The sequence below is a fragment of the Paraburkholderia sp. RL18-101-BIB-B genome (assembly GCF_046026985.1).
Lineage (GTDB): Bacteria > Pseudomonadota > Gammaproteobacteria > Burkholderiales > Burkholderiaceae > Paraburkholderia.
On sequence record NZ_JARESV010000003.1, the window covers coordinates 57,382 to 172,724 of the forward strand.

At 63.2% G+C, this 115,343-nt stretch carries 98 protein-coding genes (2 of these 98 only partly in view); 55 read left to right on the plus strand and 43 right to left on the minus strand.

Annotated elements, in window-relative coordinates; all coding sequences use genetic code 11:
- Window positions 1-1,019, plus strand: partial view of a branched-chain amino acid ABC transporter substrate-binding protein gene (locus P0D73_RS06130; protein ID WP_408176912.1) — the 3' portion only. Its footprint begins 91 nt before the window's first position; only the last 1,019 of its 1,110 coding nucleotides appear in the window; its start codon lies beyond the left edge, outside the window; its stop codon occupies window positions 1,017-1,019.
- 8 nt (window positions 1,020-1,027) lie between these two features.
- Here the strand turns inward: P0D73_RS06130 and P0D73_RS06135 are convergent, their stop codons facing one another.
- Window positions 1,028-1,504: an Lrp/AsnC family transcriptional regulator gene (locus P0D73_RS06135; RefSeq protein WP_132374432.1), complete on the minus strand. Its 477-nt coding sequence runs from the start codon at window positions 1,502-1,504 to the stop codon at window positions 1,028-1,030.
- Window positions 1,505-1,682: 178 nt separating this feature from the next.
- On the opposite strand from P0D73_RS06135, the gene P0D73_RS06140 reads away from it, so the two are divergent.
- From P0D73_RS06140 to P0D73_RS06155, 4 genes are all read left to right on the plus strand, one after another.
- Window positions 1,683-2,930: a diaminopropionate ammonia-lyase gene (locus tag P0D73_RS06140; RefSeq protein ID WP_408430352.1), complete on the plus strand. Its 1,248-nt coding sequence runs from the start codon at window positions 1,683-1,685 to the stop codon at window positions 2,928-2,930.
- A 39-nt stretch (window positions 2,931-2,969) separates the two neighbouring features.
- On the plus strand, window positions 2,970-4,133 hold the full coding sequence (locus P0D73_RS06145; protein WP_408282242.1) for a M20 aminoacylase family protein: 1,164 nt from the start codon (window positions 2,970-2,972) through the stop codon (window positions 4,131-4,133).
- A gap of 85 nt (window positions 4,134-4,218) precedes the next feature.
- Window positions 4,219-4,968, plus strand: a complete 750-nt coding sequence (locus P0D73_RS06150) for an aldolase (protein WP_408176676.1) — start codon at window positions 4,219-4,221, stop codon at window positions 4,966-4,968.
- 385 nt (window positions 4,969-5,353) lie between these two features.
- Complete coding sequence (locus P0D73_RS06155; RefSeq protein WP_408176674.1) at window positions 5,354-6,496, plus strand: aminoacyl--tRNA ligase-related protein; 1,143 nt, start codon at window positions 5,354-5,356, stop codon at window positions 6,494-6,496.
- 110 nt (window positions 6,497-6,606) lie between these two features.
- Here P0D73_RS06155 and P0D73_RS06160 read toward each other — a convergent pair whose 3' ends face one another.
- Together P0D73_RS06160 and P0D73_RS06165 are read right to left on the minus strand one after the other, a co-directional pair.
- Window positions 6,607-7,362, minus strand: a complete 756-nt coding sequence (locus tag P0D73_RS06160; protein ID WP_408430355.1) for an SDR family NAD(P)-dependent oxidoreductase — start codon at window positions 7,360-7,362, stop codon at window positions 6,607-6,609.
- An 84-nt stretch (window positions 7,363-7,446) separates the two neighbouring features.
- Window positions 7,447-7,776, minus strand: a complete 330-nt coding sequence (locus P0D73_RS06165; protein WP_408176672.1) for a hypothetical protein — start codon at window positions 7,774-7,776, stop codon at window positions 7,447-7,449.
- 88 nt (window positions 7,777-7,864) lie between these two features.
- On the opposite strand from P0D73_RS06165, the gene P0D73_RS06170 reads away from it, so the two are divergent.
- A complete protein-coding gene (locus P0D73_RS06170; RefSeq protein WP_408311251.1) occupies window positions 7,865-8,488 on the plus strand; it encodes a RidA family protein in 624 nt (207 codons plus the stop codon).
- Here the strand turns inward: P0D73_RS06170 and P0D73_RS06175 are convergent.
- The 5 genes from P0D73_RS06175 to P0D73_RS06195 form a co-directional block, all read right to left on the minus strand.
- The gene (locus P0D73_RS06175; RefSeq protein ID WP_132374426.1) at window positions 8,485-9,423 is read right to left on the minus strand and encodes a LysR family transcriptional regulator; all 939 of its coding nucleotides are present in this window, start codon (window positions 9,421-9,423) and stop codon (window positions 8,485-8,487) included. The two genes, P0D73_RS06170 and P0D73_RS06175, sit on opposite strands and share 4 nt — an antisense overlap.
- A gap of 127 nt (window positions 9,424-9,550) precedes the next feature.
- Complete coding sequence (locus P0D73_RS06180; RefSeq protein ID WP_408176667.1) at window positions 9,551-10,360, minus strand: aldolase/citrate lyase family protein; 810 nt, start codon at window positions 10,358-10,360, stop codon at window positions 9,551-9,553.
- Between the two features lie 55 nt (window positions 10,361-10,415).
- Window positions 10,416-12,146, minus strand: a complete 1,731-nt coding sequence (locus P0D73_RS06185; protein ID WP_408430358.1) for an ABC transporter permease — start codon at window positions 12,144-12,146, stop codon at window positions 10,416-10,418.
- Window positions 12,147-12,148: 2 nt separating this feature from the next.
- Window positions 12,149-13,213: an ABC transporter ATP-binding protein gene (locus tag P0D73_RS06190; protein WP_408430361.1), complete on the minus strand. Its 1,065-nt coding sequence runs from the start codon at window positions 13,211-13,213 to the stop codon at window positions 12,149-12,151.
- An 8-nt stretch (window positions 13,214-13,221) separates the two neighbouring features.
- Complete coding sequence (locus P0D73_RS06195; RefSeq protein ID WP_408430365.1) at window positions 13,222-14,271, minus strand: ABC transporter substrate-binding protein; 1,050 nt, start codon at window positions 14,269-14,271, stop codon at window positions 13,222-13,224.
- Between the two features lie 266 nt (window positions 14,272-14,537).
- Between P0D73_RS06195 and P0D73_RS06200 the strand changes: the two genes are divergently transcribed.
- Window positions 14,538-15,938, plus strand: coding sequence for an MmgE/PrpD family protein (locus tag P0D73_RS06200; protein WP_408176661.1), 1,401 nt, complete (start codon window positions 14,538-14,540; stop codon window positions 15,936-15,938).
- A 51-nt stretch (window positions 15,939-15,989) separates the two neighbouring features.
- Here the strand turns inward: P0D73_RS06200 and P0D73_RS06205 are convergent, their stop codons facing one another.
- On the minus strand, window positions 15,990-16,742 hold the full coding sequence (locus P0D73_RS06205) for an IclR family transcriptional regulator (RefSeq protein ID WP_165923839.1): 753 nt from the start codon (window positions 16,740-16,742) through the stop codon (window positions 15,990-15,992).
- Window positions 16,743-16,966: 224 nt separating this feature from the next.
- On the opposite strand from P0D73_RS06205, the gene P0D73_RS06210 reads away from it, so the two are divergent.
- Entirely contained in the window at window positions 16,967-17,806 is an 840-nt protein-coding gene (locus tag P0D73_RS06210; protein WP_132374419.1) for a TauD/TfdA dioxygenase family protein, read from the plus strand.
- A 58-nt stretch (window positions 17,807-17,864) separates the two neighbouring features.
- Complete coding sequence (locus P0D73_RS06215; RefSeq protein ID WP_132374418.1) at window positions 17,865-19,259, plus strand: MFS transporter; 1,395 nt, start codon at window positions 17,865-17,867, stop codon at window positions 19,257-19,259.
- Between the two features lie 57 nt (window positions 19,260-19,316).
- Here the strand turns inward: P0D73_RS06215 and P0D73_RS06220 are convergent, their stop codons facing one another.
- Window positions 19,317-20,327, minus strand: coding sequence for a LysR substrate-binding domain-containing protein (locus tag P0D73_RS06220; RefSeq protein WP_132374417.1), 1,011 nt, complete (start codon window positions 20,325-20,327; stop codon window positions 19,317-19,319).
- Window positions 20,328-20,608: 281 nt separating this feature from the next.
- Here P0D73_RS06220 and P0D73_RS06225 point away from each other — a divergent pair, with 281 nt between their 5' ends.
- From P0D73_RS06225 to P0D73_RS06235, 3 genes are all read left to right on the plus strand, one after another.
- Window positions 20,609-22,309, plus strand: coding sequence for a thiamine pyrophosphate-dependent enzyme (locus tag P0D73_RS06225; protein ID WP_408430368.1), 1,701 nt, complete (start codon window positions 20,609-20,611; stop codon window positions 22,307-22,309).
- A gap of 49 nt (window positions 22,310-22,358) precedes the next feature.
- The gene (locus P0D73_RS06230; protein WP_408430822.1) at window positions 22,359-23,531 is read left to right on the plus strand and encodes a porin; all 1,173 of its coding nucleotides are present in this window, start codon (window positions 22,359-22,361) and stop codon (window positions 23,529-23,531) included.
- A gap of 116 nt (window positions 23,532-23,647) precedes the next feature.
- On the plus strand, window positions 23,648-25,018 hold the full coding sequence (locus tag P0D73_RS06235) for an MFS transporter (protein ID WP_408430370.1): 1,371 nt from the start codon (window positions 23,648-23,650) through the stop codon (window positions 25,016-25,018).
- 80 nt (window positions 25,019-25,098) lie between these two features.
- On the opposite strand, the gene P0D73_RS06240 is transcribed toward P0D73_RS06235, so the two are convergent.
- On the minus strand, window positions 25,099-26,130 hold the full coding sequence (locus P0D73_RS06240; RefSeq protein WP_408282212.1) for an isocitrate/isopropylmalate dehydrogenase family protein: 1,032 nt from the start codon (window positions 26,128-26,130) through the stop codon (window positions 25,099-25,101).
- A gap of 177 nt (window positions 26,131-26,307) precedes the next feature.
- Between P0D73_RS06240 and P0D73_RS06245 the strand changes: the two genes are divergently transcribed.
- The 5 genes from P0D73_RS06245 to P0D73_RS06265 all read left to right on the plus strand — a co-directional run bounded on the left by P0D73_RS06245 (window position 26,308) and on the right by P0D73_RS06265 (window position 31,095).
- Window positions 26,308-27,240, plus strand: a complete 933-nt coding sequence (locus P0D73_RS06245; RefSeq protein ID WP_408430372.1) for a LysR family transcriptional regulator — start codon at window positions 26,308-26,310, stop codon at window positions 27,238-27,240.
- Window positions 27,241-27,638: 398 nt separating this feature from the next.
- Window positions 27,639-28,202, plus strand: a complete 564-nt coding sequence (locus P0D73_RS06250; RefSeq protein WP_132374412.1) for a hypothetical protein — start codon at window positions 27,639-27,641, stop codon at window positions 28,200-28,202.
- A gap of 47 nt (window positions 28,203-28,249) precedes the next feature.
- Window positions 28,250-29,185 carry an isocitrate lyase/PEP mutase family protein gene (locus P0D73_RS06255; RefSeq protein ID WP_408430375.1) on the plus strand — a complete coding sequence of 312 codons (936 nt, stop codon included), beginning with the start codon at window positions 28,250-28,252 and terminating at the stop codon, window positions 29,183-29,185.
- Between the two features lie 26 nt (window positions 29,186-29,211).
- Window positions 29,212-30,102 carry an amidohydrolase family protein gene (locus P0D73_RS06260; protein ID WP_408430377.1) on the plus strand — a complete coding sequence of 297 codons (891 nt, stop codon included), beginning with the start codon at window positions 29,212-29,214 and terminating at the stop codon, window positions 30,100-30,102.
- Between the two features lie 39 nt (window positions 30,103-30,141).
- Window positions 30,142-31,095, plus strand: a complete 954-nt coding sequence (locus tag P0D73_RS06265; protein WP_408430380.1) for an isocitrate lyase/PEP mutase family protein — start codon at window positions 30,142-30,144, stop codon at window positions 31,093-31,095.
- A gap of 257 nt (window positions 31,096-31,352) precedes the next feature.
- On the opposite strand, the gene P0D73_RS06270 is transcribed toward P0D73_RS06265, so the two are convergent.
- Window positions 31,353-32,465 (minus strand): hypothetical protein, encoded by a 1,113-nt coding sequence (locus P0D73_RS06270; RefSeq protein ID WP_408430382.1) that lies wholly within the window; start codon window positions 32,463-32,465, stop codon window positions 31,353-31,355.
- On the opposite strand from P0D73_RS06270, the gene P0D73_RS06275 reads away from it, so the two are divergent.
- Window positions 32,451-34,070 (plus strand): PqiB family protein, encoded by a 1,620-nt coding sequence (locus P0D73_RS06275; protein ID WP_408430385.1) that lies wholly within the window; start codon window positions 32,451-32,453, stop codon window positions 34,068-34,070. The genes P0D73_RS06270 and P0D73_RS06275 overlap by 15 nt on opposite strands.
- Window positions 34,071-34,179: 109 nt before the next feature.
- Here P0D73_RS06275 and P0D73_RS06280 read toward each other — a convergent pair whose 3' ends face one another.
- The 7 genes from P0D73_RS06280 to P0D73_RS06310 form a co-directional block, all read right to left on the minus strand.
- Window positions 34,180-34,533, minus strand: coding sequence for a copper-binding protein (locus P0D73_RS06280; protein WP_408282198.1), 354 nt, complete (start codon window positions 34,531-34,533; stop codon window positions 34,180-34,182).
- Window positions 34,530-37,748, minus strand: a complete 3,219-nt coding sequence (locus P0D73_RS06285; RefSeq protein WP_408282195.1) for an efflux RND transporter permease subunit — start codon at window positions 37,746-37,748, stop codon at window positions 34,530-34,532. Before P0D73_RS06285 ends, P0D73_RS06280 begins: the two co-directional genes overlap by 4 nt.
- Window positions 37,745-39,295, minus strand: coding sequence for an efflux RND transporter periplasmic adaptor subunit (locus P0D73_RS06290; RefSeq protein ID WP_408282193.1), 1,551 nt, complete (start codon window positions 39,293-39,295; stop codon window positions 37,745-37,747). Before P0D73_RS06290 ends, P0D73_RS06285 begins: the two co-directional genes overlap by 4 nt.
- An 11-nt stretch (window positions 39,296-39,306) precedes the next feature.
- Window positions 39,307-40,608, minus strand: coding sequence for a TolC family protein (locus tag P0D73_RS06295; protein WP_408282191.1), 1,302 nt, complete (start codon window positions 40,606-40,608; stop codon window positions 39,307-39,309).
- Window positions 40,609-40,720: 112 nt separating this feature from the next.
- On the minus strand, window positions 40,721-41,086 hold the full coding sequence (locus tag P0D73_RS06300; protein ID WP_408282189.1) for a hypothetical protein: 366 nt from the start codon (window positions 41,084-41,086) through the stop codon (window positions 40,721-40,723).
- An 83-nt stretch (window positions 41,087-41,169) separates the two neighbouring features.
- Window positions 41,170-43,035, minus strand: a complete 1,866-nt coding sequence (ilvB, locus tag P0D73_RS06305) for a biosynthetic-type acetolactate synthase large subunit (RefSeq protein ID WP_408282187.1) — start codon at window positions 43,033-43,035, stop codon at window positions 41,170-41,172.
- A 396-nt stretch (window positions 43,036-43,431) separates the two neighbouring features.
- A complete protein-coding gene (locus P0D73_RS06310) occupies window positions 43,432-46,263 on the minus strand; it encodes a 2-oxoglutarate dehydrogenase E1 component (protein ID WP_408282185.1) in 2,832 nt (943 codons plus the stop codon).
- A 515-nt stretch (window positions 46,264-46,778) separates the two neighbouring features.
- Between P0D73_RS06310 and P0D73_RS06315 the strand changes: the two genes are divergently transcribed.
- Window positions 46,779-47,807 carry a GlxA family transcriptional regulator gene (locus P0D73_RS06315; RefSeq protein WP_408282183.1) on the plus strand — a complete coding sequence of 343 codons (1,029 nt, stop codon included), beginning with the start codon at window positions 46,779-46,781 and terminating at the stop codon, window positions 47,805-47,807.
- Window positions 47,808-47,987: 180 nt separating this feature from the next.
- Window positions 47,988-48,524, plus strand: coding sequence for a G/U mismatch-specific DNA glycosylase (gene mug, locus P0D73_RS06320; RefSeq protein WP_408282180.1), 537 nt, complete (start codon window positions 47,988-47,990; stop codon window positions 48,522-48,524).
- Between the two features lie 60 nt (window positions 48,525-48,584).
- Here the strand turns inward: mug and P0D73_RS06325 are convergent, their stop codons facing one another.
- Window positions 48,585-49,541 (minus strand): LysR family transcriptional regulator, encoded by a 957-nt coding sequence (locus P0D73_RS06325; protein ID WP_408176637.1) that lies wholly within the window; start codon window positions 49,539-49,541, stop codon window positions 48,585-48,587.
- A gap of 78 nt (window positions 49,542-49,619) precedes the next feature.
- The gene (locus P0D73_RS06330; RefSeq protein WP_408282176.1) at window positions 49,620-50,024 is read right to left on the minus strand and encodes a hypothetical protein; all 405 of its coding nucleotides are present in this window, start codon (window positions 50,022-50,024) and stop codon (window positions 49,620-49,622) included.
- On the opposite strand from P0D73_RS06330, the gene P0D73_RS06335 reads away from it, so the two are divergent.
- The 5 genes from P0D73_RS06335 to P0D73_RS06355 all read left to right on the plus strand — a co-directional run bounded on the left by P0D73_RS06335 (window position 50,023) and on the right by P0D73_RS06355 (window position 57,212).
- Window positions 50,023-50,697: an antibiotic biosynthesis monooxygenase family protein gene (locus P0D73_RS06335; RefSeq protein WP_408282174.1), complete on the plus strand. Its 675-nt coding sequence runs from the start codon at window positions 50,023-50,025 to the stop codon at window positions 50,695-50,697. The two genes, P0D73_RS06330 and P0D73_RS06335, sit on opposite strands and share 2 nt — an antisense overlap.
- Window positions 50,698-51,116: 419 nt before the next feature.
- Window positions 51,117-52,742: an MFS transporter gene (locus P0D73_RS06340; protein WP_408430388.1), complete on the plus strand. Its 1,626-nt coding sequence runs from the start codon at window positions 51,117-51,119 to the stop codon at window positions 52,740-52,742.
- Between the two features lie 12 nt (window positions 52,743-52,754).
- Window positions 52,755-53,834: an HlyD family secretion protein gene (locus tag P0D73_RS06345; protein ID WP_408176636.1), complete on the plus strand. Its 1,080-nt coding sequence runs from the start codon at window positions 52,755-52,757 to the stop codon at window positions 53,832-53,834.
- Window positions 53,831-55,369, plus strand: a complete 1,539-nt coding sequence (locus P0D73_RS06350) for an efflux transporter outer membrane subunit (RefSeq protein ID WP_408176635.1) — start codon at window positions 53,831-53,833, stop codon at window positions 55,367-55,369. Before P0D73_RS06345 ends, P0D73_RS06350 begins: the two co-directional genes overlap by 4 nt.
- A 79-nt stretch (window positions 55,370-55,448) precedes the next feature.
- Complete coding sequence (locus P0D73_RS06355) at window positions 55,449-57,212, plus strand: MOSC domain-containing protein (RefSeq protein ID WP_408282168.1); 1,764 nt, start codon at window positions 55,449-55,451, stop codon at window positions 57,210-57,212.
- A gap of 65 nt (window positions 57,213-57,277) precedes the next feature.
- On the opposite strand, the gene P0D73_RS06360 is transcribed toward P0D73_RS06355, so the two are convergent.
- Together P0D73_RS06360 and P0D73_RS06365 are read right to left on the minus strand one after the other, a co-directional pair.
- Complete coding sequence (locus P0D73_RS06360; RefSeq protein ID WP_408176632.1) at window positions 57,278-57,862, minus strand: TMEM175 family protein; 585 nt, start codon at window positions 57,860-57,862, stop codon at window positions 57,278-57,280.
- Window positions 57,863-58,053: 191 nt separating this feature from the next.
- Window positions 58,054-58,452 carry an RcnB family protein gene (locus tag P0D73_RS06365; RefSeq protein ID WP_408282166.1) on the minus strand — a complete coding sequence of 133 codons (399 nt, stop codon included), beginning with the start codon at window positions 58,450-58,452 and terminating at the stop codon, window positions 58,054-58,056.
- A 338-nt stretch (window positions 58,453-58,790) separates the two neighbouring features.
- Between P0D73_RS06365 and P0D73_RS06370 the strand changes: the two genes are divergently transcribed.
- The 3 genes from P0D73_RS06370 (at window position 58,791) to hutH (ending at window position 62,704) form a co-directional block, all read left to right on the plus strand.
- Window positions 58,791-59,687, plus strand: a complete 897-nt coding sequence (locus P0D73_RS06370; protein ID WP_132374391.1) for a fructose bisphosphate aldolase — start codon at window positions 58,791-58,793, stop codon at window positions 59,685-59,687.
- Between the two features lie 315 nt (window positions 59,688-60,002).
- On the plus strand, window positions 60,003-60,932 hold the full coding sequence (locus P0D73_RS06375) for a LysR substrate-binding domain-containing protein (RefSeq protein ID WP_408430391.1): 930 nt from the start codon (window positions 60,003-60,005) through the stop codon (window positions 60,930-60,932).
- Between the two features lie 197 nt (window positions 60,933-61,129).
- Window positions 61,130-62,704, plus strand: coding sequence for a histidine ammonia-lyase (hutH, locus tag P0D73_RS06380; RefSeq protein ID WP_408430394.1), 1,575 nt, complete (start codon window positions 61,130-61,132; stop codon window positions 62,702-62,704).
- A 98-nt stretch (window positions 62,705-62,802) separates the two neighbouring features.
- On the opposite strand, the gene P0D73_RS06385 is transcribed toward hutH, so the two are convergent.
- From P0D73_RS06385 to P0D73_RS06395, 3 genes are read right to left on the minus strand one after another with little or no spacing between them, the layout of a single operon-like run.
- Window positions 62,803-63,663 (minus strand): transporter substrate-binding domain-containing protein, encoded by an 861-nt coding sequence (locus tag P0D73_RS06385; RefSeq protein ID WP_408430396.1) that lies wholly within the window; start codon window positions 63,661-63,663, stop codon window positions 62,803-62,805.
- 46 nt (window positions 63,664-63,709) lie between these two features.
- Window positions 63,710-64,684 (minus strand): PDR/VanB family oxidoreductase, encoded by a 975-nt coding sequence (locus tag P0D73_RS06390; RefSeq protein ID WP_408430398.1) that lies wholly within the window; start codon window positions 64,682-64,684, stop codon window positions 63,710-63,712.
- A 19-nt stretch (window positions 64,685-64,703) separates the two neighbouring features.
- The gene (locus P0D73_RS06395; protein WP_408430401.1) at window positions 64,704-65,741 is read right to left on the minus strand and encodes an aromatic ring-hydroxylating dioxygenase subunit alpha; all 1,038 of its coding nucleotides are present in this window, start codon (window positions 65,739-65,741) and stop codon (window positions 64,704-64,706) included.
- A 295-nt stretch (window positions 65,742-66,036) separates the two neighbouring features.
- Here P0D73_RS06395 and P0D73_RS06400 point away from each other — a divergent pair, with 295 nt between their 5' ends.
- The 3 genes from P0D73_RS06400 (at window position 66,037) to P0D73_RS06410 (ending at window position 69,563) form a co-directional block, all read left to right on the plus strand.
- A complete protein-coding gene (locus P0D73_RS06400) occupies window positions 66,037-67,146 on the plus strand; it encodes an S-(hydroxymethyl)glutathione dehydrogenase/class III alcohol dehydrogenase (protein ID WP_408311171.1) in 1,110 nt (369 codons plus the stop codon).
- A gap of 73 nt (window positions 67,147-67,219) precedes the next feature.
- Complete coding sequence (gene gfa / locus P0D73_RS06405) at window positions 67,220-67,795, plus strand: S-(hydroxymethyl)glutathione synthase (RefSeq protein ID WP_132374384.1); 576 nt, start codon at window positions 67,220-67,222, stop codon at window positions 67,793-67,795.
- A 256-nt stretch (window positions 67,796-68,051) separates the two neighbouring features.
- A complete protein-coding gene (locus P0D73_RS06410) occupies window positions 68,052-69,563 on the plus strand; it encodes an MltF family protein (RefSeq protein WP_408311168.1) in 1,512 nt (503 codons plus the stop codon).
- A gap of 258 nt (window positions 69,564-69,821) precedes the next feature.
- On the opposite strand, the gene P0D73_RS06415 is transcribed toward P0D73_RS06410, so the two are convergent.
- Complete coding sequence (locus P0D73_RS06415; RefSeq protein WP_408430404.1) at window positions 69,822-73,112, minus strand: adenylate/guanylate cyclase domain-containing protein; 3,291 nt, start codon at window positions 73,110-73,112, stop codon at window positions 69,822-69,824.
- Window positions 73,113-73,377: 265 nt separating this feature from the next.
- On the opposite strand from P0D73_RS06415, the gene P0D73_RS06420 reads away from it, so the two are divergent.
- Both P0D73_RS06420 and P0D73_RS06425 read left to right on the plus strand, forming a co-directional pair.
- The gene (locus P0D73_RS06420) at window positions 73,378-75,606 is read left to right on the plus strand and encodes an SLC26A/SulP transporter family protein (RefSeq protein WP_408176618.1); all 2,229 of its coding nucleotides are present in this window, start codon (window positions 73,378-73,380) and stop codon (window positions 75,604-75,606) included.
- A 408-nt stretch (window positions 75,607-76,014) separates the two neighbouring features.
- Window positions 76,015-76,395: a response regulator transcription factor gene (locus P0D73_RS06425; RefSeq protein WP_408176617.1), complete on the plus strand. Its 381-nt coding sequence runs from the start codon at window positions 76,015-76,017 to the stop codon at window positions 76,393-76,395.
- Window positions 76,396-76,548: 153 nt separating this feature from the next.
- On the opposite strand, the gene P0D73_RS06430 is transcribed toward P0D73_RS06425, so the two are convergent.
- Together P0D73_RS06430 and P0D73_RS06435 are read right to left on the minus strand one after the other, a co-directional pair.
- Window positions 76,549-77,940, minus strand: coding sequence for a sensor histidine kinase (locus P0D73_RS06430; protein WP_165923836.1), 1,392 nt, complete (start codon window positions 77,938-77,940; stop codon window positions 76,549-76,551).
- Window positions 77,941-78,432: 492 nt separating this feature from the next.
- Window positions 78,433-79,092 carry an NADPH-dependent F420 reductase gene (locus P0D73_RS06435; protein ID WP_408430408.1) on the minus strand — a complete coding sequence of 220 codons (660 nt, stop codon included), beginning with the start codon at window positions 79,090-79,092 and terminating at the stop codon, window positions 78,433-78,435.
- 133 nt (window positions 79,093-79,225) lie between these two features.
- Between P0D73_RS06435 and P0D73_RS06440 the strand changes: the two genes are divergently transcribed.
- The 4 genes from P0D73_RS06440 to P0D73_RS06455 all read left to right on the plus strand — a co-directional run bounded on the left by P0D73_RS06440 (window position 79,226) and on the right by P0D73_RS06455 (window position 85,716).
- Window positions 79,226-80,122, plus strand: coding sequence for a LysR family transcriptional regulator (locus tag P0D73_RS06440; RefSeq protein ID WP_408430411.1), 897 nt, complete (start codon window positions 79,226-79,228; stop codon window positions 80,120-80,122).
- Window positions 80,123-80,429: 307 nt separating this feature from the next.
- Window positions 80,430-81,020, plus strand: coding sequence for a DUF2760 domain-containing protein (locus P0D73_RS06445; protein ID WP_408430413.1), 591 nt, complete (start codon window positions 80,430-80,432; stop codon window positions 81,018-81,020).
- A complete protein-coding gene (locus P0D73_RS06450) occupies window positions 81,017-82,876 on the plus strand; it encodes an Hsp70 family protein (RefSeq protein WP_408430415.1) in 1,860 nt (619 codons plus the stop codon). Before P0D73_RS06445 ends, P0D73_RS06450 begins: the two co-directional genes overlap by 4 nt.
- Window positions 82,873-85,716, plus strand: coding sequence for an Hsp70 family protein (locus P0D73_RS06455; protein WP_408430417.1), 2,844 nt, complete (start codon window positions 82,873-82,875; stop codon window positions 85,714-85,716). Before P0D73_RS06450 ends, P0D73_RS06455 begins: the two co-directional genes overlap by 4 nt.
- Here P0D73_RS06455 and P0D73_RS06460 read toward each other — a convergent pair.
- Entirely contained in the window at window positions 85,713-85,937 is a 225-nt protein-coding gene (locus tag P0D73_RS06460) for a hypothetical protein (protein WP_132376887.1), read from the minus strand. The two genes, P0D73_RS06455 and P0D73_RS06460, sit on opposite strands and share 4 nt — an antisense overlap.
- 370 nt (window positions 85,938-86,307) lie before the next feature.
- On the minus strand, window positions 86,308-87,090 hold the full coding sequence (locus P0D73_RS06465) for a glucose 1-dehydrogenase (RefSeq protein WP_408430420.1): 783 nt from the start codon (window positions 87,088-87,090) through the stop codon (window positions 86,308-86,310).
- Window positions 87,091-87,218: 128 nt separating this feature from the next.
- Between P0D73_RS06465 and P0D73_RS06470 the strand changes: the two genes are divergently transcribed.
- A complete protein-coding gene (locus P0D73_RS06470) occupies window positions 87,219-88,127 on the plus strand; it encodes a LysR family transcriptional regulator (protein WP_408176608.1) in 909 nt (302 codons plus the stop codon).
- Between the two features lie 13 nt (window positions 88,128-88,140).
- Here the strand turns inward: P0D73_RS06470 and P0D73_RS06475 are convergent, their stop codons facing one another.
- Entirely contained in the window at window positions 88,141-89,172 is a 1,032-nt protein-coding gene (locus P0D73_RS06475; RefSeq protein ID WP_408311136.1) for a sensor domain-containing diguanylate cyclase, read from the minus strand.
- 255 nt (window positions 89,173-89,427) lie between these two features.
- On the opposite strand from P0D73_RS06475, the gene P0D73_RS06480 reads away from it, so the two are divergent.
- Together P0D73_RS06480 and P0D73_RS06485 are read left to right on the plus strand one after the other, a co-directional pair.
- Window positions 89,428-90,651 carry an amidohydrolase family protein gene (locus P0D73_RS06480; protein WP_408430423.1) on the plus strand — a complete coding sequence of 408 codons (1,224 nt, stop codon included), beginning with the start codon at window positions 89,428-89,430 and terminating at the stop codon, window positions 90,649-90,651.
- A gap of 64 nt (window positions 90,652-90,715) precedes the next feature.
- On the plus strand, window positions 90,716-91,612 hold the full coding sequence (locus tag P0D73_RS06485) for a LysR family transcriptional regulator (RefSeq protein WP_408430425.1): 897 nt from the start codon (window positions 90,716-90,718) through the stop codon (window positions 91,610-91,612).
- Window positions 91,613-91,648: 36 nt separating this feature from the next.
- Here P0D73_RS06485 and phnX read toward each other — a convergent pair whose 3' ends face one another.
- Window positions 91,649-92,452 (minus strand): phosphonoacetaldehyde hydrolase, encoded by an 804-nt coding sequence (gene phnX / locus P0D73_RS06490; protein ID WP_408176603.1) that lies wholly within the window; start codon window positions 92,450-92,452, stop codon window positions 91,649-91,651.
- Between the two features lie 12 nt (window positions 92,453-92,464).
- The gene (locus tag P0D73_RS06495; RefSeq protein WP_408430428.1) at window positions 92,465-93,697 is read right to left on the minus strand and encodes a 2-aminoethylphosphonate--pyruvate transaminase; all 1,233 of its coding nucleotides are present in this window, start codon (window positions 93,695-93,697) and stop codon (window positions 92,465-92,467) included.
- 119 nt (window positions 93,698-93,816) lie between these two features.
- On the opposite strand from P0D73_RS06495, the gene P0D73_RS06500 reads away from it, so the two are divergent.
- Complete coding sequence (locus tag P0D73_RS06500) at window positions 93,817-94,701, plus strand: LysR substrate-binding domain-containing protein (RefSeq protein WP_408176600.1); 885 nt, start codon at window positions 93,817-93,819, stop codon at window positions 94,699-94,701.
- A gap of 61 nt (window positions 94,702-94,762) precedes the next feature.
- On the opposite strand, the gene P0D73_RS06505 is transcribed toward P0D73_RS06500, so the two are convergent.
- Complete coding sequence (locus tag P0D73_RS06505) at window positions 94,763-95,509, minus strand: glucose 1-dehydrogenase (protein ID WP_132374366.1); 747 nt, start codon at window positions 95,507-95,509, stop codon at window positions 94,763-94,765.
- A 308-nt stretch (window positions 95,510-95,817) separates the two neighbouring features.
- Window positions 95,818-96,732, minus strand: coding sequence for a transcriptional regulator CynR (gene cynR, locus P0D73_RS06510; protein WP_408430431.1), 915 nt, complete (start codon window positions 96,730-96,732; stop codon window positions 95,818-95,820).
- Window positions 96,733-96,855: 123 nt separating this feature from the next.
- Here cynR and P0D73_RS06515 point away from each other — a divergent pair, with 123 nt between their 5' ends.
- Both P0D73_RS06515 and cynS read left to right on the plus strand, forming a co-directional pair.
- Window positions 96,856-97,515 (plus strand): carbonic anhydrase, encoded by a 660-nt coding sequence (locus P0D73_RS06515; RefSeq protein WP_132374364.1) that lies wholly within the window; start codon window positions 96,856-96,858, stop codon window positions 97,513-97,515.
- Window positions 97,516-97,542: 27 nt separating this feature from the next.
- On the plus strand, window positions 97,543-98,013 hold the full coding sequence (gene cynS, locus P0D73_RS06520; RefSeq protein WP_408311117.1) for a cyanase: 471 nt from the start codon (window positions 97,543-97,545) through the stop codon (window positions 98,011-98,013).
- 196 nt (window positions 98,014-98,209) lie between these two features.
- On the opposite strand, the gene P0D73_RS06525 is transcribed toward cynS, so the two are convergent.
- The gene (locus tag P0D73_RS06525; protein ID WP_408176596.1) at window positions 98,210-98,959 is read right to left on the minus strand and encodes a sulfite exporter TauE/SafE family protein; all 750 of its coding nucleotides are present in this window, start codon (window positions 98,957-98,959) and stop codon (window positions 98,210-98,212) included.
- Between the two features lie 150 nt (window positions 98,960-99,109).
- Between P0D73_RS06525 and P0D73_RS06530 the strand changes: the two genes are divergently transcribed.
- Window positions 99,110-99,994 (plus strand): LysR family transcriptional regulator, encoded by an 885-nt coding sequence (locus P0D73_RS06530; protein WP_408176595.1) that lies wholly within the window; start codon window positions 99,110-99,112, stop codon window positions 99,992-99,994.
- A gap of 162 nt (window positions 99,995-100,156) precedes the next feature.
- On the plus strand, window positions 100,157-101,137 hold the full coding sequence (locus P0D73_RS06535) for a PDR/VanB family oxidoreductase (protein ID WP_408176594.1): 981 nt from the start codon (window positions 100,157-100,159) through the stop codon (window positions 101,135-101,137).
- Window positions 101,138-101,186: 49 nt separating this feature from the next.
- On the opposite strand, the gene catC is transcribed toward P0D73_RS06535, so the two are convergent.
- From catC to P0D73_RS06550, 3 genes are all read right to left on the minus strand, one after another.
- Window positions 101,187-101,477 (minus strand): muconolactone Delta-isomerase, encoded by a 291-nt coding sequence (gene catC / locus P0D73_RS06540; RefSeq protein ID WP_012433151.1) that lies wholly within the window; start codon window positions 101,475-101,477, stop codon window positions 101,187-101,189.
- Window positions 101,478-101,617: 140 nt separating this feature from the next.
- Window positions 101,618-102,526 (minus strand): catechol 1,2-dioxygenase, encoded by a 909-nt coding sequence (gene catA / locus P0D73_RS06545; RefSeq protein WP_408176592.1) that lies wholly within the window; start codon window positions 102,524-102,526, stop codon window positions 101,618-101,620.
- A 55-nt stretch (window positions 102,527-102,581) separates the two neighbouring features.
- Entirely contained in the window at window positions 102,582-103,739 is a 1,158-nt protein-coding gene (locus tag P0D73_RS06550; protein WP_408176591.1) for a muconate/chloromuconate family cycloisomerase, read from the minus strand.
- Between the two features lie 103 nt (window positions 103,740-103,842).
- Between P0D73_RS06550 and P0D73_RS06555 the strand changes: the two genes are divergently transcribed.
- On the plus strand, window positions 103,843-104,730 hold the full coding sequence (locus P0D73_RS06555) for a LysR family transcriptional regulator (RefSeq protein ID WP_132374357.1): 888 nt from the start codon (window positions 103,843-103,845) through the stop codon (window positions 104,728-104,730).
- Between the two features lie 13 nt (window positions 104,731-104,743).
- On the opposite strand, the gene P0D73_RS06560 is transcribed toward P0D73_RS06555, so the two are convergent.
- Window positions 104,744-105,664 carry a LysR family transcriptional regulator gene (locus P0D73_RS06560; RefSeq protein ID WP_132374356.1) on the minus strand — a complete coding sequence of 307 codons (921 nt, stop codon included), beginning with the start codon at window positions 105,662-105,664 and terminating at the stop codon, window positions 104,744-104,746.
- Between the two features lie 104 nt (window positions 105,665-105,768).
- Here P0D73_RS06560 and P0D73_RS06565 point away from each other — a divergent pair, with 104 nt between their 5' ends.
- From P0D73_RS06565 to P0D73_RS06580, 4 genes are read left to right on the plus strand one after another with little or no spacing between them, the layout of a single operon-like run.
- Complete coding sequence (locus P0D73_RS06565; protein WP_408430435.1) at window positions 105,769-107,052, plus strand: aromatic ring-hydroxylating oxygenase subunit alpha; 1,284 nt, start codon at window positions 105,769-105,771, stop codon at window positions 107,050-107,052.
- Window positions 107,049-107,549, plus strand: coding sequence for an aromatic-ring-hydroxylating dioxygenase subunit beta (locus tag P0D73_RS06570; RefSeq protein ID WP_132374354.1), 501 nt, complete (start codon window positions 107,049-107,051; stop codon window positions 107,547-107,549). The genes P0D73_RS06565 and P0D73_RS06570 overlap by 4 nt, the downstream gene beginning before the upstream one ends.
- A gap of 31 nt (window positions 107,550-107,580) precedes the next feature.
- Window positions 107,581-107,964, plus strand: a complete 384-nt coding sequence (locus P0D73_RS06575) for a tautomerase family protein (protein ID WP_408176587.1) — start codon at window positions 107,581-107,583, stop codon at window positions 107,962-107,964.
- Between the two features lie 39 nt (window positions 107,965-108,003).
- On the plus strand, window positions 108,004-109,320 hold the full coding sequence (locus P0D73_RS06580) for an MFS transporter (protein WP_408176586.1): 1,317 nt from the start codon (window positions 108,004-108,006) through the stop codon (window positions 109,318-109,320).
- A 7-nt stretch (window positions 109,321-109,327) separates the two neighbouring features.
- On the opposite strand, the gene P0D73_RS06585 is transcribed toward P0D73_RS06580, so the two are convergent.
- Window positions 109,328-110,824, minus strand: a complete 1,497-nt coding sequence (locus tag P0D73_RS06585) for a PAS domain-containing sensor histidine kinase (protein ID WP_408430439.1) — start codon at window positions 110,822-110,824, stop codon at window positions 109,328-109,330.
- A gap of 239 nt (window positions 110,825-111,063) precedes the next feature.
- On the opposite strand from P0D73_RS06585, the gene P0D73_RS06590 reads away from it, so the two are divergent.
- From P0D73_RS06590 to P0D73_RS06610, 5 genes are all read left to right on the plus strand, one after another.
- Entirely contained in the window at window positions 111,064-112,236 is a 1,173-nt protein-coding gene (locus tag P0D73_RS06590) for an acyl-CoA dehydrogenase family protein (protein ID WP_408176583.1), read from the plus strand.
- A gap of 59 nt (window positions 112,237-112,295) precedes the next feature.
- Window positions 112,296-112,673, plus strand: a complete 378-nt coding sequence (locus P0D73_RS06595) for a hypothetical protein (RefSeq protein ID WP_408430441.1) — start codon at window positions 112,296-112,298, stop codon at window positions 112,671-112,673.
- Window positions 112,674-112,683: 10 nt separating this feature from the next.
- The gene (locus tag P0D73_RS06600) at window positions 112,684-113,199 is read left to right on the plus strand and encodes a nuclear transport factor 2 family protein (RefSeq protein WP_408430444.1); all 516 of its coding nucleotides are present in this window, start codon (window positions 112,684-112,686) and stop codon (window positions 113,197-113,199) included.
- Window positions 113,196-114,320, plus strand: coding sequence for an amidase (locus P0D73_RS06605; RefSeq protein WP_408176580.1), 1,125 nt, complete (start codon window positions 113,196-113,198; stop codon window positions 114,318-114,320). Before P0D73_RS06600 ends, P0D73_RS06605 begins: the two co-directional genes overlap by 4 nt.
- 74 nt (window positions 114,321-114,394) lie before the next feature.
- Entirely contained in the window at window positions 114,395-115,138 is a 744-nt protein-coding gene (locus P0D73_RS06610) for an SDR family NAD(P)-dependent oxidoreductase (RefSeq protein WP_408176579.1), read from the plus strand.
- A gap of 32 nt (window positions 115,139-115,170) precedes the next feature.
- Here the strand turns inward: P0D73_RS06610 and P0D73_RS06615 are convergent, their stop codons facing one another.
- Window positions 115,171-115,343, minus strand: partial view of a response regulator transcription factor gene (locus P0D73_RS06615; protein WP_408430448.1) — the end only. The gene runs 490 nt beyond the window's last position; 173 of the gene's 663 nt are visible here — the last part of the coding sequence; its start codon lies off the right edge, out of view; it ends in the stop codon at window positions 115,171-115,173.

The following is a 115,343-nucleotide window of genomic DNA, read 5'->3' on the forward strand; positions in this document are numbered from 1 at the left end:
TCTCGCACATCGGCAAAGATGACGAGAACGGCGTCAGGCTCGCAATCGAGGATCTGAACAGCAGGAAACTGCGTATCGGCGGACAGACCGTGACGTTCGCGCTCGACTCCCAGGATGACGCCGCCGATCCCAAGACGGCAGTGACCGTGGCGCAAAAACTCATCGATGACAAGGTGGCGGGCGTCGTGGGACATGCGAATTCCGGCACGTCCATTCCCGCATCCAAGATCTATTCCGACGCCGGCATTCCGATGATCACGGAGTCCGCGACCAACCCGAAGCTGACGGCGCAAGGCTACAAGTCAGTGTTTCGCATGGTTGCCAATGACGTCAGACAGGGAACGGTTATCGGCACCTACCTCGTCAAGGATCTCAAGGCGTCCAGGGTCGCCATCGTCGATGACCGCACGGCATACGGCCAGGGCCTCGCCGACGAGGTCGAAAAGGCCGTCAAGGCGGCGGGTGGCACCGTCGTGGTTCGAGAATACGGAACGGACAAAACGACCAACTGGATGGCCGTGCTGACCACGATCAAGAGTCATGTTCCGACGGGAATCGTGTTCACGGGTGGCGATACGCAGGCAGCCTCGTTCGCGCAACAGGCGCAGAAACTCGGCCTGAAGGCGAAACTGATTGCAGGCGATGAAGCGTGCACGCCGCAGTTCATCAAGCTGGCCGGATCGGCCATGACGGACAACATGTACTGCACGCTCGCAGGCGTGCCGCCTGCGAAGATGCCGCAGGGCGACGCCTTCTTCAAACGCTTCCAGCAGCGCTTCGGCACGCCTGTGCAGCTCTACGCGCCGTATGCATACGACGCCGTGATGGCCATGGCGGGCGCGATGCAGGCAGCCGACTCCACCGACCCGAAGGTCTACCTCGCCAGGCTCCAGACTTTGAAAATAGATGGCGTGACCGGCCCCATCCAGTTCGATGCGAATGGCGACATCCGCAATGGCGCGATCACCGTTCGCCAGTTCGGGCAAGGCGACTGGCACGATCGCAGCGTCGTCAGATAGCGAGCGGGCTATTCGTCGAGATCGACCGGCACCGTCAAGCCGACCTTGACGCGGCTCATGCTCACCAGCGTCTTGAAGCGCTTGACGTTGTTATTCGCGAAGAAGAGTTGCCGGGTCAACTCGTTGTATTGCTCCATATGCCGCACCGTCATGACGAGCACGAAGTCCCACTCGCCGGCGACGTAATAGCACTGCTGAACTTGCGGACACTGTGAGAACGTCCGCTTCATCGCGTCCAACAGGTCGATCTGTTCGCTCTCGACCTCGATGGACGTGATGATCGTGAGAGGCGAACCCACCTTCTCCGGCGAAACGATTGCGGCATACCGTTCGATCACGCCCTCGTCGGCAAGACGGCGCAGGCGCCTGTTCACGGCGGCAGTGGACAGACTGACGCGTGACCCAAGCTCGTTCTGCGGGATCTGCGCGTCTTCCTGTACTTCGCGCAGCAGCTTTCTGTCGAAGGTATCGAGAGTCGTGGCCATAGTCGTGCTTCAACCCGGTTAAATGAGATTTTTTTTCATAAAGAGCCTGCATTTTGCGTCATATCGACGCGGGTCAAGCAATATTATTCTGGTGGAAGGTGACATGTCGAGGACGGCGTCCCGCCCTTTTCCCGACTGAAATCACTTTGTCCAACCGTCTTTCCGGAGTCGAATTGCAATGCTCATCGCCAACAAGCATGCGTCGCGTACGTGCTACCCCAATGACCTGACGCAGATCCTGAACGTGGCGGCGGCCCAGCAAAGCCGTGCATGGCTGTCGCATTGGGATCACCTCAATCCAAAGGCAACGCCGCTCCGGGATTTACCCGATGCCGCGGCGCGACTCGGCGTCACGAAGCTATGCGTGAAAGACGAGTCCGTGCGTTCCCCACTCGGCAGCTTCAAGGCGCTGGGCGCGCCCATCGCACTGGTCCGGCTGATCCTGCGCCTTTGGCCGATGCACGACCTCGACGCGGTTGCCGTGATCGAGGGACGCTGCAAGGACATGCTCACCCATCTGACGGTGATCAGCGCGACGGACGGTAACCACGGCAAGGCGTTGGCGGCAGCCGCGCAAACGGTCGGCTGTGAATGCGTGATCATGTTGCATGCCAATGTGAGCGTCGAACGCGAGCAGGCGATTGCTGCATACGGCGCGAAGATCATCCGCATCGCGGGCAACTACGACGAGTCGGTCGAAGAGGCAGCCCGCCTTGCTGCTGCAAACGGCTGGCATGTCGTGTCGGATACCTCGTACGAAGGCTACGAGGACATTCCTCGCGACGTGATGCAGGGCTACGGAACCGTGGTCGCCGAAATCATCGAGCAAAGCGCCAGCGATCAGCACGTCCCGGCATTCACTCACGTCTTTCTGCAAGGCGGCGTGGGCGGCCTTGCCGCGGGTATCGCGAGCTTTCTGTGGGAGACCTATGGCGCGGATCGGCCGCACTTCGTGGTGGTCGAGCCGCAGCAGGCCGATTGCCTGTATCAAAGCGCGCTCGAGGGCCGCGCGACGAGAGCTAGCGGAGCGATCGATTCTCTTATGGCCGGGCTGGCTTGCGGCGAGACATCGCCGCTCGCGTGGAAAATCCTGCAGCCTTGCATCGATCACTTCATGACCATCCAGGACGACGACGCGATCATTGCCATGCGCGCATTGGCCGCCGGCTCCGCGCGCGATGTGCCGCTAGTGGCTGGCGAGTCGGGCGCTGCGGGTTTCGCAGGCCTGGCCGCGTTAATGAGCGACGCGAACCTGGCGCGAGCGGTCGGACTGAATGCGAATTCGCGCGTGCTCGTCATCAGCACGGAAGGTGCGACCGCGCCCTCCGTCTACGCGCAATGCGTGGGCGAAACCGCTGCGTCGGTGCTGGAGCGCCAGGCCGATTGGCTCGGCCATCTCGCTCACTCATCGGCGGATATGGCATGACGCGTCGACATGCATCGAATTCGAACAGGATCTGAAACCATGGAAACGTCCCTGCAATCGCAGTTGAAAAGCTGGCGTCAGCATCTGCACCAGCATCCGGAAACCGGCTTCGAGGAAGTCGCGACCGCCGATTACGTGGCGAACATTCTGCAAACGCTCGGCCTCGAGGTTCACCGTGGAATCGGCGGTACCGGACTCGTCGCCAATCTCACCGTTGGGTCGGGAAAAGGCGTGATCGGACTGCGTGCCGATATGGATGCGCTCAATATCCTCGAAAACGCGCCTGACCGTTCGCACGCGTCGGGTACGCACGGCAAGATGCACGCGTGTGGTCACGACGGCCATGTGTCCATGATCCTCGGCGCGGCGCGCCTGCTTTGCGAGCGGCGAGACTTCAACGGTACGGTGCGGTTTATCTTCCAGCCGGCGGAGGAACACGGCCGCGGCGCAAAAGCGATGATGAGCGACGGACTCTTCGAGCGCTTCCCTGTCGACGCAATTTTCGGTGCGCACAATATGCCGGGCCAGCGGGCCGGCACATTCGCGACCCGAGCCGGCGGAATCATGGCGAGCGAGGATAACTTCGTCATCCATATCAAGGCGCGCGGCACGCACGCGGCGCGGCCGCACATGGGCGTGGATCCCATCGTGATCGCGTCGCAAATCGTGCTGGCGCTTCAGACCATCGTTTCGCGCAACCTGGATCCGGGCTTACAGGCGGTGATTTCCTGCACCGAGTTCATCACGGACGGCATTCGCAACGTCATCCCCTCGAATGTGACGATCAAAGGCGACACGCGCAGCTACGCGCCGGAGGTGCAGCACATGCTCGCCACCCGCATGCGAGAAATCAGCGAAGGGATCTGCCACGCGCACGGGGCGCAGTGCTCGTTCGAATACACGCACGAATTTGCACCGACCGTGAACTCGGGGGATTATGTGGAGCTTGCCGTCTCGGCGGCCCGTCATATCGTCGGCGCTGAAAACGTCGAAGCCAACGTGCAGCCCATGATGATCTCCGAGGACTTCGGCGCCTTCCTGCAGGTCGTGCCGGGCAACTTTGCTTTCATCGGCAACGGGGATACGGGCAAGACGGGCGGCGTGCCGTTGCATAATTCAACCTATGACTTCAATGATGATATTTTGCTAACCGGTGCGCGATACTTCGCGGAAATAGCGAGGCTCGCACTACCTCTCGCCTGAAGCCGCTGATAAGCTCGTCAATGTTTGTCGAGAGTCGGGCGATAAGGGCCGCCTCCTCCACATCATTACGAACGCGGACACCGCCATGAAAGCTACCCCGGTTGTTGAAGACGCCATTTTTCACGCCCCGGAAGTCGTCGCCCTGCGGCAGAATCTTGCGTTGGCACTGCGTGCGGCCGCGCATCACGGTCTCGGCGAAGGGGTATGCAATCACTTCAGCATCGCACTGCCCGGCAACCGCGGGCTCTTCCTGCTGAATCCGCGCGGCCTGATGTGGAGCGAAATTACGGCGGACGACATCCTCATCGTGGATGGTCTCGGCAATCGCGTCGCCGGTCGGCACGAGGTCGAGCCCACCGCCATGTTCATCCACGCGGCGGTCCATAACATCGCGGGCAAGCATTGCGTGCTGCACACGCATATGCCCTACGCGACGGCGTTGACGCTGACCGAAGACTGCGGCCTCGATACCACGCTGTCGCAAAACGCAATGCGCTTTCACGGCCGCATCGCGCTGGACCGCGAGTACAACGGCCTGGCACTGGACGCCGGAGAAGGCGAACGGATCGCGCATGCGATGAATGGCAGCGACATCGTATTCCTCGGCAACCACGGCGTGGTGGTGTGCGGCGAGCGCATCGACTACGCGTACGATGATCTTTACTATTTGGAGCGGGCTTGCCAAAGCCAAGTGTTGGCGCTTTCCACGGGGCGGGCCCTGAAGCCGGTGGACCCTGCCCTTGCGGCTCGCGTGGCAAATCAGGTGCAAAGCGAGCGCGCGCAGTCGGAACTGTTCTTCACGGCATTGAGACGCACGCTGGGCGAACCTGGGTAATAGCACAGACAGTGCCCCTATGCCCCGGACATTGGCGAGGCGGGGTTGCAGCCGCGCCATGTTTCGTGCAGAGTAGCAACTAATGAAAGACGAGGAAGCGAAGCCAACCCGCGATCCGCTCGATCATGTCGGCGCAGCATCTCCCGCCATTGAATAGAAACGAGTACAGCACGAGCAGCAGAACATCATGGACTTTTTGAGCACTCTCCCGCAACGACCTCCGGTGCCCGCTATGGCGGCCGGAGTCTGCTCGAGAACTCAATATTCGCGACAGGGAGGCTAAGCGCCTGCGCCTCGCGTGAGAATCGATGATCCGGACGCCCCTTGCGGGCGTTTTTTCATTTCAGGCCTGTTTTTACGCTGAATTCTGAATCCGGAGCACATCATGAAATTCTCACAGCAATTTTTCGCCAACAGTTTCTTCGAGCAGGACAACACCCGGCTGGAACTGACCGACCTCGCCCGCAAGGCATGCCTCGTCCATCAGGACGCCGCGGGACTTTACTCCTGGATGTCGCTCGGCCTGAGAGCGCAGCGGCGCGTCGAGAGCATCGTGCGCGAGGAGATGGAGCGCGCCGGCTTTTGCGAAATCCAGATGAGCCTGTTGCAGGACGCCGATCTGTGGCGGCAAACCGGGCGACTGGACGTGTATGGCGACGAGCTGATGCGGCTCACGAGCCGCTCCGGCCGGCTCTTTTGCCTCGGCGCCACGTGCGAGGAATTGGCCACCAACATGGTCAAGACGCACTACAACAGGACGGACATGAGTCTGGGCCTCTATCAGTTCGGCAACAAATACCGCGACGAACTGAGGACACGCGGCGGCCTCGCGCGTGCCAAGGAGTTCATCATGAAAGACGGCTACGCCTTCAATGCCACGGAAGACGGTGCACGCGCAGCGTATGAGGCTGTTCGCGAAGCCTATCAGCGCATCTTCAGGCGACTGGGGCTCGCCGCCATCGTCAAGTCCAGCGACAACGGGGAAATCGGCGGCCAAAGCTCGGAGGAGTTTCATGTCCTCAGCGAACTCGGCGAGGACGAGACCGACGGTCAGAAATCACTCGAATGTGCGCACATTTTCGACCTGGGCGATCGTTACTCCAAGGCTATGGGCCTGGTGAACGCCAAAGGCGAATTCGTCAGAATGGGCTGCTTCGGCGTGGGCGTTTCGCGCCTCGCCATGCTGCTGCTCAGCCGGCAGCGCGACGAGCGCGGCTTTTGGGGCAGCGAGTCGTTGAACACCTTCGACGTCGTGCTCACCGTCATCGACTGGGAGCGTCAGGAACGGCAGGAGGCCGCCCAGGCGCTGCAACGCGAACTGCAAGCAAAAGGATTGAGCGTGCTGGTCGACGATCGTCTGGCGCAAGCCGGAAAAAAGCTCGCCGACGCCGAGTTGATCGCATGCCGGCAACGCGTGGTGGTCAGCAGCAAAGCACTCGCGTCGGGCCGCTTCGAGTGGATGGACCGGCGAACCTTGGCGCGTGAAGAGGCGTCAGCGGCGGAGATCGTGGCGCTTTGCGCGAGTTAGTTAGCCTTGGCGCGTGTGCGCTTCGGCATCTGCTTCGGGCGCGCCCAGCTCGTTGCTGATCCGCACACGCTCCGGTTGGCCGGTCGCGCCACTTCGATCACCCGTGTGATTCAACGCGCCGTCCATCCTCCGTCAACGACCAGATTCGCGCCCGACATGAAGGCCGAGTCGTCGCTCGCCAGAAAAGCGGCGGCGCTGGCGACTTCGCCAGGCGTACCGATTCGGCCCAACACCGTCGCGGCTTCGAATGAGCGTCGCAAACCGGCCGGATCGACGCTGCTGGTAAACACATCCTCCAGCAATTGCGTCGCGACGGGGCCGGGACACAGGCAATTCACACGAATACCGCTGCGGCCATGATCGACCGCCATCGCCTTGGTCAACATGACGACTCCGCCTTTCGACGCACAGTAGGCGGCGACATTGGCCTCGCCCACCAGTCCCAACTCGGACGCAATGTTAATGATGACGCCCTCACCGCGCATTTGCATCGACGGGATGACCGCTCTCGAACATAGGAAAACGCCTTTCAGGTTGACCGCCATCAGACGGTCCCATTCCGCAACGGTCGTGTCGAGAACGGTCTTCGCGAATTCGATGCCTGCGTTATTGACCAGAATGTCTACCTGTCCGAAACGGGCTTCAGCCTGGCGAAACATCTCGCTGACGTCGGATTCGAGCGACACGTCCGCGCGGACGTAGCAGGCTTCGCCACCTGAGGCGCAAAGCGCATCTGCTTCCGCGGTCGCGTCCGTTACATCGGCGAGCACCACCTTTGCTCCCTCGGCGACGAATCTTGCCGCTATCGCGTGTCCGATGCCCCGTTGAGCACCCGTAATCAAGGCAACCCGGTCTTTCAGTCGCATGTCGTTCTCTCGCGCAAGCAGGGGGAGCGTCATGTTAGCAGCCGGGATCTCATGCGTGCTGACAGGGCTTGCGCAATGAACCCCTCACTGAAGCCACTTCCGCACATCCTTCTCCCATTCCGGGTCGCCGCAGCCTTGCGGGTTTTCCGGCCCGAGCACGGTAATGTAGCCTTTGCTCTTCATGCACGATTCGTAGGCGCGAACTTTCGTGCATTGGCCCGGCCCCGCGTTGCGCGACACCGTTTTGCATTGCGCGATCGTCCTGTCCATCGGACCGAAGTCCATATCGCTTGCCTGATTGAGCATCGGCGCGTCGGCGCCCGAGGCGGAGAATTCGACGGGGCCGGTCTGCGCGCAGGCACTCAATGCACCGGCCAATACGGTAATGAAGAGAAGATGGACACGCGGTTGCATGGGGCGGCTCCTGTTTGGCAGAGGTTGCGAAATCATACGCCCGCGCGGGTGTATATCGTTGCCGTTAGCTCGCATGGAAGCGTCGAGCATGCTTCACACGTTTCTCACCAGCGCCCGGTCGTGTCATGATTTGCCTACCGGATCGCTTCGCATCGACCAACGCCTGACCAGCTCCGATCGCCCGCCGGCTTTCACCTCAATGGAAACCTTCAACACCGCCATGACCACGCCCACATCGAATGCTTCCCCTGGTACGGCCCTCGCCCGTCTGAACGCCCTTGGCCTCGCCTTGCCGAACGTGCCCGCACCGCGCGGCGCGTTCAAACCGTTTTCACGCTCGGGCCAGTTGATCTTCCTCTCCGGACAAATCTGTGAATGGGAAGGCGAAGTGCGATTCAGTGGTCCGGTCGGCGAGGTCCATGACCTTCAAGCCGGACAGCAAGCCGCGCAGATCTGCGCGCTGAACCTGTTGGCGGCGTTGCACCTCGCGCTGGACGGCGACCTGGACCGCGTGCTCTGTTGCCACCGCGTCGGTGGCTTCGTGTACGCGACGCCGGGTTATCCGGACGTGCCGAAAGTGATCAACGGGGCGTCCGATCTCTTCTTCGAGGTGTTCGGCGAGCGCGGCCGGCATGCACGGACGGCGGTCGGCGTCGCCACCCTGCCCGCCGCGGCGTCCGTGGAGGTGGAGGCTATCTTCGAGGTTCGCTAGGGCGTCGCCGTGCCGGCCGTCAGCGTGTCTTCTTTTCCGACATGCGCTTCGGCTGCGAACATATCGACCAGTTCACGGGCGAAGAGCGGCAGCGCGTCGAAGTCGCGCACGCAGACATGCAGCCGGCGCAACGCCCAACTATCGGTCAACGCGATCGCGGTGATGCGCATGGTCGGCACGAGCCTGCGCGCCACGGAGTCGGGAATCACGCCAATGCCGACGGTCGCCTCGATCATCCGGCACACCGCATCGAAATTGCCCATCTCCGCGCGAAAGCGGAACGGCCGCCCCGCCTCGGCAGCCGCCCGCACGAGGAACGCGTGAATCGCACTCCATTCCGACAAGCCGACGTAATCGAACGCGAGCGTCTCGGCGAACGCCACCGCGTCACGTCCCTCGAGCACGTGACCGCTCGGCACGATCAGCACGAGACGGTCGTCGCGGCAAGGCAGATAGCGCAGGTTTTCCGCAGGCGGACAGCCCGCGACAATGCCGAGATCGGCGGCACCGTCGGCGACCGCCCTTGCAATCGCCTGACTGCCGCTCTCGCGCAGTTCGAGGTCGACATCCGGATGCGAGGCGAGAAAACGGCTCAGGATGTTCGGCATCACCTCCATCATCGCCGTGGTATTGCCGAGCACGCGCAGCCGCCCTTTGACGCCTCGCGCGAATTCCTGCATATCGCCGTGCAACTGCTCGACCTGCGCGATCAGAATGCGCGCATGCCGCATCAGTTCCTCGCCGGAACGCGTGAGCGTCACGCCCTGATTGGTACGGTACAGCAAAGGTGTGCGGAAATAGTCTTCGAGGTTCTTGATCCGCATGCTGGCCGCGGGCGCCGACAGGTGCGATTTCTCGGCCGCCCGCGTGAGACTCAATGATTCGCCGATGTTCACCATCAACTGCATGTCGGTCAGATCGAAATGCGTCGCCATAACGTGGATTGTCTCCTCAGCGGCAAACCGGGGCGCGGGTGTCACGCTTTGCACGTGAGCTCGCGCGTGGCTTATGTTACCTCCTCCGGCGTGCCGCATCATCATGGCGATGTTCGCAACCGCGCATTCAGACCAGGCCCAGGTCTTTGCGCACGTTCGGCAAAAACTCCATCATCGCGACCTGAAACAGGAACTGCGCGCCCTGGATCATGATGAAGTTCATACCGGCGTCGTGCAGCCGTTTGACCCGCTGGCGCATTTCCTCCAACGTATAGGCGTAGCTCGTATTAGCGCCGACCATGATGCCGCGCTGTTGCGCTTTCTTCACACCACGGTCCACCAGCTTCCACAGATCCGGGCTATTGAAGTCCGGTTTCTTCGCATTGCCGCCCAGTACTTTCGACAGATCGGTCATCGCGAAGAAGAACATCTTCAGATCGGGATGGTCCAGTACCTTGTCGAAGTCGTCGATGCCGCCCTGGCTCTCCACGTGCGGAATGATGTACGTGGCCTGCGCCATCTCGTCGGTGCGCTGCTCCCATTCGCGGCTGTTGAACGGATGAATCCATAGCGCGCGCCGGTGCCAGTCGCGCGCAATTTCGAGCGCTTCGTTGATTTCCTGTAGGCCCGAATGCGAGATCAGCACGTATTCCGCGCCGAGGCCCTGCAGGCGCGACAGATCGACGCCAATGCGCGCATCGTAGCCGTGCCACGGATTGGTCTGCATGCGCACGACCGGCGTAATGCCAGCCGCCTCGCAGGTGCGGATCATGTTCTGCACGTCATGGAAGTCCATGCCGGTAAACATCATGTCGATCATGATCCAGTCGAAGCCGAGATGCGCGCACAGTTCCGCGGTTTCGGGATCGTTCGCCCACACGCCGAGTGCCGTGCGGCCCGACTTCATCGTGTCCATCAGCATGTTCTTCGGTTTCATACCCTGCTCCTCCAGACGCCCGGCAACGGGCAGATTACGCAGACGGCCGTCTGCTTCAGTTCGGTGTGACCGGTTGCATGGAACGCGGCGCGCTCCAGCTGCGAAAGCAGGTCTTCAAAATCGCCATGAAGACGATCCCGACCGCCATCTGCAACAGCGAGTAACTCGCGAGCCGCGAGAAATCGCCGACATTCCACGCTTCGAATGCGAGCACGGAGAACGTGCGGTCCGCCGCGGTGTAGAGAATCACGACCATCGAGAGCTCGGTCATGAAGAAGCTGAAGAGCAGCAGCCACGCTGCGATCACGCTGGCGCGAATGAGCGGCAACGTGATGTGCGTGAACGTGCGCAACGGTCCATAGCCGCACACGCGTGCGCTCTCTTCGAGCTCGGGATGCACCTGGATCAGGCTGGCCGACACCGACCGCACTGCATAGGCTGTAAACCGGCCGACGAACGCAAAGATGATGATCAACGTGGTGCCGTAGACAGAGAGCGGCACGTTGATCCAGAACAGCAGCATGCCGACGCCGAACGCGATGCCCGGCATCGAAATGGGCAGCAGGATCACGTATTCGAGCAGGCCCTTGCCGCGCAGCCGGGTGCGCACGACGATCCACGCGATCACGATGCCCGCGAGCGTCGCCGTGGTCGCGGAAACCACCGAGATGAGCACGCTGTTTTGCAGCGTGAACCACACGTCGTCCGATTGCAGATAGCCGATCGCCGTGGTGAACGAGTACTCGCCGGACCAGGTGTAGCGTGACAGCGCCGCGGCGATCAGAATTGCGATCGGTGCGAGGATCGTGGACACGACATAGAGCGCGGCAAGCGCGCCGGTGGCCCAGCGCCATGCGCCGAGTTCGACGAGCCGCGGCCGGAACCCCTTGCCGCTGATGGTCGTATAGACCCGCTTGCCGATCAGCACGCGTTGCAGCCACGTCGTGAAGCTCGACAACGCAAGCAGATAGATCGACAGGACGGCCATCACGCCATAGTTGGGCGGCACTTCCTGCGAGCCGATCCAGATGCGCGAGGTCAGCATGAGAATCTGTCGCGACCAGCCGAGTACCACCGGCGTGCCGAACAGGCCGATCGCTATCGTGAATGCAAGGACAGCGCCGGACAGCACGGCCGGCGTGAGTAGCGGAATGGTGATGCGGCGCATGGTCTGCAAGGGCGTGAGGCCGCACACCTGCGCCGCTTCCTCGAGGCTCGGGTCCATGCTGCGCAGTGCCGCCGCGACGATCATCATCACGTACGGCGCGAGATACAGGCCGATCACGATCAGCATGCCCCAGCGGCTGTAGACGTCCAGCACGCCCGGCAAACCGAGCGCCGCGAGGAGCCGGTTCATGATGCCGCTGCGGGGCGCGGCGAGCAGCGCCCACGCGACCGCGCCGACGAACGGCGGAATGAAGATCGGCAACTGGCTGATCCATTGCAATACGCCACTCATCCACGTATCGGTGCGCTCGAAAATCCACGCGAACGATACGCCGAGCAGCGTGGCGATCATCGCAGCGCCGCCCGACACGAACAGCGTGTTGCCCAACGCGTCCCAGTAAATCCGCTTGCCCAGCACTTCGGCAAAGTAACGGCCCGTCACCGACGGCGTGCCCGCGTCCGCGTCGAATACGGCGCGATATAGCACGGCGCATAGCGGCGCGATCACGAGGACGGCGACGGCGCAGCAGATCAGCACGATCGCCATGATCGCCGGCAACTGCTGCATGAACCGGTGGCGCTGCACGGCGTGACGCTCCGAAAGAGGCAGGTCGGCCAAGGTCACGCTCCTATCACGCGTATATCGTCCGCCGCCACTTCGATACTGACCGCGTCGCCCGGCCGGCGTGGACCGGCGTCGAGCTGCACGACGCTCATCTGGCCGAACGCGGTATCGATCCGGTACTCGGTGCGATTGCCGACGAAACTCGCCTCGGCGACGCGCCCGGCGATCGAGCCGGGTGTACCCGCCTGACGCACGCGCCACTTCTCCGGACGAATGCACAACAGCTCGCCGGGCCGCGGCGGTTGCGCGAGCGCGGCGGGCAACGTCAGGCCGCCGGGCATCGCGAACACCGCGCCGTTCGCGCCCATTTGCCATTCGTAGTCCGCGATGATGTTCGCCCGCCCCAAAAACTCCGCTGCATGACGCGTGGCGGGACGATCGTAGAGATCCTTCGGCGCGCCTTTCTGGATCACCGTGCCGGCGTGATACAGGTAGACGGTGTCCGCTATCGACATCGCTTCTTCCTGATCATGCGTGACGAACAGAATGGTGCGGCCGAGACGCCGCTGCAATTCACGAATTTCGATGCGCATCTCCACGCGCAGTTTCGCGTCGAGATTGCTGAGCGGCTCGTCCATCAGAATGACGGGCGCCTCGGACACGATGGCGCGCGCGAGCGCCACGCGCTGCTGCTGACCGCCTGATAACTGCGTCGCGCTGCGCTCGGCGAACGTGTCGAGGCCGACGAGCCGCAGCGTCGCCATCACCGCGTCGCGTGCCTTGGCGCCGCTCACTCCTGCCGCCCGCAGCGGCAGGCCGACGTTTTCGATTACGCTCATATGCGGCCAGATTGCGTACGACTGGAACACCATCGACACATGACGGCGTTCGGGCGGCACCCACAGCGCGGGCGTAGCCTGATACACGGTACGTCCGGCGATCACGATTTCGCCATCCGAAGGCCGCTCCAGTCCCGCGATACAGCGCAACGTCGTGGTCTTGCCGCAACCGCTCGCGCCGAGCAGCACCGAAATCTGCGCCTCGGCGAAACTCTCGCTGACCGACTTCAGCACCGGTTGCGTGCCATAGGATTTTTGCAGGCGGCGAATGATGATCGACATACGTGGCCTCACCTGATTCCGGTTGCTTTCTGCCAGAGCTCGATGAGCTGCGCCTGCTGCCTGAGCGCGGCGTCGATGTCGAGCGGCAGCACCTTCACCGTCGCGAGCTTCGGCATGCCCTGCGGCGGCGCCGAGCCGTTGCGCAATGCGTACTCGTTCGCTCTCTGGATGATCGTCTGCGCGTCGCTCATCATGAAGTCGACGAACAGCTTCGCCGCCGCGGGATGCGGCGCGCCCTTGAGCGCCGCGACCGAAAACGGCGTCGACACGGTGCCGGATTTCGGCACGATGAATTCGAGCGGCGCGCCCTTGGCGACCGCGCCGCTATAGTGGTTGTTGACCACGTAGAACATCAGCGGCTTTTCGCCCGACAGCATCTTCGACAGACCGGCCGGCGTGGTCGGTGTCAGTTCAGCACCAGACTTGATGAGCCCCTGGTAGATCGCCACCGTGCGCTGTTCGCCGAAGTTCTGGTACAGCGTCGCAAGCAACGAGAAAGCCGCCGACGACGTACGCGGGTCGTAAAACGTGATCTGGTTTTGCCACTCCTTCTTCGGGTTGGCGAAATCCATCCAGTCTTGCGGCGGTTGCATGCCGTTCAGATACTGTTTGTTTGCACCGACGCCGAGAATCAACGTCTTCACACGTTCGAAGTCCTTTCCGGCGGGCGCGGCATCGGCGGGAAAGTTCTTCAACTCCGGCGAGTGATACGGGTCGAGCAGTTGCTCGTTCTGCATCCGCGTGAAGACGTCTTCCAGCGAGAAAAACGCGTCCGCGGCCTGCTTGCCTGCATTGCGCTCGGCGATATGGCGGTTGTAAATCTGCCAGCAGCCCGCGACGTAAGAACTGACCTTGATCTCCGGATAGCGCTTCTTGAATGCGTCGAGATACACCGGCGTTTGCGGCGGGTCGCATCCGTAGACCACGAGGCCGCCCTCTTTCTTCGCCTGCTCGATCAGCGCGGGATCGCTCGCGAAGGCCGTGCGCGAGACCATTGGCAAGAGTGCAAGCAGCACCGCCAAGGCGCCGATCCAGGTTCGCAGCGGGGCTCGTAGCATGTCTGTCTCCAATCGTCTTATGGTATTTCCCGTGCCGCTCACGGACGCGCTGCGTCGCGGGCTTTATCGAGCATCGCCGATAATCGCCGCATACGGAATTTCGATATGCTGAACGTCGATTTAAGCGTGGACGAAGATCCGGGTTATCGCGGATGTGCACGGTGTTTTTCGCGAAACAGCTTGCTTGTCACGCAGGCCGATCTATAACGTGAATCCTGTTGGCCCGTGATTTCAGGCCTCGAATTCGACATGCGATGGAGTTCACGATGGCAAGCACACCCGCCGGCAACCGCACGCTTTCGCAAACGTTCGCCGCGTTTGCTCACTCGCTGAACCTCGACGAAGTGCCGCGCCACGTACGCACGCGCGCCAAGCATCTGATCCTCGACGCGCTCGGCATTGCGTTCGCGTCCCATCGCAACGAATTCGCCGACGTGATCTTGCGCGGCATCAGGGCGCTCGGCGAAAGCGGAGTCAGTCCGGTGATCGGCAGCAGCGAAACGCACACCGTGCGCAATGCGGTGCTGCTCAACGCGGCGCTGATGCATGGACTCGATTACGACGACACGCATATGAAAGGCATCGTGCACGCAACCGCCTTCTGCGCGCCGGCAGCGCTGTGTGTCGGCAACGAAACCGGCGCCAGCGGGCGCGCTGCGCTCGCCGCGTATCTGGTGGGTATGGAAGTCTCCACGCGTCTGGGCGCGGCGGCGAAAGGCGGCTTTCATCATGCCGGCTATCACCCGACCGGTGTGCTGTCGCACTTCTCGGCCGCGTTGATCGCCGGCCGCCTCTATGGACTGGATACCGCGCAACTGGCCGCGGCGCAAGGCATTGCAGCGAGCACTGCTTCGGGCGTGCAAGTGTTTCTCGAAGAAGGCACGTGGTCCAAGCGCTTGCATCCGGGCTGGGGCTGCGTTGGCGGCATCACGGCGGCACGGCTTGCGCAGGCCGGTTTTGTTGCGCCGTCGCGCCCGTATGAAGGGCGTTATGGGCTATTCGATTCGCACCTGCAGCAACACGCGGGCGAAGTCGATTACGTCATGGCGAGCGCGGGTCTCGGCGAAATCTGGGAAACGGAGCAAATGGCGATCAAACCCTACCCTGTATGCCATTTTCTGCATTCGATCGCGGAGGCCGGCGCCGATCTGGCGCACAGCGGCGAGATCGATCTGAGCCGGATCAGCCGCATTCGGGCACTGCTGCCCGAACCGGTCATGCCGATCGTTACCGAGCCACTCGAGGCGAAAAGGCGGCCCACCACGAACTATGAAGCGAAGTTCAGCGCGCAATATGTGGCGGCGGCTTCGCTCGTGCGTGGACGCTTCGGACTGGCTGAACTGGAACCCGATACGCTCGCCGATGAGCGCATCCTCGCGCTGTCCGCGCGAGTGGAATGCGTCGCGGACCCCGATAGCGCGTTCCCCGCTTACTACTCGGGCGGCATGATCGTCGATACGGACGACGGCCGGCAACATCGCCGCTATTACCGCATCAACAAAGGCGCCGGCGAGCGCGCGCTCTCCAACGAGGCGATCGTCGCAAAGTACTTCGAGAACGCGTGTTGGGCCGTCAGTCACGCGCGCGCCGAACAGGTTCGCGATGCGGTGCTCGCACTCGATGAATTGCAGAGCAGCGAGGTATGGGCCGTGCTTCGCGGCGGCTGAACCCGGTGCCGCAAGTGCTCCTACCGCGCGCTCGACGGATCTCGCGGTCCGCTACGTCCGGCTCGAAATCTTCTTGCAGTACTTGGCGACCGCCCGGCCGATGGATATCTCGTTGCCCTTGACCCGCTGCGTCGGCGCGCCGACGACGATCGCATACGCCTCGCCATTGATCCACACGTAATGCCCGATCGAGGCGATCTCCGACTGATATCCGCCGATCGACACGAACCAGCCGCGCTCCTTGCCCTGCTCGATCAGACGCTTGTAGCGCGTCTTGCTGGTCACGGTATTCGGCGCGTATTGCTCGAACTCGAGTTCCTCGATCAACGCGTTGCGCGCGTCGTCGGTCATCGCGCCGAGCAGCGCCTGCCCGGCGGCGCCGATATGCAGCGGCCGCTTTTCTCCGACCGTTGCCGCGTAGCGCAGCGTTTGACCCGACTGCACGACTTCGAGGTAGTGCGACTGATGGCCGGTGCGCGTGGCGAGGAACACTGTCTCGCCGGTTTCGTTGCAGAGCTCCTGCAACACCGGCCGCACGTGCGATAGCAGCGGATCGTTGTCGATGATGACGCGCGCCTCGTCGAAGATACGGCGCGTGGGATAGTAGTCCGCCGAATCGTGCACGCGATACAGATAGCCGTTCGATTCGAGCGTCTTGAGCAACGCGAGGCAGCTCGACTTGGGGAACTCGAGACGCTTGCTGATCAACGCGAGCGGCACCGCCTGCTTGAGTTCCGCGAACAATTGAAAAATCTCGACTACGCGCCGTGCGCTTTTGACATCCGAATCGTTCGCGACCGTCATTGCGCCCCCGAAAAAGCCTAAGGAAAACCCGAATTCACGCATGGACGGAAGGCAAACGCGCTTGCGCAGCGTTTGCACATCGCCTATTCTGAGTTCATGAATAAGCATAGACGTTCACATACATGAACGCAAGGAATTTTCTGAACGGGCGGCGCCGAGCGTGGGAGACTGCGCCTCGGCCATGCTGACAGGCGCTCGTCACGTGTATCGCGGAGGAGACTCGCATGGCATCGAGCATCATCGTCAGACCGCTGGCCGGTTCTCTGGGCGCCGAAGTGTTCGGCGTCAATCTGTCCGGCGAACTGGATCCTTCAACGGTCGCACAGATCCGGCGCGCGTTTCATGAGTACCTCGTGATCTTTTTCCGCGAGCAAGATGCATCGGATAACGATCTTGCTCACTTTGCCCGCTATTTCGGTGAGCTTGCGGTGTTGCCGCCACACCGGCAGCATCCGGGCTCGCTGCCGGAACTGCTGATCATCGACAAGAAGCCGGAAGACGCGCTCGTGTTCGGCTGGGAATGGCATTCCGACACCACGCACCTGGAGATTCCGCCGCTCGGTTCGGTGCTTGCCGCGCGGATCCTGCCGCCAGTTGGCGGCGACACGTTGTTCGCGAATCAGTACATGGCGTACGACACCCTCTCCGACGGCATGAAGACTATGCTGGCCGGTCTGCGCGCCGTGCATGCGAACGGCCACATTCTCGCGTCGCTCGAAGCCGAAGACGTACTCGCGCAGGGCCAGGGTTACGGCAGCCATACGACGCTGTCCGCGGTGCATCCGGTCATCAGGACGCACCCAGAGACCGGCAAGAAAGCGCTGTTTGTCAATTCGCTGCATACGGAACGTTTTGAGGATATGACGGTGGCCGAAAGCGCACCGTTGCTGCGCTTCCTGTTCGAACACTCGACGCGACCCGAATTCACCTGCCGCTTCCGCTGGGCTCCCGGTTCGATTGCGTTCTGGGACAACCGCTGTTGCCAGCATCTCGCGCTCGACGATTATCCCGGCCAGCGGCGCCTGATGCATCGCGTCCAGTTGCGCGGCACACGGCCGGTGTAGATCCGCTAGGAGCCTCAAACACTCGGGAACGAGACGCGTAATTCTGGAGGAAGACACCATGTCGATCGCAGAGGCAACTATCGAACGGATGCCTGTCGGCGCGGCGCACCGCCGGATGTTCTGGCTGCTCGGCGCGGGCATGCTGATCGATGCGTTCGAGTTGTTCATGCAATCGGGCGTGGTGGCTTCGATGGTGCACACGAACTTCACCGGCACCGGCGGCGTTGCGCAATTCATCTTCGCCACCTTCTTTGGGCTTGCGATCGGGTCGGTCATGAGCGGCACGCTCGCCGATCGCTTCGGACGCAAATCGCTCTACCAGTTCAATCTGCTGCTGTTCAGCCTCGCGACGCTCGCGACCGCGGCGGCGCCCTCGTTCACGCTGGTCGTGATCTTGCGCTTCATCGCAGGGATCGGACTGGGCGGCGAGCTGGTGGTGGGCTACGCGATCATGGCCGAGATGACGCCCGCGCATTGCCGCGGACGCTGGGGCGTGACGCTCGGGCTGCTGGTGAATTGCGCGCAGCCGCTGTCCGCATTTGTCGGCGCATGGTTTCTGCCGGCTGTCGGCTGGCGCGCGATGTTCGTGGTCGGCGCGGTGCCGGCACTGATCGTCTGGTATCTGCGCCGGGCGCTGCCGGAATCACCGCGCTGGCTCGAACGTCAGGGCCGCACCGCGGAAATGCATGAGGTGCTCGACGCCCTGTGGCTCGAAAATACCGGCGACGCGCACGCGCCGCGCGTCGCGCCGGCGAGCTTCCTGCCGGAGCGCAATGAGTTGCCGTGGACCGCGCTGTTCGGCCGCCATCGGCTCGGACGCACGCTGTTCTGCTTTGCGATCGTGTCGCTGATCCTCGCGAGCCAGTACGGTTTTATCGGCTGGGTGCCGACGCTGCTGCTGCATCGTGGCCAGTCGATCGTGCACTCGCTCACCTACTCCGCGGTGATGGCAATGGGCGCGCCGATCGGCATGCTGATTCCGATTTTTCTCGTCGACCGGCTGGGGCGCCGGACCGTGGTGGCGACGGCGTCGTTTCTGGCGGCCGCGGTCGGCATCGGCTATGCATTCGCACTCGATGCGCCGGCCTGGCTGCTCGTCACCACCGGCTTTCTCGAAGTGCTATTCGTGCAGATCACCGCGAATACGGTGCTCGCCGTCTACCTGCCCGAACTCTTTCCGACCGATATCCGTGGCACGGGCTTTGGCGCGTCCACCGCAGTTGGGCGAGTGTCGGCCGCGATCATGCCGTATTTCGTGTTGTTCGTGCTGAATGGCTTTGGCTCGTTCGCCGTATTCGTGATGCTGGCAAGCGTGCTGCTGCTGTTGTGCCTGCTGGTGCTCGCGGTCGGTCCGGAAACGCGCCGCAAAACGCTCGAAGATGTCGAGCGGGAAATTCTCGCGGGCGTGGACTTGAGCGCGGATCATAAGCACGCGAAGTCGCCGGCGTCCTGAAGGTAAGTGATAGGAGTTTGCACGCGCGGCTTCATGGAAGGCCGTCGCGCGAGGCGCTCACCGCATATGAGCGAACCGGCGAAACACATTCGCCTCTTCGCTGCGATGCGAGGTGACGCGTGCATGATTCATGGCGGGGTCGAGCAGCGTGATGCCGGACCACTCGCCCTGCGCGGACAGTTCGTGAATCAGATCGACGATGGTCTGACACACCACGGAAGTCGCGGAGTTCATCGGCGTCGCGCTGGACCAGCAGACGCTCGCCGGACGCTTCAACGCCGGGTCGACGATCCTGCGCACGCGCGGGCGCCTTGCCGGATCGCGTTGCGCCAATGCCGACACCGGCAGGATCGTGCACGCCGCGCCCGATTGCGCAACGGAGATGAGCGTGGGAAGCGAGTCGATATCGGCGACGATATTCAGCTCGACGTTCTCGCGCGCGAACACCCGTTCGAGCAACAGGCGCAAACCGTTCGAGATGCCGGGCGCGACGAGTTTCACGCCGCTGAGTTGCGCGAGGGTGCAGGTTTGTGCAAGCGCACCCACTGTTCCGCCCGGCTCGCCGAATACGTACAGCTGTTCTTCGAGAACCGGCAGCGCGGTCACGCCCAGCGTGTCCGCATCGCGAAACAGAATGGCCAGATCGATGCGTTCGTTCGCGAGTAGTTCGCTGATAAAGCCACTCATGCTTTCAAAGAACTGCAAACGGATGCGAGGAAAGCGCTCCTGAATGCGCGCGAATAGCGGCATGGCGAGAATCGACGCCATGGTGGTCGGAAAACCCACGGCGACGGTGCCGCTTTCGGCATTTCCACCCTCCCGCACTTCCTGCTTGAGTTCCTCCATTTGCCGCAATACCAGCCGGCTATGACGATAGAGCGACTGGCCCGCGGCGGTCGGCGCCACGCCTTGCCGGCTTCTGATCAACAGCTTCGTTTCGAGTTCCTCCTCGAGGCGGCTCATCTGCTGGCTCAGCGAAGGCTGCGCGACATACAGCTTCTCGGCCGCCTTGCCCATGCTGCCGCAATCGACGATCGCAACGAAGTACCGAAGCTGACGGGTATCCATGATTCGTGATCCTGAGTTTAACGGTCAGAGGTTATGCCTATGATGGACTCATTCAATTGGTATTTCCACGCAAACCGCACTTCTTCTACAGTCTTTCAATTGGCATCACACAAGCGCGCCGACACGCTGGCGCCCGACAGGAAATGCAGACCGTTCTTCGCGAGAGAGAAAGCACCGATAGCGGCATAGCTGATATGCCGGCGATCCGATTGATGCTGCACGGCGATCAAAACAACAATGGACCCGTCGACTCCCCTTTCGCCCACTTCTATTTACGGCTCATGAATCCTGCAACCGCAACGACTTCGTCCCACGCCCTGCTTTCCGTGCTCGCCGCAAACGGAATAGATCGCGTTTTTCTCGTGCCCGGTGAAAGTTATCTGGGGATTCTCGATGCGCTCGCGGACTTTCCGCAGATCGACGTGGTGACATGCCGCCACGAAGCGGGCGCCGGTTTCATGGCATGCGCGGACGGACGCCTGACGCGCCGTCCCGGCGTCGTCATGGTCAGCCGTGGACCCGGCGCGAGCAACGCGTCGATTGCGTTGCACACCGCGCAACAGGACGGCATTCCTCTGCTGTTGATCGTCGGACAGATCCCCAAAGCGGATTTGCGCAAGGAAGCATTTCAGGAGATCGACTATCAAAGGATGTACGGGTCGATCGCCAAATGGGTCGTGGAAGTCACGGAGCCGGAACAGTTGGCGACCGCCGCGTTCAAGGCGCTGCGTATTGCAATGGCCGACACGCCCGGCGCGGTCGTGCTGGTCGTACCCGAAGATATTCAACAGCAGCAGGTCGAGTCGGATGCATGGCAGGTGCCGCCTGCCGTAGCGACAATTCCCTCCGACGCAACGCTCGAACGTATCGCCCGTCTGCTCGAACAGGCGCAGCGGCCGCTCATCATCGCCGGTGGCGCGTTCGAAGCGCCGCGCGGGCGCGACTCGCTGCTGAGGTTCGCGCAAACGTACGACGTTCCGGTCGCGGTGTCGTTTCGACGCCAGGACATTTTCCCCAACCGGCATCCGCTGTATGCGGGCGATCTGGGATTGGCCAATCCGGCGGAGCAAATCGAAGCCTTCGAGTCGAGCGACTTCGTGCTCGCACTCGGCACGCGACTCGGCGATATCACGACACAGGGTTATCGCTTCCCGAAGCCGCCGCGCGCGGCGCAGACATTCGTGCATTGCCACGCGGACGGCCACCCCGTCGGCCTGCATGTGGCGCCGGATATCGGTATCGTGTGCGATCCCGTGGCGCTTGCCGATGCGCTCGTTGGTGTGCATCGTTCACCAGCGCGTTCGCAACGATGGTCTATGCGCTTGCGAGGCATCGCCACGCACATCGCCGAATGGCCGCACCGCACCGTCGAACCTGGCGACAGCAACGGCGACACTGGCGCTGGCGTGCGATTCGTCGACGTCGTTCGCTCACTGGCGGAGCATGCCCCCGTGGATGCCGTGATCTGCGTCGACGCCGGCACGTTCGCCGCGCCCGTGTACCGCCATTTTCCTTTTCGCTATCCGCAACGCCTGATGTCACCGCTGTCCGGCGCAATGGGTTACGGCACGCCGGCCGCCATTGCGACGCAGCTCCGCTTGCCGGCGCAAAAAACGATCTGCCTCGTCGGCGACGGCGGCTTTGCCATGACCGGCAACGAGATGATTGCCGCAGTGGCGCGCCGCTTGCCGATCCTCTTCATTCTCTCCAACAACAACTGCTACGGATCGATCCGCGTTCACCAGGATCGCACCTATCCGGGACGGCATATCGGCACCACGCTGACCAATCCGGATTTCACCCTGATTGCCGGCGCGTTCGGCATCGACGCCGAGCGCGTCACGGCTTCAGACGAAATCGACGCAGCCGTCAAACGTGGTCTCGCGGCACAGCGGCCCTATTTCATCGAAGTCATGTCGAGCATCGAATCCGTTCAGCCACTTTCGAGCGTGCCGTCGATGGCGCTCAACCAGGAGCACTGATTGCGGTTATCACCCTACAACTACAGAGACGCAAGGAGACAACATGAAGATGATGTCCACGGCGGGACTGCTGGCAATCATTGCCGCAACCGCGCCATCCGCTTTCGCCCAGTCGAGCCTCACGCTGTACGGAATGATCGACGAAGGGCCCGAATACAACAGCAACGCAGGAGGCAAGCACCTGTACAACCTGACCACGGCCGCGCAGGGTGGCAGCCGTTGGGGGTTTCGTGGCTCGGAAGATCTCGGCGGCGGCCTGAGCGCCATCTTCAGGTTGGAGAACGGCTTCGATCTCGGCACCGGCAAACTGGGCCAGGGCGGCCTGATGTTCGGCCGGCAGGCCTACGTCGGGTTGACGTCCACGCGCTTCGGCTCCGTCACGCTGGGACGTCAATATGATTCGGTGGTCGACTATATTGGGCCGCTGACGGTGGGCGACCAGTGGGGCGGCACGATCGGTTCGCACCCCGGCGACCTCGATAACTTCGACAATAGCCAGCGCACCAACAACTCGGTCAAATACGCGAGCGCGAACTACGACGGCATCACGTTCGGCGGTCTGTACAGTCTAGGCGGCGTGGCCGGCAACGTCACGCAGAATCAGGTGTGGTCGCTCGGCGCCGGCTATACGAACGGACCGCTCGCGCTCGGCGCCGCGTATCTCAACGTGCGAAATCCGAACGTCAGTTTCTTCGGCAATAGCACGACGGGCACGGCCACGCCAGCGGCCAATTCGATCACGAGCCCTGTGTACAGCGGTTACGCGTCGGCGAACACCTATCAGGTGATCGGCGCCGGCGGCAATTACACGATCGGCGCCGCCACACTCGGCGCGACCTATTCGAACACCAAATTCATGGGCCTCGGCAATACCGCGCAAAGCGGCCCGAATCCACGCCACCTCGGCGGCGAAGTGACACTCAATAACGTCGAACTCAGTTTCAAGTACCAGGTGCTGGCCAGTCTGCTGGTCGGGCTCGAATACGACTACACGCGCGGTAGTTCGGTGAACGGTGCAGATGCGGCCCAGTACCACCAGGGCACGCTCGGGGTGGACTACTTTCTTTCGAAGCGAACCGATGTGTATCTGGTGGGCGTTTATCAACACGCCTCAGGGGTAGACTCGACCGGCAAGCCGGCAGTCGCGGCGATCAATCAGGTCACCGCGTCGAACAGCAATAGTCAGACCGTCGTGTCGCTCGGCTTTCGCCACAAGTTCTGATGAAACTCACTCCGCACGCGGTCCGAGCCGCCGACCCCAGCCGCTTTCTCCCACGTTTGCGCGTGACGCCCGCGCGCAATGAACGTGCGCAGTCCCAACGGACACAAGGATGCACCATGACAACCAACCTGCGCATTCCCATCGCCGCGCGAATCGAGCGCCTTCCCGAATCGAACTACCTGCGCTTATCGATTCTGTTGATTTCGCTTGGCACGTTCTGGGATTCGTACATGCTATTTTCAGTTGGACCCATTTCCGCGCATTTCTTCGCTTACCTCGGGCAACCGCATCTCGCTACGGAATTGCCGCTGGCGCTTTTTTTCGGCACGTTCGTGGGTGCGGTCGGCTTGAGCACGGTGGCCGACAAGATCGGCCGGCGCGGCGCCTTCACGCTCGACCTGTGCATTCTCGCGACCGGCGCGCTGCTCGCCGCGTTCTCACCGAATGCCACGGTATTGCTGATCGCGCTGTTTATTGCGGGCATCGGCACCGGCGCGGAATTGCCGTTGTCGACGACGTACGTGCAGGAACTGTCGCCCGCGCGAGCGCGCGGCAAAATGTCGAGCTTCGCGCTGACGATCGGCTTTCTCGGCGGCACGGTGGGCGGTTTCGCCTCGATGCTGCTCGTGCCGCTGAATGACTTGCCGCTACCAGGATTTCGCATCGCATTGCTGCTCGCGGCGCTCGGCGGCTTTTCATCGCTTCTGCTGCGGATGGGCTTGCCCGAGTCGCCGCGCTGGCTGGAACGCATGGGCCGGCGCGACGAAGCCGACGACGTGATGGATAAAATCGAGCGCCACGTCATGCGCGAAAAGAACCTCGTGATGCTGCCGCCCCCGCCGAAAACGGAATACGAAATCGAGAGCGGCGTATCGCCGATCAGCCTGCTGCTGTCGCGCGCCTATCTCCGCAGAACCATGAGTGCGTGGGGAATCGAACTGCTGCAGGGATTCGGTGCATACGGCTTTGCCACGTTCGTGCCGTTCTTCCTTTACTCGCGCGGCTATTCGATCGTGCACGCGCTGACCTACACCGCCGTCATCCAGATCGCCTACCCGGTTGGCTGTCTGGTCTCCGTCTACATTACGGACAAGATCCAGCGCAAATGGGGCATGGCGTTCGCGTATGTGCTGAATATGATCTTCGGCCTGTGTTTTCTGCTGGCCGACTCGACCTACATGATCGTGCTGTTCGGCTTTCTCACCGAGGCCATGATCTTCATCAACGGCCCGTTGCTGCATACGTATGAGGCTGAAATCTATCCGACGGGCATCCGGGCGCGCGGCGCCGGCATCAGCTTCGCGCTCAGCCGGTTGGGCGGTTTTTTCGCGCCGCTCGTCGCGTCGTTCCTGCTGGGGATCGGTGCGGGGCATAGCTGGTTGATCGGCATCGGCGCCGCGGCGTGGTTTGCCTGTGCGCTCGTTGCCGCGATCGTCGCCGTGGATACGACCAACATCAGTCTGGAAGATCTCGAAGTGAAGCATTGACGCGCCGATCGCTGCCGGTTCTCGCGTCGGGCGGCAACGCCCGACGCAATGGAAGCGGCAGCGATATCCTCGCGGCCCACTCAGCCGAGCCGTGCGATCAGTGCGTCCGTGAATACCGCCGTCGATGCATGCCCGCCCAGATCTGGCGTGCGCACGTTGTCGTCGTTGAGCGTCTGTCTGATCGCCTGATTGAGGCGCTGCGCGAGATCGCCCGCGCCGACGTGTTCGAGCATCAGGCCCGCGGCCAGCATCTGCGAGACAGGATTGGCAATGCCGCGCCCGGCGATATCCGGCGCCGAGCCGTGCACGGCTTCGAAAATGGCGGCGTCGGCGCCGATATTCGCGCCGGGCGCGAGGCCGAGTCCGCCGACCAGTCCCGCGAGTTCGTCCGAGAGAATATCGCCGAACAGATTCGTGCACAGCAGCATGTCGAACTGCCACGGATTCAACACGAGCTGCATCGCACAGGCGTCGACGATGCGATCGTCGACGGCCACCCTGCCCTCGTAATCGCTCGCAACCTCTCGCGCCGTCTCGAGGAAAAGACCGGTCAACGCCTTCAGCACATTCGCCTTGTGAACCACGGTGATTTTTTTGCGTCCATGCTTGACCGCGTAATCGAACGCGTATTGCGCGATGCGCCGGCAACCTTCGCGCGTGTTCATTCCCGTCAGAACGGCGACGCCATGCGGATCGTCACCTATCGGAATGTAATGTTCGTGCGCCACATAAAGCCCCCCGATGTTCTCGCGCACCAGCACGATATCGATATCGTCATAGCGCCCCGGCACGATGGTGCGCACCGGCCGGAGATTGGCGTAAAGCGAAAACGCCTCGCGCAGCCGCACATTGACGGAGCGGAATCCGCCGCCTACGGGTGTGGTCAACGGCCCTTTCAACGCGAGCCTCGTGCGGCGAATGCTGTCGAGCGTCGTCTCCGGCAACGGTTCGCCGCCGCGTTCGATTCCGGCCATGCCCGCGTGCTGAATGTCCCACGCAAAGGGCGCGCCTAATGCGTCGAGTACCTTGACTGTGGCAGCGGTGATTTCCGGGCCGATGCCGTCGCCCGGTATCAATGTCGCGGGAATGGGGGATGATTTGCTTGAACTCATCGTGCAACTCCTTCTGTGTGTTCCAGACACGGCAATACAACGGCAATACACGGCGACATGCTCGCGAGCAATGCCGCCGGATGCCCGGGTAGAGCACTATTATCAAAACTTTGTGCGCGCCTCACAATCGGTTTATCGGGCATAGCAGCTATGCCGCAAAAAAGCAGGAGCGTCAGAATGGATCTGAGACGACTCGAATTGCTGATGCAGGTGTCCGCATTCGGCAGTTTTTCGAAAGCCGCCACTGTGCTGGGCATCGCGCAACCTGCGTTGGGCCGGCAGATCCAGAAGCTCGAAGAGGAATGCGGACTGCGTCTACTCTACCGCCACGGCCGCGGCATTTCGCTGACGCCGGAAGGCCTCGCACTGATCGAACGCGCGAGTCCGCTCGTGCGCCAGTTGGCTGCGATTCCAGCGGATCTCCAGTCGGAACGCGACTCGCCGCATGGACTCGTTACCGTCGGCTTGACGCCGACCGTGTGCAATCTGATCGGCATGCGCTTGATCGCCGGTTTACGCAAAACGCATCCCAATCTGCAGGTGAACGTGGTATCGGGCTATAGCGGCTATGTGCACGAGTGGCTGATCGACGGCCGCCTCGACATGGCGATTCTGCACGACGCCCGCCGTTCGTCCACCGTCGCGGTCGATCCTTTGGCGGCCGCGGAGTTGTTCCTCGTCACGCCGGCCGCCGCCACGAACTTCGCGATACCTGACGAGACGACGCTCGCGGGCGTTGCGCAAATACCGCTGGTTTTGCCGACGCGCAACCACGGCCTGCGCCGCACGCTCGAATACGCGGCCGGCAAGGAAGGCGTGACGCTCGACGTGCAGTACGAAGTCGACACGCTTGAACTGCTCAAGGAAATGGTGGTCGCCGGCCTCGCCTGCACGGTACTCGCGAAACCCGCCGTGCTCAGCGAACTGGCTGCGGCTACGCTGCACGCGCGGGCGCTCGCGAGGCCGCAATTGCACACGCGGCTCGTGCTCGCGACCGCGGTTCACCGTCCGGTCACACACGGCATCCGCATTGTGGAACTGGCGATCAAAGCACTGTTTACAAGGCTTATCGAGCAGCACGATCAATATGGTCTCTCGCTGCCGCAGTAGCGTGAGCGAACCATAGGATTGGGCTATGTCCGTGTCATCGTTTTGGTATTTCCGCGTTGCGGGCGCTTGCTCTATATTGGTTGCAACACAACGCAGCCGCCTCAGACGCAAGACGGCGAACCACTAAACGGAGACCCCCTCGCACGTCACGCGCGCCACAGCCTTACATCGGCATTGCGTGACAGTCACTTCATCGCGCCGGCAAGAACTGCAGCGTCTCTCGCAACGCCCGGTCAATCATGCCGCGACCGACCTCGCGTTCACCCAGTGCATCGGTCACGCATGCTGCTGCGCAGCGCGAGGCAATTCCGATAGCACGGTTCCTGCTCGAGCAAGCCGAGGCGCCGTATCGTAGGGCAGATATGTGTCAAACAGAAGAGGACGCTATGGAGCACACAATGAGTCAATCGAAAGAACCGATCGATGTCGTGGCGATGTTTCCCCAGGTCGCTGACATTAGCGACGCGACGCTGCGCAAGGCCGTCATTGCCACATGGGAGACGCTGTGGGAGATGAGCCCCTGGAAGCGGATCGCGGAGGTTCCGACATCGACTGAAATTCCTTATCCGACTCTGCCCCATAACCAGTGCGTGCTGGAGATGGCGATGTCGGTCGCCGATCTGTTCGAACGCCACCACGGCATCAAGGTGAATCGCGATTATCTGATCGCGGCGGCCGTGTTGCAGGACGCGAGCAAAGTGGTCGAGTTCGCACCGGACGCGGAAGGCAAGGTCGTCGCGACCGATATCGGCAAACAGTATCCGCACGCCTTCTGGGCCGCGCATCTGGCCTTGCGCAACGGCATTCCCGATGAAATCGTGCACGTGCTGCTGACGCATTCGCCTCAGGCGCCGAAATTCCCCGCCACGCTCGAAGGCAAGATTCTGTACTACGTCGATCAGATAGACGTGATCGGCATTCACAAGGACCGCTGGCGCAAAGAGCTTTTCATTACGAAGTGACGCGCAGCTGAGCAGCCATTGCCGGTTCGTATTGCCTGGAGGAAACGATGAGCAAGAGAAGCAAGCTGCGTGAATTGATTGCCGCCCCTGAAATCCTGGTGATGCCGGGCGTGTTCGATGGTTACAGCACGAGACTGCTCGGCGCATCCGGATTCGCCGCGGGCTTTGTGACCGGCGCCGGCGTGAGTGAAGCCAGTCTCGGCTGGGCCGATCAGGGCATCATGGGACTCGAGGAAAACCTGCGCGTCACGCGCGCGCTCGCCTCCTGTTGCGAGCAGCCGCTGATTGCCGACGCCGACACCGGCTACGGCAACGCGGTCAACGTGCATTTCACGGTTCGCGCGTTCGACGGCGCGGGCCTCGCTGGCGTGATGATCGAAGATCAGGTCTGGCCGAAACGCTGCGGCCATATGAAAGGCAAACAGGTGATCTCCGCCGAGGAAGGCGCGGAAAAAATCCGCGCCGCAGCGGAAGCGCGGCTGGATCCGGAGCTCCTCATCATGTCGCGGACCGACTCGCTCGCCACGCATGGCATCGACGAAGTCATCAAGCGGTTGAATATGTACGCCGAAGCCGGCGCGGACCTGCTGTTCGCCGACGCGCTGCTGGCCACGGATCATATTACGACGGTCGTCAAGAATGTCTCCAAGCCGGTTTGCGTCAACATGGGATTCGGCATTCGCCAGCGCTCCACCACGCCGTTGATTTCCGCGCGGCGATTGCAGGAGTTGGGCGTGGCCGTGGTGGTCTATCCGCGCTTGCTGACGGCGGCGGCCATTCAGGGCATGAAGAACGCGATTGCAACGCTGAAGGAGTCGGTAGCGAGCGGTGATGTGATCGAGCGCCCCGACCTCGTCGTGTCGTTCGAGGAACTCAACGATCTGGTCGGGATCGCGGAGCTTGAACGCATCGAACAGCGCTATCTGACACCGGAACAATATCAGCAGAAATACGAGCATGTCGCGTACGAAAAACGGCCGTGACTGCCAACCCTGGCGCGGAGCTTGACATGACCGATTTGCCCAAAGATCGCCACCACGCATCAACGGATGAACCGCCGGTCTGCCAATCGCCGGATGCCTCGCCGGTTGCGCTACCGTTCGTCTTGCCGCCGGGCGCATGCGATTGTCATGCGCACATCTACGGGCCGCCTGAACGGTATCCGTACCGCGATAAGCGGCGCTATACGCCCGCACCGGTCGGCCTCGACGAATATCGCGCACTGCTCGCGAAGCTCGGCGTCACGCGCGCGGTGATCGTCCAGCCGACCGTCTATGACGACAATCGGATCACACTCGACGTGCTCAACACATCGTCCGGCGCATGGCGCGGCATTGCGCAATTGAAACCGGACGTGAGCGACGCGGAGTTGCGGCGTCTCGACGCTGCCGGATTCCGCGGCGTGCGTCTGCATACGCGCTCGGGTCTCGACGATCTGGACGCAATGGCAAGGCGCGTGGCGCCGCTCGGCTGGCACGTGCAATTGCATCTCGATGCGCGTGACCTGCCGGAGATCGGCCCTCGCCTCGCGCGTTTGCCGGTGCCTGTCGTGCTCGATCATTTCGCGCGCATCGTCGTTCAGGACGGCCTCGATCAGCCGGGTTTCAAAGCGCTGCTGACGCTGCTGGAAAGCGGCCAGTGCTGGGTCAAACTATCCGCGCCGTTTCGCCTCGGCGACGACATTTCCCCCTATGCCGCCGTGCTGCCGTTCGCCAAAGCACTCGTGGCAGCGCGGCCTGACCGGCTGGTCTGGGGCAGCGACTGGCCGCACTCGTCCTATCACGGCGTGATGCCCAACATGGGCGTGCTGCTTGGCCTCGTCGGCGAGTGGGCGCCCGACGGCGGCACCCGCGACATGATTCTCGGCATCAATCCCGCACGGCTATACGGCTTCGAATAGCCGTATAGCCGCGCGTTTTCTAAACGTGGAGAGTGGCATATGGGCAGCACGAAAATCCAGCGGATGCGAGCGCTTCTGAATTCCGGCGAAATCATCATTTCACCGGGCGTCTACGACGGCTACAGCGCGAGAGTGATCGAGAAAATGGGTTTCAAGGCGGCCTCGACGACCGGCGCGGGGCTGGCCAATTCGCGCCTGAGCCAGCCTGACATCGGCATCATGACGCTCACGGAAAATGTCGATGCATGCCACTGGCTGGCGCGTTCCGTCTCGCTGCCGCTGATGGCCGATGCGGATACCGGTTATGGCAATCCAGTGTCGGTGTATCACACCGTGCAGTTGTTCGAGGAAGCCGGCGTGGTCGGCGTGAATATCGAGGATCAGGTCAGCCCGAAGCGTTGCGGCCACATGCGCGGCAAGGAAGTGATCGACGCGCGGGAAATGGCCAAGAAGATCGAAGCGGCGGTGAAGGCGAAATCCGATTCCGGCTTCGTGATCAATGCGCGCACGGATGCGATTGCTGTCGAAGGTATCGATGCCGCGATCGAACGCGCGAAACTGTATGTGGCCGCCGGCGCGGACATGGTCTATCCCGACGCGATCGCATCGGAAGAGCAGATCAAAAAATTCGTCGACGGCGTCAACGCGCCCGTCAGCATCAACATGGGCTTCGGCATTCGCTCGCGGCCCACCACGCCGCTGATCCCCGTGCGCCGTTTGCAGGAGCTCGGCGTAAAACGCGTCACCGTCGCGCGGATGTTGCCGGCGGCCGCGATCATGGGCATGATGCGCGCGCTCGAACTGTTTCGCGACGGTGCGCAGAACGGCACGGTGCACGACCGGCCCGATCTGCTGGTGGGCATCGACGATATTACCGACCTGATGGGCTATCCGATGATCGACAAACTCGAAACGGAATTTCTGCTACCCGAGGATATCGAGCGCAAATACGGGTCGAGCGCGGCGAACTACGTGGTGCGGGAGAAACGTTAGGCTTTCAGCGCGCACGCGGCTTCGCGAACCGGACGAGGCTGACTCGCTGCCCGCTTCCTCGTCCGTCGGTAAAACTTCCTTCAAGCCCAGTTCCTCGGCAATCCTCGACATGAGGCCGTCGCGCCGCCACTGCAACCATTTGATATAGCAGGTCTGCGACGGAGGAAAGGACGCGGGCAGTCGATGCCATCTTTCTTTCTGCGTCGTGACCCATAGGCGCTGGCGGTTCGGGGTCGAGGGTGCGCGTTCGGCAAATCCTAATAACGGTTCAGCGGTCCTGGCAAGGTCTCGTCCTTGCGCTTCGTCCTCGCCCGATTTGCACTCCGGCGTAGAACCGCGCCGATCTCTTTCCATCGAGGACGATGCCGCGCATCGTCGCCCGCATAGTTCGATTCGACCGCGGCGATCAAACTCGCGGCATCCTGATCGCCGGTCGCATCGATATTCTCGAAGCGCGCGGGACGACCGAAGTCGCCTCCTCTATCCATCCACGCATACAAGGCCGGAATGGTCCGCCGCCACTCGCCCTTGCGCGCGGCCATCGCGAGCTTGCGCCAGGCAAGCGCGTCGCTTGCCAGCCAGCGCTTTCGCGCTTGACTCACCACACGATCGCTACGCCGCACGAAAGACCCGACACGTGCACGCAAGGCAATCAACAGAATCATGCCCAGCACGACGGCACAGCCGACAATGACCTGCCGCGCATGAATCACGACGATTTGATGCGGCATACCTTCACGCATAGCGTCGACGGGTAGCTCGACTAGCGGCTTTTCCCGTACCGCGGCGGCCGAGAAACGCACCGCCGGCAAGACGATCTTTTCCTTGCGCCGCGTCGTCGTGTTCCACCATTCGATCGTCACGGGCGGCAGATTGTAGTTGCCCTTGCGATCGGCGACGTAGCTCGCGCTGTCGGTTCGCTCGCCGGCGACGAGTCCGGCGCGGTCCTCGACGATGTTGCGCGTCGCCGCGGGTTTCGCGTAGCGCTTGAGGCCGGCCACGTCGGCGAGTATCGCGGGCGGAATCAGCATCGACTCGGTGCCCGCGGCGCGCTGAGTAATCGTGCGCGTGAGCGGCGCGCCGACGGCGAGGTGCCCCGGCGCCGGTTCGATTTTCTGTTCGACGGTGAGTTTGGGCGCGGCGAAAAAGGTGGTCATGCCTTCAGCGCCTGGCGGCAAGGTCGCGACGAGTTTCAACGCGGGCGTCGTCACCTGCGCCGGTCCTGTCATGCCGCCGGGGTACACGGTAACGGTCAGCGGCTCAATCTCGAAGGTCTTGCCCGCCTGCGGCGCGATCCGGTACGCGCGCGGCGAACCGCAGCGAGGCCGCGCCCAGCCACGCCTCGGAGCCCCGCCATGAGTAGCCCGCAAGGACCCGCCCTGCCGCCCGACCTGCCCAATCCCGACATCGCGCCGCGCCGCAGCTGGCTGCCCTCGCTCGTCTGGGTCGTTCCGCTGATCGCGGCGTTGATCGGCATCGCGCTGGTCATCAAGTCGGTCACTGAGCGCGGTCCGGCGATCACGATCGTCTTCGACAACGCCGAAGGCCTCGAACCCGGCAAGACCCAGGTCAAGTACAAGGACGTCGAAATCGGTTCAGTGAAGTCGATCACGCTGTCGAAGGATCGGACGCACGTACAGATCGCCGTGCAACTCACAAAGCAGGCGGAGAGCTTCGCGGTCAAGGACACACGCTTCTGGGTAGTTCGCCCCCGCGTGGGCGCCACCGGCGTGTCGGGCATCGGCACGCTGCTCTCGGGCGCGTATATCGGCGTGGACGTCGGCCGCTCCAGGGAAACGCAAACCGAGTTCGTCGGACTGGAGACGCCGCCGCCCATCACCACCGATCAGAAAGGCCATCGCTTCACGCTGCATGGCGATTCGCTCGGCTCGATCGACATCGGCTCGCCGATTTTCTACCGGCGCGTGCAGGTGGGCCAGGTGTATGGCATTTCGCTCGACAAGGACGGCACGGGCGTGACGATGCAGGTGTTCGTCGCCGCGCCGTACGACCAGTACGTCGGCACCAATTCGCGCTGGTGGCATGCGAGCGGCGTCAATGTGCGGCTCGATTCGGCCGGCTTCGTCGTCAACACGCAGTCGCTTGCGGCGATTCTGGTCGGCGGTCTCGCATTCCAGACGCCGCCTGGTCAGCAAATGGGCACGCCGGCCGCGGAGAAAACCGAATTCCGGCTCGCCGCCGACGAGGTGGACGCCATGCGCGCGCCGGACCGCGCACCAGTGCGCGCGGTAATGACCTTCAACCAGTCGCTGCGTGGACTGTCGGTGGGCGCGCTGGTCGACTTCCGCGGCATCGTGCTTGGCCAGGTGACGGACATCGGCGTCGAATACGATCCGGACGCGCGCAGCTTCGTCATGCCGGTGACGCTGGATCTGTACCCGGACCGGCTGCGGCGGCGTTCCCGTGGCACGGCGATGCCCGAGGCGGGTACGGCGGCCGGCCACGACCTGCTGGAGCGTCTCGTCAAGCGCGGCCTGCGTGGCCAGTTGCGCACCGGCAACCTGCTCACGGGCCAGTTGTACATTGCGCTCGACTTCTTCCCGAACGCCGCGCCCGTCAAGTTCGACGCCAATAGCGAACCGGTCCAATTGCCGACCATCCCGAACACGCTCGACGCGCTGCAGACCCAGGTGGCCGACATCGCGAAGAAGCTCGACCGGATTCCGTTCGATCAGATCGGCTCGAATCTGAACACGTCGCTGAAAAACGCCGACGCGCTGTTCAATCGGCTGAACAACGAAGTCGTGCCGCAGGCGCGCGATACGCTCGCTGCCGCGCGGCAGACCCTCGGCTCGGCCGAGGCGACTTTGCAGCAGGATTCGCCGTTGCAGTCGGACGTGCACCAGGCGCTGCAGGAATTGACCCGCACGCTGCAATCGCTGAACGCGTTGGCCGACTATCTGGAGCGCCATCCGGAGTCGCTCGTGCGCGGCAAACCTGGAGACAAGCCATGACTTCCTCATGGCCCGCCTCCATCAGCCAACGGACCGGCGTCGGCACTGACACAGCAATGCGTTTGCGATAGGACAAGGCGCCGACGCATCGCTGCGCAACCGCGAACCGTTACTGTTTCATAAGCTTCACGATGGTCAGCGTGCCATCTACGTTTTCAACGCGAACCGTGACCTTCTCACCCGCCTTGGCCTGTTTGACCATCGCCGCATCCTTGGCCTTGTAAGCCATGGTCATCGCCGACATGCCGATGTTCTTCAGCTCGCCGTGCTGAAGCGTCACCATGCCGGTGGACGGATCCACCTTTTTGATGACCGCATCGGTGAGCGCTGCGTTGTTCGGTGTCCCGGCATCCATCGCGCCATTGCCCATTTTCATGCCGGCCATGTCGTCCGCCGCTATCGCCGCGCCGGCGAGCGTAAGACCGGTGCAGAACGCAGCCGTCAAAGTGATCAACTTCTTCATTGGTTTTCTCCAGAGTGAGTTTGCGGAACAAGCGTGCCAGTGGGTGCTACGTGGGATTGCAGCGCTTCTTGCGTGGTGGCTTTCATGCGCGCAACGCGGCGGCGTTGCAGCAACAGCCAGGCGGCGGGAATGATGAGCATGGACAGGAGCGGCGCGGTCACCATGCCGCCAACCATCGGCGCGGCGATGCGCTGCATGACTTCGGAGCCGGAGCCGTGGCCCAGCATGATCGGAATGAGGCCCGCCAGGACAACCGCGACCGTCATCGCCTTGGGCCGCACACGCAAGACCGCGCCTTCGCGGATGGCGTCGACCAGGGTCGCCTCGGTAAAGGGCTCGCCCGCGTCGAGGCGGTGGTTAAGCGCGCCCTTCAGGTAAAGCAGCATCACGACACCGAATTCGGCCGCCACGCCCGACAACGCGATGAATCCCACCGCCGTCGCAACGGAGACCGCGTGCCCGAGAAGCCAGATCAACCAGAACCCGCCGACCAGCGCAAACGGCACCGTCGACATCAGCAATAAGGCATCGGCCGCCGAGTTGAACGTCAGGAACAGCAGCACAAAAATGACCGCGAGCGTTACCGGAATCACCGTTCGCAACTTCGCGGCCGCCCGCTCCAGATACTCGAACTGACCCGACCAGGCGATCGAATAGCCGGGCGGCAGGACAACATGCCGCGCAACCGCGACCTGCATCGCTTTCACCGCCGATTGCAAATCCGTATCGCGAATGTCGACGTAGACGTAGCCTGATAGCCGGGCGTTCTCGCTACGGATCATTGGCGGTCCATCCGAGATCCTGATCGTCGCCACATCGCCCAGCGTGATCTGCGCGCCGCGATCCGTGACGACCGGCAACTGGCGCAGGTTGTCGACGGAGTCCCTGATCTCCCGCGGATAGCGGATGTTGATCGGAAAGCGTTCACGGCCCGCGATCACCTCGCCGACGTTATCGCCGCCCACGGCAGTCGACACGATGGACTGGATGTCCGTCACGGACAGTCCATAGCGGGCGGCCGCGAGCCGGTCGATATCGACGTCGATGTAATGACCGCCGTTCAGGCGTTCGGCCAACGCCGACGTGACGCCTGGCACGTTCTTCAGGACGGACTCGACCTGCGTGGCGATCTTGTCGATCTGCCCCAGGTCCGCGCCGGAGATTTTCACTCCGACGGGCGTCTTGATCCCGGTCGACAGCATGTCCAGGCGATTGCGAATCGGCGGCACCCAAACATTCGACAGCCCCGGAATCTTCACCCGCGCGTCGAGTTCATCCACCAGCTTCTCGGGTGTCATCCCAGCCCGCCATTCGCTGCGCGGCTTGAACTGGATGGTGGTCTCGAACATCTCGAACGGCGCAGGATCGGTCGCCGTGTCGGCGCGTCCCGATTTGCCGAATACGCTTTTCACTTCCGGAACCGTCTTGATGAGGCGATCCGTCTGCTGGAGAAGCTCGGCGGCTTTGTCCGCGGAGATGCCGGGCAACGCGGTCGGCATGTAAAGCAGATCCCCTTCGTCGAGCGGCGGCATGAATTCGCCGCCGAGCCGCGACACGGGAATCAACGTGATGGCAAGCGCCAGCACTGCCAGCCCGATTGCGATCCACGGCCGGCGCAACGTCGCTTCGAGCACAGGACGATAAAGCCGGATCAACACACGGTTGATCGGATTGGCGTTCTCATGCGGAATCCGGCCACGGATCAGATAGCCCATCAGCACGGGCACGAGCGTGACGGACAAGCCGGCGGCAGCGGCAATGGTGTAGGTCTTCGTGAACGCCAATGGCGCAAACAGCTTCCCTTCCTGGCCTTCGAGCGAAAACACCGGAATGAACGACAGCGTGATGATCAGCAGCGAAAAGAACAGCGCCGGGCCGACTTCGGCGGCCGACTGTGCGATCAACTCCCACCGCCGGGCAGTCGTGATCGGCGTATCGGGGTGCGTGTGGTCGTACGCCTCCAGATGTTTGTGGGCGTTCTCGATCATCACGATCGCTGCATCGATCATCGCGCCAATCGCGATCGCAATGCCGCCCAATGACATCAGGTTCGCGTTGACGCCCTGGTAGCGCATCACGATAAATGCGGTCAACACGCCGAGCGGCAGCGACAGGATCGCAACGAACGCGCTACGCAAGTGGAACAGGAACACCGCGCAGACCAGGCCGACGATGATGAACTCCTCGATGAGCTTGTCCCTGAGGTTGTCGACTGCGCGCTCGATGAGCTGCGAGCGGTCATAGGTCGTCACGATCTGGACGCCCGGCGGCAGGGACTGCTTCAGGCCGGCGAGCCTGGCCTTGACCGCGTCGATGGTCGTCAGCGCATTCTTGCCTGAGCGCATCACGATCACACCGCCGGCCACTTCGCCTTCACCGTTCAGTTCGGCAATGCCGCGGCGCATTTCAGGTCCGATCTGAATGCGTGCGACGTCGCCAAGCAAGACGGGGGTTCCAGTGCCGTTCGTGCGCAGCACGATGTGGCGGAAATCGTCGAGCGAGCGCAGATATCCCGACGATCTGACCATGTACTCGGACTCGGCCAGTTCGACCACGGAACCACCGGATTCCTGGTTCGCCTTGCCGATGGCATCCGCGACGCTGGCCTGTGTGATGCCGTAGGCGCGCAGCTTGTCCGGATCCAGAACGACCTGGTATTGCCGCACCATGCCGCCGATGCTGGCGACCTCCGAAACGTCCGGTACCGATTTCAACTCGAACTTCAGAAACCAGTCGTTCAAGGCGCGAAGCTGGCCAAGGTCGTGTTTGCCGGTGCGGTCGACCAGTGCGTATTCGTAGACCCAGCCAACGCCCGTGGCATCGGGCCCGAGTGAGACAGTCGCGCCCTGCGGCAAACGGCTCTGCACCTGGTTGAGATATTCGAGCACGCGCGAGCGGGCCCAATACGGGTCCGTCCTGTCATCGAATAGCACGTAGACGAACGCGTCCCCGAACGACGAATAGGCGCGGATGGTGGTGGCGCCCGGCACCCCCAGCAGGGTCGTCGTGAGCGGATACGTCACCTGGTCTTCGACGACTTGCGGTGCCTTGCCGGGATACGATGCCTTGATGATGACCTGCGTGTCGGACAGATCCGGCAATGCGTCGACCGGCGTTTGAGTCAGCGAATAAACGCCCCATGCGGTGACGAGCACTGTCGCGAGCAGCACGAGGAACCGGTTGTAAATCGACCAGCGAATGACGCGTGCAATCATTTCGCGCCTCCGGCCGGTTGGACCTGCGTCAACTGGTAGCCGTCGTCGGACGGCTTGAAAACGAAATGCACGGACTCGCCGACCTTGACGTCCGGAAAGGCCGTCGGAGACGGCTTGCCGAAGGTCATGGTCATCGCACCCCAGCCTAGCGCCGGCACGGGTTGATGTGAGAACGTGATGTCGCTGCTGGTGACTTTTTCGACCTTGCCGGTCGTTTCGTAGGTTTGCGCGGCAGCGGGCGCGGAGGCAGGAGCAGGACCGGAAGTCGAGGCCGACGCAGCCGGTGCCGCGCTTCCTTCGAGTTTCGGCAGCACGGACCTCAGGCTTGCTTCCGAGTCGATCAGGAACTGGCCCGATGCGACGACCTGCTGGCCTTCAGTCAACCCGCTCGTGACCTCGGTGCCGTCGCCGCTATCGTGGCCGATCGCAACCTGGACAGGCTGCAACCGGCCGTCGCTATTCCTGACAATGACGATCGAGCGCTTGCCGGTCGTGATGACCGCTTCGGACGGCACAAGCAGCCGCGAGACCGGTTTCGCTCCACTGACCCGTGCGCGCATCAGCATCCCGGGGGTCAGCTTCAGTCCTGCGTTGTCGATTTCGAGGCGCGCCTGCAGCGTCCGGCTGTCCGGACTGATGCCCGGCAGGATTTCACGGATGTGGCCGCTAAAGTGGTGCGAAGCGTCGCCGGCGAACGTCGCGTCGACCATCATGCCGGGCCGCACCTGCAATGCGAGCGACTCGGGTATCTCAACGATCAGCCACAGCTTCGACAGACCCGCGATCTTGGCGAGCGTTTGTCCAGGCGACACCATCGCACCATCGCGAACATTGAGTTCCGTCAGCACGCCGGCTTGCTGGGCGAATAGCGTGACATGGGTCTGCGCTTTTCCGGTTCGGTCGAGGCTGGCAATCAGCCCGACCGGAATCGACAGCGCCCGCATGCGTGCACGTGCGGCGGCAAGCAGGCCGGCATCCATGCCCCCGCGTTTGAGCGCCAGATACTCTTCCTGAGGCGCCAACCAGTCGGGCACGAAGAGCGATGCAATCGGCGCGCCCTTCACGACACGTTGCATTGGCGCGCTCGCGTATAGGTGATAGATATAACCCGTCACCCGCGACTGGACGACATCGGCCATCGACTCATCGAACTGGGTGGTTCCGATCGCGTCGAAACTTTCAGAGGCGTCCTGCCGGACCACCGTCGCGTATCGGATGCCGAGATTCTGTTGCAGCGTCGAGTCGACCTTCATACCGCTGGAACTCCCTTCGTCCGCGAAGACGGGCTGAAGCTCCATGTTCATGAAGGGTGATTTGCCGGGCTTGTCGAAGTGCTGGTTCGGCACCATCGGATCGTGCCAATAGAGCACGTTGCGGCCAGTTTTCGGGTCGATCTTGACTCCGGCTGCGGATGCAGTCGCGGCTGTGGCTGACGCCATGGGTGTACCTGTTGCGGCACGATGGCTGCCGGCCACATAGCCGGCGCCTATAAGCGCGGCTGCAGTGAACACTGCCGCCACGGCGCGTACGATCAGTTTCTGGTTCATGTTTTTTCTCTTTACTGGGCGGAGGTCAGGTCGGGCGGCAAAACCTGGTATTCGAGCTGCGCCCAGACGAGGGAAACGTCCCGTTCAAGGTTCAACACCTGAAGGTCCGCTTCGAGCTGTGTGTGTCTCGCGTCCAACGCATCGGAGAGCGTGCCGGTACCCGACCGGTAAGCGGCATTGGCCAGTTGCACTTTTTGTTCGGCCGCGGGAAGAACGGTTTGTCTGGCGTTGGCTAGACGCCCCCGCCCGCTGGCGAGCTTTGCCGTCAGACTCTGGATATCCGCGACCACCTGCCGCTCGGTGTCTTCATAAACGAGCCGCGCCTGCGTACCCATTTCGGACTTTTGCTCGACGTCGCGGTCTTCGACGTTCCCGCGATGGATCGGCAAAGGGATGGAAACACCGACCGACACGTAGTCCGGGAACTTGCCACCGCTCTTGAAGTAGGTCAGCCCCCAGGTCCAGTTCGGGCTTCGGTTGCTTCGGGTAACGTCCGTGTCGGCATCGGCCAGCGAAATGGCTGCACGGGCCGCGATCAACGAAGGCTGAACCTGAACAAGCTGTTCGACGCTTAAACCCGATACGTGTGACTGGAGTGCCGGCGGCGTGCCGCCCACTTCGATCACATTGCCCGCGCCCGTCCAGCGCGACAGCGTGATCAACGCGGTCTTCTCGTCCTGCTGGGCGCTGATCAGTTCATCACGCGCATTGCCAAGCGTCAGGCTCGCCTGGGCGACATCGATCGCCGCCCCTTTTGCGCCACGGTACGACACCTGTTTTGCGGCGAGCTCCTGGCTCAGATGGTCGACCAGCGCCTGACTCAGCGCGACGGCTTTCTTTGCGTACATGGCGTTGAGCCAGGCCATCGCCACTTGCTGACGAACCTCCGCCACCTTTTCGAGGTACGTCGATTTGTCGCGCTCCACGGCACGATCGGCCAGCGTTGTTTGCAGCCGGCGCTTTGCAGGAGAAACCCACTCCTGCTGGATGCCGATGCCACGCATCGTGAAATTGTCCTGGCCGATCGTGAAGGCATTGGGTCCATTGACAGGCAGGTCCTGGACACTCAGATTCAACGTGGGATTGGGCAATTGCCCGGCTTTGACAACCACGTCCGAACTTCCCCGAACCGAGGCTTGCGCAGCCTGGATCGAGGACGAGCGACTAGTGGCTATTTGAAGTGCCTCGTCGAGCGTCAAGCCCGCGTCTTGGGCATGCGCCGCGCGGCCAGCCAGCAGGCCGAACGCAAGGAAGACGGCGCACGAGCTAGCCCAGGCGCGCCGGGATGCCGGCGTGCCGATGATGGAAAGCATGGTCTAACCTCGAATGGTCGAGCCGTGTGTAGCCGCGCGAGCGGACACACGAACTCACATCCCGAAACGGGACGACATCACCGCGTAAAAGCGGCGAACCAGAACGATGGAGTTAGAGGTACTGCGGTGGACGCCAGAGGCCATCCGGCTCGCGGATGGAGAGCGACTGTGCGTAGTGGAAGCTGACGGGAACAAACGACCCGGCGGGTCGAGTCACGGTGGGAGAAGAAACGGGGTGATAGAGGCTGCCCATCTGACACTGGGCGCTCACCTTGCACAGCGATACCTTCGACTTGGCGTGTTCACCGGACATGGGGCTTGCCGAATCGCAGCCGGGCATATCAGCCGACATGGCGGCGGTGTCGCCGGTCATGGCGGATTCCATTGGACACGCTCCAGTCGTGCCGCTTGCTGCCAGCCCACTGAGGGGCAGCATCACACACAGCAGCAAGACGAGAAGTGTCCGCAGGATTTTCATCGCCGCAAGTATAGCGCAGCCATCGGCATTGTCACGCTGTCAAAGGCGTACGCGTAAGAGCGCGTGAATCAACACGAAGTTGCTTAGAACATATCCGCAGCCGCTTGACGCTTCGTGCCCTTCCCTTTGGTTTCCGGCTCGACCCGGGACGGAATAAACGGCCCGGTGATCATATTCGCGTAGCTTTGCCCTGGTCCGACCATCGGAAAGACATCGGCATTCTCGTCGACCATCACTTCGAGGAAAGCCGGTCCGTCGAATTCAATGAAGGCCCTGAGTTGGCCTTCGAGTTCGCTGATTGCGTCAACGCGACTGGCAAACTCAAACCCGTCGGCCCGAGCTGCCATGACGAAATCCTTGCGATGAAGCGACTTGTCGCTCACGCACAAGCGCCCCTCGTAAAAGAGACGCTGCCATTGCCGGATCATCCCGTCACCGAGATTGTTGAGCAGCAGTACTTTGACAGGCACGCCGTAGGTGGTTGCCGTCTCCAGGTCGCCAATATTCATGCGGATGCTGCCGTCACCATCGATGTCGATGACAAGCGCATCCGGTCGCGCCAGTTGAGCGCCGATCGCCGCGGGCAGCCCGAAGCCCATCGTCCCCATGCTGCCCGAAGTCAGGAAACTGCGCGGCTCGACGAAGTCGAAAAATTGCGCTGCCCACATCTGGTGCTGACCGACGCCTGTGGTGACGATGGCTCGCCCGCCGGTAATTTCACTGAGCTTTTCGACTACGAACTGCGGCTGAATTGCCGGACTGCCGCGGTCATAGTTCATACCGTAGACGCGTTTCAGTTCCTTGATTCGATCGAGCCAGTCCAACGGCGGTTGCGCGGCTGGACCATGCTTCATCAGTGACAGCAAGGTATCCTTCGCGTCGCCTACGTGCGTCCAGTGCGCCCGTTTCACCTTGTTGATTTCCGCCTCGTCGATGTCGATGTGCGCAACATACCGCGCTCTGGGTGCGAATGCGTCAGGGCGGCCACCGGCAACCCGGTCATCGAATCGGGCGCCTACCGCGATCAGGAAGTCACAATCTTCGACCGCGTAGTTCGCACAGGCCGCGCCGTGCATGCCCAGCATGCCGAGCCCCAGTTCGTGTTTCACGGATATCGCGCCGAGCCCCATCAACGTGGTCACCACGGGGATCCCGAAGCGCTCCGCAAACTGGCGCAACTCTGCCGTTGCGCCGGCCGTGATAATGCCGCCGCCGGCATACAGCAACGGTCGTTTGCTGCGCGCCAGCAGATCGAAGAATTCGGTGCGCTTGTCCTCTTCGAGACGAGCGCCTTTTGCCACCATGCGAAGACGGTCGGAGTAGCCTCGAAACTCCAGCGTACCGTGCCCGTGATAGACGCCGCTCCAGTTCTGGATGTCCTTGGGCACATCCACGACAACCGGGCCTGGACGGCCGGTGCGAGCGACTTCGAATGCGGTCCGCAGCGTCTGCTCCAGCTTTGCCGGGTCGGTCACCAGAAACACCTGCTTTGCGCACGCCGACATGATGTTGAAAACGGGCGCTTCCTGGAAAGCATCGGTGCCGATCATGGCACGAGGCACCTGTCCGCATATGAGGACGACAGGGATCGAATCGCCGTTGCAGTCGGCGATCGGCGTCACCGCGTTCGTCGCCCCAGGACCTGACGTCACCATGAATACGCCGACCTTGCCGCTCGCGCGCGCATAACCCGCGGCCATGAAGCCGGCGGCCTGTTCATTGGCGGGTACCACGAGTTTGATCTGGCGCTCGGGAGTTTGCGCGTGCATTTCGTTGAAACGAAAGACGGCATCGTACGTCGGCAAAATTGCGCCGCCGCTATAGCCGAATACGGTATCGACACCCTGTTCGCTGAGCACGCGCAGGATGATGTCGGCACCCGACATCGATTCGCCGGCAGCCGGCGGTTTCAGGAGAGCGTTTAAAGCAGCGTTTGGGTTTTGGGTCATGGCTGACTCGCATGGAAACGGACGCTGACAACATCAGCGGCCAAAATCTAAGGACGATTTCTCTTCCAACTCGAGAACAGCGTATGTTCCTTACCAGCTCATGGGCGATTGCTCCGACGGGTTCTCCGTACGAAGCGCAGCCCATCCAGCACTTTTTTGATGTGCGTCTGGAAGAATCGTGAGAAACGGTTTTATTCATTCTGACAATGATTGAGGCTGCGCACACGCGTAAAAGTGCTTGTATATGGGCCAAGATAGATCGCATTTGAGCCATTGCGATGACACGCCGTCCGCGGATCTTTTTCGGTTGCATGCGAACGGTCGCCGCTGGCCGCTTATCCACGTCCCGAGCGACTGAAGGTCCGCGCGCGGTATCACCGCGAGATGCACAAGCCATTATTCCGCGAACGCACTTGAGATAAGCGCAGCCTGTCTCGCCGCATGTACCGCGTGATAACCGGGCGCCGTCGACGCGGAAGCCGCCGGCCCCGCATACCGCAATTGCGCACCCGAAGGCAGGATCTCGCGCAACTGCGGTTCAACGAAGCTCGATGCCCCCTGGTTGCGCGACTCCTCCTGACACCAGACCACGGTCTTCAGATTCGGATAACGTGCAAACTCCGCGGCGAGTTGCCTGGACGGAAACGGATACAGCTGTTCGACGCGGATGAGCGGCGTATCGTCAACACCCGACGTGCGGCGCTGTTCGAGCAGGTCGAAGTAGACCTTGCCCGAAGACACGATGACGCGCTCCACATTCGACACTCGCGACGGCTCGACCTGCGTGTCCACCAGGATCTCGCGGAACGCACCCGTGGCCAGCTCGTCGAGCGTGCTGACCGCTTCCGGATGACGCAGCAGCGACTTGGGCGTCATCACGACGAGCGGCCGGCGATCGAACACAGCCGCTTGCATCCGCAGCAAATGGAACAGTTGCGCGGGCGTGGTCGGTTGGGTGACCCGCATGTTGTCCTGCGCGCAAAGCTGCAGATATCGCTCGAGTCTCGCCGACGCGTGTTCCGGTCCCTGCCCGTCCTGCCCGTGCGGCAGGAACAGGGTCAAGCCGCTGAGTTGTCCCCACTTTGCGGCGCCCGCTGCGATGAACTGATCGATCACAACCTGCGCACCATTCGCGAAGTCCCCGAACTGCGCCTCCCACACGACGAGCGCATTGCGGTTGACCGTCGAGTAGCCATACTCGAAGGCCAACACGGCCGCCTCCGACAGAATGGAGTTCGTCACCGTAAATCGGCCACTTGCGCCGTCGATATGATCGAGCGGGATGTAGACGCCCTCCGTCCTGCTCGTGCGTGTCTGATTGTGCAGAACGGCGTGGCGGTGATTGAACGTGCCCCTCGCGCTGTCCTGCCCGCTCAAGCGGACATCGATCCCGGCGCCGAGCAACGAGGCGAACGCCAGGTGTTCACCCATGCCCCAATCGATCGGCTTTCTCCCCGCGGCCATCTCGCGGCGCGCGGTGATCATCTTGCCGACCAGCGGATGGATTTCGTATCCGTCCGGGATGGTCGAGATCTGTTGCGCCAACGCGCGCACCTGAGCGGGCAACGGAGGACCATACTGGACCGGGCCGGCATAGTCATCGAGAAACTTCGGCCATGTGGGTATTTCGTCTGGCTGTACAGATACGCCGGGCGCTTCGGCTTCTCGCGCGTGTTCGAGACTGTCTCGATGTGCGTCGAGGGTGTCCTTGACCTGATCCGGCGTCACTACGCCTTCCCTGATCAACTGTTGCGCGTACACGGTCCTCACGCCAGGGTGGCTGGTAATCGCGCGGTACATGAGCGGCTGCGTGATGGCGGGCGTGTCCTGTTCCTGATGCCCGTGCTTGCGGAAACAGACAAGATCGATCACCACGCTGCGCCTGAACGCCGTGCGATAGTCGAGCGCGAGGCGCACCGCCATGGCCACCGCTTCCGGGTCGTCAGCGTTGACGTGCAAAACCGGCGCCTCGATCATCTTCGCGATGTCCGTGCAGTAGAACGACGAGCGTGTATCGCGCGGATCCGAAGTCGTAAAGCCGATCTGATTGTTGACGACCACGTGGACCGTTCCGCCCGTGCCGTGTCCTCGGGTGTACGTCAGGCTCAACGTCTCCATCACGACGCCTTGCCCGGACATTGCCGCGTCACCGTGAATCTCGACGGGCAGCACGTCGCTTCCGTCGCCCGCGCCCGAGGTCTCGCCTTTGGCGCGCGCCATGCCTTGCACGACTGGGTTGACGATTTCCAGGTGCGAGGGATTGAATGCAAGCACGACATCGACAGGCCCGTCGGCCGTCTGCGTGACACCGCTATAGCCCTTGTGGTACTTGACGTCGCCGGCCGGCAGAGGGTCGCCGCTCTTGCCCTCGAACTCGTCGAAGAGCGCGCGCAAAGGCTTGCCGGCAATGTTCACCAGCACATTCAGACGCCCGCGATGCGCCATGCCCATCACCACCGTGCCGACCTTCTTCGATGCGCCATAGCGAACCAGCTCGTCCAGCAACACGATCAACGATTCGCCGCCTTCCAGCGAGAAGCGTTTTTGCCCGACATAGCGCGTGTGCAGGTACTTCTCCAGTCCTTCAGCAGCCGTCAGGCGTTCGAGGAACCGTTTTTTCTCCGCTACCGAAAACGAAGGCCTCGCGCGCGTCGACTCAAGTTGCATTTGCCACCAACGCCGCTCGCCGGCATCGCTCAGATGCATGAAATCGGCGCCGAGTGTGCCGGAATAGGTCTGTTCGAGCGCCGCGACGATCTCGCGCAGCGTTGCGTCTTCGTCGAAAAGAAACGTGTCGGCCGTGCTGAATCGCGTGGACATGTCTGCCGCCGACAAGCCGTAGAACGCCGGCGTGAGTTCGACGGAGGCCTGCGGCGGAGTCCACAGCAGCGGGTCGAGTTTCGCCTTGCGCGTGCCGACCATGCGGAACGCGGCAATCAACGACTGCACCGCCACCTGCTTTCTGGCGATCGCAAGACCGTCTTCGAGCGTCGTCTCCGTAGCGCGCGAGCGCTTGCCCAGCTCGACGAAGGTGGAAACGACAGGCGCATGCGGTTCGTCATCGCGGTCGCTGCCGTCGATGGCGGGGGTTTCGCGCAACGCATCGAAATACGCGCGCCACTCATCCGCGACCGATGCCGGGTCAGCCAGGTAGAGTTCGTACTGCTCCTCGACATAGGGGGCGTTTCCCCCGAACAGGAAAGAGCTTTGAATTTTTTCCATCAGCATGATGAATCTGTCCTCGATTCGCGTCCGGTCTGAACTTCGACCGTGACATGGGTTGAGGCGGCTGTAGCCTCATCGTGGCCAGTCCGGCGTGCAACCAGGGGCTAAGGACGGACGACCATTTCGCCGACGACAGATTCTCTGGTGCGCCCGAGCTTTAAGATCCCAGCCGCATTGATGAGATAAAGCATAGGTAGTCGGCACGGCGACCGTGCGCATCGTTGGCGCCGTCGCGGGCCAATAGAGGTGAGATTTGGGCCACGTAGCCAGTGTTGCCCCGCGCGTCGGCTGCGAACAGGGTCATGAGGGGCGCCGCAATGAACCGCGCTCTCCTGACTCCGCCCTTGCGACGGCCAACGAACGGGTCTGCGCGCCGCTTTACCAGTATTTCCGGGCTTGCATACCCGCACTTCGTGTAATAAGTGATTTTCGGCGCGACGCATTTATCCCGTGGCGCTTCGCTCTTATAGTGGCTCCAGCGGACACGAAGTCCGGCAACGAGGAACGAGGGTCACGACATGAAAGTCGCCATTGTTGTATTCGATGATGTGCAGGCGCTGGATGTTGCGGGCCCTCTGGACGTATTCGCGGAAGCCAACACATTTCTCCCTGAACACCAGAAGTATGAGGTGTTTCTGCTGGGTAACGAGGCCGGCACCGTGTCGTGCTCGAACGGGATGCAACTCGCGATTCCGTATAGCTATGCGGACTTCGACACGCCATTCGACTTGCTGCTGGTAGCAGGCGGACCGCGGTTGCCCAATGCCGAGCCGCGGCCCGAGTTTCTGAAGTGGTTGCAAGACCAGGCGCGCGGCGCAACCCGCTTCGGTTCCGTTTGCAACGGTGCATTCGTGCTCGCACACGCCGGGCTGCTCGACGGCAAGGACGTGACGACCCACTGGGCAGATGCGGATCGCCTCGCTGACGAATTCCCTCAGGCACGCGTGCAGCCGGACCGGATCTTCATTCGTGACGGACGCCTCTTTACCTCTGCCGGCGTGACGGCGGGCATAGACCTGTGTCTTTCGCTGGTCACGGAAGACTGGGGGCACGAACTGGCCGTGCGGGTTGCGAAACGCCTGGTGGTCTACATCCAGCGAGAAGGAGGACAGTCTCAATACAGTCCTTACGTCGGAGTACGGAAGGACCAGGATCCGATCGTCGGCAAGGTGCTCCGGTACGTGACCGAGCACATTACCGATGCGTTATCGATCGAACAGCTTGCCAGCGCTGTTTCAGTCAGCCGCCGTACGTTCTCGAGGCTATTCGCGAAGTATGCCAAGGTGACGCCGTCCGCGTTTGTCGAGCAGGTTCGCGTCGACACCGCGAGGAAGTTGCTCGAGGAGACCGATGCGCCTCTGAAGACCGTGGCGTTCAATTGTGGCTTTCATAGCGCCACGCATATGCGAACCACTTTCTTCCGACGGCTCAACGTTACGCCCAGACAGTATCGCCAACGATTCCGCGGCACGGTAGGCAAGCAGCAGTGGGCATCTAGCGAGGTCGAGGAGCAAGTCGAAACAGCAGAACTGGAAACTGTCGATTAGCTCTCGGGTCTACCGAGTTGGGCTGGCAAGAATCGGGACACATTTGACCTGAAATCGACGCTCTTGCCGCTTGTCCGTCGTGGCGGCGTGGTTCAAACTGCGCTCGTGGTGTCGTCGAGGTAGCCTGTTGTTGCCACTCGGCGCCTCGAATGTACATCTTGAATAGGCCTACACCCATCCGTGACTCGCTCCGATTCACTTCAATCTCTTCCTGATCTGCTTGAGCCGGGTTTATCCGTTGTATTTTGCGGCATCAATCCGGGCGTCCGCGCGGCGTCGAGCGGCCGCCACTTTGCCGGCAGAGGCAATCGGTTCTGGCGGACCGTTCATCTCGCGGGTTTTACTCCCGAACAGATTGGTCCCGAAGACGACCACACGCTCCTGCAGTATGGTTGTGGTCTCACCACGGTGGTCTCGCGTCCGACCGCACGAGCGGATCAGCTATTACAGTGGGAATTCAAAGCGGCCGCGACGGAGTTCGAACGGAAGATCGAAGGATATGCGCCGCGATGCGTTGCCTTCCTCGGAAAGATGGCGCTCAGCGCAATGTCGGGCAGCCGCGACATCCAGTGGGGACTTCAACCGGCCACATTCGGCGGCGCTCGCGCATGGGTGCTGCCCAATCCCAGTGGCCTGAACCGGACTTTCAGCCTCGATGCGCTGGTGACCGCCTATCGGGAACTTCGTCTTGCAGTCGCGCCGGCCGGTTCGGTTTGAGCTTGAAGAATTCGCCGCGTGGACTAGCCCGCACGATCCGACTTGCCTCATCAGCATGCCCTATTTGACCGGACTCAAGATTCCAGAGGTCCCATTCATCGTCACCGCGGTTTCCATGTGTTGAAGATGCACGTTTCTGCGCAACGTCTCGGTGACGAACTCCACGAAGGCTCGAATCTTACCGCTTGCGCCTCGCCGCTCCACATGCAGCAAGTTGACCGGCGTCGACTCGGGCTCGAATGCCGTCAAGATTGGCAGCAGCGTTCCATTGAGTACCTCGGACGCCCCCTGGTAGGAAAACAATTGCGTTATTCCCACGCGGTCGACGGCTGCCATAACGGCCGCCGGCGCCAGGTTGACGATCATTCGTGGCTGAACCCGGACCGATAGCCTCAAGCCGTTTTCATAAAACGTCCATTCGAGAGGATTCGTCACTCCCGTGAGGGACACGCAGTGATGATCTGCAAGCTCCCTGGGATGAACGGGTTCTCCATGCGCCACGAGATAAGCCGGGGCCGCGTAGGTTCGACGCCGTACAAAACCCAACGGAATGGCATATATCGAAGAATCGCCCAGGTGGCCTATCCGGATGGCGATATCCACGCCCTCCTCCAGAAGTCGCGTGGTGCGATCGACATACACCGCGTTGATGCTGACGTCCGGATAACGCTGGGCATACGCATCGATTAGCGGAGCGATGAATCGCTGGCCAAACAGCACCGGAGCAGAAATGGTCAGTGTGCCTACCGGGTTGTCCTGGCAAGCCGCGACATCGGCTTCTGCGTCCGTGACGGCATCCAACACCTTGCGGCAGGCATCGAGGTACGACATGCCTGCCTCTGTCGGTCGGACTGAACGGGTTGTTCGCGCCAGCAGTTGCGCGCCCAAGCGGGCTTCGAGCGAGTTGAGCGCCCGCGAGACCGCAGGCGCCGACATTCCGAGTTTCTCCGACGCGCTGGTAAAACTGCCTCGGTCGACAATGGCTACGAAAACCTCCATCTCACGTAATCTGTCCATCTTGATTCCAACTTGAATGTGTTTTCAGCCTGCCAATAGATCTACGCCCTCCTCACGGGGACGCGGCGTCATCGGGCGCTAGGAAGATGCCGCAATAGTAAGCGCCATGTCCTGCATGGTGACGCTCTCTTTCCGCGGCTGACTCGAAGAAGACCACGAATGGCCGATTTCGCACTCTTTTAACGAGCAAAGGAAGTGGCCTTCGCGATATCCCATCTCAGTCGGATTTTGTTTGTTAGCCAAACGGAAAATGACCGTTTCCGGATCGGCGCTTCGCCTGGGTGATCCGTGATGAGCCAGCCTGGCAAAATTCGCGCATGGAATGGCCCAATACGCGGCCTGATGAGGCTTCAAGAAGCCCTCTCCATCTCCGACAATCAAATGACCCATCGCGCGACAGTCACATGGTGATGAATCGACTGCATCGCTGCGGTTACCTGTCCCCACATGACCAGGCATCCTCAACCAGACGAAGGAATCCATGTTTTCTGCAATGCTCGAAGTCAATCCGTTATCCGAACAATTCGACGCCTATCTCGGCATGGCCAAGATGCTGCGCCCGGAGCTCGAAGCGATCGATGGTTTCGTCGACAATACCCGCTACGCAAGTCTGACACGCGAGGGATGGCTGCTTTCTCTATCGAGCTGGCGCGATGAGAAGTCGCTGATACGTTGGCGAGTGACGACGAACCATCACAAGGTGCAGCAGGCGGCGCGCGATCGCGTCTTTGCCGACTACCGCTTGCGCATTGGCCAGACCGTCGCGGATACGTGCGTCCCTGCCGGGCAGACGTTGATCGAGCAACGCCTCGACACCACCGAAACGGGAGTAGGCAAGGCGATAACGCTACTCGATGCCACGTACGCACCGGATTGGGTCAAGCTGGTGAGCGCGGACGCGGTTGCGCAATCGCTGGGACTCGATACGAAGGCGCCCGGTCTCGTCGCCTGGGACGCATTCGACGCGTTGATGACACCCGGCGACGTCATCGCGGTAGCGACGTGGGAAGACCTCGCGGCCGCTGAAGCCTTCGAGCGCAATACGACCCTGCCGAAGTTCGTGCGCCTGCGGCACATCCGCGTTGTCCGGGAGTACGGAATGTTCGATCGCCGCGAGGCGCCTCAATACTTCGCCGAGGCGCAGCCCAAGGCGTGAGCCGGACGCCGCGCGAATTCGGCATTTCTGTAACGAGGCGGCGGCCAGTGGCGTAATGGTATGCCGCTTCCGCATTCGCGCGATTCATCTACGGTTACCCTCGGCCGCTACAAAAAGGTGGCTGTTCGTGCCGCCCCATGTCGGTGAAACGTGTTCTGTTGACCGAATGGAAAAGATTCATTGCCGGGGGTTCGCACGTTGCCCAGGGAGCGACAATGACATTGGCCAGATTCGCGCACGAAATGGCCAGATACGCGACATGTGTCAGCTTTAAGAAAGCCGGGCCGCCTCCTAGAATTCATAAAACCCATCGCGCGGCGGCAATACGTTAGCGAGCCGGCTGGATCTTCGCGAACACCGGGCATGGCAGGAAGATTTTCCGACGGAATGCCCCATTAAACACTGGTAGCCGGACCCCTATGAACACCGCCAACCCATCGATAACTGGAACAGGAGATGCGAAGCTCGCGCCATCGTCGACGCCGGTCTCTGTGCCCCAGACAGGAACTCCTGTGCAGCAGACACCCACCGAAGCCGAGTTGCCCCTGCGCCTCGCTATCGGCCTGATCGGAATGCTGCTGGCGTCGCTGCTGGCCATACTGAACGAACAGGTCACCGCGGTGGCGCTCGCTGATATCCGCGGCGCGTTCTCGATCGGCCGTGACGATGGAACCTGGCTGACCGCGCTCTTCGAGGCGACGAACGTGGCCACGATGGTGTTCGCGCCGTGGTTCGGCGTGACGTTCACGCTGAAGCGATTTACGATCGGCGCGGTGCTGGCCGTGATGTTGCTTGGATTTCTGTGTCCCTTCGCGCCGAACCTGCTGACGCTCTATGTGTTGCGTGCGCTGCAGGGCGTCGCAGGCGGATGTCTGCCGCCGATGCTGATCATCGTCGCGCTGCGTTACCTGCCCCCGAGGGTCAAGTTATATGGACTCGCGGGCTACGCACTCACCGCGACCTTCGGACCGGCGCTCGGCACGCCGCTCGCCGCGTTGTGGACCGAATATGTCGGCTGGCAAATGGCCTTCTGGCAAATCGTGCCGCTTGGCCTCGTGAGCTGCGTAGCGATCTACAAGGGGCTTCCAGCCGATCCAACCAGACTCGAACGGTTCCGTTCATTCAACTGGACCGGATTCCTGCTCGGCTATCCCGCCATCGCCATGCTCGTCATCGGCCTGCTGCAGGGCGATCGGCTTGACTGGCTGAATTCGACGTTTATCTCCAAGATGTTTTGCGGCGGGACGCTGTTGTTCGTGGCATTCCTTGTCAACGAGTGGTTTCATCCGCTGCCGTTTTTCAAACTGCAACTGCTTGCCCGCCGGAACTTCGCGCACGGGCTTCTCACACTGGTCGGCGCGGTGATCCTGCTGGTGGGCGTCGCCGCCATACCCGGCCAGTATCTCGCGCAGATTCACGGCTACCGGCCGCTGCAAACCGCGCCGCTGTCGTTGCTCGTCGCCATTCCGCTATTGATTGCGCTGCCCGCGACCGCCGCGCTGCTCAATCTCCGGCAGGTCGACCACCGCTGGGTCATGGCCATTGGACTTTGCCTGATCGCCACCACGTGCTTTCTGGGGAGCTTCATGACCTCCGAGTGGATTCGCGAGAACTTTTACTGGCTTCAGTCGCTGGAGATCGTTGCTCAGCCCATGGTGATCATGGGCATCCTGATGGGCGTCACGACCGGCCTGCCCCCAACGGAAGGTCCGTTTGCCTCGGCCATGTTCAACACGCTCAAAACATTTACCGGCGCAGCGGCAACCGGTCTCATCGATGGGCTCGGTACGGCACGCGAGCATTTCCATTCGAGCATGCTGGTGGACCACCTGGGCAACAACGCGCTGGTCACGAGCCAGAGCATCGATGCGGCTCACAGCATCGGCGAACTCGCGCACCGGATTCACGAGCAGGCCGTCGTGCTGACATCGGCGGATCTCTATCGCGTGATGGCGGGTATCGCCGTCGCCTTCCTTTTCGTTATTCCGGTGTTACCCGTGCGCGTTTATCCGCCCTGGAGCACAACGCCGCCCTCTTCCCGCTAAGCGCCGCTATCTATGTCATCCGCTACCCGATTTCCTCCCAGAACGATCCGTCTTGCCGCGTATGTGCTCATACTCGGCGTCGCTGTACTGGCGGCCTGCCTTTGGCTATTCACCGGCTCGACCAGCGAGACCACCAATGATGCCTATGTGACGGCCGACTTCACGCTGGTCGCGCCGCGTGTCGCGGGCCAGCTTTCCGAGGTGCTCGTCGAAGACAACCAGCAGGTGAAAGCCGGGCAATTGTTGGTACGCATCGACGACCGCGACTTCCACGCCGCGTTGATGAGCGCGCAGGCGGACGTGGCGGCAGCGAAGGCATCGGTCGCGAACTACGAGGCCGAGATTGCGCGGCAGCCCGCGCTCGTCGATCAGGCGCGTGCCACGCTTCGCGCGGATGACGCGACGCTCGAGTTTGCGCGTGCGAACGCCTCGCGCTACCGCAATCTCTCGGAAACCGGCGCGGGCACGACGCAGGAGCAGCAGCACGCCGCAAGCGCGCTGGCCGAGGAACTCGCGCAGCAGGCCCGCAACCGGGCCGCACTCGTGGCGACCGAGCAGAACCTCGACGTGCTGAAGACCCAGCGCGACAAGGCGGCCGGCGCGTTGGCGCACGCCGAAGCCGCGCTCGAACAGGCGAAGCTCAACCTGTCGTATACGGAGATCCGCGCGCCCGTCGACGGCAAGGTTGGACGGCGTTCGGCACGGGTCGGCGCATTCGTGACGACCGGCGCGCCGCTGCTCGCGATCGTGCCGCTGTCGGACGCCTATATCGTCGCCAACTTCCAGGAAAACCAGCTCGCCCGGATGCGGCCCGGCGACGCTGTTCGGATCAAGGTCGACAGTTTTCCGGGCGAAGTGATCCGGGGACACGTCGATAGTCTTGCCCCCGCCACAGGTGTGAGCTTCGCGCCTATCGCGCCCGATAACGCAACGGGCAACTTCACGAAGGTCGTCCAGCGCGTGCCGGTCAAGATCACGATCGACCACGGACAACAGGCCGCGTCCGCTTTGAGCGTGGGCCTGTCCGTCGAAACGGAGGTCGCCGTCGGCAAGCGTGCCGATATGCGCATCGCGGGAGCGGACGCGAAATGAATGCGAGCGACTTCTCCCTCCGCACACCGGCGCTCGCGCTGTTGCTGAGCTCCCTGCTCACGGGCTGCCTGGTCGGCCCGAACTTCGAACGTCCGCAGACGGCCACGCCCGACGTGTTCAACCGCACCCAGACCGCGCAGGCTTCGAGCAAAGCGGTCGAATCCGAATTCAGTCCGCAATGGTGGACGCTGTTCAACGATCCCGTGCTGGACTCGCTGGAGAACCAGCTGAGCGATGCGAATCTCGACGTCGCGGCCGCGTCGGCGCGCCTGCGGCAAAGCCGGGCGGAACAGCGCATTGCCGGTGCCGAAGAATATCCGACGCTGGCCGGCGCCGCCTCCTATAACCGCGAGCGCGGAAGTCCGAACGGCATCCTGTCGCTGCTTGGCGTCACCCCGACGGGAAGTCAGCCGCAGTCTGCATCGGGCAGCGCGCCGCTAGGCGTGGCGCCGTTGCCGGGCGCCAAAGGCTCGCCCGCTTACGATCTCTACCAGTTCGGCTTCGATGCATCATGGGAGCTCGATTTCTGGGGTCGTGCCCGACGCGGAGTCGAGGCCGCGTCGGCGCTCGCCGATGCGTCGTACGAGGACCGCAACGCGATCCTGTTGTCCGCCCGCGCCGAACTCGCCCGCGACTACATCCAGTTGCGCGACACGCAAGCGCTGCTGCAGATCGCGAAACAGAACCTGGAGATTGCGCACGACGCCACGAAGCTCACGCAAACGCGGGTGCATGAAGGTGTCACCACGGAGCTGGATGTAGCCAACGCGATGGCCCAGGCGGAGTCGATCGAAAGCCTGATCCCGACGCTCGAATCGCGCAACGAGACCACCATCAATGCGATTGGCGTGCTACTGGCGAAGGAACCTGGCGCATTAAAACAGATGCTCGCCGAGCCGCACGATGTACCGGCACTGCCTGATCAGGTGCCCATTGGCGTGCCGTCGGAACTGGTGCAGCGCAGACCCGACATCAGGAAAGCGGAGGCTCAGCTGCACGCGGCCACCGCGACGATCGGCATGGCGAAGGCCGACTTCTATCCACGCATCTCGCTGAACGGCAGCGCCGGGTTCCAGAGCCTGCAGCTCTCGAATCTCGCCGACTGGGCGTCCGGGCAGTTTGTCGTGGGACCGTCGATCACGCTGCCTATCTTCGAAGGCGGACGCCTCAAGGGCACGCTTCATCTGCGCGAGGCACAGCAGCAGGAGGCGGCGATCGTCTACAAGCACACCGTGCTTCAGGCATGGCGCGAGGTGGACGATGCGCTCGTCGTCTATGACGCGGAACAGCGGCGGCGTGATCGCCTGAAAACGGTCGTGAGCCTGAACCAGCGTGCGCTGTCGATTGCGCGGCAACGGTACAAGGCGGGTGCGGTCGATTTTCTCGACGTGCTGAACGTGCAGAAACAGTTACTCGATGCGCAGAGCAACCTCGAACAAAGCAAGGCCGACGCCGACGCGAATCTCATCACATTATGCAAGGTGCTCGGCGGCGGGTGGGAGTCAACGTATGCCAGACAGGACAGTGCGCATTGACGTGGCATGCTATTGCGTGTGATTGTGCGCTGGCCATGAGCTGACGTTGTAGGCGCGCTCTCGTGATTCAGGAGGAAGCATGGCTCGATTGCTCTCGGTGAATGTCGGACTGCCGCGCGACATTGACTGGAAAGGCCGCACGGTCTACACGGGAATCTGGAAGGAGCCGGCGCACGCGCGTTGTTGGGCCGGCCGCCTGAATCTGACCGGCGACGGCCAGGGCGATCTGGCTGGGCACGGCGGCGAGCAGCGAGCCGTGTTCGTCTACCAGATCGAGTCCTATCGCCATTGGCAGGCGCAACTGAAGCGGACCGACTTCGTCTACGGACAGTTCGGCGAGAACTTCACGATCGAAGGCATGCCGGACTCCGACGTGTGCATCGGCGACCGCTATCGGATCGGCACGGCCTTGTTCGAGGTGACGCAACCTCGCGTGACCTGCTATCGCGTCGGCATTCGGACGAACGAGCCCCGCATGCCTGCGTTGCTGACATCCAGCGGACGGCCGGGTTTCTATTTGCGCGTCCTGCAGGAGGGTGCCGTCGGCGCCGGCGACGACATCGTGAAAGTCGGCGAGGCAACAGAGCGCATGAGCGTCGCCGAGATCAATGCGCTCCTGTATTCCCCTCATCATCCGCGCGATCGGCTGGAGCAGGCCTTGCGCATCGAGGCACTATCGCCCGGCTGGCGTGGGTCGTTCGAGGCGTTGTTGCGCGACCAGACGACGGGTGCAGCGAGCGGGAATGCAGGCCTTGCACCCGCCGCTGCCGCGCATCCGGTTGCCCCCGGATTCCGGTCACTCACGGTGACGGCGATTGAACCGGCGTGCGCCGATGTGCTCTCGCTGACGTTGCAAAGCGCGAACGGTCAACCGCTGCAAACGGCGCTGCCCGGTCAGTACGTGGTGTTGCGTCTGCCACGGCCCGCCGACGGCCCGCCACTCTTTCGCAGCTACTCGCTTTCGGGCGAAGCATCGGCCGAGCGCTATCGGATCAGCGTCAAGGTCGAGCCGCATGGGGCAGCGGGAACCTACCTGCAAGCGCACGTCCGTGTAGGCGATGCACTCGATGTCAGTGCGCCACGCGGCAGCTTTGTTCTGCAGCCGGGAGACGGTCCGCTTGTTCTTCTCAGCGCGGGAATCGGCGTGACGCCGGTTCTTGCCATGTTGCACGCGCTGGCCGCGGCGGGCTCGACGCGGCAGGTGTGGTGGCTCCACGGCGCTCGCGATCGGCAGCACCATGCATTCGCGGACGATGCCCGCGCTCTGGTGCACAAACTGACGCACGGGCGCAGCTATGTCTGCTACAGCCGGCCGGATGCGAGCGAGCGCATCGGCGAGAATTTTGATGCGATCGGCCACCTCTCGGGGACGGCACTCGACGAGGCAGGCGTGCCGCAAGGTGCGGATTTCTACCTCTGCGGCCCGACGCGCTTCATGGCGGACATGAAAATGGTGCTCGCCGGGATGAGCGTCGCGCCGGAACGGATTCACGCTGAAATCTTCACCGGTGGTGAGACTTTGACACCGGGCATCGTCGGCACTTCGGCGCGCGCGCCGCACCAGCCGACAGAGGATGCCGACACCGGGCCGCTGGTTTCATTTGCCCGCAGCGGCGTCGCGGCGCACTGGAATGCGGCGCTGTATCCGAACATTCTGGAGCTTGCCGAAGCGTGTGACGTGCCGGTTCGATGGTCGTGTCGAACCGGTGTTTGTCACAACTGTGAAAGCGGACTGGTTTCGGGGGCGGTGAACTATAGTCCCGAGCCGCTCGACATGCCCGCGCAAGGGAACGTGCTTGTCTGCTGTTCCCAGCCGGCTGGTGACGTCGTCATTGATTTGTGAGCACGAACCTGTCCGCCTCTTTCGAGGCGAACAGCCTTTTCACAAACGCTGCCCTTGAAGATCGGTCACGGCCTGAACTCGGAGAGATCCGGCCTCAAGTGGAGCGTCAACGCTACGCATATCAGACCGAAGCCGACGCGCGGGGCGACGATCGCAACCAGCATGGCTGACGTGAACCCCGCAAGGACGATCAGCGATCGGTATCTCGCTGTACGCCGCATACGCGCGGACACCATGCTGGCATCCGCCTGAGTCAATACCTGATGTTCGAAAACGTTGTACGCCGCGTCGATACATATAAACAGACCTGCGTAAAACATCACGGACGACGACGCGAGCTGGGTCGTTGCTACCCACGCGGTCGCAAACGGCAACAGCGAAACCAGGAAGAGATGAACGAAGTTGACCCATATCATTCCCAGCGTCGGCGGACCGACGAACCGCATCAGGTGATGGTGATTGATCCAGATGATCGCGACGAAAAGATAGCTCACCGCGTAGCTGAGGGCGATCGGCCATAGAGGCAACAGTGCCGAGAACGAATGCTCCTCCGGTGCCTTGAGCTCCAGCACCATGATGGTCACGATCACTGCGAAGACGCCGTCTGAAAAAGCAGCTAGACGTTCGGCGGTTGCTTTTGCTTCACGCATGGCGGGCTCCCTGGGATAAGCAAGAAGTCATTTCAACAGCAACGGCCGCGCTCGGACAGTCAAGACAGCATACAAACCAAAACATGCGACATAAGCAGAACCATGGCCGCCAAGGGCGGGCACGGTCCTGATATTCGCAGAACGACCAACGTCCAGCGATTCGGCGGATCGATCGATATCGATCCGGCCGCTTAGTGCCCGGAAAGCAGAACGTTGGCGATGACCCCTGTCGCGATGGCAGCGAGTACGTAGTCCCCGTTCACGCCCACCCACTGATACCCGCGCGGCGGCGCTTGCAGTCCATGCCCGTGCCAGTCGTTGACGACGTAATTATGATCGCGGTACTCCGCCGGAAGCCGCTCGCCCTTGTGCCAGTCGTTATGAGGAATGGGACCACCAGGACCTCCGCGCGACGCGTCGTGCGGAGCAGGCCCGTGACCCTTTCCATGCGGAGCCCCGTGACCTGGGTTTGCCTTGTTGTGCGAAGACTGGCCATTGCCGTGGTCATCGTGGTGCGGCTGCGCGAAAGCGGCCACGGACGTGCCAAGTAACGAAGCGATCAAAAGCGGTGCGATGATTCTCGACTTCATGTCAGTGTCCCAGAGAGAAGGGCGGGAGATCGGTTTAACACGCGGTTTGGTGCGCGAAGGGGCGTCTGACAGACTGGCTATTGAGCGGCCATGGGCCTGCTCCCCAGCCGCGCCGCGTGCGACGGCAAGCCTAGCAAAATGCGATGTAAGTGTATGTTAAATAGTGTTTGGGCGTCACGCGTAATAAAAACGACACAAGCCTCAATAGCCGACGTCGGCGACCGTTTTTTCATCGAGTCCCACATTTGCATTAACATCGTCACACTGAACGTATTGAACGCAACGTGTCGCGACCAGAAATGCTGGTTTGATATTCCACCGTGAAGAGGGAGACGATCGTGGCTGATGAGAAGATGCTGGCGCAAGTTTGTGAGAAACAGGGATTTTTTGCCGCCCTGGACCAGAGCGGCGGATCGACCCCTGGCGCATTGCGGCTTTATGGCATTCCGGAGAGCGCCTACAGCAATGACGCCGAGATGTTCAAGCTGATACACGAGATGCGCGTGCGCATCATCACGGCACCCGCCTTTACGGGGGAGAAGATCATCGGGGCCATCCTGTTCGAAGCGACCATGGACGGACAGGCGCAGGGGAAACCCGTTCCGACCTTCCTGTGGGAGGAGCGCGGCGTCGTGCCGTTCCTGAAGGTCGATAAGGGCCTGGAAGCCGAAGCCGACGGTGTCCAGTTGATGAAGCCGATTCCCGGCCTGGACGATCTGCTCGCCAGGGCCGCGAAGCTCGGTATCTGCGGCACCAAGATGCGCTCGGTCATCAACCTGAATTCGCCAGCCGGGATCGCTGCAATCGCCAGGCAACAGTTCGAGCTGGCCGCACAGATCGACGCGCACGGTCTCATGCCGATCCTCGAGCCCGAGATTTCGATCAAGAGTCCGGACAAGCCGGGGGCGGAAGCCACCCTTCTCGCGGAACTGACCAAAGGTCTCGATGCGTTGCCGGATAGCCGTCAAGTGATGCTCAAGCTGACCATACCGGACGTAGCGGACTTCTATCGTCCGCTGATCGAGCACCCGCGTGTCGCACGGGTAGTCGCGCTTTCCGGCGGCTACACGCGAGCCGACGCGTGCAAACGGCTCGCGTCGAATCACGGCATGATCGCCAGCTTCTCACGGGCTTTGATCAACGAGCTCAAGGCATCGATGAGCGACAGTGAATTCAACACGACGCTCGAGAAATCCGTCGACGAGATCTATCAAGCCTCCGTCGTCAAGGTTTGAAGCGGCTTTCAGGAGACCGCGCCTGGCGAATCGAGGCCCTGGTTCGCCGAACGTGAACGGGCTGCTTTGTCCGGCTTCATGGCCGGACAAAGCGCGCGGCCTGATGCTCCTCGAATTCTTCCTCGCACATTCGCGTAAAGCGCGACATGGCCTAAGCACCGCTATCGATCCAACTTCGGCCTCTCGCCGCGACACGGCGAACGCTGCATCCTGCTTATTTTGGCGAGCAGCTTCGGACCGTCTTTCTACACTAATATCGGGGCGCTGGCGTCCGCTCCGAATGGCCAGCGTGCCGCCAGTTCCGGAACCCCGAAGATGAACCGTTTGCCGCCGCTGCGCGCCCTCCAGGCATTCGATGCCGTGGTTCGCAACAAGAATGTCGTCGCCGCCGCCGAATCACTGCACGTGACGCCCGGAGCAGTCAGTCAACAGATCCGCCAGCTCGAAGAATTCCTCGGCGTCGCGCTGTTCGACCGCGAAAGCACCGGCCTGCGCCCCACCGCGCTCGGCCAGCTCTACCACGAGCACGTGGCCCGCGGCTTCGAATGCTTTCATGCCGCGCACACGGCCCTGGAAGCGGCGCAGCATGGTCCTCACCTGACACTCAGCACGTTCCCTTCGGTTGCAACGCATTGGTTTGCGTCGCGGCTGGATAAGTGGCACACGCTATCACCCGGCGTGCGCGTCCACGTGGAGGCCACGGATCGCGAGCCGAAGCGCGGCGAAAGCAATTGGGATGTCCGTATGACGTACGGAACGCCGCCCGCGGACGGAGCCCACTACCGCCTCCTGTTCACCGACCGGGTGACACCGGTGTGCTCGCCGTCACTGCTGCGGGCGGACCACCCAATCGAGCAGCCCGCGGATTTGCTGCACTACCCGCTTGTCCATGTCGAGTGGGGCTGGAACGAGAGGTCGCCGCCGACCTGGGGCGACTGGTTGCGCGCAGCCGGCGTCCCTGTGCCAGACACACTGGCTCCGTTGACCTACTCGCTTTCGGGCATGGCCGTCGATGCGACGCTGCGCGGCAGAGGCGTGTCGCTCGGTCAGGGACTTTTCACTGCCGATAGCCTGACGCAGGGACTGCTGATCGCACCCTTCAGGATCTCGCTGCCCATGCCGTATCCGTACTACCTGGTGTGGCAACCCGGCGCGCTCGAGGCGCCGGACGCACGGCAATTCCTCGACTGGCTGACCGAGGAAGCCGCGCAGACGCAACGCGACATCAACGCGATATTTGGTTGACCCTTCATCATTCCGGACCCCGGGCGCACCGCTCGTGTTTTAGAAAAACTATAGAGACTCCGCAGATTAAATGGTTTGTCGGCGTCTATGCGCCACCCTATGCTCGAAAGCGAATCCATGCGCATCAGCCATCGCTGTTTGCCGCTGCGTGCCTGCCGCATGGTTTCAGCTAACCAGCCAAATCATAGGGATCACGCATGAACATGAACACAGGGCACGATAGCCTGCGGGCTCGTCCAAAGCACATTAGCGAAGTGCTGCTCGGCGATGACGACATATCGATCGAGGAATTTATCGCGGTCGCAAAGCATGGCGCGAAGGTCCGCTTCTCGCAGAAATATTGCGAGCGCGTGTCGCGCTCGCGCATGCAGGTCGAACGGTTTCTCGAGGAAAATCGCCTCGTCTACGGCGTCACCACCGGATTCGGCGACAACTCCACCCGCGTGATCCGGCCAGAAGAGGCCGAGGATCTGCAACGCAATATCGTGCGCTCGCACGCGGTCTCGGTGGGCGCCCCGCTGCCGCGCGAGGTCGTCCGCGCGACTCAGCTCATGATCCTGAACAGCCTTGGAAAAGGCTATTCCGGTGTCACGCTCGACTTACTGCAGCAGATTGCGGAATTGCTCAATCACGGCATCACGCCGGTAGCGCCTGGTGACGGCTCGGTCGGCTACCTCGGACCCGAAGCGCACATGGCCCTCGTGCTGATTGGCGAAGGCGAGGCGACCTATGGCGGTGAACGGATGAGCGGTCTGGAAGCGCTGCAGAAAGCCGGCCTGAAACCTCATACCCTGCGTTGCAAGGAGGGGCTCGCGCTGGTCAACGGCACGACCTCGGTGACCGCAATCGGCATGCTCGCGCTGCATAACGCGCTGGAAGCGTCCAAGGTCGCCGACATTGCCGCTGCCATGTCCCTGCAGCCGCTCAAGGGCACAACACGCTCGCTCGACGCGCGCTACCACTCGGTCAAGAAACACCGGGACCAGTCCAACGCGGCCGACAATCTGCGACGAATTCTCGCCGGCAGCGCATTGACCGAACGCTTTGTCGATTACCGCTTGCAGGATACCTACAGTCTGCGAGCCATGGCGCAAGTCCACGGTGCCTCGAAGCGAGCCATCAATGATGCGCGCGAAGCCATTCTCGACGAGGTCGGTTCTTGCGGCGACAACCCCGTCATCTATCCCCACGAAGGCGACGGCCTCGCCATTTCAGGCGCGAATTTCGATGGCACGTTCGTTGGCATCGCGAGCGACCTCCTCTGCATCGCGATGACCAATCTCGCCAAAATCTCCGAACGCCGGACCGACCGGCTGGTGAACCCGCACTTCAGCGAACTGCCGGCGTTCCTCGCGCCGCGCCCCGGTCTGAATAGCGGCTACATGATCGTTCAGTACACCGCCGCGGGCCTGCTCGGAGAAATGCGTATCCTGTCTCATCCTGCGAGCGTGGATAGCGTCTCGACGAGCGGCAATCAGGAAGACCCCGTGAGCTTTGCGTATCTTGCCGCACGCAAGGCTTACGAGACGTCGCAGAAACTCCAGCATGTGCTCGCGATCGAACTGATGGTGGCAACCCAGGCTCTGGATTTCTTCGACCCGGCAGACGCCTCGCCTGCCACGGCAGCGGTCTACGCCCGGATCAGGCAGAAGGTGCCCAAGGTGGAGGACGATCGCTTCTTCCACCCGGACATGGTGCACATTCACGAACTGGTCACGCGGGGCGATCTGCTGAGCGTCGTCGAGAACATCACCGGCGCGCTGCACGAATAACTGCTCCACTAATGGCAAACGAGCCGTCGATTCCAGGGATATCGACGGCTCGTTAAAAATCAGTATAGCTAAACTACGTATCGACCATAAATTCAGCTTCAGGGCGTGACGTCCGTTTTGAACCACTTCTGACTGAGCGTGTGCACCGTCCCGTCAGCAAGCGCCGCGGAAATTGCCTGATCGAACATGGCTTTCAGGTCCGTGTCGGCTTTGCGCAAACCGAGCGCTTCACCGTCCCCCCAGATTGGACCGCCGATCTTCGGACCGGTGAATCCCAACGTCGCGTTGGCGGGTTTCGACAAGGCGGACGCATAGTAGGATGCGTCGTCGAACGCCACGTCGATACGTCCCGCGATCAGATCGATGTCGTGTTCCGGAGCGTTCTTGTATTCGCGAATGCTCGCAATATCCTTGAAGTTCTCGTTGATGAATTTGCTATAGACCGTCCCCGTGACGATCCCGATCGATTTGCCCTTCAAGCTGACGCGCAGCAGGTCGACGGCCGGCCTGTCGGCTGCCGGATTGCCGGTCAGCTTGATGGGTATGGCGCCCGGCGGCAGCTTCGGCAGCACGCCCGACCCGACCGAGACAAAAGCGGCTGGCGTATTTGCATATGGCTTTGAAAAGGTGATCGCCTTCTTACGCTCGTCACTGATCGACAGGGCATCCATGATTACGTCGAATTTGCCGGAGTTCAACCCGGGAATCAACCCGTCCCAGTCTTGCGCGATCAGTTTGCACTGCACGCGCATACGCGTGCAGAGATTTTTCGCAAGCTCCGGTTCGAACCCATCCAGCGTGCCGTCCGGACGTGTCAGATTCCACGGTTCATAGCTGCCCTCGAGGGCAATGGTGACGGTCTTCCACTCCTTCGCGTAGCTGGTTGAAGAAAACGCGACGGCCATGACGGACGCCGCGCAAGCCACTGCCTTTACAACGTCCCGACGACTGAGGTTCATTTGAAGTCTCCCTGCCTATGGATTTGAATGCAAATACCCGTGCCGCTCACGCCAACTCGTCAAGCACCAACACGGATGAATTCGACCTCGATACGCACGGCAGGAAGCACGTCCCGGCCGCGCGTTCGTCATCGGTCAGATAGGTGTCGCGATGATCGGGCTCGCCCGCGAGAACGCGCATCATGCAAGTCCCGCACACGCCCACTTCGCACGACGATGGCAGGTCGAATCCCGCCTCGCGCAGAGACGCCAGCACGGTCTTGCCTGGCGGGACGGGTATTGCGTCGCTCCTGCCTTCGAGCCGCACCGAAAACTCGCGTTCGTCGCCGGCAACCGGCACCGCAGGGCCGAACGACTCCTGATGCACGAACGGTTCGCCCAGCATGTCGCGAGCAAGGCCTACCGTCATCTCCATGAAGGCCGGCGGTCCGCAAACATAGAGATGCGTGTTGGGCAACGCGGCAGACAGCAGACCAGCAATGCGCTCGCTAGTCGCGGCTGGCGAGAGGCCGACGTGGATATGCGCGTGGTCCGCAAGAGGTGATCGTCCGAACTCCGTACGGAATACGACAGACGCGTCGCTGCGAGCAAAATAGGCGAGCGTGTACCGCTTTTGCGATGCCGCGAGCGCGTAGGCCATCGAGAGAATCGGCGTGACGCCGATTCCGCCGGCAATCAAAAGGTGCTGATCTGCCGTATCGCTCAAGGCAAACGCGTTGCGCGGCGTCCCGATCCGCATGCGCGTGCCGACCTGCGCGGCGCTATGCAGCCATGCGGATCCGCCGCGGGACGCGGGTTCGCGTTTGACGGCGATGCGGTACTCCGGTGCGCTGGCGTCGGCGCCGCACAACGAGTACTGGCGCACCCGTCCATTCGGAAGATGAACGTCGATATGCGAGCCGGGCGCATACGCCGGCAACGCCGCACCGTCCGTACGGGCTAGCCAGAACACACGGATGTCGTCGGCCGCCGCGCTCACGTCAATGATGCGCACTTCAATCGTATCTGTACCAGCGCTCATCGCAGTATCTCCGGGCATGTCACGACGTGACCTGTTGCGGCGCATGTTCGGCTTCGATCATCTTTTGCAGCATGCGGCGAAAACGCAGCGGCGCAGCGTCGGTTTCAATGTCCGTATTAGGCGTTCGCTTGTTCGTCATGCCGTAATCGACCGCGGACAGCACGACCAGATCCTCATTGAATGCGTTGATGAAATCGTCGGTGAGCGCGCGGTCTGTCGACGCGCAATCGGGCCGGAAGTTGCGCACCTGAAACCAGAAGTAGCGACAGGTATGCTCGGTCACCGGCGTAACGAAGTTATATGAGTCGAGCAGGAACACGTCCGGATGCAACCGCCCCTGCGGCGCGCCAGAATTCGCCGGTGCAATGATGTCGCGAATAATCGCGTGCGACGGATAGCGCACTTCATAATGCTGCAGCCGGTCGGCATGTCCGGCGAAGCTCACATACGGGCGGAAGAACGGCGCGAGTTCGCAGTCCAGCATCCATCGCGAGGCGAGCACGCCGTTATCGAGGACCGTCATCCTGACTGGTACATCCGCGGTGGCGACGTTACCCAGCGAAGTCTTGTGGACATACGTGACGTGAGACGGATCGAGCAGGTTATCCGTCATGTACTGATAGCCGCAGTTGACGTCCATCGCAGGACCGAGATTGACGCCCCACGCCGGATCGTCGTAGTGCGCAACGGTCAGTATTTCGTCGGGATCAGCCAACTCGGGGTTGCCCGTCCAGATCCAGACCAATCCGTAGCGTTCGGCTACCGGATAGCGTCTCACGCAGGCCTTCGGTGGAATCCTGGCAAGACCCGGCGCATGCACGCAAACGCCGTCGGGACCGAACTCCAGTCCGTGATAACCACAGCGCAGGTTGTCGCCCGTCACCTCGCCCATCGAAAGAGGCAGCTTGCGATGCGGGCACGCATCTTCAAGCGCGATCACCGCATGCTCCAAACCGCGATAGAGTACGACCGGCTCCTCCAGAATGATTCGCCTCACCGGCTTGTCTTCGATCTCGTCGCTCCAGGCAACGACATACCACGCGTTCCGCAAATACATTCCCTGCCCCCTTTCGTGTTCAATCAATCGTCCAGTGGGCAAAGAATAGGAACAACAGCAGCAGATCATCAAACGATTTGAACTACAGCCGAGGCTTAGTTTTTCTAAAGACACTCGCGAGGGCACTTCAATTCACTTGGTGCAACGCTTCCCGGCATGATGCTAAGTACTCTTAATATGTAAGGAGTTTCCCGAGGATTGACCGCTTCCGGATCAAAACCTCTTGCGGCAGATGTTTTAATTGTGCAGACTTGTCTATACAAATTTAATCGCGCAAGTCACTAAGGGATCAGTCATGAAATCACGTGCTGCAGTTGCATTCGGTCCAGGACAACCCCTGGAAATCGTCGAGATCGATGTTGCGCCGCCGAACAAAGGCGAAGTGCTGGTAAAGATCTCCCATACGGGCGTATGCCACACGGACGCCTTCACGCTCTCGGGCGACGACCCTGAAGGCCTGTTTCCCTGCGTGCTCGGCCATGAAGGCGCAGGCGTTGTCGTGGAAATCGGCGAAGGCGTCACCTCGGTCCAGCCCGGCGACCACGTGATCCCGCTTTACACCGCGGAGTGCGGCGAATGCCTGTTCTGCAAGTCGGGCAAGACGAACCTGTGCGTCGCCGTACGTGCCACCCAGGGCAAAGGCGTGATGCCGGACGGTACCACCCGCTTCTCCTACAACGGCCAGCCGATCTATCACTACATGGGTTGCTCGACGTTCAGCGAGTACACCGTGGTCGCCGAAGTCTCCCTTGCAAAGATCAATCCGGCTGCGAATCACGAACAGGTCTGCCTGCTGGGTTGCGGCGTCACAACGGGTATCGGCGCCGTGCACAATACCGCGAAGGTGCAGCCTGGCGACAGCGTCGCCGTGTTCGGACTCGGCGGCATCGGGCTCGCTGTCATTCAGGGGGCTCGCCAGGCCAAGGCCGGCCGGATCATCGCGATCGACACCAACCCTTCGAAGTTCGAGCTGGCGAAAGTCTTCGGCGCCACGGATTGCGTGAATCCGAAAGACCATGAAAAGCCGATCCAGCAGGTCATCGTCGAGATGACCGGTTGGGGCGTCGACCATTCATTCGAATGCATCGGCAACGTCAATATCATGCGTGCGGCGCTCGAGTGCGCACACCGCGGCTGGGGACAGTCCGTCGTCATAGGTGTTGCGGGGGTCGGTCAGGAAATCTCGACACGCCCGTTCCAGCTGGTGACGGGCCGCACATGGAAAGGCACAGCATTTGGTGGCGTGAAGGGCCGCTCGCAACTGCCGGGCATGGTGGAAGACGCCATGCGAGGCGATATTCAGCTTGCCCCGTTCGTCACGCACAGATTGCCGCTTGATCAGATTAACGAAGCATTCGATCTGATGCACGACGGCAAATCGATTCGCACGGTGATCAACTACTAGGACACGACTGTGCGCCGTCTTCGGTGCAACTTCATCGCGCCGATTTTCATTCAGAAACATTGGAGGTGACAGAATGAGTACCTTGACAATACACCCGTCAGTGGACGCCGGCGTCAAGAAGGGCACCCCCGGTTTCACCGGCGGCACGCTCCACTGCCAATGCCCGAGCGACAAAGTCGAAGTCCGGGTAGAGAGTAACGTCGCGCACAACCACATTTGCGGCTGTACGAAATGCTGGAAACCGGCTGGCGCAGCTTTCGCAATGATAGGCGTGGTGCCGCGCGACAAGGTCACGGTCACCGCTCATGCCGAGAAGCTCCAGATCGTCGACGAGAAAGCGGCCATCCAACGTCATGCCTGCAAGGCGTGCGGAGCGCACATGTATGGCCGGATAGAAAACCGTGACCATCCGTTCTACGGTCTCGACTTCATTCACGTCGAACTCTCCGATGAAAGCGGCTGGGAAGAGCCGCGCTTTGCGGCCTTCGTCTCGTCGGTAATCGAAGCTGGCGGCGCGAAACCGGAACAGATGGACGACGTGCGCGCACGGCTCACTGAGCTCGGACTCCCACCGTACGACGCGCTCAACCCGCCGTTGATGGACGCGATGTCCACGCATATCGCCAGGCGCACTGGTGTGCTGAAGTAGTGCAACTCAGGGCGGCTCGTCCGTACCGATCCGCCCATCCACGGGATTCGTAATGGAGCGGATAGCGTGGCAGCGATGCGGCATATGTGGCAGCCTTTAGCTGTCACGCACCGCATCCGATGCACGGGCTCAGGGGGCGTGCAACCGCGATCGCCAGTCGAAGCTCCGTAGCGACCTGCTGCGACAGAACCGCGAATACGCCGACGCAAAATGTCATACGTTTTCCGGGCAATCGTTCGCATGGGAAGGGTACGCCATGACGGGACTTCGTTTTCTTGCCGCCCTGCTGGTTGGGATCTCGGTGCTCTCGTCGTTGTCGCCGGCGCGAGCCGAGCCGGGACAGAGTGCGTCCGCTGCCGCACCCGCATCATCGCCCCCGGCCGCTGTCGCGAAAGCCCGCCGGTTGAACCTCGCGGTCAAACCGTGGACCGGCGACTTCGACGCGATGCTCGAGCGCCGCATGATCCGCTTTCTCGTGCCGTACAGCCGGACGCTGTACTTCGCCGACAAAGGTCGAGAACGCGGGTTGACCGCTGAACTCGCACGAGACTTCGAACGTTACGTCAACACCCGCTACGCCAGCCGGCTTGGCAAACGCCCGGTCACGGTCTTTCTGATTCCGACAACCCGGGACAAACTTCTGACGAACCTGCAGGCCGGTTTGGGCGATATCTCGGCGGGCAACCTGACGGCGACCGATGAACGGCGCAAGCTTGTCGACTTTGTTGCGCCGCGTGACCGCAAGCCGGTCCGCGAACTGATCGTGACCGGTCCTCGCGCTCCGGCTATCGCCACGCTGGACGACCTCGCGGGAAAGCAGGTGTATGTACGTAAGGTGACGAGTTACTACGAGAGTCTGACCGCGCTCAACGACCGGTTCAGGAAAGGAGGCAAGCCGGTCATGCAGATCACGCTGCTGCCCGACGCACTCGAAGATGAGGACATACTCGAAATGCTAAATGCGGGGATGCTCGGCATCGTGGTGGTCGACGACTGGAAAGCAAAGATATGGGCCCAGGTTCTGCCCAGAATCAAGGTCAGGGAGGATCTCGTGGTACGCAGCGAAGGCTATGTCGGTTGGGCGATCAGGAAAAACAGCCCGCAGTTGCAGGCTGCGGCGACCGATTTCTATAACGAGTTCGCCAAAAAGCAGGGTGTCATCGACTATCGGCTCGCACAGTTCATGAAGCGTATCAAGCAGGTCACTGATGCTTCAGGTGCTGCGGAGCGCAAGCGTTTCGAAGAAACACTGACCCTCTTCGAGAAGTATGGCAAGCAGTATGGCTTCGATCCTCTGATGCTGGCCGCCCAGGGCTATCAGGAATCGCAGCTGAACCAGTCGGCGCGCAGTCACGTTGGCGCGGTCGGCGTCATGCAGTTGATGCCGGGAACAGGCAAGGAAATGGCAGTCGGAAACATTGGTGTAACCGAATCAAACATCCATGCGGGCACCAAATACATGGATCGGCTGATGACACGCTACTTTCAGGACGCGCACTTCGATGACACCAATCGTGCATTGTTTGCGTTCGCGAGTTATAACGCGGGGGCCGCCAATATTGCCAGGATGCGCGCGGAAGCCACCGCACGTGGGCTGGATCGGGACAAGTGGTTCAATAACGTCGAGATCGTAGTCGCGGAGAAGATCGGCATCGAAACCACGACGTATGTGCGCAACATCTACAAGTATTACGCCGCATACCGCTTGATCGTCGATGCGCAGCAAACGCGCGACAAGGCGATTCGCAACATGCGTCCCGGCGGTTGATCGTTGCCGGTGCGCAGCCGACGTCCGAATGCTCGATGGCCTTGCGCGCGAATGACGTACATGGCCGCGTCTTGACCATCCAGGTCGCCGACATATGTTGCGCTGATGCCGAGCGTGGCCGTCACTTCTCGCAAGGTCGCAACGCCAGGCCTGAAGTTCTACATCTGCTCAGGCCTCACTTCGACCCCGGCCGACATGCAACCGCGCGGACTCGATCGGCCGGACGGATAGACACGCGGCGCTGGCGTGACGCTCGCCTCAAGCGGCGAGCGCGGCATCGACCGCGGCAACGTAGTGCCGAAAGCCAGCCTGCAGCAGCTCGATTCGCACGCGCCCGAGCTCGCTTCGCACGGCTTCGTCCGCGTGCTCCCGCAGGGTGCGCGCGAGCACGCGGCCGCGCGCCGCGAACAGCTCGGCCCAAGGCAGCGGTTCGCGGCGCGTGTAGTCCTCTAATGCCGTCACGTAGAGCAGCACGCCGGCCGGATCGCGGGCCGACAGCATCGCTTCGATGGCGTCGCGGTAGAACCAGAGGTGGTTGTGGCCGACCGCGCCGAGGCGCAGGAGATTCTCGCCTTCCACCAGCAGCCGCGCACGCTCGTCGTTCTCGTCGACCGCGCGGGCAAGAGCGCCCAGGACCTTCGGCCCGCAGAACTGCGTGCCGACTTCGCGCGAGATCGCGAGCGCCTCGCGAAGCGCTTTCACCGCTTCGCCGCGGCATCCATCGTCCAGCCATACGCGTGCCTGCATTTCCAGGTTCTGCGCTTCGAATCGGCGCGCGCCCAACTGCCGGATCACCCGCATTTCCTGCTCCAGATGAACCCGTGCAGCCTGCACATCGCCTAGCTCGTAACAGGCGAATACGCCGAGCGTCTCGCCCAGCAATTGCGCGCGCGGCTGCCCGATCAGCTCGGCGGCGCGCGCGGCGGCAACGGCGTCTTCGCACGCCTGCCGCGCGTCGTTCAGATAGATGCGGCTGAAGCCCTGCATCGAACGATTGGCGACTTCGATGCGGCCGAACCCGTGCTCGCGGCTCAAGGCCACGCAATCGCTGAAATGGCGGAACGCGGTCTGCATCCGCCCCTGCGCGTACGCGGCATCGGCGAGGCCGCCGAGCGCGCGGGCCTCCGCCTCCGGCAAGCCGAGGCGCCGCGCATAGGCGAGCCCGCGTTCGTGCTCGGCGCTGCAGGCATCGATCTTCCCGAGCGGAAAGAGGATGTTGCCGCGCAGATGGTGAAGGCTCGCGAGCTCAGCCACCCGGTCGTCGCGCTCCGCGATCCGCTGCGCCGCCGCGAGCAGGTCTAGCGCTTCGTCGAGACCTTCGCTCACGCGCAGGCCTTCCGCAAGCCCGAGCTGACAGCGGCACAGACTCGCGTCGTCGGGGGCGGCCGCCAGCGCCGCGCGATAGGTAGCGGTCGATCCCGCGATGTCGCCGAGGTCGCGCTGGAGCTCGCCCTTGCAACAGCTCAGGGCGTGCCGGTCCGCATCTGTCTGCGCGACCTCGAGGCCCCGCTCGGCGAGGCGCAGCGCGGCCTCGACCAGGTGGGCCGTGCGCTGCGCGCCCGCGGCCGCCAGATAGGCCCGCGGCGCGTGTTCGTCCTCGGCGCGGTCGAGATGCTGGGCGTGCAGCGTGGAGTCGCCGTGCGCGAACCAGTCGGCCGCGCAGCGGTGCAACTCGCGCCGGCGCGCGCGCAGCAGCGTCGAGTACGCGCTCTCCTGAATCAGCGCATGGGCGAACAGGAAGTCTTCGCCCTCCGGCAGGACGAGCGCATTGGCGAGCAGGCCGTCGCAGACGTAGCCGGGATCGTCGATGAGCCGCCGCAGCAACGCGATGTCGAAACGCTGGCCGATCACGGCGGCCGCCTGGAAGGCCAGGCGGTCGTGTGGCGCGAGCCGGTCCATCCGCGCGAGCACGAGGCTGCGGATCGAGGCGGGCACGGCGCTGCCGCCGCCCTCCTCCGCGTTGCGCAATAGCTGCTCGAGGAACAGCGGGTTGCCGCCCGCGCGCTCGATGCAGGCGCGCGCGACACGCTGCGTCGCGTCGATGAAGTTGCCCGCGAGGCTCAGGGCCTCGTCCTTTCGCAGCGGTCCGAGATCGATCGTCGCGAACGGGGTGTCCCGGCAGCGCGCGCGCCACGCCGCATCGATCGGATCGCCTTCCACGCGCGAGGTCGTCACGAGGAGGCCCGGGCCGTTCGAGATGCCCGACGCGAAAGCGGCGAAATAGTCGAGCACTTCGGGGTCAGCCCAATGCAGGTCTTCGACGACGATCAGCGTCGCCGCCTGCCTGCACGCGTCCTCGGTCAGTCTTGCGGCGAGCGCCTGCTTGCCGCGCTTGCGCGCGCCGTGGTCCATCGCGTCGTAGAGGGCTCGCCATTCGCCCGCGAGCGGGAGATCGAGGAGATCGTGGAGAAACGCGAGCTGCTCGGCCTTGACGACGCCCTCAGCGGCGAGACGCGCGGCGGCGGCCTGGCGCGCGTCGCTCGATGCGCCGGCCGGCAGGCCGAGCAGGCTGCCGACGATCGCGTGCACGGGATCCTGCCCCTTGCCCACGCCGAAATCGAGCACGAGGCCCCGATGGATCGCGAAGCCCTGCGACTGCGCGTAGCGGCGCATCTCGTCGACGAGACGCGTCTTGCCGATGCCCGCTTCGCCGCGCACCAGGACCACGTGGCCGGCCCTCCTCGCGATGCACGCGTGGACGATACCGTGAAACTGTTCGAGCTCCGCCTGGCGTCCGACGAAAAGGCTCTGACTCGCCTTCGCCGATTCGCTCGCGATGGCGCGCAGCCGCCATGCCCGCACCGGCGTATCGATGCCCTTGAACCGCTGCTCATCGATCGCGTCGCAGACAACGGCATCGCCGAGCGCGCGCGCCACGTCATCGGAAAGCCAGGTCTCACCGGCCGCCGCCGCGGCCTGGAGCCGCGCGGCCAGGTTCACCGGATTGCCGGTCACGGTGTAGTCCCGCGCGTCGACGCAGCCGAGCGCGCCCGCGACCACTTCGCCGCTCGCAATGCCGACATGCGCCTGCAACGTCCGCCCCGCTTGCGCGCTCAACTGGGTCAGCGCGTCATGGATGTCGAGCGCCGCGCGGGCCGCGCGCAGCGTGTCCGTCTCGTGCGCGCGGGGAGCGCCGAACAGCGCCATCACCGCATCGCCGATGTGCCTGTCGGTCGTGCCGCCATAGGCGAGCACGATGCCGTCGACGAGCGCCGTGTAGCGGCCGATCAGCGCCCGCAGTTCCTCCGGATCGAGCGTGCGCGACAGCGCCGTGAAGCCGCAGAGATCGGCAAAGAGGATCGTGACCTGCCTGCGTTCGTCCGCGGGGGTGTCCACGGCGAAGGGCGCCCGCGCCGCCGGCTGGGCCGCTGTCGCCGAGTCACGCGCGGCGGCGAGGATGCGTTTGCGGTGGCCGAGCGACTGCACCCCGAGCTCCTTCAGGTCGCCATCGGTCAGCTGCGCGAGCAGCGACAGATCGATGTCGTTTGCCGCGAACGCTAGCGCGTACTGCTCAAGTCCCAGGACGTGCAGCCATTGCTCGATATCCATGTTCGCCGCCTGCATGCAATGCCGGGCGGCGCGCGCCACTCTGCCGCCCAGGTCCGCTTCCGGTTCCTTCCCATGGGCTCAAAGCGCGGCCGAAAAGCGCGCGCCGCTTGCCGATGCGAATGGCCCCGAGCCTGTCGGGGATCGTGCCGATGAATACCCAGTGTAGGCGCCCGCCACGGCCCGCGTATGCGTTTGACAGGCTTTCGATCGAGGACGGATACTGGACGGCTCCCTATCGCGCCTCCGCATTCCACCGGGAATTCACGTGAAGCCGGGCAAGACCGTTTCCGTCTCCGACGTCCCGCCACGCTCGCGCCTCGCGGGGCTGCCCGGCGATCTGGCGGCCGGGGCGATATCGGCGCTCGTCATGCTGTGCTACGCGATGAGCCTCGGCACGATGATCTTCAGCGCCGATCTCGCCCGCTACGCGATGCTCGGCGTGCCCACCGCGCTCGTCAGCTGTGTCGTCACGGCGCTGGTGATTTCCCTGACGAGCTCGATGCGCCTGAACATCGGTGGCCCCGACAGCAATGCGGCGGCGTTTCTCGCGGGTGTGGCGGCAGGCGTCGCGAGCAGCGTGCGCGCGGACGGCGGCTCCCCGCAGACCCTCCTGCTGACCGTGCTGATCGCGATCGCGCTCTGTTCACTCGTGACCGGCATCGTGCTCTACGCGATCGGTTCGTCAAAGCGCAGCCGCTCGCTGCAGTTCCTGCCTTACCCGGTCCTCGGCGGATTCCTCGCCGGCACGGGCTATCTGCTCCTCGCCGGCGCGTTCCGCGTGCTGACGGGCGAGTCCCTGCAATGGCAGACGCTCGTGCTGTTGACGCATCTTCACTGGCTCGCGTGGCTCCCCGCGCTCGTCGTAGGGGTGCTGGCCACCATCCTGATGCGCACCTGGAAGCACGTCGCGGCGCTGCCGCTTACGCTCGCCTTCGGGATCGTCCTCTTCTACGTCCTGCTGCGCGCCGCGGGTCTCTCGATCGACGAAGCGCGCGGCATGGGGCTGCTGCTGCCGCGCGTGGCGCTGCGGCTCTCGGGGTTTCCGGAGCTGCACCTGACAGCGCAGCTCGCGCAGAGTGGCATCGACTGGTCGGCGATCGCCGCACATCTTCCGGAGAGCCTCATCGTCACGTCGGTCTCGGCTGTCACGATCCTGATGAATTCGACGGCAATCGGCGCGGCGACGGGCGAGGAAGTCGATCTCAATCGCGAGATGCGGGCCGCGGGCCTCGCCAATCTCGCGAGCGGGCTTCTGGGCGGAATGGTCGGCTACCAATCGTTCAATCGCTCGATGCTCAACGCGCGCGTTGGCGCGACGAGCCGGCTGGCGGGCGTGTTCGCGTCGCTCGCGTGCCTCGTCGTGCTTGCCGCGTCGCCCGGTCTCGTCGCGCTCTTTCCCGTGCCGGTGCTCGTCGGCCTCCAGCTTTTCATGGGGCTGCGCCTCCTCGTGCAGTGGCTTGTCGGCGCCTATGCGAAGCTCAATTGGTACGAGTACCTGCTCGTGCCCGTCATACTCGGCACGATCGCGGCCTGGGGCGTGATCATCGGCGTGGTCGCGGGCGTCGTCGCCGCCTGCGTGATGTTCACGCTGCTCTACGGGCGGGTTAGTTGCATACGCATGGAATTCGACCTGCTCACCCGGACATCGAATGTCGAGCGCAACATCGAGGAGACCGAATCGCTGTGCGGACTCGGCGCACAGGTGTGCGGAATGTGCCTGCAAGGGTTTCTCTTCTTCGGCACGGCCAACTCGATTCTCCACCGCATACGCGAGCGGCTCGCCGCGCGCGAACCGGCGTCGGTCCGATTCGTCGTGCTCGACTTCGCGTCGACCCAAGGCATAGACGCGTCGGTATCGATCAGCTTCGTCAAACTGCGGCAGCTCTGCGCGGCGACCCACGCAGACTTGATCTTGACCGCGCTGCCGCCGCACTCGCGCGATCTGCTGACTAAAACCGGCACGCTCAATCTGCGGATTCGTGAATTCGACACGCTCGATGCGGGCCTGGAATGGGTCGAAGACCAACTGCTCGCCTCAAACGCGCTGGCGCCGAAACGCGGTGACGACCTCCACGCGATGCTCGCGCGGCATTTCACGGCCAGCGCGCTGGACACCCTGTCCACCTATCTCGAAGTGCATGAGTTGCTAGCCGGCCAGCCGCTGTTTCGTCGCGGGGAGCCGGGCGACGCACTCTACATCATCGAGCGCGGGCGGGTCGCGGTTTCGCTGCCGCTCGGCAACGGGCGGTCGGTGCGGCTGCGCGCTTCCGGCCCGGGCACGGTCGTCGGCGAAATGGCCGTGTACACGCAGCAGCCGCGCAGCGCGGACGTGTTCGCCGAGGTGCCGACGCGCGTGCGCAGGCTGTCGCTGGCCGCGCTCGTTGCGCTCGAGCAAGACAACCCCGCAGCCGCGCAGCAGTTTCATCGCTTTCTGGTGAAGGTCATCGCGTCGCGGCTCACCCTCGCCACCGAGGCTCTGCGCGCGGCCTATTGAGCGGTGGGCGGGAACGGTGTTCGGGTAATTGCCGTGGCGCTTCGGAGGCGACCGACGCGCGGTCGGAGTGTATAGCGAGGCGTGTAGCGATGACACGAGAAGCGTGCTTAAGCGGCGAGAGTCCGCTATCCGATGGTACGTGACGCTTGAATGCCCACCACCAGACATGATTCTGGCGAAGACCCCGACGGACTGCGCGCTGCCCGCCTCAGAGCGCCAGGCCATTGGCTCAGCAACGTCGCAGAAACCGCACTTGTCCGGTGACTCCGAAGGCGGTTGCCGCTGTGCCGGTCCATACGTTCGTATCATGGGAATCCGGCCGTCTTGGCACTACGCTTCCTAGTGAAGCGTTCATCCTGGACGCTGGCGCTCTTCGCTATCGAGAACGCCTCACACCAGGTGGTCCCTATGGGTCCTCTCCAGCTTGTTTCGATTGTCGACGACGACGAGTCGGCCCGCCTCGCCACCGAAAGCCTGGTGCACTCGCTGGGGTGGCCGACGCGTACCTTCGATTCGGCCGAGGCATACCTGCAGTCGATGCCGCCGGCGGGCACCGCCGGGACGGGGTGCCTGATTTCCGATGTGCGCATGCCCGGCATGTCGGGCATTGAGATGTTCGAGCACCTGCTCGCGCTCGGCGCTGCGCCGCCGACGCTCCTCATGACAGCCTTTCCCTCCGATGCGCTGCGCGCGCGGGTGGCCGCGACCGGCGCCTTGGCCCTGCTCGAAAAGCCGCCCGACGCCGCCACGCTCGAGCGCCATCTGACGCGTGTGCTCGGCACGCCATGATCGAAATCCGTCGCCGTCGCAGCTTGCGTCTCGGGCGGTGAGCGTGACGTGAGGCGTTCGCGAGACTCGTGACAGCGCCTGGTGACGACGTGGCTCTACGCCGCGTGCCCCCCATGAGATGCCCGGGTTCACCCCGCGATCAGACCGCGCTCGCTACGAGCGCAGCACCTCCGTGCTCGCCTGCGCGTTCTTTCTGGTCGGCAGCGTGAAGCGGAAGACGGCGCCGTGCGGCTCGTTCGGCGCGGCTTCGAGCCGTCCGCCATGCGTCTCGACGATGGACCGGCTGATTGCGAGGCCCATGCCCATGCCCTCGGCCTTCGTCGTATAGAACGACTGGAACAGGCGGTTGAGGTGGCCAGGGTCGATACCGGTGCCCGTGTCGCGTACCTCGACCATGGCGGTGTCCGGGTCGGCCCTGGCTGTGCTGATCGTCAGCTCGCGCGGCCTGCCGTGCACGCCGGTCATCGCTTCGATGGCGTTGACGATCAGGTTCATCAGCACCTGTTGCAGCTGCACACGGTCACCCTTGACGAGGCGGACGTCATCCGAAAGATCGTTGCGCAAGCCGACGCCGTTGCGCAGCAATTCGGGGCGCGTCAGCGCCACGACTTCGCCGACAGCTTCGTTGAGATCCCAGTGCTCGATGCGTGGCGGTACCTTCTTGACGAGCGCGCGTACGCGGCTCACCACCTCGCGGGCCCGGTTGGCGTCCTTCTCGATGCGCGTGAGCGCCTGCCGGACTTCCTCGAGCACCGGCGGCCGGGCATCGAGCCAGCGCAGGCCCGCGTTCGCACTCGTGACGACAGCGGCGATCGGCTGATTGACCTCATGGGCGATCGACGCGGTCATTTCGCCGACCACCAGGACGCGGTTCAGTCGCGCGAGATCGGACTGTGCCTGCTGCAGCGCCTCCTCCATCCGCTTGCGTTCGCTGATGTCGATGTTGGTCTCCAGGATCAGCGCGGGTTGTGCTGCATTGTCGCGCTGGAGCGACCAGCGGCTCGTTACGACGACGGACGTGCCGTCCGCCTTGCGGTTGATGAGCTCGCCCTCCCAGCGGCCTTCGCGCAGCAGCCTGGTCATGATCTGCTCGAGCGGCGTGACGAACGTCGTTTGCAGGAGCGTGGGCGCGACAGCGCCGAGCGCCTCGGCGCCCTTGAATCCATACAACTCCTCGGCGCCGCGATTCCAGTAGAGGATCTTGCCGTCCATGTCGCGCGAGAAGATGGGGTCGTGCGTCAGGTCGAGAAGATTCGCCTGATTGCGCAGCGTCGATACCGTTTGCTGCGCGTGCAAGGCCAGGGCCGTCACGACGCCGATCGTCACGATGCTGATGAACTCGTTGATGAGGGTCTCCACGCTCGGGCGGGCGGGCGGCGCGAGCGCCCAGCTCAAGACCGTGAGCGCCACGCAGCCGAGTCCGACAAGCACGACGCTTCGCGGCTTGCAAAAGCGCGCGGCGATCAGCACGACGACCACATAGAGCGTCGCGACGGCGATGTCGAGCAGCGTGGCGGTATCGGCGATGAAGATGACCGCCGCCAACGCGGCGGTCGCGACAGCGAGTGTGACGGTGGTCTTGCGCGGCGAGCGCCTTTCGTCTGTCATCCCGGCTCCAGCTCGATGCGTTTGATCGGCACACTGGTGTGCAGCGTGGGCGACTCACGCTTGCGCATCTCTCCCGGCATCTCCCGGCTGGGAAAAAACCAGGCAAGCGAGTTAAGTATAGGAATGTTGACTATCTCCTTACAAGCGGAGCGTTGCCGTGCCTGGCATTGGCGCGCTGGCGCTCTGCTCTCGCGCGTATTTCGATCCCATCTTTCTGCGCCGCATCGCTATCCGCGCTTGAAGATGGCTCGGGTCGCGGGGCGAGGTCCGGCGTGACGCGCTCTTGCGGTGCGCGCGATATCAGCGGCCAACAACGCTGGGGCGCAAGGCCAGCGACGACGCGCACGAGGACAGCTACGCGGTCCATGGTATGCGCGCCGCGATTCGCACCGACGCTCCAGTTTCCAAAACAATCGGCGACAACGGCAATCAATGCCGCCACGATCCATGCGGCAACTCCACATCCCGCTGTGCCGCGGCCAATCCCTCCAGCATGCCGGCGCGGTCGAACGGAATGCAATACACCGGCTTGGCGCGCTCGAAGCGCCAACTGTCTGCCAGCGCGCCGGCATCGACGGGATCGAAACCGAACTGATCCAGCAGCCCGCTCACGACGCGTTTGGCGTGCTCGTCGTCACCGGCAAACGGCAACGCGCGGCGCTTCGGCGTATGCGGCGCTGACCCGTCGGTTTCGAGATCCCTCGCCAGAATCGCGTTGAAAGCTTTCACCACGCGAGCGCCAGGCAACGCGGCGGCAAGCATCTGGCTGGTGGTCTTGGCGTGACTGTCGAGCGCCTCGATCCGGCCGTCGCGCTCGGGATAGTGATTGCACGTGTCGATCACGATCTTGCCCTCCAACGCCGCCGCCGGCAGCGCGCCGATGTTGCCGAACGGCACGGCGACCACCACCACCTCGCCGAACGACGCCGCCTGTTGCGCCGTGCCGAGCGCGCACCCTATCGCCGCAGCCGTGCTGATCAGCGTCCGCGGGTCGCGGGAATTGCTGATCATGACTTCGTGACCGTTCCGCTTCGCCAAAGTCGCCATCGCGCGGCCGATAAAGCCCGCGCCGAGAATGCCTATCTTCATGTTTCACACTCCATGCATGTCCGAGGATCGCTCCGTCGAGCACCCGCCCGACGGTGAAAACCACTATGATTCAAAACTTAAACGGAATAAATATCCGCAATTCGACGGCTGTCGAAATCAGGAGTGGGGAATCATGGATCGGCTGACCAGCATGGCGATCTTCGTCAAAACGGCGGACAGCGGCTCGTTCGCCGCGGCGGCGCTCGCGTTCGGCATCTCGTCGCAAATGGCCGGCAAGCATGTCAGCACGCTCGAAGAGCGCGTCGGCGCCCGTCTGCTGAACCGCACCACGCGCCGCCAGAGCCTCACCGAGATCGGCCAGATCTTCTACGAGCGCTGCAAGGCGCTGCTGGCCGACGCCGCGGCGGCCGAGTCGGTGGCCCAGGAACTGTCGGCGTCGCCACGCGGACGCTTGCGTATTACCGCGCCTGTCACGTTCGGCGCCTGCTGTCTCGCGCCGATGATCACGCGCTATCTGAAAGCACATCCTCAGGTGCGGGTCGAGTTGACGCTGACCGACCGCTTCGTCGATCTGATCGACGAGGGTTACGAGGCTGCGATCCGCCTCGGCGCGCTGTCGGATTCGTCGCTGATCGCGCGGCCGTTGATGCCTTACCGCCTGGTCGCCTGTGCGTCGCCCGGCTATCTGGCGGAACGCGGCGAACCGCGCACGCCGCAAGAACTGACGGCGCACGAGTGTCTGAGCTTCCTCTATGCGAGCATGCCGGCCGACACCGAATGGCGTTTCGCCGACGCTCAGGGCGAGCACGTGGTGCCGATTGCCGGCCGCTTCGAGGTCAATGACGTGAAGGCGCTGCTGGCCGCCGCGCTCAACGGCGGCGGCGTGATGCTCGCACCCGAAGTGGCGGTCAGGGATGAACTCGCGGCCGGCCGCCTCGTGCGCCTGTTGTCCGGCTATGAGGCCACCGCGCGGCCGATGCATCTGGTGTTCCCCGCCAGCCGCGTCACGCCGAAACTGCGCGCGTTCATCGACCAGGTCGTGGCCGAATTCGGCCCGCACAACGCGTGAACAACGCGCAAAAGAGCCGCAAGCAAGTGCTTGCCACACGCCCGTGACAACCCGCCAATCTCGCCGCATTGCCCGCTAGAATGGCCGGCTTTGCCCGCTTCGGGCGCGCCACAAGGCAAAATACGGGTTTTGCGCGCGCAAACCGCGCCGCGCATCCGGCCGAATCAGACGCCGGCGGCACGCACGCCGCCGGCCTTCGCAAACTCGCACGACGACGGCCCGCCCAAGCCCTGCGCGGCTTGGCGGCCAATCGCGTGCGGCGCAGCCAGGACAGCTCGTCCTTTAACAGAGCACCTCAGGAGCATTTATGACCGATTCGAACCCATCCTTCCTCGGCAGGATTTCCCTGGCCGTCGGCACGTTTTTCCGCATTCTCGGCGACGGCGAATTCGCCGCCGGCGTTTTGCGTTTGCGTGACTGCGGCGTGGCCGCCAGCGCCGCGCCCGCCCCGGCTCCCGCTCCCGCTCCCGCTCCCGCTCCCGCTCCCGCACCGCAGCCGGCGCCCGTGCTGAAGGAAGCGAGCCCCGACGCCGCGTTGCAACTGCTCGGCCTGCTGCAACGCGACGCGCGCTTCATCGATTTCGTCGAGGAAGACATCAAGAGCTACAGCGACGCCGACATCGGCGCGGCGGCGCGCCTCGTGCACGACGGTTGCCGCGCGACGCTGCGCGAGCACTTCACGATCCGCCCGGTGCGCGACGAAGCCGAAGGCAGCCGCGTCACGCTGGCCGAAGGTTTCGACGCCGCTTCGATCCGCCTGACCGGCAATGTCGTCGGTAAGGCGCCGTTCAACGGCAGCATCAGCCATCGCGGCTGGCGCGTCGAAGAAGTGCGTCTGCCGAAACTCGCGGACAGCCACAACGCGAAAGTGATCGCACCGGCCGAGGTGGAGCTATGAGCGACGCACGCCAATCACGCTACGCCATCGGCATCGACCTAGGCACCACGCACTGCGCGCTGTCCTACGTGGACACCACCGCCAGCGACGGCGAAAAGACCGCGCAAGGCGTGCTGCCGATCGCGCAGCTGACGGGCCCCGGCGCGATCGACAACCTCGATCTGCTGCCCTCGTTCCTCTATCTGCCGCATCCGGACGAACTCGCCTCGGGCGACCTGTATTTGCCGTGGACCGGCCAGCGCGAATTCGCGGTCGGCGAATTCGCCCGCAGCCGCGGCGCGGCCACGCCGATCCGGCTGGTGTCGAGCGCGAAGAGCTGGCTGTGCCATCCAGGCGTCGACCGGCGCGCGGCGATTTTGCCGAACGACGCGCCGCCTGAAGTCGCGCGCGTCTCGCCGCTCGAAAGCTCGGTGCGTTATCTGACGCATTTGCGCGAAGCCTGGGACCACGCGCATCCCGATGCGCCGTTCAGCGAGCAGGACATCACGGTGACGATCCCCGCATCGTTCGATCCGGCCGCGCGCGAGCTGACCGCCGAAGCCGCCGAGGCCGCCGGCTTCGGCCGCATGACGCTGCTGGAAGAACCGCAAGCTGCGCTGTATAGCTGGATCCAGAAGAGCGGCGGCGACTGGCGCAAGCAGGTCAAGGTCGGCGACATCATCCTCGTGGTGGATGTGGGCGGCGGCACGACCGACCTCTCGCTGATCGCCGTGATCGAGCGCGAAGGCAACCTCGAACTGCATCGCGTGGCGGTCGGCGAACACATTCTGCTCGGCGGCGACAACATGGACCTCGCGCTCGCGCACGTGGTCGCGCGCAAGCTGGCGGCACAAGGCACCCAGGCCGACGCGTGGCAACTGCGCGCGCTCACCTATGCATGCCGCTCCGCCAAGGAAACGCTGCTCAGCGATCCGGCCACCGACACCGTGCCGCTCGTCGTGCCGAGCCGCGGCTCGAAGCTGATCGGCGGCTCGATCCGCACCGAGCTCACGCGCGCCGAACTGACCCAGACGATCCTCGAAGGCTTCTTCCCGCAGGTGGACAGCGCCGCGCGTCCGGTGAGCCGCGCGCGTGCCGGTCTGACGCAGCTCGGCCTGCCGTATGCGCAGGACGCGGGCATCACACGGCATCTGGCGGCGTTCCTCGGCCGTCAAGTCGGCGCGCTGGCTGAACTCGCAGGCGTGAGCGGCATCGCGGCTGCGGAGAATGCGAGCTTCCTGCATCCGACGGCGGTGCTGTTCAACGGCGGCGTGTTCAAGTCGCCGCTGCTGGTCGAACGCATCATGAGCACGCTCAACAACTGGCTCGCCGCGGAAGGCGCGGCGCCGGCACGGCTGCTCGAAGGCGCCGATCTCGATCTCGCCGTGGCGCGCGGCGCGGCCTATTACGGTTACGTGCGACGCGGCCGCGGCGTGCGGATTCGCGGCGGCACGGCACGCGCGTACTACATCGCGATCGAATCGGCGATGCCCGCCGTGCCCGGTCTCGAGCCGCCCATCCAGGCGCTGTGCGTCGCGCCGTTCGGGATGGAGGAAGGCACCGATGCCGAACTGCCCGCGCAGGAATTCGGGCTGGTGGTCGGCGAGCCGGTGCACTTCCGTTTCTTCGGGTCGTCGGTGCGTCGTCAGGATCAGGTCGGCACGCTGCTCGATTTCTGGGGCCCGGAGGAATTGCAGGAACTCGAAGAGATTCAGGCGACGCTGCCCGCCGCCGGCCGCACTGCCGGTGAAGTCGTGCCGGTGAAGTTGCATGCGCGCGTCACCGAGGCGGGCACGCTCGAACTCGAAGCCGTGCCGCGTGGCACCGACGAGCGCTGGAAAGTCGAGTTCGACGTGCGCGGCAACGCGAATGCATGAATGAGATGAAGCGGTATAGCGTCGGTATCGATCTCGGCACCAGCAACACGGTGCTCGCCTATGCGGAGGCGGGATCGCAGTCGATCAGCGTCTTCGAGATCGAGCAGTTGGTGAGTCCCGGCGAAGTGGCCGCGCGGCCGCTTCTGCCCTCGGTGCGCTATCACGCGGCGCAAGGCGAACTGAACCCCGGCGATCTGCAATTGCCGTGGTCCAGTGCGAATCAGACCACCGCGCAAGGGGACGCGCAGCCGGTCGTGATCGGCCGGCTCGCACGTGTGCTGGGTGCTCAGGTGCCTGGCCGGCTGGTATCGAGCGCGAAGAGCTGGCTCTCGCATGCGTCGGTGGATCGCACCGCGCCGATCCTGCCGTGGGGCGCCGCCGACGACGTCCGCAAAGTCTCGCCGGTCGAAGCCAGCGCGAGCTATCTGGCGCACGTGCGCGCGGCCTGGAACCAGCGTTTTCCGGACGCGCCGCTCGAACGCCAGGACGTGGTGCTCACGGTGCCGGCGTCTTTCGACGAAGGCGCGCGAGCGCTCACCGTGGAAGCCGCCCGCATGGCCGGCCTGCACAACCTGAAGCTGCTGGAAGAACCGCAAGCGGCGTTCTACGACTGGCTGTTTCATCATCGCGAGCGGCTGGCAAGCGAGCTCGCGGACACGCGGCTCGTCCTGATCTGCGACGTCGGCGGCGGCACCACCGACCTCACGCTGATCGAAGTCAGCCTGCGCGACGGCGAGCCGCAGCTCACGCGAATCGGCGTGGGCAATCATCTGATGCTTGGCGGCGACAACATGGATCTGGCGCTCGCGCATCTGGTGGAAGCACGGCTGCCGGGCGCGAACCCGGCGGGCGAACGCACGCGCCTGTCGGCGGCAAGCCTGTCGCAACTGGTCGAGCGTTGCCGCAATGCCAAGGAACAATTGCTCGGCCCGCAGGCGCCCGACTCCGCCTCGATCACGCTGCTCGGCGCGGGCTCGAAGCTGATCGGCGGCGCACGCACGGCGCAGGTCACGCGCGAGGAAGTCGAGCGGATCATCGTCGACGGCTTCTTTCCGGCGGTGGCGTCGCACGAACGGCCGGGCAGACCGCGTGGCGCGATCGTCGAATTCGGCCTGCCCTATGCGACCGATGCCGCGGTCACGCGTCATATCGCGGCGTTTCTAAGCCGCTTCGCCGCGCAGTCGCGTAAAGCGCTGGGCGCCGAGTCATCCGGTTCACCAGGCGAAGACGCGTTGCCCGTGCCCGACACACTGCTCTTGAACGGCGGCGTGTTTCGAGCCGAAGCGCTCACGCAGCGTCTGGCCAGCACCTTAGGCACGTGGCGCGGCGAAGCGCTCAACGTGCTGCACAACGACAACCCCGATGTCGCCGTGGCACGCGGCGCGGTCGCCTATTCCCTCGCGCGCGCGGGCAACGCGCCGAAAATCGGCGGCGGCGCGCCGCGCAGTTACTTCCTCGTGCTCGACGAGACCGGCGACGGCAAGCAAGATGCCGAGCCCGTGCAACGCGGCATCTGTCTGCTGCCGCGCGGCACGGAAGAAGGCCACGAGATCCTGATCGCGGATCGCACCTTCGCGCTGCGGCTCGGGCATCCGGTACGGTTTCACCTCGTGTCGTCGAGCGCGGATACGGTGTATCAACCAGGCGAGTTGATCGATCTCGCCGGCGGCGACTTTGTCCGCTTGCCGCCGATCGCGACCATCGTGCAGCCGCGCGGCGCGAGCAGCGCACGCGAGACCGCGGTGCAGATCGCGACCTCACTGACCGAAGTGGGCACGCTCGAAGTCCACTGCATCGAACTCGACAATCCCGCGCAGCGCTGGCTGCTCGAATTCCAGTTGCGCCGTGAAGGCGCGCAAGTGAACCTGGCGGGCGACGCCGCACCGGCCCGTCATCCGGCGCTCGACCAGGCGATCGAACACATCGACCGTTGCTTCGGCTCGCGCGCACAGAAGGTCGATCCAAAAGAAGTCAAGCGCCTGCGCTCGCAACTCGAACAACTGCTAGGCTCGCGCGAAAGCTGGAACAGCGCGTTGCTGCGCGAACTGTTCGGCGCGCTGTGGGAACGCGCGCGACGTCGGCGCCGCTCGGCGGATCACGAGCGCCTCTGGCTGAATCTGGCCGGCTATTGCGTGCGGCCGGGCTTCGGTTATCCACTCGACGAATGGCGCGTCGAACAACTCTGGTCGCTCTTCGACGACGGCATCCAGTACGTCAACGAGAGCCAGGTCTGGTCGGAATGGTGGACGCTCTGGCGCCGCGCCGCCGGCGGACTCGACGAGAGCGCGCAATTGCGCGTGCTCGACGCGATGGCGTATCTGCAAGGCGCCGCGCAATCGCGCCACAAGCTGCCGTTCGACGTGGCGAAAACCGGCTTCACCGACATGGTTCGGCTAAGCGCATCGCTCGAACGGATTCCCGTCGAGCGCAAGATCGAGCTCGGCGAATCGGTGCTGATGCGTCTGAAGAAACCCGCTGAAAATCATCAAAGCTGGTGGGCAGTCGGCCGTATCGGCGCACGGCGGCCGTTTTACGGCAGCGCGCATAGCGTCGTGCCGTCTGAGATTGCCGGAGCATGGCTTAACGCAATCCTCGCGCTCGACTGGAAGAAGGTCGATCCTGCCGCGTTTGCCGCCGTTCAGATCGCTCGCATGACCGGCGACCGCTCGCGCGACTTGCCCGAAGACTTGCGTCTTGCGGTAGTGCGCCGGCTCGAAGCGGCCAACGCGCCGCGTGCGTGGATCACCATGGTGAGCGAGAGCGTCGAGCTCGATAACGCCGACGAAGGCCGCGTGTTCGGCGAGTCGCTGCCGGCGGGACTGAAGCTGATCGCGAATTAAGGCTCGCGCGACTTGGGCAGATCGAAACTCAGTACGGCTTCCGCCGCGAGCGTGTCCTTGCGATTCTTGAGGCTCTCCGCGAGCAGGTCGCGGAATATGAGCAGTCTGTCGGCGCCGTGCTGCGCGCGAAATTCGTTCAAGACTTCGGCAATGGCGGCCTGTTGCGTCGCCGGCGTCAACGTGCTGGCAATGTACGAACTGCCGCGCGCCAACTCCATCATGTAAGTGGTTCTGCAGAGTGCCTTCTCTGTCTCTCGAGCGGATTTTCGTCCGTTACGCATCGTTGTTTTTCTCGGTTGTCTTTTTCGTTGAGCGTACAACCAGCAGCTCTCATCTGCCGGCGAGGCCAAGCGTTCTTGTGCTTCGGCCTGACGCAACCATCTCCTCCTATCTGAGCAGTTGAACCTTAAGAGAACCTTATGCGTGACGGACAAAAGCTACGCGGACGCATTGATTGGATACACGCCACCGATTCGCTTAATGCGTATCGGTATGTTTTTCTGAATGCACGTGGCGCGTTGCCTCTTCACACGCAAAAAAGGCCGGAAAACCGGCCTTTTCGTCTGACAACTCGACGATTGCCTGGTAGTACTACACCTGCGCCATGCCGCCGTCCACAGCCATTTCGATCCCCGTGATGAAGCTCGCGTCGTCGGAAGCGAGGAACGAGACGGCCTTGGCGATCTCGTCCGGTTCGCCGACGCGCCCAAGCGGCGTGGTCTCGCTGGCCTGCCGGCTGAAGGCGTCGATCTGCTCGTCGCTCATACCGAGTTCGGATTTGTAGGCCGGCGTGACCACTACGCCCGGCGCCACCACATTGACGCGAATCCCGCGGCCCTTCAGATCGGTCGCCCATGTGCGGGCGAATGAACGCAGCGCGGCCTTGGTCGCGGCATACACGCTGAAGGCCGGCATACCCTTGCTTCCGGCGATCGAACCCGTGATGACGATCGCGCTGCCTGGCCGCATCAACGGCAAGGCATTCTGCACCGTGAACAGCGTGCCTTTGACGTTGATGCCGAAGTACTTGTCGAACTGCGCCTCGGTAATCGCGCCGAGCGGTGAAAACTCGCCGCCGCCCGCATTCGCGAACAGAATGTCGAGCCGGTCGTGGGCTGCCCGCACCGTGCTGAACATCCGGTCGAGGTCGGCGGCTGACGAGATGTCCGCGCGAATCGCGACCGCGCCGTGGCCGATCCGCTCCACCGCATCGTCGAGTTCCGCCTGACGCCGGCCGGTGATGTAGACGGTCGCGCCTTCCTGAGCGAAACGCGTAGCGGCGGCGAGGCCGATGCCGCTGCTGCCGCCGGTCACCAGCACGATCTTGCCGGCGTGTTTGCGGGGATTGACGTTTTCGAGTGTGGATTGATTCATGAACTGCTCCTGTGTGTGAGGTCGGTTGACCATGACGCCCAGCTTATTTCATGCACACAGGGAGATAAATATGTATTCTGTGGTTTCTTTATTCACAACTGTGGATAATCGACTCGAAGGGAGCCCACGTGGATCACTTGCAGGCTATCCGCATCTTTGCGCGGGTGGTGGAAACCGGTGGCTTCGGCCGTGCGGCGCAGTCGCTGCAGATGCCCAACGCGACGGTCAGCAAGTGGGTCAAGTCGCTCGAAGATCACCTGGGCGTGAAACTGCTTGAACGCAGCACGCGCAGCGTCAATGTCACGACGGACGGCACGGCGTATTACGAACGCACGCGGCACCTGCTGAGCGAACTCGACGATATCGAGGCGACCTTGGGTCGCGACCGCGCAAGTCCGCGCGGCGTGCTGCGGGTCGATACCGGCGGCTCGACCGCGAGCGGCATTCTGATTCCCGCGCTCCCCGAATTTTGCGCGCGCTACCCGGACCTTCAGGTGCGCTTGAGCGTGACGGACCGTACCGCCGACCTGATCGCGGAGAACATCGACTGCGCGATTCGCAGCACGGCGGATGACCCCGCGTTGGTGACACACGCCATCGGCGCGCTACGCTGGACGACTTGCGCGAGCCCGGCGTATCTGGCCGAACATGGCGCGCCCTTGCACCCGCGTCAGATCGTCGACGACCGGCATGCGGTGGTCGGTTATTTTTCGGCGAGCAGCGGATTCGTGCAGCCCTTGCATTTCCTCAAGGACGGCGAGCCTCTCGTGCTCGACAACGTCCGCAATACAGTCATGGTGAGCGAGAGCAATGCGCATCTGGCCACCGCGCTCGCGGGACTCGGCATTGTTCATACGTTGGATTTCATGGTGCGGCCGGCCGTGGAGCGCGGCGATCTCGTGCCGATCCTGACGGACTGGCGGCCCGAGCCGCTGCAGGTTTATCTCGCCTATCCGCCGAGCCGCCGTTACAGCACCAAACTTCGCGTGTTCGCCGACTGGGTGAGCCAGCTCGGCGCGCTGCACGAGACTCCCTGAACGCAGAGGCGGTCTACGCCATCGTCACCTGGTTTCGACCGCCATGTTTCGATCGATACAGCGCCCGGTCCGCGCTCGCGAAACCCTCGCGATGCGCCGGCCGTGACGTTTCGCTAATGCGCGTCAACGACGCGCCCACGCTTACCGTCACCCTGCCGAGCGGCGACGCGCGATGCTCGATCGCTAGATCCACCACGCCCTGGCGCAGCGTGTCGAGCGTGTCTTCGAGCGCTGCGTGCTCCGCTTGCAACACCAGCAGGCCGAACTCCTCGCCGCCCATGCGCCCGACGATGATGCGTTCGCCATCGGCCGCCGCCTGCATCACCGAGGCTACTTTGCGCAGGCATTGATCGCCCGCCTGGTGGCCATAGGTGTCGTTGTACTGCTTGAACCAGTCCACGTCGACCACGACCGAGCCCATCACGTCGCCGTCCTGCGCCTCTTTCCAGCGGCGCGTGATGCTCTCCAGCAGGAAGCGGCGGTTGTACAGCTGTGTCAGCGGATCGATCGCGGTGGCCGTGCGCATTTTTAGATCGTTCTCGATCATCGCGCGCAGGTGGTAGAACACGCCGCGCTGCCCCGCGTCGAGGCGGCCGGGCGACGGGTCCATCGCGCACAACGCGCCGACGATCTCGCCATTGGGCGCGCGCAACGCAATCGCCGCATAAAAGCGCACGAAGGGATGCCGCTGCACCAGCATGCATTCGCCGAAACGCGCGTCGTCGTGCGCATCTTCGATGACGAACAGCTCCTCGTCGCGCACGGCATAGTCGGCGAGCGAGCGGGCACGCGTGACGAGCGGCATCGCCATGCCGACCTCGGCGCGGTAATGCTGGTACTCCTCGTCGAGCAGCGTGATCGCGGTGATCGCCGCGCCGGTCACGCTCTTGAGAATTTCGGCTGCGTGGGTGAAGCATTCGCGCATCACCTGATCGTCGTGCAACAGCCATTCGATGACCGACGATTCCACCTCGGGTTCGCCGGCGGCGGACGAATCGAACTGCATGCGGCTGGACAGACGGTCGTTACTGAAGGCGAGTTGCACGGCTGGGTTCCAGAATGTAATTAGCTCGTGTCAACGGCACCAGCACGCGAAACTTGAGCGGCCGTGGAGCTTGTCCGCGCGCAAGCCAGAGCCGGCCGTGCGGATCGGCGTGTGGCGCCAGGAAGTACAATTCACCCGCCGGTCACGCGCCGCCCGCGTTTGCTCAAAAAACAGGCGGCACGTCCTTTTCAACAGACAATTGCATACGCCTTCGCCGCGCTTTGTTCAAGCACGCGACGCGGCCGACCTGTTCTCATGACGACAACCGCCCAACACCGCCCGACGAGCGCCTTGCTCATCACCGACGTCCGCCTTCGCGACGGCTCCCAAGTCGACGTTTCGATCGCCGACGGCCGCATCGCCGCAATTGGCGCGGGTCTGCCGCGCGAGCCCGGCGTGACGCTCGAGGACGGCGCGGGCGCGTTGCTGCTGCCGGGTTTCGTCGAAGGCCATACGCATCTGGACAAAACCAACTGGGGCATGCGCTGGTATCGCAACGAGGTCGGGCCGAAGCTGACCGACCGCATCGAAAACGAACGACGCTGGCGCGCCGGGAGCGGCCATGACGCGGGCGCGCAGTCGCTCGCGCTCGCGCGTGCGTTTCTGCAGGCGGGCACGACGCGCCTGCGCACGCACGTCGATATCGACACCGACGCCGGCCTGCGTCATCTGGAAGGTGTGCTTGCCACGCGCGACGCGCTGCGCGACGTGCTCGACATGCAGATCGTCGCGTTTCCGCAATCGGGGCTGCTCGGCCGCGCAGGTACGGATGCATTGCTCGACGGCGCGTTGAGCGCGGGCGCCGATGTGCTCGGCGCGCTCGATCCGGCGTTGATCGACGGCGATCCGGTGGCTTCGCTGGATGTGACGTTCGGGCTCGCGGACCGTCACCACAAGCCGATCGACATTCACCTGCACGAGCCCGGCGAAATCGGCGCATTCACGCTCGGCCTTCTGCTCGACCGCGTCGCCGCGCTCGGCATGCAAGGCCAGGTGGTGGTCAGTCACGCGTTCTGTCTCGGCGCGCTGCCCGAGCGCGAACGCGATGCGTTGCTCGAGCGCCTCGCCGATCTGCGCGTTGCGCTGCTGACCACCGCGCCCTCTTCGACGCCGGTGCCGCCGCTCAAAACCTGCCTTGAAAAAGGCGTCACGCTATTCGGCGGCAACGACGGCATTCGCGATACGTGGACGCCTTACGGCTCGCCGGACATGCTGGAGCGCGCGATGCTGATCGCGATGCGCTACGGCCTGCGCCGCGACGACGATCTCGCGCTCGCCTTCGACTGCGTGAGCAGCACGGCCGCGCGCGCCTGCGGGTTCACGGACTACGGCCTGCACGCCGGCGCGCGCGCCGACCTCGTGCTGGTCGATGCCGACACGCTCGCACATGCGCTCGTCGCGCGGCCGCCGCGCAAGCTCGTGGTGGCCAACGGCCAGATCGTCGCACGCCACGGCGCGGCGCCCGAATCCTTGAATTGAACACGACGGCGGCGCGTCTGCGCGCACGCGCCACGTCACCCGCTACAACGTATTTCGCATTCACATGATCAATCTCTTTCAGGCCATGCAGGCGTTCGTCAAGGTCGCCGACGCGGGCAGCTTCGCGCAGGCCGCGGAGCAACTCAGCGTCTCGACCTCGGTGGTGACGCGCCACGTGTCGAGCCTTGAAAAGCATCTCGGCATTCGCCTGTTCCAGCGCACCACGCGCAAGGTGGTGCTGACCGAAGCCGGCGCGGAGTATGCCGACGGCTGCCGCCTCCTGATGGCGGAACTCGAAGAAGTCGAATCGCGCGCGACCACCGCCTCGAAAGAAGTCGCAGGCGATCTGCGCATCGTGGCGCTGGGCAGCTTTTCGCTAGTTCGCCTCACGCCGCTGTTCGCGGAGTATCAGGCCAAGTTTCCGCATGTGAATCTGCGGGTCACGCTCACGGAAAAACGTGTCGACCTGCTCGAAGGGGGTTTCGACGTCGGCATCGTGACCGAGCACATGATTCGCTCGGAGTCGCTGGTGGTGCGCCGCCTGATCAATTCGCACGCGGTGCCGGTGGCGTCGGCTGCTTACCTCGCCCAGGCGGGTTATCCTAAAACGCCCGCCGACCTCGCGCGGCATCGGGTGATCACCGCGCCGCTCGATACGAGCCCGCAGACCTGGGTGTTCAGCAAGGGTGACGGTGGCGAAGAGAGCATCGCGCTCGATGCGTCGTTCACGGTCAACAGCATGATCATGCAGAAACAGGCGGCGCTCGGCGCGATGGGCATCGCGCTGCTGCCGCTGGAGATGGTCAACGATGAATTGCGCGCGGGCACGCTGGTGCGGATTCTCGACGACCACGCCGTGCTCAACGGCGACGTGGCGGTCTCGCTCGTGTACCCGAGCCGGGAGTTCGTGCCGCGCAAGATCCGCGAGTTTATCGATCTGGCGGTGGGGTTTTTCGAGTAATTCGTTAGAGAGAGGCGTCTGCGGCCTCTCTCCTGATCAAGGCCGCTCGCCGCGCGCGAGGCGCGCCTCGATGTCGTACACCACCGGCATCAGATCCGCGACGCTGTCGATCACATAATGCGCGCCCGCCGCCTGCAGCTTCTCGATCGCCGCCTTGCGACGCCATGCGAACTCATCCGGCGCCAACGCCTTGACGTCGTCCTCGGCCATGCCGAAAGCATTGCCGCTCACCGCGACTCCGACCGCCCACGTGCCGCCGTTAATGCCCTCTTCGATGCCGACCTCGGTGTCGTCGACCTTGATCGCATCCTTCGCGCGCCAGACGCCCAATTCCGGCAACGTCTTGTAGATCATGTACGGCGACGGCCGCCCTTCCGGCGTATCGCCGGTGCACACGATGCTGTCCGGCGAGAAACCCTGCGCCGCCGCGCCCGGCAAGATCTCGGCCATGATTTCGCGCGTGTAGCCGGTGGTCGTGCCAATCCTGATGTCGTCGCCGCGCAGCGCGCTTGCCACCTCGGCCACGCCCGGAATCACCGAGCTGTAGCTCGCCGCCACCGCGATGTTCTTCGGCACGAATACGTCGTACACGGCGTCGATATCCGCTTCGCCCGGCGCGTGCCCGAATTTGTCAGCCCAGGCTTGCGCGACGCGCGGCAACGCCATCAGTGCCGCGATATGCGGGCGCTTGGCCATGCCCATCGGGCCGCGTGCTTCATCGATCGTGATCGACACGCCGAATTGCTCGAATGTCTCGACGAAGGCACCCATCGGCGCCAGCGAACCGTAATCGACCACCGTGCCGGCCCAATCGAAAATCACTGCTTTTACGTGTTTCATTGACTTCGTTCCTCAGGCCGCATCGGCCAATGTCTTGCGTTCTTCGATCGCAGCCGCCGGCGGGGCGGCGTGCTCGACGCCCATCGTCCGCAGCGAGTTGCCGCACGCTTCGACGACGCGGCGCATCACGTGCTCATCCACCTGGCCGATGCAGCCGATACGGAAGCTGTCCACCACCGTCAACTTGCCCGGATAGATGACGAAGCCCTGCTCCTTCATCAATTCATAGAAGCGCTCGAACTTGAACGACGGATGCGCCGGCGCGAAAAACGTCACGATGATCGGCGAGCGCCAGCGTGCGTTCAGCAGCGGCTCGAAGCCGAGTTCGTGCATGCCGGCCACCAGCACGTCGCGATTGTTCGCGTAGCGCGCGAGACGTCCGGGCTGGCCGCCTTCGAGTTTGTGCAGACGCAGCGCCTCGATAAACGCGGCCACGGTGTGCGTGGGCGGCGTGAAACGCCACTGGCCGGTGCGGTTCATCACGTCCCACTGGTCGTAGACGTCGAGCGAGAGCGAGTGACTGCGGCCCTTCGCCTCCAGCAACGCGCTCTTGCGGGCGATCACGAAACCAAAACCAGGCACGCCCTCGATACACTTATTCGCCGACGACACGAAGGCCTCGCAGGCAATCTCACGCACGTCGAGCGGCACCGCGCCGAAGGCGCTCATCGAATCGATCAGCAGCTTGCGGCCCTTCCTCGCGGTAGCGGCGGCGACTTCCTCGATCGGGTTGAGAATCCCCGAACTGGTCTCGCAATGCACGGCGACCACGTGCGTGATGCCTGGATCGGCGTCCAGCATGCGCTCCACTTCCGCGCCGCGCGGCGGCAGGTAATCGCCCTTGTCGAGCACCGTGCAGGCGCGGCCGAGATAGCCGAGCGTGGTCGCAATGCGCTTGCCGTACGCGCCGTTGGCCAGCACGAGCGCGTGGCCGTCGCGCGGAATCAGACTGCCGAGCATCGCTTCGACGCAATAGCTGCCGCTGCCTTGCAGCGGCACGCAGTCGTATTCGCCGGCGGTGTCACCGGCGATCTCCAGCAGGTTGCTGCGCAGCAGCGCTGTCATCGCACGGAAATCGCCGTCCCACGAACCCCAGTCGCGCAGCATCGCTTCCTTGGTCGAGAACGCCGTGGTGAGCGGCCCGGGCGTCAACAGGTACGGCTCGCCTTTGGCCGGCGCCGCACACGTCACGGTGGAAGAACCTCCGGCGTTCACGGCGGGGGAGCGGTCGATCACGCTGTCCATGGTCGGAATCTCCGATATCGCTGTTTCGGTGACTCACACAGTACAGAAACGCGCGGCATCGGTAAAATCGATATAATCGATGCAGGTATCGCAATAACTTATAGCTCGGCGAGGCACACGTGCAATACGCGCAATTGCGGGCGTTTCATGCGGTCGCGGAACATGGCGGGTTTTCCAAAGCGGCGCAGGCGCTCTCGCTCACGCAGCCGGCCGTATCGGATCATGTGCGGCGGCTGGAGCAGGATTACGGCGTCAAACTGTTCGAACGCGGGCCGCGCGGCGTCGAGACCACCGAACTCGGTCTGCGCCTCTTCAGCGTGACACGGCAGATGCTCAGTTGCGAGCGCGACGCGCGGCAACTGCTCGAATCGGCGGGCGGCCTCGAATCCGGCTCGCTGTCGCTGGCCGCGGACGCGCCCGATCTGGCGGTCGCGTTGATCAGCGCATTTCGCAAGCTGCATCCGGGCATCGTCGTGACGCTGTCCATCGCCAACGCCGCGGACTGCATGCAGCGCGTGCTCTCGAGCGCCGTCGACGCGGCCATTACCGCCGCGCCGCAGGTGCACAGCCGCCTGGAGGCGCGAGTGTTGCGGCGCGATCCCCTGGTCGCGATGGTGCCGGCGAGCTATCCGGTGGCGAAGAAGCGCAAGCTGAGCTACACCGAACTGGTGCAGCAGCCGATGATTTTCCGCGAGTCGCAATCCGTTACGCAGCAGTTGCTGGAGATCGAACTGGTGCGCGAATCGCTGCAGGTGGAACCGGTGATGTACGTGGACGGCCGCGAGGCGCTCGAAGAAGCGGTCGCGCAAGGCATGGGCGTGGGCGTGATCGCGCGCGCCGAATTCAACGAATCGCGGCGGATCAGAATGATTCCGCTACAGGACTGTCAGGTTCGGATGATCGAATCGCTGACCCGACTCGCCGAGCGGCCGGGATCGAATCTGCTGGACGCGTTGTTCGCGGTGGAGTTGACCAAGCCTGCGCCTGCTACGCCGGCTGGATAAAACGAAAAGCCGCCCGGCAGGCGACGCCTGCGGGCGGCTTTCTTTCTTCACGCCAAACCGCTTAACGCGATCCACCGCTCGCGATCAGGCTTTCACCCGTCAGCCAGCGCGCGTCGTCGGAGGCGAGGAAGGCGACGACATCGGCGATATCGTCGGGCTGGCCGATACGACCGAGCGGCGTCGTGCTGACGGCCCACGTTTCAAAGTCGGAACCGATGATGCCGCCGCTATGCGTGCCTTCGGTTGCAACCATGCCCGGATTCACCGAATTGACGCGGATCTTGCGCGGGCCGAGCTCACGTGCAAGCACCCCCGTAATACCGTCGACGGCACCCTTGGTAGCGGTATAGACCGCGCTGCCCGGCGGCGTGATGCGGCTCACCACCGAACTGATATTGACGATGCTGCCGCCTTCGCCGAGATGCTTGACCGCTGCCTGCGTGGTCAATAGCAGACCCAGCACGTTCACGTTGAAGTGCTTGTGGAAATGCTCTTCGGTAATCTCTTCGATCGGCGAGAATTCATACACGCCCGAGTTGTTGACGAGAATGTCGAGACGGCCATACGTTTCCACAGCCGTGTCGATGATGCCTTGCGCGTCCGCCGCTTTCGACACGTCGCCTGCAACGGCCACGGCCTTGCCACCGGCGGCGGTAATCGCTTCGACCACGCCGTCCGCGCCCGCCTTGCTCGACGAATAGTTCACCACCACTGAAGCGCCTTGCGCCGCCAATGCCTTGGCGATCGCCGCGCCGATACCTTTCGATGCACCGGTTACGACAGCAACTTTACCTGTGAGTTTGCTCATGATCGATTCCTTTAAATGGGATTGGCGCCGACGCTGTCGCGAAGATTCGCGGGCTGCGGTGGAAATGCACTGGCGCTGACACTGGTGACAATGTAGGCATGTCGGCCGTAGGGATAAAGCGGCTGAAGGCGAATAGATACGTCGGTTGAGCCGAACAATCGGAAGACAGGTGACGCGGATAGCTCGAAGGCTCGATGCGAGTGGCGGCGTCACCCGCCAGCGCGAACGGGGGATCGCGAGTAAGCGCGCGCATAAGACCGAACGGTGCTCTCCCCTTGTCAGTGTAGGCGGTTCAAACCGTCAGCGTTTCACAAAACAGCCTTTGCGCGCCGCCCACCTGTTTCAGCCACACGCTCTTCGAGCGCGAGCTCAATGAAGGCCCGCGTTGCCGCGTTCCGATACGCGCCCTTGCGCAATAGCAGCGCAGCCGTACGCTGCGGCAGAGCCGGCTCCAACTGCACGAGAAACAGATCGCTATGCTCGCGCGCGATCGCGGCCGGCAGCAGCGTGGCGAGTGCACTGCGGCGCACGATCTGAACGACCGCGCCAATCGAGTTCACCTCCATCGCGATGCGTGGCGAAATGCCGTGCTGTCTGCAATATCGATCGATGTACTGACGCGTTGCGAACTCTTCGTTAAGCAGCACGAGTGCTTCGTTTTCAAATTGACTTAGCTTCAACGCGGAACGACGCTTCGCATACGGGTGCGCGTTGCCGACCACCATCGCCAGTGCTTCGACGAATAGCGTCTGCGTCTCGATGTCGGGTGTGTGCGTTTCGTCGAATGCGATGCCGATGTCGAGCGCATCTTCGTTCAGCAACGCCTCCATCCTGTCCTGCGGCATTTCGAGGATGTTCAGCGTGATGTTCGGATAGCGGCGGTTGTACTTCTCCAGAAGCGGGCCGATCAGGTAGGCGGTGAATGTCGGCGTCATCGCGAGACGCAGCGAACCGCGGCTCAACTCCTGTACGTCGTGAATCGCCCGCTTGCCCGCCTCCAGGTCCTGCAGCGCGCGCTGCGCGTAGTGCACATAGGCCGTGCCGGCATCGGTCAGCTGGATCGTGCGGCCGGACCGGTCGAGCAATTGCACCCGCAACGTGTCTTCCAGCTGCCGGATCTGTTGCGACAGCGTCGGCTGCGACACGTGCAGCGCCTCGGCAGCGCGTGTGAAATTGCGGTGCTCGGCGACTGCAAGAAAATATCGGATGTGCCTGAGCAGCATGATGTCCTCGCGAACTATTGGTCTTCCCTATCGAGAGAATAATAAACCAGTCTTGGACGCTATAGTTTGATCGGCGCACTCTTCATCCATCGATTCTCAACCCACACCCCGATGGAGCGAACCATGCAAGACATCATCGACGGCTTCCTGAAGTTTCAGCGCGACGCCTTTCCGCAGCGCTCCGAGTTGTTCAGGAAGCTGGCCACGAGCCAGCACCCGAGTACCTTGTTCATTTCGTGCTCGGACAGCCGGCTGGTGCCGGAACTCGTTACGCAGCGCGAGCCCGGTGATCTGTTCGTGATCCGCAACGCGGGCAATATCGTGCCGTCGTACGGCCCGGAGCCGGGCGGCGTGACCGCCACGGTCGAGTACGCGGTCGCCGCGCTCGGCGTCACCGATGTGGTGATCTGCGGTCATTCCGACTGCGGCGCGATGACGGCCATCGCGACCTGCAAATGCATGGACCATATGCCTGCCGTGCGCAACTGGCTGCATTACGCGGATTCCGCGAAAATCGTCAACGAGGCGCGCGAGCACAAAAGCGAACGCGACCGGGTCGACTCGATGGTCCGTGAAAACGTGATCGCGCAACTCGCGAACATCAAGACCCATCCTTCCGTGCGGCTCGCCCTCGAACAGGGACATCTGGCGCTGCACGGCTGGGTGTACGACATCGAAACCGGCTCGATCGATACGCTCGACGGTTCGACGAACCGCTTCGTTTCTCTCGCGGAACATCCGCATGCATGTGCCACCCCGGCTCGACTCGACGTCGCGGCCTGACTTTACTTACCCTCGAGGAAATTCATCATGACGCAATCCCAATACAGCCAGGCCCCGCGTGAAGCCCTGACCGACGCGATCATCGACGCAAAGGTTCGCAAGAATCTGACGTTCGAGCAGATCAACGAAGGCACGGGTCTGAGTCTTGCATTCGTCACCGCCGCGTTGCTCGGCCAGCATCCGCTGCCGGCCAACGCCGCCCAGGTCGTGGCCGACAAACTCGAACTCGGCGAAGACGCGGTGCGTCTGCTGCAAACCATCCCGCTACGCGGCAGCATTCCGGGCGGCGTGCCGACCGATCCGACCATCTACCGCTTCTACGAGATGGTGCAGATCTACGGTTCGACGCTGAAGGCGCTGGTTCACGAGCAGTTCGGCGACGGCATCATCAGCGCCATCAACTTCAAGCTCGACATCAAGAAAGTCGACGATCCGGAAGGCGGTCACCGTGCCGTCATCACGCTGGACGGCAAGTATCTGCCGACCAAACCGTTCTGAGGCGGGCGTGGAGCCGTTCTGGTGAGAACGGCTCCATGAATGGCACTGCCACCGCTTACGACGCAGTGAATTCAGCACTTACGCAGCAACATGATCTGCGCGGCCACGCTGGCCAGCACCGCCAGCGCGCCGAGCGTATCCAGAATAATGGGCCACACGATTTGCTCCTTCCACGTTCGCTTTCACTACTGCCTGATTAAACGAATGCGCGCGCCATCAATTGAATGCCCAGTCCGAGAAGGCAGATAAAGAACCAGCGCCTGAACGTTTGCGCGCTAATGCGTCCACGCACGCGCTGTCCGATCCACATGCCGAGCAGCGCCGGGACCACGGCTAAGAGCGATTCGCGCAGATCGCCGGCGGCAAATGCGTGCTCTCTGGTAAGTCCGATCGCCAGCGCGATGGTCGACACCGTGAACGACAAGCCGAGCGCCTGCACCAGATCCTCTTTCTTCAATGCCAGCCCCTGCAGATACGGTACTGCCGGCACGACAAACACGCCAGTGCCGCCGGTGACGACGCCCGTCACCGCGCCGATCGCCGGCGACAACCAGCGCTCGTGCCGCGCCGGCACTGAAAAGCGCCACGCCAGCAAACCGGCCACGGCGTAGAGCGTCAACGCGGCGCCGAGTCCGACCACGGCCCACTCGCCGCCCCCGCCCGCAATGAACGACGCGGCCGCGACCGTTCCGGCGACGATGCCCAGCATCATCGGCCACAAGCGTTTGAGGAGCGCCCGCACGCTCGGACCCGCGAACAGTTGCCAGACGTTCGTTACGAACGACGGCAACAGCAGCATCGCGGCAGCCTGCGCCGGCAGCATCAGCGTGCCGAGCACACCCATGGCGACGGTCGGCAGTCCCATGCCGGTCACCCCCTTGACGAAGCCGGCGACCACGAAAGTCGCGGCGACCACGCCCGCACGCATTGCAAACGAAGAGATCATCGGAATGTTGTTATTGAAGTGATGTCGGCAATTTTCAATCGCCGCGAGGACGGCCACAATGCGTAAGATACTTACTGTGACTTAGGCTGGGGCTAAGGCTGTGACCACAGGCTGAGCCTCGCCCACAACCGAACAACAACCCGTTCCTCCATGCGCTTCGATCTCATCGATCTACGCCTGTTTCTGCATATCCTCGAAACCGGCAGCATCACTCACGGCGCCGCGCGCGCGAACATGTCGCTGCCGTCGGCGAGCGCGCGGCTGCGCGGCATGGAAGACGCGCTCGGCATGCCGCTGCTCGAACGCGGCCGACGCGGCGTCGAATCCACGCCGACCGGCGACACGCTCGCGCATCACGCGCGGCTCGTACTCGGGCAGATCGAAAGAATGCAAGGCGAACTGGGCGAGCATCAGGAAGGCCGCAAAGCCTGCATACGCCTGTGGACCAACACGGCGGCCATCACCGAGTTCCTTCCCGCCACGATCGGCCTCTTTCTGCGCGATCACCCCAATGTGCAGATCGACCTGAAGGAGCGTCAAAGCAGCGAGACGGTCAAAGCGGTGCTGAGCGGCGCGGCTGAAATCGGCATCATTTCCGATGCGGTCGAACATGGCGCGTTGCAGACCTTCCCCTTCGCCATCGACAAACTCGTGTTGATCACGAGCCGCGACGACGCGCTCGCCACCCGCCGCCGCACAACGCTCGCGGAAGTGGCGGACAGGGAGTTCATCGGACTGAGCGCGGACAGCGCGTTGCAGGCCTACCTCGGCGAGCGCGCGCTGCTGGCCGGCCAGCCGCTCAGCTTCCGCACCCACGTGCGGACGTTCGACGCCATCTGCTGCATGGTCGAACAAGGTGCCGGCGTGGGAATCGTGCCGGCCACGGCGGCGAAGCGCTATCGCGGCACGCCCGGCATCCGCACGATCGAGCTGACCGATATCTGGGCCGCGCGCCAGTTGCTGATCTGCATGCGCGACCTGAACGCAATGCCGCGACCGGAAAAGGCGTTGGTGCGGCATCTGGCCGGGATTTGAAGCTACGGTCTGGTGCGTCTGCGCCGCAGCATTATCAGTCTAATTTATCTGACTAACCATTTTTAATCGATTTGCCTGATTTAGCGCGGTTTCCTATCCTTGACGCACAACCGCATGCGGCTCGCTGCATGCGCCGTCCGCCTCTCTTTTGCCGGCAAGATCATGGAAAGAACCACCTTCAACGTGCGCGTCGATAGCGTTCGCGACGAAGCGCATGGCGTGCGCTCGTTCAGCGTCTCGCGCCTGGACGGGCAACCGTTCGATCACTACGAACCCGGCGCGCACATCGACGTCACCGGACCGTCCGGCGTCACGCGACAGTATTCGTTGTGCGGCGACCCGGATCAGCGGGACGCGCACTTGTTCGCCGTGAAGCGCGAAGACACGTCACGCGGCGGCTCGCGTTCACTGCATGAGGATGTCACGGTCGGCAGCAAATTGACCATCGGCGCGCCGCGCAATCTGTTCCAACTCGCGCCGGGCGCCGAAGAACATATTCTGATCGCCGCCGGCATTGGCGTCACGCCGCTCCTGAGCATGGCGTATCGTCTGCTCAAGCAGCAGCGGCGCTTCGTGTTGCACTATTTCGCGCGTAGCGCGGAGCACGCGGCGTTCTTGCCGCTGCTCTCACGCGCGCCGTTCAGCGATTATGTGAAGCTCCACTTCGGCGTCGCGCGCGAGCAACTCGATGCGGTGCTCGGCAATTGTTTTGTGAATGCGCGCGAAGGCACACACCTTTATACCTGCGGGCCGGCGCCTTTCATGGAACGTGTGGTGGCGATTGGCGAAACGCATGTCGCGTCAGAAGCGATTCATCTCGAACGCTTTGCCGCTGCTGAGCCGGCTTCAACCACGAACTCCGAATCGGTCACGCTCGATACCTTCGACGTGCAGATCGCGAGCAGCGGCGCGACCGTGCGCGTGGACAAGGACACGACCATCGTCGCGGCGCTGGCGTCGATCGGCATCGAAGTGGATACGTCGTGCGGCGAAGGTGTATGCGGCACGTGCATGGTAGACGTGGTGAGCGGCACGCCTGAGCATCGCGATCATTGCCTGAGCAAAGCGGAACGCGCGAGCGGCAAGGTGATCTGCTGCTGCATTTCACGCGCCGCGTCGCCGGTTCTGGTGCTGGATCTCTAAAGCATCAACAAGGTGCTGCATTCGCAGCACCTTTCACAACCGCCTCGTCTTACCGGTCGTCGTCGCGAATCGACGACGCATGCCGGCACAGCGCGCGCACTTCGACATCCATATACGGAAACAGTGGCAACTGGCTCAGCACGTCGTGCAGATGCGCGGGGCTCTCCACGTCGAATACGCTGATATTCGCGTAGCGGCCGGCAATGCGCCACAGATGCCGCCACACCCCCTCCTGTTGCAGCCTTTGCGACATCGCCTTCTCATCGGCCTTCAGGCGCGCGGCGCGTTCGGCATCCATATCGGCCGGCAGGTGGACGGTCATCTCAACGTGAAACAGCATGCTTGCTCTCCTCTCTGATCGGTAACAAAAAAGCCCTGGCGGCCCGGCCAATCGCGCCGCGCAACCAGGGCTGACAGATTCGTGCGATATGTCCGGGCGTTTTCTCTCAGGTGCCCGGTTTCAGCCCTGCGAAAGCGGCATCAGGCTTCAGCGCGCAGACGCTCCACTTCGGCGTCCGGCAGATTGTCGCGGTCCTTGAACAGCGTGAAGTCGAAATCGATCAGCGCGAAATTGCCGTCCACGCCATACGGTTTGCCTTCGGCGCCTTCAGCCTGCTTGACCGCCGGCACGAGGCCGTCGCGCGTGGCGAACGCAAAGTCGTCCCACAGATACGGATCGCCGTCGATGTTGATCTGCGTGGTCAGCTTGCGAAAACCCGGCGCGGAAACGAAGAAGTGAATATGCGCCGGACGATGCCCATGACGGCCGAGTTGATCGAGCAACAGTTGCGTCTGGCCTTGCGGCGGCACGCTATAGCCGACCGGCACGACGCTGCGGAAGCTGTATTTGCCTTCGGCGTCGGTACGGATCGAGCGGCGCAGATTGAAGGCCGGCTGCGATTTATCGAAGTACGAGTAGTTGCCGAGATGGTTCGCGTGCCACACTTCGACGAGCGCGTGAGCGAGCGGCTTGCCGTCTTCGCCCAGCACGCGGCCGCGCATGATCAGCGTCTGGCCCGGATCGGTGCCGTCGTCGAGGCGCGCATGCCCATCCGAGACCGGGGCGCCGGCCACATACAACGGGCCTTCGATCGTGCGCGGCGTGCCGCCTTCGATACCGGCCTTCGCCTCCGCTTCATCCAGACGCAGATCGAGAAAATGCTCGAAACCCAGACCCGCGGCCAGCAGACCGAGTTCGCCGCTCTTGCCGGCGTCGCCGAGATAGTTCAGCGCGGTCCAGAATTCGGCGGGCTGCACGTCGAGGTCTTCGATCGTATAGAACAGGTCCTGCACGATCCGGTTGACGATCTGCTTGGTGCGCGGATTGCCTTCGCTGGTGGCGCTGTCGTTGATTTTATTGAGCAGCGCGTCGATAGCTTGCTTGTTCATGGGGTATCTCCTTCGATTGATGTTCTGGATGGCTAACGGATGAGCCTTCAGTGCTTCAGTTGGTAGTGACGCCGGCGCCTTTGCGCGTATCGCGCCGCAGGCGCTCGATCTTGTCCCAGTCGAGCGTGATGCCAAGACCCGGACCTTGAGGCAGATGCAGCGCGAAATTCTCGTAGCTCAGCGGTTCGGTGAGGATCTCTTCGGTCAGCAGCAAGGGGCCGAACAGCTCCGTGCCCCACTTCAACTCGCCGAAGGTGCTGAAGAGTTGCGCCGAGGCGATCGTGCCGACCGCGCCTTCGAGCATCGTGCCGCCGTACAGATCGATGTTCGCGGCCGACGCGATGGCCGCCACGTGCGCTGCGCCCACGAGGCCGCCCGATTGCGCGATCTTCACGGCGAATACATCGGCGGCGCGCGCGCTGGCAACGGCGAACGCATCGGCCGGGCCGTGCAGTGCTTCGTCGGCCATGATCGGCACCTGCGCGAGGTCGGTCAGACGCTTGAGGCCCGCGCGATTCTCCGCCGCGATGGGCTGCTCGATCAGCGTCACGCCCGCATCGGCAAAACGCCGCGCCGCCCAGATCGCCTCCGATTCGCTCCACGCCTGGTTCACATCAACGCGCACTTCGCCGCGTCCTTCCAATGCTTTTCTGATCGCGACGACATGCGCCACGTCCTCGGCAACCGCACGCGTGCCGATCTTCAGCTTGAACACGCGATGGCGCTTCGTTTCATACACCTGCTCGGCTTCGTCGATATCGCGCTGCGTGTCGCCGCTCGCGAGCGTCCACGCCACCTCCACGGAATCGCGCACGCGCCCGCCGAACAACTCCGACAGCGGCACGCCGAGGCGTTGTGCCTGCGCATCGAACAAAGCCGTTTCCAGCGCGGATTTCGCAAAACGGTTGCCCTGAAACAGCTCGCGCAGTTTCGCCATCGCGGCGCCCGGACGCGTCGCGTCCAACCCTTTGAGCAACGGTGCGAAATAGGTATCGATGTTGGCCTTGATACTTTCCGGGCTTTCCTCGCCGTAAGCGAGGCCGCCGATCGTGGTGCCCTCGCCCACGCCGACCAAGCCGTCCGCGCAACGGATGCGCACCAGCACCAGTGTCTGGCAGTTCATCGTTGCGACCGAGAGGCGATGCGGACGGATCGTCGGTACGTCGACGAGAATCGTCTCCACGCTCTCGATCTTCACGGGTGTTGCTATCATTCGTTGCCCTCCTGAACTGCTTGACCGGGAGCCCCAATAGTAGAAACAACCCGCGAAGCAGTCCAACACCGATTCCGACTACTTCCATACCGTAGGGGTATGCATGGAACTACGCCAACTCCGCTACTTCATCGCGGTCGCGGAAGAAATGAACATCACGCGGGCCGCCCATCGCCTGCATATGACGCAGCCGCCGCTTAGCCGCCAGATTCAGCAGATCGAGGAAAGCGTCGGGCTGGCGCTGTTCGAGCGCGGTTCGCGGCCGCTGCGTCTGACCGAAGCCGGCCGGATTTTCTATACACAGGCCAAGCGCCTCGTCGACGAGGCGGATGAACTCGCCCCGCTCACGCGGCGCCTGGCACAACTGGCCGAGCGCGTCGTGATCGGCTTCGTGCCGTCGACGCTGTACGGCGCGCTGCCCGCCGTGATCCGCGCGTTTCGCGAGGCGGCGCCGCATATCGAACTGTCGCTGATCGAGATGTTCACGATCGAACAACTCGCGGCGCTCAAGGGCGGCCGTATCGACGTGGGCTTCGGCCGCCTGCGTTTTGACGATGCACAACTCGCGCGCGAAGTCCTTCTAGAGGAAAGAATGATTGCCGCGCTGCCGCAAGACCATCCGCTCGCCCGGCAGAAGAAGCCGCTGACGCTCGCAGCCCTCGCGCAGGAAACCCTGATCGTCTACCCGAGCACGCCGCGCCCGAGCTATGCCGACCAGCAGCTATCGGCCATGCACGACCATGCGCTGGAGCCGAAAGCGATCCACGAAGTGCGGGAATTGCAGACCGCTTTGGGTCTGGTGGCGGCGCAAGTGGGCGTGTGCCTCGTGCCGGAAAGCGTGGAAGGTCTGCGCGCGCACGGCGTGGTCTACCGGCCCATTCCGGCGGCCAATATCGCTTCGCCAATCATCATGAGCCGGCGTCAGCAGGATGAATCGCCGACCACCACACTGCTGTGTTCGATCGCACGGGACCTGTTCAAACGGGCCTGACGCGGCCCGGCAGTCACTTCTCATCGAAGCGCCGCACGATATCCCCCATCAGATTGCGCAGCCACACGTTGCCCTCGTCCTGATCGAAATGCTCGTGCCAGTGCATCGTAACCGCCGCGATCGGCAAGGTCACGGGCAACTCATAGATCTGAAAGCCGCCGTCGCGATTGAAAATATGCGCGAGACGCCGCGGCAGCGTGGCGAACAGATCGGTGACGGCCAGCACACTTGGCAAGGCCACGAAATGCGGTAGTTCCAGCGCGATATGACGCCCGACGCCTTGCGCGCGGAATTCGTCGTCGAGCGCATGGTGGCTGTGCTCGACCGAGCTGATCTGCACGTGCGACGCATCCAGAAACGCCTTCAGGCTCAGGTCCTTCGTGCGCGGCAGGCCGCGGCGCTTCCTCGTCATACACACGTACGTCTCTTCAAACAGCGCCTGATGCCGTGTACGCGCGGTCAGCGTGGGCAGATTGCCGATGGCGAAATCGAGCCGGCTCGCGCGCAGTGCGTCTTCCATTTCCTCGACCGGCAACGGCTCGATGCGCAATCTCACACGCGGCGCCTGCCGGTGCAAAGCCTCGCAGATCGGCGGCAGATAGGCCAGTTCGCCCGCGTCCGAGAGCGATAGCCGGAACGTGCGCGTGCTCACCGCCGGGTCGAAATGCTCCGCGTAACGCAGCGCTTCGCGCACCGTATCCAGCGCGCGGGACACGATAGTGGACAGTTCCAGCGCGATCGGCGTGGGCTGCATGCCGGCCCGCGTGCGGATGAACAGCGGATCGTCGAACAGCGTGCGCAAACGCCCCAGCGAATAGCTGATGGCGGGCTGCGACAGCGCCAGCCGCTCGCCCGCGCGGGTGAGGCTGCGTTCTTCGACGATCGCCTGAAAAACGCGCAGCAAATTCAGGTCGACGTGGTCCAGCGAGTTCATCGAGATATCCATGCGGTTGATTTTATATTTCATTTTAGATCAATTTGACGCATATCAACGAGTCGGCGAGACTGCGCTTCATCGACCAACCCACCTACACAGCCATGAGCGAATCCTCATATCAGACCGTCGACACGAGCGCGTTGTATCAGCGCGCGCAGTCCGATCGCGTGGCCCCGTCGCTGTACTACGACCCGGCCGTCTTCGAAGCGGAACTCGAGCGCATTTTCTACAAGACGTGGATCTGGGTCGCGCACGAAAGCGAGCTGCCGAATCCGGGCGACTTCCGCACCACCACGATCGGCCGTCAGCCGGTGATCGTGGTGCGCGACAAGAGCGGCGCCGTCAACGTCCTGCAGAACCGCTGCCGTCACCGCGGCGCGACCGTCTGCGAACAGCACAAGGGCAACGCGAAGGGCTTCACGTGTCCATATCACAGCTGGACCTATGGCCTCGACGGCGCATTGCGCGCGTTGCCATACGGCGACGGTTACGAAGGCGTGGTCGACAAGACCGAACTGCCGCTCGCCAGTCTGCGCGTGGGCATCTATCAAGGCCTGATCTTCGCGAGCTTCAATCAGGAGATCGAGCCGCTCGAAGATTTCCTCGGCGGTGCCAAGCCGTGGATCGATCTGTTCATGAAGCAAGGCGCGGGCTATCCGATCAAGGCTAACGGTGAGCATCGCTTCCGCTTCAACGGCAACTGGAAGATCCAGCTCGAGAACACCACCGACCTGTATCACTTCCCGGTAGTCCACAAGTCCTGGATGAAATCGATCGACGACGAAACCGCCGCCGCGATCACGAGCTTCATGACGAGCGACGAAGCCTTCTGCCGCTCGCTCGGCAACGGCCACAGCCTCGCTGTGCTGGTGCCGGAGATCGTCGATCTCGACAAGGACGACGGCGCGCCGATTCCCGAACGCTTCGAAGAACTCGCCGCCTCGCTCGCGAAGGACCACACGCCGGAAGAAGTGCGCCGCATCGTGCGCTCGCTGATGGGCGTCGGCTTCAATCTGAACCTGTTTCCGAACCTCGCGCTGTCGATGGCGTTTTTCCGCGTGCTGCGGCCCATTTCCGCGAACGAGACCGAGATCCGTCACGTCGCGCTCGCCATGGACGGCGGCCCCGAGGAAGCGAACCGCGTGCGTCTGCGCATTCACGAACACTTCCAAGGCCCGTTCGGTTTCGGCAGTCCCGATGACGCCGAAGCGTGGGAGCGCGTGCAGCGCGGCTCGCATGCGGGCCCCGATCTGCCGATTCTCGTGAACCGCGGCTTGAATCGCGAGAGCACAGCGCCAAACGGCGAAAAAACCGCCCACGCCACCGACGAAACCGGCATGCGCGAAGCGTACGCGCAATGGCGCACGATGATGGAGCAAGCATGATGGACGACAGGAACACGCTGTTTTCGCAGAAGACATTCGCCGGTGCGATCGAACTGATCTGGCGCGAAGCCGAACTGCTGGATCGCAAGGACTATCGCGAGTGGCTCACGCTGTGGGACCCGGCGGGCTTCTACGTGGTGCCGATCGATCACGACACCACCGACTTCGCCGCCACGCTGAACTACGCATACGACGATCAGGACATGCGCGAAAAACGCGTGCAACGCATGACGTCCGGCTATTCGGCCTCGGCGAGCGACGCCGCCCGCACGGTGCGCACCGTGTCGCGCTTCACACTCACGAGCGACGCCAGCGATGAAGTCACGGTGAACTCGGCGCAAGTCATCGTTGCCTATAAACGCGGCAAGTCGACGCTGTTCGCCGCGGACCTCACGCATCGCATCAGTTTCGCGAGCGGCGAGCCGCGCATCGTGCAGAAGGTGATCCGGCTGATCGATTCGACCGAAGCGTTGAGCGCGATCGGTTTCCTGCTCTGATCTCCTGGCCTTTGAAACTACGAGCGCAGCGATGCCCACATTAGAAGTTTTTTTGCCGGAAGGTCACGAAGTGGCGCGCAAGGCGGAGTTGATCGCGGGTCTCACGCAGGCTACCGTCACTGCAATCGGCGCACCCGCCGAATCGGTGCGGATTCTGCTGAGTGAATTGCTGCCGCATGATTTCGGCTGGGGTGGCGTGAGCAATGCGAACACTCGGGCACCGCTTCTCACCATCGTGGCGATCCTCATCACCGGCCGCACGCCCGCGCAAAAAGAAGCCTTGATCGCCGCGCTCAGCAAAACCGGCGCGGACGTGCTCGACACGCCGCTTGCCGCCGCCCGCGTGATGATCAAGGACATTCCGAATACCGATTTCGGCATTGGTGGCCAGACTGCGAAATCACTCGGACGTTAGCGCCTTCCCCATTAACCACCGCGAACAGCGAGCACGACGATGCAAAACGACACGTTTTCTCCCACGGCCGGAGCGCCTCCTGCATCCGCGGCACCGGCCACCTCGCGAACATTGCGGCGGATCATCGTCGCCTCCGTGCTCGGCAACGCGCTAGAGTGGTACGACTTTTTTCTATACGGCACCGCCGCCGCACTGATCTTCGGACCGTTGTTCTTCCCGCTGCATGGCGACCCGCTGCTCGGCACGCTCGCCGCATTCGCGGGCTTTGCAATCGGTTTCCTCGCGCGCCCGCTGGGCGGCATCGTATTCGGCCATATCGGCGACCGGCACGGCCGCAAACGCGCGCTCGTCATCACGCTGATGATGATGGGCGTGGCGACCTTCGGCATCGGCCTGTTGCCCACCTTCTCGCAAGTTGGCTTTCTCGCGCCTGCCGCGCTCGTGTGTCTGCGGGTCGTGCAAGGCATCGCATCCGGCGGCGAATGGGGCGGCGGCGTGCTGCTGATCAGCGAGAGCGCGCCGGCCAATCGTCGCGGCTACTATGCGGCGTTCAGCCAGTTGGGCGTGGCGGGTGGCTTCGTGTTGTCGGCGGCCGCGTTCTATCTGGTGCAGCGCTTGCCGGTCGAAAGCTTCATGTCGTGGGGCTGGCGCGTGCCGTTTCTTGCCAGCGTGCTGATCTTCGGCGTGGGCGTGTACATTCGCCGGCGCTTGCCGGAAAGCCGTGACTTCACGGCCGCCAAACCGAAGCATATGCCGGTGCTGACGGTGCTGCGCAATCATCCGAAGCAGGTCTTGCAGGCGATGGGGCTGCGCGTCGCCGAAAACGGCGGGACGTATATCTTTCTTTCGTTCGTGCTGGTGTACGGCAAGACGATCGGCGTGCCGGTTTCGGTGATGCTCGGCGGCGTGATGGTCGCCATGCTGCTCGAACTCGTGACGATCGTGTTGTGGGGGCGTCTGTCGGATGTGATCGGGCGGCGGCCGGTGTATATGATCGGCGCGCTCGGCCTGGTGGTGATCGCGTTTCCCGCGTTCTGGCTGATCGACACGCATCAGCCGATGCTCGTGTTCCTGTCGCTCGTGCTCGGACTGCCGTTCTGCCACGCGGCGATGATCGGCACGCAACCCGCATTGATGGGCGAACTGTTTCCCACGGAAGTGCGTTATTCGGGCATGGCACTCGGTCACGAAATCGCTTCGGTCTTTTCCGGCGGACTCGCGCCGCTCGTCGCCACCGCGCTGTATGCGAAAGTGCGCGCGCCGTGGCCGGTCGCGCTGATGTTGATCGGCTTCGGCGTGATCACCGCGCTCACGCTCGTGACGATTCCCCGCAACACCAGCACCACGCATGATTGAGCTGCGATCAGCCTGGCGGCGCGGCGACGAGAGGAAGCGAGAAGCTGCATTCGAGCCCGCCTTGCTGCGCCGGTTTCGCCCAGATCTCGCCGCCGTGCCGCGTGACGATGTTCTTGCACAGCGAGAGCCCGATGCCGTTGCCACCCGCTTTCGACGAAGAGAAGCCGTCGAAGAGCCGGCCGTGTGCATCGGCGGGAACGCCTGGGCCGTTATCGATCACCTGGGCGATCGCGTACTTGCCGCGCAGGTGCGTGACGAGGCGAAGCTCTCGACGCTGCGCTGCCGCGCCTTCGTTGGCCCCATCTCCAAGCGCTTCGATCGCGTTGAAGGCCAGATTCAACACCACCTGCCCGATCAACACGCGCTCAACATACACAGGCAGCGGCTCCGGCGCCTGCTCGATCTTGAGCGTCACACTCGCCTCGCGAGCACGCAGTTCGATGAAGTACGCAACATCCGCGAGCACCTCGCGCAGGTCCGCATGCGTCTCGCTCTGCTCGCGCTTGACGATGTAATCGCGCACGCTCTTGATAATCAACGCCGCATGTTCCGCCTGACGATCGGCGCTGCGCAGGCCCCACACGGCGTCGTCGATCGAAGCGGGTTGCGCGAGCCGCCGGATCGCGCCTTCAATGAAGTTGCGCACGGCGGCAAGCGGCTGGCTCAGCTCATGGGCGATCGCCGTCGCCATCTCCCCCATCGCGTTGTAGCGTCCTGCATATTCGAGCAAACGCGCTTCGTTGCGCCGCGCTTCTTCGACGGCGACTTCGTCCGTCACGTCGCGAAAGTGCAGCAGCCGCCCATTCAGGTCGTTTTCGATCTCGATACGCCGGCACGTAATGCGCAGCCAGCCCGCCGTACCGTCGCGGCGCGTGATGCGGTAACGCTGCGGCGCCGACGGTTGAATCCGCGGTGCGTCGGCAAGCTGGTCCAGCAGACGCTTGCGGTCTGGCTCACTGCAATAGTCGAGCACGTCCCCCATCGGCGCGCCCTCTTCCAGACCGAGCACGCGCCGGCCGGATTCGCTGACGAACTCCACTTCGCCCGTGGGCGTCAGCACCGCGACGCCTTCGCCGAGATCCTGCATGAATTCGCGCAGCCGCGATTCGTAGCGGCGCAGCGTTTGCTTGAGTGTGTCTTCGGCGCTGATATCGCGGAACTGCACCATCACCACCGCACGCTCGCGAAGCGGCACGTAAGTGGCGATCGCTTCGGACAACATGTCGGCGCCGGTGCGCGAGCGGTAACACCACTCGTACACCTGCGGGCCTTTGGTGATCGAACGATCCATCGCGCCGACGCCGATCTCGCGACGGTACTTCGGTACCGGACGTGTCATGTCCTTCGCCTTGAGCGGCAACAATTCGGCGAGCGTAAAGCCGAGCGCCTCGCAGGCCGCGCGATTGGCCCACACGATCGCCTTGGTCTCGGCGTCGTGCAGCAGCACGCACAGCGTGAGCGCATCGAGAAGGCGGTGGAAGTCTTCTTCGGCGGGGAAATTCATCGGGCAGTACGGCACACAGGTTCGATCACGTATGGGCAGAAACATAACACCAGTGCGCGCGTTGCGCGTCTGAAGATTTCTTTAGATGACCCCGGAGCGTTACCTAAAACCGTGGCCCGCGTCCCAATTGAAGCGTTCTTTTTGCATTTCTAGACTGGTCTGAACCTGCACGGCGCGTCATGTCGAGCACCAACGTGCCGCGAGTTCGAGCCAATAACGAATCAAGGAGAAACCCCATCATGTCCGACACCGCCACCGCCGTTGCTGCCCACCAATCGAGCACATCGAATGCCGCCCGTTTGACGCTCGACGAAGTGATCGCCGAGATCGCCGCGCGCCGCGACGAGTTCGACCGTCTCTCGCATGTGCCGCGCGACGTGATCGCCAAGCTCAAGCGCGCGGGCGTCTATCGCGCTGCCACGCCGCGACGTTTCGGCGGCGACGCGCTCGCGCCCGCCGCGTTTCTCGACATGATCGAGCGCATCGCGGTAGCGGATGGCTCAGCGGCGTGGGTTGCGAGCTTCGGCTCGGCCAATGTCTACCTGGCGGCGCTACCGCTGCACACCCAGGCGGAAATCTACGCCGACGGCCCCGATCAGGTGTTCGCGGGCGGTCTCTTTCCGGTGCAACCGGCGCAGCCCGCGGAAGGCGGCTGGCGTGTGAACGGCACGTGGAAGTTCGCGAGCGGCTGCAAAGGCGCGGACTGGCTCGGCGTGGGCATCGGCGCTGGCGCCCCTGGCACCGGCGGCAAACCGCGTACGGCCGTGTTCCGTCCGCATCAGGTGGAGATTGTCGAAAACTGGGACGTGGTCGGCATGCAGGGCACCGGCAGCCACGATCTGCGCGTCTCCGACCAGTTCGTCGCCGCCGATTGGACCTTCGTACGCGGCGGCGAACCCTGCGTGGACGAACCGCTGTATCGCTACCCGACTATCGCCTACGCCGCGCAAGTGCTCGCCGTGGTCAACCTCGGCCTCGCGCGCGCCGCGCTCGACGTCGCCAACCACATGGCCGGCGGTCACAAGACCACGACCGGCGCGCCGCAACTCGCCGAGCGCGCTTACTACCGCATCGAACTCGCGAAAGCGGAGGCACAACTGCGCTCGGCGCGTGCATTTTTCTACGACACGACCAATGAAGTGTGGCAATCGATCCTCGCCGGCAATCCCGTCACCGCCGATCAGGTGAGCCTGCTGCGCCTCTCGGCGACGCAGATCGCCCGCGAAGGCGCCGATGTCGTGCAGCGCGCTTACCGGCTCGGCGGCACGATGGCGATTTATCGCTCGCATCCGTTGCAGCGCTTGTTGCGCGACTCGATGGTCGTGACGCAGCACGCGTTTCTCGGCGAAGGCAACTACGACGGCGCCGGCGCGGTGTTCGTAGGCGTGCCGCCGATTCCGGGCTACCTGTAAACCATTTTCTAATCGATCACGATCCACCACATAACTACGATTGCAAGGAGCAACGCCTCATGTCCGATATTTCAACGCTGCCGCTGCGTGTTCTATTCTGCTGCGGCGTCACGCAGAATTTCTTCGACTTGCCGCGCGAACAAATCGGTGAAGTCTGGCAGGCTTACGGCAAGATGCTGGCCGCGATCGAAGCGATGGAAGGCGTCAAGGTGCTCGGCATCATGGACGACGACCGCCTCACGGTAGGCCATGCCGACAACTCGCCTTGGACCTTCTATATCATGGCCGACGTGCGCGATTTCGACACCACCGTAGCCGTGTGCAATCTGTATCGCACCACGCCGGTGGGCGAGTACAACCTGTGGCGCTACGGCAAGATCGAAGCGCGTGTCGGACGTGCGCTGCAAGTGCCGCCGCAACATGCCAACGCCGCTTGAGCGTGCCGCAATGAACGCGAACCAGGATACGCTTGCCATATTGACCGAACGCCTCGCCGCGCTCGAAGCCGAATCGGCCGTGCGCCGCACGATGGCGCGCTATATGGCGCTATGCGACGTGCCGTCCGGCGCGCTCGAAGACGAGACGCTCGCGGCGCTGTTCTCCACCGACGCGATCTGGGAAGGCATCGGCCCACAGTACGCAAACAAGTTCGGCCGCCTGACGGGCCACGCTGAAATTCTCGCGATGCTCACGCGCTACCTGCCGCCCTCGCCGCATTTCTCGGTGAACGTGCACTTCCTCACGTCGGAAACTATCGACGTGCAAGGCGCGAGCGCGAAAGGCCGCTGGATCATGCTGCAAGCGTCTGGCTATGTCGATGCGCAAGCCGAACTGATCTCGGCGCGCCTGGAAGTGGATTTCGCGCCTGCCGGCAACGGCCGCGACTGGCTCATCACGCACTTTCGCACGGAGCGCCTGTTCGACGCGCCGTGGCAAGTCAATGCAAGGAAACCGCACCCATGAACGAATTTATCCAGACGCTGTCGTTGGGCGGCACCGGCCCGAGCATCGCTATCAAGGACACGATCGATATCGCCGGTTACGCCACCACCGCCGCGAGCCGCGCACTGGCCGATACGCCGCCCGCGCAAAAGCATGCCGAAGTCGTCGAACGATTGCTCGCGGCCGGCTGGCACATCGTCGGCAAAGCGAACATGCATGAGCTGGCGTTCGGCATGACCGGCATCAACGACTACACCGGCACGCCGCAGAATCCGCAGGACGCGGCGCGCATTCCGGGCGGATCGTCGAGCGGATCAGCGGCGGCAGTCGGACTCAAGCTCGCCGACGCCGCGCTCGGCACCGACACCGGCGGCTCGATTCGCGGCCCCGCCGCATGTTGCGGCGTGATCGGTTTGAAGCCCACCTTCGGGCGCGTGTCGCGGCTCGGCGTGGCGCCGCGAGAGTCCACGCTCGATTGCGTTGGACCGTTTGCACGTGACATGCGCATGCTCGTTGCCGCGATGCAGGCCATCGCCGCTAACTTCGATGCGAACGCCGCGCACGCGTGGCAAGGCGCCTGCAAAGTCGGCATCGTGCAGGCCGAGGCCGCGCCCGAGATCCTCGAAGCCGTGACACGCGCCGCCGAAAAAGCCGCCTGCACCGCGCACGCGCTGCCGCTCGCCGGCCTCGCCGCCGCCTTCGACGCGGGCGTCGCGGTCATCAATGTCGAGACTTCGCGCGCGTTCGGTCATCTGGTGGCCAGTGGCAAGCTCGGCGCGGATCTCGACGCGCGCCTGCGCGCCGCGGCCAACACCACCGCCGCGCAACTCGATGCGGCCGAACAGGTGCGCCGCGACTTCACCGCGGCAGTCGATCACGCTTTAAGCAATGTCGACGTGCTGATTCTCCCCACGCTGCCCGCCCTGCCGATCACACTCGACGAAGCGCGGGGCGGCAAGTCGGTGATCGCGATGTCGTCGCTGATCCGGCCGTTCAATCTGAGTGGCCATCCCGCGCTGAGTTTGCCGCTGCCGATCGGCGGTTCGCCGCTCAAGGCAGGTCTGCAAATCGTCGGACGCAAGGGTCAGGACGAGCAGGTGTGCGCGATCGCGGCGCGTTTCGAGGCCGCCCTCGCCTCTTGAATCGCTTGAGCCATGCCTCGGGCCGTTCGAACGGCGGCCGATTTTTCGAAGTGAAGCGAAGTGGAGTGGATGCAATGCAGAAAAGAGTCGTTCTAGTCACCGGCGCGGCGCGCGGCCTGGGCGCCGCGATCGCGACGCGCTTTCATGCGGCGGGTTACGCGGTTGCCATCGGCGATATCGCGTTCGATGCCGCGGAAGCTCTCGCGCGCGATCTGAGCGCCGACGGTTCCACGGCTTTCGCGCTGAATCTCGACGTGACCGCGAAAGCCGCGTTCATCGCGGCGCGCGACGCGATCCTGCAGCGCTGGGGCCGCGTCGACGCGTTGGTCAACAACGCAGGCGCCTCGAAGGTCGTATCCGTAATGGACATTACCGCCGAGCAATTCGATCAGGTGATCAACGTGAACTTGCGCAGCGTGCTGTTCGGCTGTCAGGTGTTCGGCCAGCATTTCGCCGACACGGGCGCGGGCCGTATCGTCAACATCGCGTCGCTTGCGGGACAGAACGGTGGCTCGGCAACCGGCGCGCATTATGCGGCCGCGAAAGGCGGTGTAATCACGCTCACCAAGGTCTTCGCGCGCGATCTCGGCGCTGCGGGCGTGACCGTCAACGCCATTTCGCCCGGACCGATGGATCTGCCGATCGTCCATGAAAGCGTGGCCCCCGACAAACTGAAGGCAGTGATCGCGAACATTCCAGCCGGACGTCTAGGCTCAGCGGACTATGTCGCCGACGTAGCCGTGATGCTTGCCGCGGAAAATGCTTACTTCGCGAACGGTGCGTGCTGGGATGTGAACGGTGGCGTGTTCATGCGCTAAGCCGATGGGCGTGCACACCAACGCGGCATGCTTCAACGCTGCATGCCGCCTGTGTCCGCATCCTGATCCCACACCGCCATCACCTCGCGCACCAGCATCGCGATCGAGGCCGCGCCGAGTTTGTCCTTGATGCTCGAGCGATGCACGTCGACGGTCTTCACGCTGATCGACAGATCGCTGGCAATGCGCTTGCTGCCCTTGCCGT

Coding starts and splice junctions, on each gene's coding strand:
- P0D73_RS06135 (WP_132374432.1), bottom strand. CDS start 1,504: ATGGCCACGACTCTCGATACCTTCGACAGAAAGCTGCTGCGCGAAGTA.
- P0D73_RS06140 (WP_408430352.1), top strand. CDS start 1,683: ATGCTCATCGCCAACAAGCATGCGTCGCGTACGTGCTACCCCAATGAC.
- P0D73_RS06145 (WP_408282242.1), top strand. CDS start 2,970: ATGGAAACGTCCCTGCAATCGCAGTTGAAAAGCTGGCGTCAGCATCTG.
- P0D73_RS06150 (WP_408176676.1), top strand. CDS start 4,219: ATGAAAGCTACCCCGGTTGTTGAAGACGCCATTTTTCACGCCCCGGAA.
- P0D73_RS06155 (WP_408176674.1), top strand. CDS start 5,354: ATGAAATTCTCACAGCAATTTTTCGCCAACAGTTTCTTCGAGCAGGAC.
- P0D73_RS06160 (WP_408430355.1), bottom strand. CDS start 7,362: ATGCGACTGAAAGACCGGGTTGCCTTGATTACGGGTGCTCAACGGGGC.
- P0D73_RS06165 (WP_408176672.1), bottom strand. CDS start 7,776: ATGCAACCGCGTGTCCATCTTCTCTTCATTACCGTATTGGCCGGTGCA.
- P0D73_RS06170 (WP_408311251.1), top strand. CDS start 7,865: ATGCTTCACACGTTTCTCACCAGCGCCCGGTCGTGTCATGATTTGCCT.
- P0D73_RS06175 (WP_132374426.1), bottom strand. CDS start 9,423: ATGGCGACGCATTTCGATCTGACCGACATGCAGTTGATGGTGAACATC.
- P0D73_RS06180 (WP_408176667.1), bottom strand. CDS start 10,360: ATGAAACCGAAGAACATGCTGATGGACACGATGAAGTCGGGCCGCACG.
- P0D73_RS06190 (WP_408430361.1), bottom strand. CDS start 13,213: ATGTCGATCATCATTCGCCGCCTGCAAAAATCCTATGGCACGCAACCG.
- P0D73_RS06195 (WP_408430365.1), bottom strand. CDS start 14,271: ATGCTACGAGCCCCGCTGCGAACCTGGATCGGCGCCTTGGCGGTGCTG.
- P0D73_RS06200 (WP_408176661.1), top strand. CDS start 14,538: ATGGCAAGCACACCCGCCGGCAACCGCACGCTTTCGCAAACGTTCGCC.
- P0D73_RS06205 (WP_165923839.1), bottom strand. CDS start 16,742: ATGACGGTCGCGAACGATTCGGATGTCAAAAGCGCACGGCGCGTAGTC.
- P0D73_RS06210 (WP_132374419.1), top strand. CDS start 16,967: ATGGCATCGAGCATCATCGTCAGACCGCTGGCCGGTTCTCTGGGCGCC.
- P0D73_RS06215 (WP_132374418.1), top strand. CDS start 17,865: ATGTCGATCGCAGAGGCAACTATCGAACGGATGCCTGTCGGCGCGGCG.
- P0D73_RS06220 (WP_132374417.1), bottom strand. CDS start 20,327: ATGGATACCCGTCAGCTTCGGTACTTCGTTGCGATCGTCGATTGCGGC.
- P0D73_RS06225 (WP_408430368.1), top strand. CDS start 20,609: ATGAATCCTGCAACCGCAACGACTTCGTCCCACGCCCTGCTTTCCGTG.
- P0D73_RS06230 (WP_408430822.1), top strand. CDS start 22,359: ATGATGTCCACGGCGGGACTGCTGGCAATCATTGCCGCAACCGCGCCA.
- P0D73_RS06235 (WP_408430370.1), top strand. CDS start 23,648: ATGACAACCAACCTGCGCATTCCCATCGCCGCGCGAATCGAGCGCCTT.
- P0D73_RS06240 (WP_408282212.1), bottom strand. CDS start 26,130: ATGAGTTCAAGCAAATCATCCCCCATTCCCGCGACATTGATACCGGGC.
- P0D73_RS06245 (WP_408430372.1), top strand. CDS start 26,308: ATGGATCTGAGACGACTCGAATTGCTGATGCAGGTGTCCGCATTCGGC.
- P0D73_RS06250 (WP_132374412.1), top strand. CDS start 27,639: ATGAGTCAATCGAAAGAACCGATCGATGTCGTGGCGATGTTTCCCCAG.
- P0D73_RS06255 (WP_408430375.1), top strand. CDS start 28,250: ATGAGCAAGAGAAGCAAGCTGCGTGAATTGATTGCCGCCCCTGAAATC.
- P0D73_RS06260 (WP_408430377.1), top strand. CDS start 29,212: ATGACCGATTTGCCCAAAGATCGCCACCACGCATCAACGGATGAACCG.
- P0D73_RS06265 (WP_408430380.1), top strand. CDS start 30,142: ATGGGCAGCACGAAAATCCAGCGGATGCGAGCGCTTCTGAATTCCGGC.
- P0D73_RS06275 (WP_408430385.1), top strand. CDS start 32,451: ATGAGTAGCCCGCAAGGACCCGCCCTGCCGCCCGACCTGCCCAATCCC.
- P0D73_RS06280 (WP_408282198.1), bottom strand. CDS start 34,533: ATGAAGAAGTTGATCACTTTGACGGCTGCGTTCTGCACCGGTCTTACG.
- P0D73_RS06285 (WP_408282195.1), bottom strand. CDS start 37,748: ATGATTGCACGCGTCATTCGCTGGTCGATTTACAACCGGTTCCTCGTG.
- P0D73_RS06290 (WP_408282193.1), bottom strand. CDS start 39,295: ATGAACCAGAAACTGATCGTACGCGCCGTGGCGGCAGTGTTCACTGCA.
- P0D73_RS06295 (WP_408282191.1), bottom strand. CDS start 40,608: ATGCTTTCCATCATCGGCACGCCGGCATCCCGGCGCGCCTGGGCTAGC.
- P0D73_RS06300 (WP_408282189.1), bottom strand. CDS start 41,086: ATGAAAATCCTGCGGACACTTCTCGTCTTGCTGCTGTGTGTGATGCTG.
- ilvB (WP_408282187.1), bottom strand. CDS start 43,035: ATGACCCAAAACCCAAACGCTGCTTTAAACGCTCTCCTGAAACCGCCG.
- P0D73_RS06310 (WP_408282185.1), bottom strand. CDS start 46,263: ATGCTGATGGAAAAAATTCAAAGCTCTTTCCTGTTCGGGGGAAACGCC.
- P0D73_RS06315 (WP_408282183.1), top strand. CDS start 46,779: ATGAAAGTCGCCATTGTTGTATTCGATGATGTGCAGGCGCTGGATGTT.
- P0D73_RS06325 (WP_408176637.1), bottom strand. CDS start 49,541: ATGGACAGATTACGTGAGATGGAGGTTTTCGTAGCCATTGTCGACCGA.
- P0D73_RS06335 (WP_408282174.1), top strand. CDS start 50,023: ATGTTTTCTGCAATGCTCGAAGTCAATCCGTTATCCGAACAATTCGAC.
- P0D73_RS06330 (WP_408282176.1), bottom strand. CDS start 50,024: ATGGATTCCTTCGTCTGGTTGAGGATGCCTGGTCATGTGGGGACAGGT.
- P0D73_RS06340 (WP_408430388.1), top strand. CDS start 51,117: ATGAACACCGCCAACCCATCGATAACTGGAACAGGAGATGCGAAGCTC.
- P0D73_RS06345 (WP_408176636.1), top strand. CDS start 52,755: ATGTCATCCGCTACCCGATTTCCTCCCAGAACGATCCGTCTTGCCGCG.
- P0D73_RS06350 (WP_408176635.1), top strand. CDS start 53,831: ATGAATGCGAGCGACTTCTCCCTCCGCACACCGGCGCTCGCGCTGTTG.
- P0D73_RS06355 (WP_408282168.1), top strand. CDS start 55,449: ATGGCTCGATTGCTCTCGGTGAATGTCGGACTGCCGCGCGACATTGAC.
- P0D73_RS06360 (WP_408176632.1), bottom strand. CDS start 57,862: ATGCGTGAAGCAAAAGCAACCGCCGAACGTCTAGCTGCTTTTTCAGAC.
- P0D73_RS06365 (WP_408282166.1), bottom strand. CDS start 58,452: ATGAAGTCGAGAATCATCGCACCGCTTTTGATCGCTTCGTTACTTGGC.
- P0D73_RS06375 (WP_408430391.1), top strand. CDS start 60,003: ATGAACCGTTTGCCGCCGCTGCGCGCCCTCCAGGCATTCGATGCCGTG.
- hutH (WP_408430394.1), top strand. CDS start 61,130: ATGAACATGAACACAGGGCACGATAGCCTGCGGGCTCGTCCAAAGCAC.
- P0D73_RS06385 (WP_408430396.1), bottom strand. CDS start 63,663: ATGAACCTCAGTCGTCGGGACGTTGTAAAGGCAGTGGCTTGCGCGGCG.
- P0D73_RS06390 (WP_408430398.1), bottom strand. CDS start 64,684: ATGAGCGCTGGTACAGATACGATTGAAGTGCGCATCATTGACGTGAGC.
- P0D73_RS06395 (WP_408430401.1), bottom strand. CDS start 65,741: ATGTATTTGCGGAACGCGTGGTATGTCGTTGCCTGGAGCGACGAGATC.
- P0D73_RS06400 (WP_408311171.1), top strand. CDS start 66,037: ATGAAATCACGTGCTGCAGTTGCATTCGGTCCAGGACAACCCCTGGAA.
- gfa (WP_132374384.1), top strand. CDS start 67,220: ATGAGTACCTTGACAATACACCCGTCAGTGGACGCCGGCGTCAAGAAG.
- P0D73_RS06410 (WP_408311168.1), top strand. CDS start 68,052: ATGACGGGACTTCGTTTTCTTGCCGCCCTGCTGGTTGGGATCTCGGTG.
- P0D73_RS06415 (WP_408430404.1), bottom strand. CDS start 73,112: ATGGATATCGAGCAATGGCTGCACGTCCTGGGACTTGAGCAGTACGCG.
- P0D73_RS06425 (WP_408176617.1), top strand. CDS start 76,015: ATGGGTCCTCTCCAGCTTGTTTCGATTGTCGACGACGACGAGTCGGCC.
- P0D73_RS06435 (WP_408430408.1), bottom strand. CDS start 79,092: ATGAAGATAGGCATTCTCGGCGCGGGCTTTATCGGCCGCGCGATGGCG.
- P0D73_RS06440 (WP_408430411.1), top strand. CDS start 79,226: ATGGATCGGCTGACCAGCATGGCGATCTTCGTCAAAACGGCGGACAGC.
- P0D73_RS06445 (WP_408430413.1), top strand. CDS start 80,430: ATGACCGATTCGAACCCATCCTTCCTCGGCAGGATTTCCCTGGCCGTC.
- P0D73_RS06450 (WP_408430415.1), top strand. CDS start 81,017: ATGAGCGACGCACGCCAATCACGCTACGCCATCGGCATCGACCTAGGC.
- P0D73_RS06455 (WP_408430417.1), top strand. CDS start 82,873: ATGAATGAGATGAAGCGGTATAGCGTCGGTATCGATCTCGGCACCAGC.
- P0D73_RS06460 (WP_132376887.1), bottom strand. CDS start 85,937: ATGATGGAGTTGGCGCGCGGCAGTTCGTACATTGCCAGCACGTTGACG.
- P0D73_RS06465 (WP_408430420.1), bottom strand. CDS start 87,090: ATGAATCAATCCACACTCGAAAACGTCAATCCCCGCAAACACGCCGGC.
- P0D73_RS06480 (WP_408430423.1), top strand. CDS start 89,428: ATGACGACAACCGCCCAACACCGCCCGACGAGCGCCTTGCTCATCACC.
- P0D73_RS06485 (WP_408430425.1), top strand. CDS start 90,716: ATGATCAATCTCTTTCAGGCCATGCAGGCGTTCGTCAAGGTCGCCGAC.
- phnX (WP_408176603.1), bottom strand. CDS start 92,452: ATGAAACACGTAAAAGCAGTGATTTTCGATTGGGCCGGCACGGTGGTC.
- P0D73_RS06495 (WP_408430428.1), bottom strand. CDS start 93,697: ATGGACAGCGTGATCGACCGCTCCCCCGCCGTGAACGCCGGAGGTTCT.
- P0D73_RS06505 (WP_132374366.1), bottom strand. CDS start 95,509: ATGAGCAAACTCACAGGTAAAGTTGCTGTCGTAACCGGTGCATCGAAA.
- cynR (WP_408430431.1), bottom strand. CDS start 96,732: ATGCTGCTCAGGCACATCCGATATTTTCTTGCAGTCGCCGAGCACCGC.
- P0D73_RS06515 (WP_132374364.1), top strand. CDS start 96,856: ATGCAAGACATCATCGACGGCTTCCTGAAGTTTCAGCGCGACGCCTTT.
- cynS (WP_408311117.1), top strand. CDS start 97,543: ATGACGCAATCCCAATACAGCCAGGCCCCGCGTGAAGCCCTGACCGAC.
- P0D73_RS06525 (WP_408176596.1), bottom strand. CDS start 98,959: ATGATCTCTTCGTTTGCAATGCGTGCGGGCGTGGTCGCCGCGACTTTC.
- P0D73_RS06530 (WP_408176595.1), top strand. CDS start 99,110: ATGCGCTTCGATCTCATCGATCTACGCCTGTTTCTGCATATCCTCGAA.
- P0D73_RS06535 (WP_408176594.1), top strand. CDS start 100,157: ATGGAAAGAACCACCTTCAACGTGCGCGTCGATAGCGTTCGCGACGAA.
- catC (WP_012433151.1), bottom strand. CDS start 101,477: ATGCTGTTTCACGTTGAGATGACCGTCCACCTGCCGGCCGATATGGAT.
- catA (WP_408176592.1), bottom strand. CDS start 102,526: ATGAACAAGCAAGCTATCGACGCGCTGCTCAATAAAATCAACGACAGC.
- P0D73_RS06550 (WP_408176591.1), bottom strand. CDS start 103,739: ATGATAGCAACACCCGTGAAGATCGAGAGCGTGGAGACGATTCTCGTC.
- P0D73_RS06555 (WP_132374357.1), top strand. CDS start 103,843: ATGGAACTACGCCAACTCCGCTACTTCATCGCGGTCGCGGAAGAAATG.
- P0D73_RS06560 (WP_132374356.1), bottom strand. CDS start 105,664: ATGAACTCGCTGGACCACGTCGACCTGAATTTGCTGCGCGTTTTTCAG.
- P0D73_RS06565 (WP_408430435.1), top strand. CDS start 105,769: ATGAGCGAATCCTCATATCAGACCGTCGACACGAGCGCGTTGTATCAG.
- P0D73_RS06570 (WP_132374354.1), top strand. CDS start 107,049: ATGATGGACGACAGGAACACGCTGTTTTCGCAGAAGACATTCGCCGGT.
- P0D73_RS06575 (WP_408176587.1), top strand. CDS start 107,581: ATGCCCACATTAGAAGTTTTTTTGCCGGAAGGTCACGAAGTGGCGCGC.
- P0D73_RS06580 (WP_408176586.1), top strand. CDS start 108,004: ATGCAAAACGACACGTTTTCTCCCACGGCCGGAGCGCCTCCTGCATCC.
- P0D73_RS06585 (WP_408430439.1), bottom strand. CDS start 110,824: ATGAATTTCCCCGCCGAAGAAGACTTCCACCGCCTTCTCGATGCGCTC.
- P0D73_RS06590 (WP_408176583.1), top strand. CDS start 111,064: ATGTCCGACACCGCCACCGCCGTTGCTGCCCACCAATCGAGCACATCG.
- P0D73_RS06595 (WP_408430441.1), top strand. CDS start 112,296: ATGTCCGATATTTCAACGCTGCCGCTGCGTGTTCTATTCTGCTGCGGC.
- P0D73_RS06600 (WP_408430444.1), top strand. CDS start 112,684: ATGAACGCGAACCAGGATACGCTTGCCATATTGACCGAACGCCTCGCC.
- P0D73_RS06605 (WP_408176580.1), top strand. CDS start 113,196: ATGAACGAATTTATCCAGACGCTGTCGTTGGGCGGCACCGGCCCGAGC.
- P0D73_RS06610 (WP_408176579.1), top strand. CDS start 114,395: ATGCAGAAAAGAGTCGTTCTAGTCACCGGCGCGGCGCGCGGCCTGGGC.